This is a genomic window from Sinorhizobium sp. B11 (assembly GCA_039725955.1).
Taxonomy (GTDB): Bacteria; Pseudomonadota; Alphaproteobacteria; order Rhizobiales; family Rhizobiaceae; genus Rhizobium.
This window is the reverse complement of sequence record CP091034.1, coordinates 1,752,193-1,867,535: the sequence shown is the minus strand read 5'-3', so window position 1 is coordinate 1,867,535 and position 115,343 is coordinate 1,752,193. Positions and strand designations below refer to the sequence as shown.

General features: G+C 59.6%; 95 protein-coding genes, 1 tRNA gene and 3 pseudogenes (2 of these 99 only partly in view). 34 read left to right on the top strand and 65 right to left on the bottom strand.

Going from position 1 to position 115,343, the window contains the following annotated elements; translation table 11 throughout:
- Positions 1-750 carry the 3' portion of a multidrug effflux MFS transporter gene (locus LVY75_19065; GenBank protein ID XAZ25260.1) on the top strand. The gene continues 492 nt to the left of window position 1, outside the view, so 750 of the gene's 1,242 nt are visible here — the last part of the coding sequence; the start codon falls outside the window, past its left edge; its stop codon occupies positions 748-750.
- On the opposite strand, the gene LVY75_19060 is transcribed toward LVY75_19065, so the two are convergent.
- From LVY75_19060 to LVY75_19040, 5 genes are read right to left on the bottom strand one after another with little or no spacing between them, the layout of a single operon-like run.
- Positions 719-1,942: a molybdopterin molybdotransferase MoeA gene (locus tag LVY75_19060; GenBank protein XAZ25259.1), complete on the bottom strand. Its 1,224-nt coding sequence runs from the start codon at positions 1,940-1,942 to the stop codon at positions 719-721. The two genes, LVY75_19065 and LVY75_19060, sit on opposite strands and share 32 nt — an antisense overlap.
- Positions 1,939-2,436, bottom strand: a complete 498-nt coding sequence (moaC, locus tag LVY75_19055) for a cyclic pyranopterin monophosphate synthase MoaC (GenBank protein XAZ25258.1) — start codon at positions 2,434-2,436, stop codon at positions 1,939-1,941. The genes LVY75_19060 and moaC overlap by 4 nt, the downstream gene beginning before the upstream one ends.
- Before the next feature lie 2 nt (positions 2,437-2,438).
- Positions 2,439-3,251 carry an indole-3-glycerol phosphate synthase TrpC gene (gene trpC, locus LVY75_19050; GenBank protein ID XAZ25257.1) on the bottom strand — a complete coding sequence of 271 codons (813 nt, stop codon included), beginning with the start codon at positions 3,249-3,251 and terminating at the stop codon, positions 2,439-2,441.
- A 9-nt stretch (positions 3,252-3,260) separates the two neighbouring features.
- A complete protein-coding gene (trpD, locus tag LVY75_19045) occupies positions 3,261-4,277 on the bottom strand; it encodes an anthranilate phosphoribosyltransferase (GenBank protein ID XAZ25256.1) in 1,017 nt (338 codons plus the stop codon).
- A 13-nt stretch (positions 4,278-4,290) separates the two neighbouring features.
- On the bottom strand, positions 4,291-6,183 hold the full coding sequence (locus LVY75_19040; protein ID XAZ25255.1) for a SurA N-terminal domain-containing protein: 1,893 nt from the start codon (positions 6,181-6,183) through the stop codon (positions 4,291-4,293).
- A 218-nt stretch (positions 6,184-6,401) separates the two neighbouring features.
- On the opposite strand from LVY75_19040, the gene LVY75_19035 reads away from it, so the two are divergent.
- Positions 6,402-6,683, top strand: a complete 282-nt coding sequence (locus LVY75_19035; protein ID XAZ25254.1) for a hypothetical protein — start codon at positions 6,402-6,404, stop codon at positions 6,681-6,683.
- Between the two features lie 63 nt (positions 6,684-6,746).
- Here LVY75_19035 and LVY75_19030 read toward each other — a convergent pair whose 3' ends face one another.
- The 3 genes from LVY75_19030 to LVY75_19020 all read right to left on the bottom strand — a co-directional run bounded on the left by LVY75_19030 (position 6,747) and on the right by LVY75_19020 (position 8,861).
- Positions 6,747-7,001 (bottom strand): GlsB/YeaQ/YmgE family stress response membrane protein, encoded by a 255-nt coding sequence (locus LVY75_19030; GenBank protein ID XAZ25253.1) that lies wholly within the window; start codon positions 6,999-7,001, stop codon positions 6,747-6,749.
- A 438-nt stretch (positions 7,002-7,439) separates the two neighbouring features.
- Positions 7,440-8,552 carry an NAD(P)/FAD-dependent oxidoreductase gene (locus LVY75_19025; protein ID XAZ25252.1) on the bottom strand — a complete coding sequence of 371 codons (1,113 nt, stop codon included), beginning with the start codon at positions 8,550-8,552 and terminating at the stop codon, positions 7,440-7,442.
- 219 nt (positions 8,553-8,771) lie between these two features.
- Positions 8,772-8,861 (bottom strand) — tRNA-Ser (locus LVY75_19020).
- Between the two features lie 439 nt (positions 8,862-9,300).
- Here LVY75_19020 and LVY75_19015 point away from each other — a divergent pair.
- The 4 genes from LVY75_19015 to LVY75_19000 all read left to right on the top strand — a co-directional run bounded on the left by LVY75_19015 (position 9,301) and on the right by LVY75_19000 (position 13,538).
- Complete coding sequence (locus tag LVY75_19015; protein ID XAZ25251.1) at positions 9,301-10,431, top strand: septal ring lytic transglycosylase RlpA family protein; 1,131 nt, start codon at positions 9,301-9,303, stop codon at positions 10,429-10,431.
- An 83-nt stretch (positions 10,432-10,514) separates the two neighbouring features.
- A complete protein-coding gene (locus tag LVY75_19010) occupies positions 10,515-11,708 on the top strand; it encodes a D-alanyl-D-alanine carboxypeptidase (GenBank protein ID XAZ25250.1) in 1,194 nt (397 codons plus the stop codon).
- 134 nt (positions 11,709-11,842) lie between these two features.
- Entirely contained in the window at positions 11,843-12,520 is a 678-nt protein-coding gene (gene tmk, locus LVY75_19005) for a dTMP kinase (GenBank protein XAZ25249.1), read from the top strand.
- On the top strand, positions 12,513-13,538 hold the full coding sequence (locus LVY75_19000) for a DNA polymerase III subunit delta' (protein XAZ25248.1): 1,026 nt from the start codon (positions 12,513-12,515) through the stop codon (positions 13,536-13,538). The genes tmk and LVY75_19000 overlap by 8 nt, the downstream gene beginning before the upstream one ends.
- A gap of 65 nt (positions 13,539-13,603) precedes the next feature.
- On the opposite strand, the gene LVY75_18995 is transcribed toward LVY75_19000, so the two are convergent.
- The gene (locus LVY75_18995) at positions 13,604-14,392 is read right to left on the bottom strand and encodes a sulfite exporter TauE/SafE family protein (protein XAZ25247.1); all 789 of its coding nucleotides are present in this window, start codon (positions 14,390-14,392) and stop codon (positions 13,604-13,606) included.
- Positions 14,393-14,624: 232 nt separating this feature from the next.
- Between LVY75_18995 and metG the strand changes: the two genes are divergently transcribed.
- Genes metG through LVY75_18980 form a run of 3 tightly spaced genes read left to right on the top strand, consistent with a single transcriptional unit; the run spans position 14,625 to position 17,779 of the window.
- Positions 14,625-16,175, top strand: a complete 1,551-nt coding sequence (gene metG, locus LVY75_18990; GenBank protein XAZ25246.1) for a methionine--tRNA ligase — start codon at positions 14,625-14,627, stop codon at positions 16,173-16,175.
- Positions 16,176-16,179: 4 nt separating this feature from the next.
- Positions 16,180-16,962 carry a TatD family hydrolase gene (locus LVY75_18985; GenBank protein XAZ25245.1) on the top strand — a complete coding sequence of 261 codons (783 nt, stop codon included), beginning with the start codon at positions 16,180-16,182 and terminating at the stop codon, positions 16,960-16,962.
- 4 nt (positions 16,963-16,966) lie between these two features.
- Positions 16,967-17,779: an MBL fold metallo-hydrolase gene (locus tag LVY75_18980; GenBank protein XAZ25244.1), complete on the top strand. Its 813-nt coding sequence runs from the start codon at positions 16,967-16,969 to the stop codon at positions 17,777-17,779.
- Here the strand turns inward: LVY75_18980 and LVY75_18975 are convergent.
- Together LVY75_18975 and LVY75_18970 are read right to left on the bottom strand one after the other, a co-directional pair.
- The gene (locus LVY75_18975) at positions 17,776-18,387 is read right to left on the bottom strand and encodes a TerC family protein (GenBank protein XAZ25243.1); all 612 of its coding nucleotides are present in this window, start codon (positions 18,385-18,387) and stop codon (positions 17,776-17,778) included. The two genes, LVY75_18980 and LVY75_18975, sit on opposite strands and share 4 nt — an antisense overlap.
- Positions 18,388-18,420: 33 nt before the next feature.
- Entirely contained in the window at positions 18,421-18,579 is a 159-nt protein-coding gene (locus LVY75_18970; GenBank protein XAZ25242.1) for a hypothetical protein, read from the bottom strand.
- On the opposite strand from LVY75_18970, the gene LVY75_18965 reads away from it, so the two are divergent.
- The 4 genes and pseudogenes from LVY75_18965 to LVY75_18950 all read left to right on the top strand — a co-directional run bounded on the left by LVY75_18965 (position 18,578) and on the right by LVY75_18950 (position 23,029).
- Positions 18,578-19,246: a DUF2161 domain-containing phosphodiesterase gene (locus LVY75_18965; protein XAZ25241.1), complete on the top strand. Its 669-nt coding sequence runs from the start codon at positions 18,578-18,580 to the stop codon at positions 19,244-19,246. The genes LVY75_18970 and LVY75_18965 overlap by 2 nt on opposite strands.
- Before the next feature lie 149 nt (positions 19,247-19,395).
- Positions 19,396-19,593 (top strand): annotated as a pseudogene (locus tag LVY75_18960) (helix-turn-helix domain-containing protein).
- 208 nt (positions 19,594-19,801) lie between these two features.
- Entirely contained in the window at positions 19,802-22,654 is a 2,853-nt protein-coding gene (locus LVY75_18955) for an insulinase family protein (protein XAZ25240.1), read from the top strand.
- 210 nt (positions 22,655-22,864) lie between these two features.
- On the top strand, positions 22,865-23,029 hold the full coding sequence (locus tag LVY75_18950) for a hypothetical protein (GenBank protein ID XAZ25239.1): 165 nt from the start codon (positions 22,865-22,867) through the stop codon (positions 23,027-23,029).
- On the opposite strand, the gene LVY75_18945 is transcribed toward LVY75_18950, so the two are convergent.
- Positions 22,993-23,475, bottom strand: coding sequence for a hypothetical protein (locus LVY75_18945; protein ID XAZ25238.1), 483 nt, complete (start codon positions 23,473-23,475; stop codon positions 22,993-22,995). The two genes, LVY75_18950 and LVY75_18945, sit on opposite strands and share 37 nt — an antisense overlap.
- Positions 23,476-23,806: 331 nt before the next feature.
- Between LVY75_18945 and fdhA the strand changes: the two genes are divergently transcribed.
- From fdhA to LVY75_18915, 6 genes are all read left to right on the top strand, one after another.
- On the top strand, positions 23,807-24,997 hold the full coding sequence (gene fdhA, locus LVY75_18940) for a formaldehyde dehydrogenase, glutathione-independent (protein XAZ25237.1): 1,191 nt from the start codon (positions 23,807-23,809) through the stop codon (positions 24,995-24,997).
- Between the two features lie 659 nt (positions 24,998-25,656).
- Positions 25,657-28,005, top strand: a complete 2,349-nt coding sequence (locus LVY75_18935; protein XAZ25236.1) for a calcium-binding protein — start codon at positions 25,657-25,659, stop codon at positions 28,003-28,005.
- 128 nt (positions 28,006-28,133) lie between these two features.
- The gene (locus tag LVY75_18930; protein XAZ25235.1) at positions 28,134-28,442 is read left to right on the top strand and encodes a hypothetical protein; all 309 of its coding nucleotides are present in this window, start codon (positions 28,134-28,136) and stop codon (positions 28,440-28,442) included.
- A 62-nt stretch (positions 28,443-28,504) separates the two neighbouring features.
- A complete protein-coding gene (locus LVY75_18925; GenBank protein XAZ25234.1) occupies positions 28,505-29,011 on the top strand; it encodes a helix-turn-helix transcriptional regulator in 507 nt (168 codons plus the stop codon).
- Between the two features lie 95 nt (positions 29,012-29,106).
- Positions 29,107-30,372 carry a beta-ketoacyl-ACP synthase II gene (fabF, locus tag LVY75_18920; protein ID XAZ25233.1) on the top strand — a complete coding sequence of 422 codons (1,266 nt, stop codon included), beginning with the start codon at positions 29,107-29,109 and terminating at the stop codon, positions 30,370-30,372.
- Positions 30,373-30,446: 74 nt separating this feature from the next.
- Positions 30,447-30,875, top strand: coding sequence for a DUF4864 domain-containing protein (locus LVY75_18915; protein XAZ25232.1), 429 nt, complete (start codon positions 30,447-30,449; stop codon positions 30,873-30,875).
- On the opposite strand, the gene tgt is transcribed toward LVY75_18915, so the two are convergent.
- The 5 genes from tgt to coaD all read right to left on the bottom strand — a co-directional run bounded on the left by tgt (position 30,876) and on the right by coaD (position 34,792).
- Positions 30,876-32,009: a tRNA guanosine(34) transglycosylase Tgt gene (gene tgt, locus LVY75_18910; GenBank protein XAZ25231.1), complete on the bottom strand. Its 1,134-nt coding sequence runs from the start codon at positions 32,007-32,009 to the stop codon at positions 30,876-30,878.
- Entirely contained in the window at positions 32,006-33,091 is a 1,086-nt protein-coding gene (gene queA, locus LVY75_18905) for a tRNA preQ1(34) S-adenosylmethionine ribosyltransferase-isomerase QueA (protein XAZ25230.1), read from the bottom strand. Before queA ends, tgt begins: the two co-directional genes overlap by 4 nt.
- Before the next feature lie 72 nt (positions 33,092-33,163).
- Positions 33,164-33,673, bottom strand: coding sequence for a peptidylprolyl isomerase (locus LVY75_18900; GenBank protein ID XAZ25229.1), 510 nt, complete (start codon positions 33,671-33,673; stop codon positions 33,164-33,166).
- Positions 33,674-33,698: 25 nt separating this feature from the next.
- Positions 33,699-34,271: a peptidylprolyl isomerase gene (locus LVY75_18895; protein XAZ25228.1), complete on the bottom strand. Its 573-nt coding sequence runs from the start codon at positions 34,269-34,271 to the stop codon at positions 33,699-33,701.
- Positions 34,272-34,297: 26 nt separating this feature from the next.
- Positions 34,298-34,792, bottom strand: a complete 495-nt coding sequence (gene coaD, locus LVY75_18890) for a pantetheine-phosphate adenylyltransferase (protein XAZ25227.1) — start codon at positions 34,790-34,792, stop codon at positions 34,298-34,300.
- Between the two features lie 197 nt (positions 34,793-34,989).
- Between coaD and LVY75_18885 the strand changes: the two genes are divergently transcribed.
- Both LVY75_18885 and LVY75_18880 read left to right on the top strand, forming a co-directional pair.
- Positions 34,990-35,160, top strand: a complete 171-nt coding sequence (locus tag LVY75_18885; GenBank protein ID XAZ25226.1) for a hypothetical protein — start codon at positions 34,990-34,992, stop codon at positions 35,158-35,160.
- 97 nt (positions 35,161-35,257) lie between these two features.
- Positions 35,258-35,467, top strand: coding sequence for a hypothetical protein (locus LVY75_18880; GenBank protein ID XAZ25890.1), 210 nt, complete (start codon positions 35,258-35,260; stop codon positions 35,465-35,467).
- Positions 35,468-36,164: 697 nt separating this feature from the next.
- Here LVY75_18880 and gyrA read toward each other — a convergent pair.
- Positions 36,165-38,966, bottom strand: coding sequence for a DNA gyrase subunit A (gyrA, locus tag LVY75_18875; GenBank protein XAZ25225.1), 2,802 nt, complete (start codon positions 38,964-38,966; stop codon positions 36,165-36,167).
- A gap of 225 nt (positions 38,967-39,191) precedes the next feature.
- On the opposite strand from gyrA, the gene LVY75_18870 reads away from it, so the two are divergent.
- Positions 39,192-39,839 carry a MarC family protein gene (locus LVY75_18870; protein XAZ25224.1) on the top strand — a complete coding sequence of 216 codons (648 nt, stop codon included), beginning with the start codon at positions 39,192-39,194 and terminating at the stop codon, positions 39,837-39,839.
- Positions 39,840-40,096: 257 nt separating this feature from the next.
- Here the strand turns inward: LVY75_18870 and LVY75_18865 are convergent, their stop codons facing one another.
- The 19 genes and pseudogenes from LVY75_18865 to LVY75_18775 form a co-directional block, all read right to left on the bottom strand.
- Positions 40,097-42,853 carry a DEAD/DEAH box helicase family protein gene (locus tag LVY75_18865; GenBank protein XAZ25223.1) on the bottom strand — a complete coding sequence of 919 codons (2,757 nt, stop codon included), beginning with the start codon at positions 42,851-42,853 and terminating at the stop codon, positions 40,097-40,099.
- Between the two features lie 223 nt (positions 42,854-43,076).
- A complete protein-coding gene (locus tag LVY75_18860; GenBank protein XAZ25222.1) occupies positions 43,077-43,592 on the bottom strand; it encodes a gamma-glutamylcyclotransferase in 516 nt (171 codons plus the stop codon).
- Positions 43,592-45,493, bottom strand: coding sequence for a site-specific DNA-methyltransferase (locus tag LVY75_18855; protein XAZ25221.1), 1,902 nt, complete (start codon positions 45,491-45,493; stop codon positions 43,592-43,594). Before LVY75_18855 ends, LVY75_18860 begins: the two co-directional genes overlap by 1 nt.
- Positions 45,494-45,543: 50 nt before the next feature.
- Complete coding sequence (locus tag LVY75_18850; protein ID XAZ25220.1) at positions 45,544-46,425, bottom strand: HNH endonuclease; 882 nt, start codon at positions 46,423-46,425, stop codon at positions 45,544-45,546.
- A gap of 94 nt (positions 46,426-46,519) precedes the next feature.
- Positions 46,520-47,285: pseudogene (locus LVY75_18845) on the bottom strand (DUF4391 domain-containing protein).
- 14 nt (positions 47,286-47,299) lie between these two features.
- Positions 47,300-50,431: an SNF2-related protein gene (locus LVY75_18840; protein XAZ25219.1), complete on the bottom strand. Its 3,132-nt coding sequence runs from the start codon at positions 50,429-50,431 to the stop codon at positions 47,300-47,302.
- Positions 50,432-50,695: 264 nt separating this feature from the next.
- Positions 50,696-50,875: a hypothetical protein gene (locus tag LVY75_18835; GenBank protein XAZ25218.1), complete on the bottom strand. Its 180-nt coding sequence runs from the start codon at positions 50,873-50,875 to the stop codon at positions 50,696-50,698.
- 455 nt (positions 50,876-51,330) lie between these two features.
- Positions 51,331-51,528: a hypothetical protein gene (locus LVY75_18830; GenBank protein XAZ25217.1), complete on the bottom strand. Its 198-nt coding sequence runs from the start codon at positions 51,526-51,528 to the stop codon at positions 51,331-51,333.
- Positions 51,529-51,585: 57 nt separating this feature from the next.
- Positions 51,586-53,103: an AAA family ATPase gene (locus tag LVY75_18825; GenBank protein ID XAZ25216.1), complete on the bottom strand. Its 1,518-nt coding sequence runs from the start codon at positions 53,101-53,103 to the stop codon at positions 51,586-51,588.
- 1,428 nt (positions 53,104-54,531) lie between these two features.
- Positions 54,532-55,965 (bottom strand): AAA family ATPase, encoded by a 1,434-nt coding sequence (locus LVY75_18820; GenBank protein ID XAZ25215.1) that lies wholly within the window; start codon positions 55,963-55,965, stop codon positions 54,532-54,534.
- The gene (locus tag LVY75_18815; protein ID XAZ25214.1) at positions 55,958-57,688 is read right to left on the bottom strand and encodes an AAA family ATPase; all 1,731 of its coding nucleotides are present in this window, start codon (positions 57,686-57,688) and stop codon (positions 55,958-55,960) included. Before LVY75_18815 ends, LVY75_18820 begins: the two co-directional genes overlap by 8 nt.
- A gap of 159 nt (positions 57,689-57,847) precedes the next feature.
- Complete coding sequence (locus LVY75_18810) at positions 57,848-58,159, bottom strand: hypothetical protein (GenBank protein ID XAZ25213.1); 312 nt, start codon at positions 58,157-58,159, stop codon at positions 57,848-57,850.
- Between the two features lie 55 nt (positions 58,160-58,214).
- Complete coding sequence (locus LVY75_18805) at positions 58,215-60,083, bottom strand: ATP-dependent RecD-like DNA helicase (GenBank protein XAZ25212.1); 1,869 nt, start codon at positions 60,081-60,083, stop codon at positions 58,215-58,217.
- Positions 60,084-60,109: 26 nt separating this feature from the next.
- Positions 60,110-60,496, bottom strand: coding sequence for a hypothetical protein (locus LVY75_18800; GenBank protein ID XAZ25211.1), 387 nt, complete (start codon positions 60,494-60,496; stop codon positions 60,110-60,112).
- Positions 60,493-60,912 carry a hypothetical protein gene (locus LVY75_18795; protein XAZ25210.1) on the bottom strand — a complete coding sequence of 140 codons (420 nt, stop codon included), beginning with the start codon at positions 60,910-60,912 and terminating at the stop codon, positions 60,493-60,495. Before LVY75_18795 ends, LVY75_18800 begins: the two co-directional genes overlap by 4 nt.
- A gap of 3 nt (positions 60,913-60,915) precedes the next feature.
- On the bottom strand, positions 60,916-63,027 hold the full coding sequence (locus LVY75_18790; protein ID XAZ25209.1) for a hypothetical protein: 2,112 nt from the start codon (positions 63,025-63,027) through the stop codon (positions 60,916-60,918).
- Positions 63,024-64,532 (bottom strand): hypothetical protein, encoded by a 1,509-nt coding sequence (locus tag LVY75_18785; protein ID XAZ25208.1) that lies wholly within the window; start codon positions 64,530-64,532, stop codon positions 63,024-63,026. The genes LVY75_18790 and LVY75_18785 overlap by 4 nt, the downstream gene beginning before the upstream one ends.
- Complete coding sequence (locus LVY75_18780; protein XAZ25207.1) at positions 64,529-65,821, bottom strand: site-specific integrase; 1,293 nt, start codon at positions 65,819-65,821, stop codon at positions 64,529-64,531. The genes LVY75_18785 and LVY75_18780 overlap by 4 nt, the downstream gene beginning before the upstream one ends.
- A gap of 309 nt (positions 65,822-66,130) precedes the next feature.
- On the bottom strand, positions 66,131-66,691 hold the full coding sequence (locus LVY75_18775) for a single-stranded DNA-binding protein (GenBank protein XAZ25206.1): 561 nt from the start codon (positions 66,689-66,691) through the stop codon (positions 66,131-66,133).
- A 254-nt stretch (positions 66,692-66,945) separates the two neighbouring features.
- Between LVY75_18775 and uvrA the strand changes: the two genes are divergently transcribed.
- The 3 genes and pseudogenes from uvrA to LVY75_18760 all read left to right on the top strand — a co-directional run bounded on the left by uvrA (position 66,946) and on the right by LVY75_18760 (position 71,178).
- Complete coding sequence (gene uvrA, locus LVY75_18770; protein XAZ25205.1) at positions 66,946-69,870, top strand: excinuclease ABC subunit UvrA; 2,925 nt, start codon at positions 66,946-66,948, stop codon at positions 69,868-69,870.
- On the top strand, positions 69,867-70,346 hold the full coding sequence (locus LVY75_18765; protein XAZ25204.1) for a GNAT family N-acetyltransferase: 480 nt from the start codon (positions 69,867-69,869) through the stop codon (positions 70,344-70,346). The genes uvrA and LVY75_18765 overlap by 4 nt, the downstream gene beginning before the upstream one ends.
- Before the next feature lie 24 nt (positions 70,347-70,370).
- Positions 70,371-71,178: pseudogene (locus tag LVY75_18760) on the top strand (DUF72 domain-containing protein).
- A gap of 4 nt (positions 71,179-71,182) precedes the next feature.
- Here LVY75_18760 and LVY75_18755 read toward each other — a convergent pair.
- On the bottom strand, positions 71,183-72,655 hold the full coding sequence (locus LVY75_18755) for an NAD(P)H-hydrate dehydratase (protein XAZ25203.1): 1,473 nt from the start codon (positions 72,653-72,655) through the stop codon (positions 71,183-71,185).
- Between the two features lie 344 nt (positions 72,656-72,999).
- Between LVY75_18755 and LVY75_18750 the strand changes: the two genes are divergently transcribed.
- From LVY75_18750 to hspQ, 3 genes are all read left to right on the top strand, one after another.
- On the top strand, positions 73,000-73,338 hold the full coding sequence (locus tag LVY75_18750; protein ID XAZ25202.1) for a P-II family nitrogen regulator: 339 nt from the start codon (positions 73,000-73,002) through the stop codon (positions 73,336-73,338).
- Between the two features lie 77 nt (positions 73,339-73,415).
- Positions 73,416-74,825 carry a type I glutamate--ammonia ligase gene (glnA, locus tag LVY75_18745; protein ID XAZ25201.1) on the top strand — a complete coding sequence of 470 codons (1,410 nt, stop codon included), beginning with the start codon at positions 73,416-73,418 and terminating at the stop codon, positions 74,823-74,825.
- Positions 74,826-74,979: 154 nt separating this feature from the next.
- Positions 74,980-75,309: a heat shock protein HspQ gene (hspQ, locus tag LVY75_18740; GenBank protein ID XAZ25200.1), complete on the top strand. Its 330-nt coding sequence runs from the start codon at positions 74,980-74,982 to the stop codon at positions 75,307-75,309.
- Positions 75,310-75,466: 157 nt separating this feature from the next.
- On the opposite strand, the gene LVY75_18735 is transcribed toward hspQ, so the two are convergent.
- A complete protein-coding gene (locus LVY75_18735) occupies positions 75,467-76,138 on the bottom strand; it encodes an invasion associated locus B family protein (GenBank protein ID XAZ25199.1) in 672 nt (223 codons plus the stop codon).
- A 284-nt stretch (positions 76,139-76,422) separates the two neighbouring features.
- Between LVY75_18735 and LVY75_18730 the strand changes: the two genes are divergently transcribed.
- A complete protein-coding gene (locus tag LVY75_18730; protein ID XAZ25198.1) occupies positions 76,423-78,225 on the top strand; it encodes an extracellular solute-binding protein in 1,803 nt (600 codons plus the stop codon).
- 125 nt (positions 78,226-78,350) lie between these two features.
- Positions 78,351-79,022, top strand: a complete 672-nt coding sequence (locus LVY75_18725; protein XAZ25197.1) for a DsbA family oxidoreductase — start codon at positions 78,351-78,353, stop codon at positions 79,020-79,022.
- A 59-nt stretch (positions 79,023-79,081) separates the two neighbouring features.
- Here LVY75_18725 and mfd read toward each other — a convergent pair whose 3' ends face one another.
- Together mfd and LVY75_18715 are read right to left on the bottom strand one after the other, a co-directional pair.
- Positions 79,082-82,588, bottom strand: coding sequence for a transcription-repair coupling factor (gene mfd, locus LVY75_18720; GenBank protein ID XAZ25196.1), 3,507 nt, complete (start codon positions 82,586-82,588; stop codon positions 79,082-79,084).
- Positions 82,585-82,887 (bottom strand): succinate dehydrogenase assembly factor 2, encoded by a 303-nt coding sequence (locus LVY75_18715; protein ID XAZ25195.1) that lies wholly within the window; start codon positions 82,885-82,887, stop codon positions 82,585-82,587. The genes mfd and LVY75_18715 overlap by 4 nt, the downstream gene beginning before the upstream one ends.
- Before the next feature lie 94 nt (positions 82,888-82,981).
- Here LVY75_18715 and recG point away from each other — a divergent pair, with 94 nt between their 5' ends.
- Positions 82,982-85,087 (top strand): ATP-dependent DNA helicase RecG, encoded by a 2,106-nt coding sequence (gene recG / locus LVY75_18710; GenBank protein ID XAZ25194.1) that lies wholly within the window; start codon positions 82,982-82,984, stop codon positions 85,085-85,087.
- Positions 85,088-85,111: 24 nt separating this feature from the next.
- On the opposite strand, the gene LVY75_18705 is transcribed toward recG, so the two are convergent.
- The 14 genes from LVY75_18705 to pcs form a co-directional block, all read right to left on the bottom strand.
- Positions 85,112-85,798, bottom strand: coding sequence for a DUF502 domain-containing protein (locus LVY75_18705; GenBank protein ID XAZ25193.1), 687 nt, complete (start codon positions 85,796-85,798; stop codon positions 85,112-85,114).
- A 124-nt stretch (positions 85,799-85,922) separates the two neighbouring features.
- Positions 85,923-87,749 carry a glutamine--fructose-6-phosphate transaminase (isomerizing) gene (glmS, locus tag LVY75_18700; GenBank protein XAZ25192.1) on the bottom strand — a complete coding sequence of 609 codons (1,827 nt, stop codon included), beginning with the start codon at positions 87,747-87,749 and terminating at the stop codon, positions 85,923-85,925.
- Between the two features lie 108 nt (positions 87,750-87,857).
- On the bottom strand, positions 87,858-89,219 hold the full coding sequence (gene glmU, locus LVY75_18695) for a bifunctional UDP-N-acetylglucosamine diphosphorylase/glucosamine-1-phosphate N-acetyltransferase GlmU (GenBank protein ID XAZ25191.1): 1,362 nt from the start codon (positions 89,217-89,219) through the stop codon (positions 87,858-87,860).
- Between the two features lie 63 nt (positions 89,220-89,282).
- Positions 89,283-90,056: a FadR family transcriptional regulator gene (locus LVY75_18690; GenBank protein XAZ25190.1), complete on the bottom strand. Its 774-nt coding sequence runs from the start codon at positions 90,054-90,056 to the stop codon at positions 89,283-89,285.
- A 13-nt stretch (positions 90,057-90,069) separates the two neighbouring features.
- Complete coding sequence (yjfF, locus tag LVY75_18685) at positions 90,070-91,038, bottom strand: sugar ABC transporter permease YjfF (GenBank protein ID XAZ25189.1); 969 nt, start codon at positions 91,036-91,038, stop codon at positions 90,070-90,072.
- Positions 91,035-92,045, bottom strand: a complete 1,011-nt coding sequence (locus LVY75_18680; GenBank protein XAZ25188.1) for an ABC transporter permease — start codon at positions 92,043-92,045, stop codon at positions 91,035-91,037. Before LVY75_18680 ends, yjfF begins: the two co-directional genes overlap by 4 nt.
- The gene (locus LVY75_18675) at positions 92,042-93,565 is read right to left on the bottom strand and encodes a sugar ABC transporter ATP-binding protein (GenBank protein ID XAZ25187.1); all 1,524 of its coding nucleotides are present in this window, start codon (positions 93,563-93,565) and stop codon (positions 92,042-92,044) included. The genes LVY75_18680 and LVY75_18675 overlap by 4 nt, the downstream gene beginning before the upstream one ends.
- 120 nt (positions 93,566-93,685) lie before the next feature.
- Complete coding sequence (locus tag LVY75_18670) at positions 93,686-94,648, bottom strand: ABC transporter substrate-binding protein (GenBank protein ID XAZ25186.1); 963 nt, start codon at positions 94,646-94,648, stop codon at positions 93,686-93,688.
- A gap of 148 nt (positions 94,649-94,796) precedes the next feature.
- Positions 94,797-95,873 (bottom strand): BMP family ABC transporter substrate-binding protein, encoded by a 1,077-nt coding sequence (locus tag LVY75_18665; GenBank protein XAZ25185.1) that lies wholly within the window; start codon positions 95,871-95,873, stop codon positions 94,797-94,799.
- 52 nt (positions 95,874-95,925) lie between these two features.
- Positions 95,926-96,846, bottom strand: coding sequence for an ABC transporter permease (locus tag LVY75_18660; GenBank protein XAZ25184.1), 921 nt, complete (start codon positions 96,844-96,846; stop codon positions 95,926-95,928).
- Complete coding sequence (locus LVY75_18655) at positions 96,843-97,928, bottom strand: ABC transporter permease (GenBank protein ID XAZ25183.1); 1,086 nt, start codon at positions 97,926-97,928, stop codon at positions 96,843-96,845. Before LVY75_18655 ends, LVY75_18660 begins: the two co-directional genes overlap by 4 nt.
- The gene (locus LVY75_18650; GenBank protein XAZ25182.1) at positions 97,918-99,486 is read right to left on the bottom strand and encodes an ABC transporter ATP-binding protein; all 1,569 of its coding nucleotides are present in this window, start codon (positions 99,484-99,486) and stop codon (positions 97,918-97,920) included. Before LVY75_18650 ends, LVY75_18655 begins: the two co-directional genes overlap by 11 nt.
- 39 nt (positions 99,487-99,525) lie before the next feature.
- Positions 99,526-100,506, bottom strand: a complete 981-nt coding sequence (locus LVY75_18645) for a quinone oxidoreductase (GenBank protein ID XAZ25181.1) — start codon at positions 100,504-100,506, stop codon at positions 99,526-99,528.
- An 11-nt stretch (positions 100,507-100,517) separates the two neighbouring features.
- A complete protein-coding gene (gene pcs / locus LVY75_18640) occupies positions 100,518-101,243 on the bottom strand; it encodes a phosphatidylcholine synthase (GenBank protein XAZ25180.1) in 726 nt (241 codons plus the stop codon).
- Positions 101,244-101,588: 345 nt separating this feature from the next.
- Here pcs and LVY75_18635 point away from each other — a divergent pair, with 345 nt between their 5' ends.
- Complete coding sequence (locus LVY75_18635; protein ID XAZ25179.1) at positions 101,589-102,401, top strand: ferredoxin--NADP reductase; 813 nt, start codon at positions 101,589-101,591, stop codon at positions 102,399-102,401.
- Positions 102,402-102,449: 48 nt separating this feature from the next.
- Here the strand turns inward: LVY75_18635 and LVY75_18630 are convergent, their stop codons facing one another.
- The 10 genes from LVY75_18630 to LVY75_18585 form a co-directional block, all read right to left on the bottom strand.
- Entirely contained in the window at positions 102,450-103,064 is a 615-nt protein-coding gene (locus LVY75_18630) for a GntR family transcriptional regulator (protein XAZ25178.1), read from the bottom strand.
- A 102-nt stretch (positions 103,065-103,166) separates the two neighbouring features.
- Complete coding sequence (locus LVY75_18625) at positions 103,167-104,369, bottom strand: ABC transporter permease (GenBank protein ID XAZ25177.1); 1,203 nt, start codon at positions 104,367-104,369, stop codon at positions 103,167-103,169.
- Positions 104,359-105,075: an ABC transporter ATP-binding protein gene (locus tag LVY75_18620; protein ID XAZ25754.1), complete on the bottom strand. Its 717-nt coding sequence runs from the start codon at positions 105,073-105,075 to the stop codon at positions 104,359-104,361. Before LVY75_18620 ends, LVY75_18625 begins: the two co-directional genes overlap by 11 nt.
- 12 nt (positions 105,076-105,087) lie before the next feature.
- Positions 105,088-106,386: an efflux RND transporter periplasmic adaptor subunit gene (locus LVY75_18615; protein XAZ25176.1), complete on the bottom strand. Its 1,299-nt coding sequence runs from the start codon at positions 106,384-106,386 to the stop codon at positions 105,088-105,090.
- A gap of 292 nt (positions 106,387-106,678) precedes the next feature.
- Positions 106,679-107,575: a sugar kinase gene (locus LVY75_18610; protein ID XAZ25175.1), complete on the bottom strand. Its 897-nt coding sequence runs from the start codon at positions 107,573-107,575 to the stop codon at positions 106,679-106,681.
- The gene (ugpC, locus tag LVY75_18605) at positions 107,572-108,603 is read right to left on the bottom strand and encodes a sn-glycerol-3-phosphate ABC transporter ATP-binding protein UgpC (GenBank protein XAZ25174.1); all 1,032 of its coding nucleotides are present in this window, start codon (positions 108,601-108,603) and stop codon (positions 107,572-107,574) included. Before ugpC ends, LVY75_18610 begins: the two co-directional genes overlap by 4 nt.
- Positions 108,603-110,117 carry an argininosuccinate lyase gene (gene argH, locus LVY75_18600; GenBank protein ID XAZ25173.1) on the bottom strand — a complete coding sequence of 505 codons (1,515 nt, stop codon included), beginning with the start codon at positions 110,115-110,117 and terminating at the stop codon, positions 108,603-108,605. Before argH ends, ugpC begins: the two co-directional genes overlap by 1 nt.
- Before the next feature lie 3 nt (positions 110,118-110,120).
- Complete coding sequence (locus LVY75_18595; protein ID XAZ25172.1) at positions 110,121-110,978, bottom strand: carbohydrate ABC transporter permease; 858 nt, start codon at positions 110,976-110,978, stop codon at positions 110,121-110,123.
- Complete coding sequence (locus LVY75_18590) at positions 110,975-111,922, bottom strand: sugar ABC transporter permease (GenBank protein XAZ25171.1); 948 nt, start codon at positions 111,920-111,922, stop codon at positions 110,975-110,977. The genes LVY75_18595 and LVY75_18590 overlap by 4 nt, the downstream gene beginning before the upstream one ends.
- Before the next feature lie 9 nt (positions 111,923-111,931).
- Entirely contained in the window at positions 111,932-113,188 is a 1,257-nt protein-coding gene (locus LVY75_18585) for an extracellular solute-binding protein (GenBank protein ID XAZ25170.1), read from the bottom strand.
- A gap of 262 nt (positions 113,189-113,450) precedes the next feature.
- On the opposite strand from LVY75_18585, the gene LVY75_18580 reads away from it, so the two are divergent.
- Both LVY75_18580 and LVY75_18575 read left to right on the top strand, forming a co-directional pair.
- Positions 113,451-114,668 carry an ROK family protein gene (locus LVY75_18580; protein XAZ25169.1) on the top strand — a complete coding sequence of 406 codons (1,218 nt, stop codon included), beginning with the start codon at positions 113,451-113,453 and terminating at the stop codon, positions 114,666-114,668.
- Between the two features lie 33 nt (positions 114,669-114,701).
- Positions 114,702-115,343: the 5' end (the start) of a PIG-L family deacetylase gene (locus LVY75_18575; protein XAZ25168.1), read on the top strand. It continues 1,755 nt past the right edge of the window; 642 of the gene's 2,397 nt are visible here — the first part of the coding sequence; its start codon is at positions 114,702-114,704; its stop codon lies beyond the right edge, outside the window.

The window sequence follows — 115,343 nt, the reverse complement described above, 5'->3', positions numbered from 1 at the left end:
GGCGCGCTTGCTTCTACGCTCGGCTGGCGTTCGATCTTCGTGGCCCTCTGCGCGCTCGGCATCGTCAATCTGCTGCTGACATGGCGCAAGGTGCCGGAAACTGGCATCCGCAACTCCGAGGCTTCCATGAAGTCACTGAGCCGTGACTATCTGGGGCTGCTCGCGTCGCGCTCATTCGTCGGCTATGCCGTTGGCGGCGGCTGTGCGACGACCTCCATGTATGCCTTCACGGCATCCGCCCCGTTCATCGTCATCAACGAGCTTGGCCGCCCGGCAACGGAGGTCGGCATTTGTCTTGCACTGTTGATCTTCGGCTACTGGATCGGCAGCATGATCGCCACGCGGCTGATCGGCCGGTTTGCGATGAAGCGACTGATGGTGATTTCCAATCTCGTCAGCATTGCTGCCGCACTGGTCTTCTTCGGCCTCGCCGTGAGCCATCATCTGACGCTTCTGCCGATGATGGCTGCGATCATGGTCTATACGATCGGCGCGGGCGTGGCCTCGCCCAATGCGCTGACGCTCGCCGTCAGCGTCAATCCGAAAGTCACCGGCTCGGCCTCCGGCCTCTACGGCTCGACGCAGATGGCCGTCGGCGCCATCTGCAGCGCGCTTTCGGGCATAGGCGGTGACCCCGGACTTGCCGCCGCGACCGTCATCCTCGGCGCAAGTGTGCTGGCACAGCTCTGCTTCTGGCTTGCGGTCGCCTCAGGAAATGTCAGGCGAGGAGATCTGGCCGCAGAAGCATGACCGGGCAGGTGGCTCCCGCCGGCAGTTCCGGCGCATGCGGCGGGCGAATGATGAGGCAGTCCGAAAGGGCGAAGGTCTTCATCATCGATGAATCCTGCTTGTCGAAGGGTTCGACAAGCCAGCCGCCAGCGGCGGATTTCGAGAGCTTGGCGCGCACATAGTCCTGACGGTGATCATTGGCGCGCAGCGTGACGGCGGCCTCCACCATCGTCTCGCGCGGGACCGATGGCAGCGAGCCAAGCTTACGGATCAGCGGCTCCAGAAAGAGCAGCGAGCAGACGAGGCTCGAGACGGGATTGCCGGGCAGGCCGAGAACATGGGTGTTTCCGAAACTGCCGACCATCAGCGGCTTGCCGGGACGCATGGCGATGCGCCAGAAATCGAGCTTCATGCCGGCTTCGATCAATGTCGCCTGCACCAGATCATGATCGCCGACCGAGGCGCCACCGAGGGTGACGATCACATCGACTTTCGCATTGCGCGCCTTGTCGATCGCTGCCGTGATCTTCGCCTTGTCATCAGGCACGATGCCGAGATCGAGCACGTCGGCACCGGCGCGGCGGGCAAGGGCAGCGACGCCAAAGGTGTTGGAGGCGATGATCTGTGAGGGACCAGGCGTGCTTCCGGGCGGCAGAAGTTCGTCGCCGGTCGCAAGAATGGCGATGAGGGGACGGCGCAACACCTCGACATCGGGCCGGTTCATGCCGGCCGCGACCGTCAGCCGCGAGAAATCGAGGATCGTACCGGCGGGCAACACCACTTCGCCTTCAGTGAAATCCTGACCGCGCGGGCGAACATGCTGGTTCTGCCGCACCGGGAAATTGCTTCTGATACCGCCTTCGATCTTTTCCGCGTCCTCCTGCAACAACACGCTATCGGCACCCGACGGTACAGGTGCGCCGGTGAAAATGCGGACGGCCTCGCCCGGACCAACGCTACCTTCGAAACCGTGGCCGGCAGACGATGTGCCGATGACCTTCAGAACGGCGCCTGGCTCCGGCGCATCCTTACGGCGCAGCGCATAGCCATCCATGGCGGAGGAGTTGAACGGCGGTTGGGTCAGACCTGCCGTGAGGTCGGCGGCCAGAACGCGACCCTCAGCCTCTGCGAGCGGCAGCGTTTCGGACGCCATGACGGGCGCGGCACTGGACAGCAGGCGGCTTAAGGCCTCGGCGACCGGCAGAAGGTTCATCTTGCCTCCGGATGGCGGAAATCTCCGGATTTGCCGCCGGATTTTTCAAGCAACCTGACACCGCCGATCTCCATCGCCTTGTCGGCGGCCTTGGCCATGTCGTAGATCGTCAGGCATGCGACGGAGACAGCAGTCAGCGCTTCCATCTCCACACCGGTCTTGCCGGTGAGCTTGGCAGTGGCCGTGACCCGCAGGCCGGGCAGGTCGGCATCTTCTTCGATCTCGACCGTGACCTTTGTCAGCATAAGCGGATGGCAGAGAGGAATGAGGTCGGCCGTCCGCTTGGCGGCCATGATGCCGGCAAGGCGAGCGGTACCGATGACGTCGCCCTTCTTGGCATTGCCTTGACGAATGAGCGAAAGCGTCTCCGGCGCCATTTTCACGTGGCCTTCGGCAGTGGCGATGCGCACGGTCTCGGCCTTGTTGGAAACATCGACCATATGCGCCTCGCCGGAGGCACCGATATGGGTGAGGCCTGGCTTTTCGCCGCTCATGCTCATTCGGCCGCGATTGCGGCTTCGCCTGTCAGGAGAGTGCGTGTGGCGGCCGCGACGTCATCTTTGCGCATCAGGCTTTCGCCGACGAGGAAGGTGTTGATCCTGACGGCCTGCAGACGCTTGCAATCCTCATGGGTGAAGATGCCGCTTTCGCCGACAAGAAGACGATCGTCAGGAACCATTGCAGCCAGCGTCTCGCTGACGGCGAGGCTGACTTCGAAGGTGCGCAGGTTGCGGTTGTTGATACCGACGAGCGGCGAAGACAGCTTGAGCGCACGTTCCATTTCCGGCGCATCGTGGACTTCGACCAGCACATCCATGCCAAGCGAGAAGGCTTCGTCCTGCAGGCGCTCGGCATCGTCGTCGCTGAGCGAGGCCATGATGAGCAGGATGCAGTCGGCACCCCAGGCGCGGGCTTCATGGACCTGATAGGTCTCGAACATGAAATCCTTGCGCAGTGCGGGCAGGGCGCAGGCGGCGCGCGCTGCCGTCAGAAACTCCGGTGCGCCCTGGAAGCTCGGCGTATCGGTCAGCACGGAAAGGCAGGCAGCACCACCGGCTTCGTAAGCCCTGGCGAGAGCAGGCGGATCGAAATCGGGACGGATGAGCCCCTTGGAGGGGCTTGCCTTCTTGATCTCGGCGATCAGGCCGAATTCTCCGGCGTCGCGCTTGGCGATGAGCGCCTTGTGGAAACCGCGCGGGGCGGACTGCCCTGCCTGCATGGCCTTGAGATCGGCAAGCGAGGTCCTTGCCTTGGCGGCAGCGATTTCCTCGCGCTTGTAGGCTTCGATCTTCTTCAGGATATCGGTCATGAGACGATCCTAGTCGATATCGTTGGATACGGCGATCAGTTTATCGAGCGCAGATGCCGTTGCGCCGCTATCGAGCGATTCCGTTGCAAGCGTCATGCCGTCACGGATCGTCTCTGCCTTGCCTGCGATGACGAGGGACGCGGCGGCATTGGCGAGCGCAATATCGCGGTAAGCGTTCTTGGCGCCACCGAGCACCTCGCGCAGCGCTGCAGCATTGACGGTGCCGTCGCCGCCCTTGATCTCGGCGAGCACGCGAGGCGCCACACCGAAATCAGCAGGCGAAAGCTCGAAGGTACGGATTTTGCCGTTTTCGAGCGCTGCAACGCTGGTCGTGCCGGTCGTCGTGATTTCATCAAGGCCGTCGCCATGGACGACCCACACACTCTCGGCGCCGAGGTCGCGCATGACTTCGGCAAGCGGTACCACCCATTGCGGCGCGAAGACGCCGAGAAGCTGGCGCTTGACGCCGGCCGGATTGGAGAGGGGACCGAGCAGGTTGAAGATGGTACGCGTTCCGAGTTCGACGCGCGTCGGCCCGACATGGCGCATGGCCGAATGATGCTGCTGCGCGAACATGAAGCCGACACCAGCTTCTGCAATGCAGCGGGAGATCATCTCCGGGGTAACCTCGAGATTGACGCCAAGCGCCGCAAGGCTGTCGGCGGCGCCGGATTTTGAGCTCAGCGCGCGGTTTCCGTGCTTGGCGACCGGAACGCCCGCGCCGGCGACGATCAGCGCCGCCAGCGTCGATATGTTGTAGGTGCCGCTGGCATCACCGCCTGTGCCGACAATATCGATCGCGTCGGCAGGCGCTTCCACCCGCAGCATCTTGGAGCGCATCGTGGTGACGGCGCCAACGATCTCGTCGACCGTCTCTCCGCGAACGCGAAGCGCCATCAGGAAGCCGCCGATCTGCGAAGGCGTTGCCTGGCCGGACATCAGGATATCGAAGGCCTGGCGGGCCTCGTCACGGGTCAGGGGCTCGCGGCTTGCTGCCTTGGCCAGAAGCGGCTTCAGATCGGTCATGCGTCGCTTCCCCCTAGCGGACGGTCGCCTGTTCGGCGAGTTTCTGGTTGACCTGTGTACCGTACTGGCTCTGCAACAGGTTGACCATCTGATCCAGAATATCGTCGCCGGCGGCATTTGCCATGGCGGTGATCTGCTGGTCGCGGTTATCAAGGGCATCGGTCGTCGGTTGGTCGTTGACCTCGGTCACCTTCAGCAGGATCTGGGTGCTCGGGTCGGCGCCAACGGCTGCTGCCACGGTATCGACAGGGCCAGAGAAGGCTGCGTTGATGCCGGCGCGACCGAGAACCGGATCGTCGGTCGAGCGGGTAAAGCCGCTCTTGCTTTCGACGGCGATTCCGAGCGGCGTGGCGATATCGGCAAGCGACGTGCCCTTCTGCGCCTCGGCCTTCAACTCGGCTGCCTTCTTGGCAAGCTCGGCCTTCTGCTGCTCGGCGGTCCAGTCCTGAACGGCCTTGTCGCGCACTTCGGCAAGCGGGCGGTCACGCTCGGGCATGATGTCGCGGACATCAAACCAGACATAGCCGTCATTGCCGACGGAAATGGCAACCGCATCGGCGCCGACATCGGTCTTGAAGGCTTCGGCCAGAAGCTGCTGCTGCGCCGGGATATCCTTTACCGGATTGCCGTCCTTGTCGGCACCCGTCATGTCGATGGCGTCGATGACGACGGCCTTCAGCTTGAGCTGGTTGGCGATCTCTTCAAGAGATGTGCCGCCGGCGCGCATATCCTCGATACGGTCGTGAACGTTGATCACTTCCTGCGAAGCATTGGCGACCGAAAGCTGCTTGCGGAGCTCTTCCTTGACCTCGTCGAAGCTTTTGGTGGTCTCCGGCTTGATGTTGGTCACGCGCAGGATCACAGGACCAAAGCTGCCGTCGACGACAGGCGTCGTGCCGCCATCGGTCTTGACGGCGAAGGCGGCGTCGGCAACGGCCTGATCCGGAACCTTGTCCTTGGTGAATTCTCCGAGCAGCACGTCGCCCGCAGTCTTGCCCTGATCGGTAACGAGCTGATCGAAACTCGTACCGGTCTTCAGCGCGGTCTCGGCCGCATTGGCGAGATCCTTGCTGGCAAAGGTCAACTGTTCCAGCGTGCGGCTTTCCGGCGTCGTGTAAGCCGCCTTGGCCTTGTCGAAGGCTTCCTTAATCTGGTCGTCGGTGACGGTCGCGGGATCGGCGATATCATCCGGCTGAAGCTTCAGATAGGCGATCTTGCGATATTCCGGTGCGCGGTAGCGCTGCTTGGCATCTTCGAACCATTTGGAGAGCACGTCATCGGCCGGCGCCTTGATCGGCTCGATATTGGCGTTCGTAAGCAGCAGGTAATCGACGCTGCGGCTCTCACTGCCATAGAGTTTCAGCGCGTTGACGAGCGTCGCGGGCGCCTGGAAGCCGTTGGCAACGGCTTCGATGATCTGGCTGCGGACAGCCTGCTTGCTGCGATCCTTGATATAGTCGTCTTCCCGAATGCCGGCATTGCGCAGACGCGAGGTGAAGAGCGAGCGGTCGAACTGGCCGTTGACTGCCTTGAAAGCCGGATCGTCACCGATCAGCTGAGCAAGACGGTCCTCGGAAAGACCGAGCCCCATGTCATCGGCAAGCTGATCAAGCGAGGCGCCGGCAACGAGCTGGGCGAGGACCTGCTGTTCAACGCCGAAAGCGCGCGCCTGCTCGGGTGTGAGCCGCATGCCGAACTGCTGGCTCAGAGACGCAATCTGACGCTGATAGGCGAGGCGGAATTCGTTGACGTCCACATGCTGGTCGCCGACGGTGACCACCGTCGTGCTGTTGCCGCCGCTTATCAGCTCACGCGACACGCCCCAGATGCCGAAGGAGGCGACGAGGAGGAGCAGGAGCAGCTTGGCAACCCAGGTCTGAGCAGCTCTTCTCAGAAAATGGAACATGGAAACGCAAACCTCGCATTATCATTGGCCCCGGAAGGGCAGACATTCGTCGTTCCATAAAACAAAGCTGCGAGGAAATGAAGGCTTGTCGCACGAAAAGCTTGCGAGGCTTGCACACGCTCTCGCTGACCCGCCGCGAGCGACAAAAGATGCTACATTGCGGAACCTTTCCAGTCTTCATTTCGTTGAAGCGGCATTCCATCAAACAGGAGCAGACCATGGCCGAATTGAAAACCGCTTCCGCCGAATCCACCGCTGCGCGCGTCAAGGCTGAAGTTGCCGCCGAAGATCTGTCCGCGCAGGTTGCTGCGTTGCGCGAGGATCTGGCCCGCCTTTCGGAGAGCGTGATCGCGCTGGGGCAGGGCGCAAAGACCGCAGTGGCCGACGAAGCCTCTGTCATGACCGAGCGCGTCCGCGACAAGGTGCGTGAAGAGCCCCTGACCGCAATTGCCATCACGGCAGGCGTCGCCTATCTCTTCGGTCTCCTCAGCCGCCGATAATGAAAAAAGCCGGACGCAGGACGTCCGGCTTTTCAATCTTTCCAGCGATCTTTCCGTGTCAGGTCAGCGGCGGACGAGGCGCCCGAGCGCGATCAGGATGCATGCCCCGACAAAACCCGTGACCAGGTATCCGAGCCAGCCGGTCAACGGCTGGATATGAAGGATACCGAGAATCCAGTTGGCGACAATCGCGCCGATGATGCCGAGCAATATGTTCATGAACACGCCCATGTTGCTGTTCATGAATTTCTCCGCCAGCCATCCGGCGAAGCCGCCGATGATGATGGCTGCAATCCAACCCACACCTTCGTTTTCCATAGTGATCTCCCTCCTAGGCAAAACGTGAAATAAAACGCGCACAATCGAAATAAGTTCCGTCGCGGCAGCGGTTTGCCGGCGTCAGGGATGAAGCACCGTCACTGGCGTCGAGAGTGCGTGTGTCGCGATCTGAAACATCAGGCCGGAAAAGGCCAATGCGGCAAAGCCAGCCGGCATCAGCAAGCTCTTATTGAACATCATATCCTCCCTTTATTGGGAGCAAGCATAGTTTATCGCCTCAACTGCGCAAGCCGCTCATTAATAAGTAGTTAAGCATGAAATTTAAGTAAAATTGCCACGTCATTACATGCGCTAGACCTAATATTAAATCACCTGGAACCGGAGCATTCTCAATTTGCATTATCAGAGAAGAAACTTTGGTCGATAGGATCTCTACGGCTCTCGCTCGATCAAAGCCGGCGGACGACAGAAGATTGTCTATCCGGCAAGTCTTGCCACCCTCTGCCCGATGGCGAGCGAGGCGGTCAGGCCGGGGCTTTCAATTCCGTAGAGTGCCACGTAGGCGGGGTGACCGGTTTGCTCCGGCCCCTGGATCACAAAGTCGCCGCTGCCGCCTATGGCTGGTCCGGCGATTTTCGGACGGATACCCGAATAGGCGGGCTGCAGCGCGCCATCCGCCAGATTGGGCCAATAGCGGCGGATTGCGGAATAGAATTTGTCTGCGCGGCGCGGATCGACGTCATAGTCAATCGTCTCGATCCACTCGACATCAGGACCGAAACGTGCCTGGCCAGCAAGGTCGAGTGTCAGATGCACTCCGAGACCGCCGGGCTCAGGGACGGGGTAGATCAGTTGCGTTGCGGGCGCACCGCCGGACAGAGCGAAATAACATCCCTTGGCGTAGTGACGCGGCGGGATCGTGCCGGCGTCCAGGCCGGACAGGCTTTCTGACAGCGCCCAGGCATTCAGGCCGGCGGCATTGACCACAAGGCGTGTCTCGATCTCTACCGGATCGCGGCCGCCGACTGCGAGGCGAACCTTGTCGGCAGTGAACTCACCGTCGATGACTGGAGAATTGCAGATAACGGCTCCGCCATTCGCCTCTATATCCGTGATGTAGGCCTGCATGAGGCTATGGCTGTCGATAATGCCGGTTGACGGCGAGACAAGTGCGGCGAAGCCCCTGATCTGTGCTTGCCTGCGGGCAAGCTCCGCAGCATCGATCAGATAGCAGTCTTCGACGCCGTTGGCGGCAGCCTGCCTCGACAGCTTTTCAAGATATCCAACCTCCTCCTCATTCGCCGCGACAACGAGTTTGCCGCAGGCCCTGTGGGGGATATTTCTCTCCCGGCAATAGTCGTAAAGCCGATGTTTTCCGGCAACGCAGAGTTCAGCCTTCAAGCTGCCGGTGGCATAGTAGAGCCCGGCATGGATGACCTCGCTGTTGCGGGCCGATGTAATGCTGCCGGTTATCGGCTCCGCCTCGAGAAGAACCACGTCGCGGCCGGACATTGCAAGTTCGCGCGCGACCGCAAGCCCCACGACCCCTCCGCCGACGACGACGCAGTCGAGGTCCAGTACCTCCGCCATGCAATTCCCCTCCATCCTCCACCTGCGTTACTGAACTCGCCGTTTTGGGAGCCCGGACAACGCAATCCAGCTTTCAGATATCGTTCGGGCGAACCTATCCCAAAATCAAGAGGATGATGAAATACGATTTGAGGCGCCTAGCCCGGGTCGTCTTCGCCGGAACAAGCGATGAGGAACTCGGCGACAGGAGGAGAAACAGCTAATAAATTCATTGACGGATGGCGGAAGAGGTGGGATTCGAACCCACGGTACGGTTTCCCGCACGCCGGTTTTCAAGACCGGTTCCTTAAACCACTCGGACACTCTTCCATCCAGTTGATCCGGTCCGTCCTTGCTGACAGGCCCTCGTTTTGACAAGGACTCGTCCCGCCGACGGCCAAATCGCGGTTTGGCTGGCTTTATAGCGGTTCGGATTTCAGCGTCAATGTGCTCTGACAGCTCCGACGGATAAACTGCCATAATGTGTCCTGCTGCGGGGCAGGACAATCGTGGTTGCCAAAAGGTACTGTCACGATCCGAAACGGTCCAACATGCGGAAATACATGCGCGATTTCATTCCCGCACAGATTAAAATCAACCAAATATTAACCATAATCATTAGAATTCTCGCTATCGTGCCGAAATCGTTCGCAAATTCGCCATGATATCCACAAGATTAAAGTCTCGTTAGGAAGGCACGGAATAAGGCACTCCAACTCATTCACGAGTGAGTTCCTTAACCATAACGGTCTTTGGTGGCGTGGGGCATATGAAACTGAATTACGGGGCGGCGTCTTTCGCAACGGCGGCACGGTGGCTGGCATTGTCGGCGGTGTGCGCAACGGTGGCGGCTTGCGGCACAACGCAGGCGGTTCCCAAGAAGAAATCCCACGGCAAGGAATATTTCTCCGAAAGCGAGTATGGCGTCAAAGCCAGCCCGCGTGTTGCCAACGGCAACAATATCCCCAAGGGCGGTGGCCGCTACATGGTGGGCGATCCCTATGTGGTGAAGGGCAAGATGTATTACCCGAGGGAGGACTACTCCTATAACAAGGTGGGCATCGCTTCCTGGTACGGCTCTGCCTTCCACGGCCGCCTGACTGCGAACGGCGAAGTCTATGACCAGATGCATCTTTCCGCTGCGCATCCGACCTTTCCGCTGCCGAGCTATGCGCGTGTGACGAACGTTGAAACCGGTTCGTCCGTGATCGTCCGTGTCAACGACCGTGGTCCCTATCACGAAGGTCGCATCATCGACCTTTCGAACAAGACCGCATCCATGCTCGACCTGCAGCACAGCGGTACGGGCAACGTTCGGGTTCAGTATGTCGGCAAGGCGCCGCTCGACGGTCATGATATGCCCTATCTGATGGCTTCCTATGTTCCGAAGGGTAGCCGTCTTCCGGGCATCTATCCGGGCGGTGGGCAGATCGCGAGCGGCGTGATGGTTGCCTCAAACAGCAAGAAGATCACCGGCGACCAGTTGCAGAGCCTCGGCGGCTATTCCGACCCTTCGCCTGACAGCGTACCGGTGCCATTCTCGTCCGCTGCCTATGCGGGCAACTCGCCGAGCGCCAAATACAATGCGGCGCCGGCTCAGGCCCCCGTGCCGATGCGGGCGCCGGCAGGCGGCCATTTCCTGCAGCCGCCCCCGGCTTTCGCCAATGGCGCGCAGGCGATGGAACAGGCCGTGGTCCTGCCGGAAATCGGACCCATTCCCCTTGAACGCCCGAACGGCTGGTCGAAGGGCGCGTCGCTTGCGATGAACTATCAGGATGCGATCACCGTGAAGGTTCCGCTCGCATTCGATGCCGTGATGGTGCGAAATGACGGTCTGACGCAGGAATCCATTCTCGCCTCCTTCAAGCGCCAGAATGGCGGCAGCGCAAAGGCGCGATAAAGCCCAACGATAAAGTGTAATTGCATCGGCTTCCGGCTCGCTTTACCCTCCTGAGTCAACCCGCACCATCAATGGGAATTGCGATGTTGAAGCCGTTGCTTCGCCTTCTTGCATGCCTGCTTTTGCCTGCTTCTGCTGCCGTTGCGGCAGAAGGAACCGAGGCCGGTTTCGTCACCAAGGCCGCGCAGGCCTATATGATCGAGGCGTCGACCGGCACCGTGCTTCTCGCCAAGAACGAGAACCAGGTTTTCGCACCCGCCGCGCTTGCGAAGCTGATGACAATGGATCTCGTTTTCGATGCCGTCAGCAAGGGGCAGATTTCACTCGATACCGAATATCCCGTCTCCGAATACGCCTGGCGCACGGGCGGTGCGCCTTCGCGTGCCGCCACGATGTTTGCGGCGCTGAAATCGAGGGTTCGCGTCGAGGATCTGATCAAGGGTGTGGCGATCCAGGGCGCCAATGATGGCTGCATCATCCTTGCCGAGGGCATGGGCGGCAGCGAAGACCAGTTTGCGGCATCGATGACGCGTCGCGCACGCGATCTCGGCATGGACAAGGCCGTCTTCGGCAATTCAACCGGAATCCCGGATGGCAAGAGCAAGGTGACGGCAAGGGAACTGGTGACGCTCGCCACGAATCTGCAGACATCCTATCCCAATCTCTATTCCTATTTCGCCCAGCCTGACTTCGAGTGGAACAAGATCTTCCAGCGCAACCGTAATCCGCTGCTGGGCATGGATCTCGGAGCGGACGGTCTCGCGACCGGCTTCACGGAAGGCGAGGGCTATTCAATCGTCGCCTCCGTGCAGCGCAACGGACGGCGGCTCTTCCTAGCGCTTGCCGGCATCGCCTCCGACAAGGAGCGCACGGAAGAAGCCAAGCGCGTGCTGGAATGGGGGCTGACAGCCTTCGAGAGCCGTCAGGTCTTTGCAGACACGGAAGTCATCGGAGCGGCAAGTGTCTATGGCGGCACGGCGCGGACAGTTGATCTCGTCGCCAAGGCGCCGGTCAGCGTTTACATTCCGATCAACAATCCGGACCGGCTTGCTGCCCGCATCGTCTATCACTGGCCACTGATGGCGCCAGTCAAGGCGGATACGGAAGTCGGCACGCTGCGGATCGTTTCCGGCAACAGGATGCTGCGAGAAGTGCCGCTCTATACGGTGCAATCCGTGGAGGTGGGCTCGCTCAGCAGCCGTGCGATCGATGCGCTGCTCGAGCTTGGCGAATCGCTGTTCTTCTCCTGGCTATGGGACAAGTCCGAGCAGAGCTGACGCTTCTTTTCGGGCGCAGATAGCCGTAATTTGCCGGGGAAGGCGAATATGTCGCCGCGGCAAAAGGTTTCGCTGCGCACTATCTTCGGATAGATAGAGAAAGAGCGCGGCGCTCAGAATGCGGGAAAGTATCATTGTCATCCGGTAAGGGTTTGTTCGTTACGTTTGAAGGCGGAGAGGGCGCGGGCAAGTCCACGCAGATCCGCCGACTTGCCGAGGCATTGAAGGCCGATGGCCATGACGTGCTGCTGACCAGGGAACCGGGCGGTTCGCCAGGCGCCGAAGCGGTGCGCCATGTGCTGCTTTCAGGCGCGGCGGAAGCCTTCGGCACCCGCATGGAGGCGATCCTTTTTGCCGCTGCCCGCAATGATCATGTGGAAGAGATCATCCGCCCGGCGCTTTACACGGGCAAGATCGTGCTCTGCGACCGCTTCATGGATTCCTCGCGCGTCTATCAAGGCGTCACCGGCAATCTGGAACCTGATTTCATCGAGACGCTGCAGCGCATCGCCATCAACGGCGTCATGCCCGACTGTACGCTGATCCTCGATATTCCGGCCAAGCAGGGATTGGAGCGCGTCAGCAAGCGAAATGCCGACGGTCCCGACCGGTTCGAGAAGGAAACGCTCGAAACGCACGAGAAGCGCCGCGAGGCCTATCTGGACATCGCCGCGCGCGAGCCTGAACGCTGCCATGTCGTCAATGCCACGCAGACGGAAGAGGCGATCGCCGCGGAGATCGTTACCATCGTCAGGCAATTGCTGAAACCATCAGCCGAAGTTCGGATGCCGGAAGCGGCCCATCATGAGTGAGGAGAGACCCGGACTGCTCGACGGCGCCATATGGCCGGCCGAGAATACGAAGCTCTTCGGTCATGAAGAGGCAGAGGATTTCCTGGCGCAATTCTACCGCTCGGGCAAAGGACATCATGCAATCCTGATCGAGGGGCCGGAGGGCATCGGCAAGGCGACGCTGGCCTTCCGCTTCGCCAATCACGTTCTGTCGCATCCCCATCCCGCGGGCGCACCGCAGCGCATTGTCGATCCGGATCCAGCCTCGGCCGTCAGCCGACAGATCGCCTCGGGAGCCTCGCACAATCTCCTGCATCTTTCCCGCCCGGTCGACGAGAAGACCGGCAAGGTCAAATCGGCGATCACCATCGACGAAGTGCGCCGGGCCGGCAAATTCTTCTCGCAAACCTCAGGCACGGGCAACTGGCGTATCGTCATCATCGATCCCGCCGACGACATGAACCGGAATGCGGCAAACGCCATTCTGAAGATCCTCGAGGAGCCGCCGAAGCGCGCAATGTTCCTCGTTCTTTCACATGCGCCGGGCAAGTTGCTGCCGACGATCCGCTCGCGCTGCCTGCCGCTGAAGCTTGCGCCGCTCGACGATCGCGCCCTTGTTTCAGCCCTTGCCCATCTCGGCATCGAGGGGGAGGGGCAGGCCCTGCTTTCTGCCGCAAAGGGCAGTGTCGGCGAGGCTCTGAAACTGCTGAATTATGGCGGCGGCGAGATCATCCAGGCCTATAACGAGGTTCTGTCCTCCGAGGGACCTGCGGCACGCAAGGCCATGCATCGGCTTGCGGATGCACTTTCCGGCAGGGAGGCCGAGACGATCTTCGATTTCTTCGTCAGCCATGTCGGCGATGACGTGATGAACCGCGCGCGCCTTGCTGCCGTCGAGGGACAAATCGCGGCGGCCGACCGCCTTGCGCGGCTCTATTCCGAAATCACGGAGAAACTGACCATCTCCGGCGCTTACAATCTCGATCGCAAGCAGACGATCATGGAAGTGCTTTCCGAAATCAAGCAACCGCGCGCCTGAAGCGTCTTTGTTTTTAAGCATTTGCGGACGCGAAACCGCCGCACAGTTTGCAGGAATTCCTCCGGTCAGCCCGTCAGCAGCTTCCAGGCGACAATCGCCAACGTAATGGCGAGCACAATGCGGATGGTGCGTTCGTGCAGTTTGGGCGCAAGCAGGCTGCCGAGGATGATGCCGGGAATGGAACCGACGAGCAGGGCAAGGAGCATAGCCCAGTCGATCTCTCCAATGAACCAGTATCCCATACCGCCGATCAGGGTGAGCGGCACGGCGTGGACGATATCCGAACCGACGATCTCACGCACGTCGAGCCTGGGGTAGAGGATCAGCAGGATCGTCACGCCCAGAGCGCCGGCGCCGACCGATGTCAGCGTGACGAGCACACCGAGCACGAAGCCCAGAACGACGGTGAAGGCGACGATGCTTGCCGGCTTCGGCGGCATGCGCTCACCGATGGCACGACGAGCGAATTCAAGGATCTGACTGCGGAAAATCAGCATGATTGCGGTCATGACCAGCAGCCAGCCGAGCGCGGTGGTGATGGTATTCGTGACGCCAATGCTCTTACGGTCGACGCCGGCCATGAGCCAGAGCATCGACAGCGCGGCGGGCACGCTGCCGGCCGCGAGACTGCCGACGATCTTCCAGTTGACGCGTCCATGCATGCCGTGAACAGCCGTGCCGGCCGTCTTGGTGATTGCTGCATAGAGAAGGTCGGTCCCGACGGCGGTTGCCGGGTGGACACCGAAAAGGAGCACGAGCAGGGGCGTCATCAGCGAACCGCCGCCGACGCCGGTGATCCCGACCAACGCTCCCACCATGAGACCGGACAGGGAATAGAGAGGCTCGAACGTCAAATAAGCGCCTCCGAAGGCGCGCGGCCGTGACTATTCCGATCGATGAAAAATGGCACTTCGCGTCTGTCCCACCCCGTTGCCGGACAAGGGGTAGATGGCGCCCGAACGTGAGTCAAGTTCACGACCGAACGTCCGTGAAATCGTAGGCGGCCGCCAAACTTGATGTTTCGCTTGTGCGAGACATGCGCTAAGAGCGGCGGACGATTTATAGAGTAAGCCGGAATTGGCCGCCATGACAGACAAGACCCCCTTCTACATCACGACCGCGATCTCCTATCCCAACGGCAAGCCGCATATCGGCCATGCCTACGAGCTGATTGCGACCGATGCCATGGCGCGCTACCAGCGCCTCGACGGCAAGGATGTGTTCTTCCTGACGGGGACTGACGAACACGGCCAGAAGATGCAGCAGACGGCGCGCGCCGAAGGCATCACGGCGCAGGCGCTTGCCGACCGCAATTCCGGTGAATTCCAGGCGATGGCGAAGCTGCTCAATGCTTCGAACGACGACTTCATCCGCACCACGCAGGAGCGTCACCACGAGACTTCGCGCCACATCTGGAACCTGATGGCCGACAACGGCGATGTCTACAAGGACTCCTACGCCGGCTGGTACTCGGTGCGCGACGAAGCCTATTACCAGGAAAACGAAACCGAGTTGCGCGCCGACGGCGTGCGCTACGGGCCGCAGGGTACGCCAGTCGAATGGGTGGAAGAGGCGAGCTATTTCTTCAAGCTCTCCGAATACCAGGACCGGCTGCTGAAGCACTATGAGGAGAACCCCGATTTCATCGGTCCGGCCGAGCGCCGCAACGAGGTGATCTCCTTCGTCAAGTCGGGCCTCAAGGATCTGTCGATTTCGCGCACGACCTTCGATTGGGGTATCAAGGTACCGAACGACCCCGCCCATGTCATGTATGTCTGGGTCGACGCACTGACCAACTACATCACTGCCACGGGCTACATCGAAGACCGCAACGGACCGCGGGCGAAATACTGGCCGGCCGACGTGCATATCATCGGCAAGGACATCATCCGCTTCCACGCCGTCTATTGGCCGGCCTTCCTGATGTCGGCAAAGCTGCCGCTGCCGAAGCGCGTCTTCGCCCACGGCTTCCTGCTCAACAAGGGCGAGAAGATGTCGAAGTCGCTCGGCAATGTCGTTGATCCAGTGAATCTGGTGAACCATTTCGGTCTCGACCAGGTGCGCTATTTCTTCCTGCGCGAAGTCTCCTTCGGCCAGGACGGCAGCTACAGCGAAGAGGCGATCGGCACGCGTATCAATTCCGATCTTGCCAACGGCATCGGCAATCTTGCCAGCCGTTCGCTGTCGATGATCTTCAAGAATTGCGACGGCAAGATCCCGGAATGCGGACCTCTGACCGATGAGGACAAGGCAATGCTGGCCCAGGCCGATGCGCTGCATGCCTCGACAAGCGAAGACATGGGCAAGCAGCTCATTCACCGCGCGTTGGCCTCTATCATTACCGTCGTCTCCGAAACCGACCGCTACTTCGCCGGTCAGCAGCCTTGGGCGCTCAAGAAGACCGATCCGGCGCGCATGGGTACGGTGCTCTATGTAACCGCAGAAGTGGTGCGCCAGATCGCGATCCTGCTGCAGCCCTTCGTGCCGGAATCGGCCGGTAAGCTGCTCGACCTCGTGGCCGCTCCGACTGACAAGCGCGATTTCACGAGCCTTGGCGAAGCGGGCCGCCTGGTGCCGGGAACGCCGATCGAGGCGCCGACGCCGGTCTTCCCGCGCTACGTGGCTCCGGAGGCTTAAAGCCGTGCTGGTCGATACGCATTGCCATCTGGACTTTGCCGATTTCGATGCGGAGCGCGACGAGATCGTTTCACGTGCCCATGGGGCCGGTGTGGCGCAGATGGTGACGATCTGCACCCGCGTGCGCAAGCTCGACGGACTGCTCGCCATCACCGAGAAATATCCTTCCGTCTTCTGTTCGGTCGGCACGCATCCCAACAATGCGGGCGACGAACTGGATATCCAGACGGAAGATCTCGTTCGGCTCGCCAATGAACATCCGAAGGTCGTCGCGATCGGCGAGGCTGGCCTCGACTATTTCTATGACACGCAGAAGCCGGAGGACCAGCAGACCGGTTTTCGCCGCCATATTGCCGCTGCCCGGGAAACACAGCTTCCGCTCGTCATCCATAGCCGCAGCGCCGATGCCGACATGGCGGCGATCCTGACCGAGGAGACAGGGAAGGGGGCCTTCCCCTTCATCCTGCATTGCTTCTCGGCCGGCCCGGAGCTTGCGAAGACTGGCGTCGAGCTCGGCGGCTATATCTCCTTTTCGGGCATCCTGACCTTTCCGAAATCCGAAGAGCTGCGCGAGATCGCAAAGACCATTCCGCACGACCGGCTGCTTGTCGAAACCGATGCGCCGTATCTGGCACCCAAGCGCTGGCGCGGCAAGCGCAACGAGCCGTCATACGTCGTGAATACGGCCGAGGTATTGGCCGATACGATCGGCCTTCCCTACGAGGAAGTCGCACGGATCACGACTGACAACGCTTTCCGCCTGTTTTCAAAGATGCCGAGGATCTAGCGGCGTGACACGGCGGCTGCGGTTCACCATTCTCGGCTGCTCGTCATCACCCGGCGTGCCGCGCATTACAGGTGACTGGGGTGCCTGCAACCCCAACAATCCGAAGAATAAGAGAACACGCGCAGCCTTTATGGTTCAGCAGTTTTCGGCCAGCGGCGCGGCAACGACTGTCGTTATCGACACAGGTCCGGATTTTCGCGAGCAGATGATCAGGGCAGGGGTCGATCATGTGGACGCTGTCCTCTACACGCATCCGCATGCCGACCATATTCACGGCATCGACGATCTGCGCGGCTATTTCCACAATACCCGCCGCCGCGTGCCGATCTTTGCCGACCAGTTCACCATGGGCAGGTTACGGGAAGCATTCGGCTACTGCCTGGAAACGCCGCCGGGCAGCAATTACCCGCCGATAGTGCTGCCAATCGTGATCGAGGACCTGGAAAAGCCCGTTGAAATCCATGGGCCGGGCGGAACGATCGCCTTCATGCCGCATCTGCAACAGCATGGTGATATCCATTCGCTCGGCTTCCGCATCGGGAATGTGGCTTATTGCAGCGATGTCAGCGATTTTCCGCCGCAGACGGTCGAGAAGCTGCAAAAGCTCGACATGCTGATCATCGATGCCCTGCAATATGCCTATCACCCCAGCCATCTCTCACTGGAACAGTCGCTGGACTGGATCGAGCGGCTAAAGCCGAAACGGGCAATCCTGACGCATATGCATACGCCGCTCGATTATGACGTGGTTATGGCTGAAACGCCGGACCATGTGGTGCCGGCGTTCGATCAAATGAGCTTCGAAGTCGAGCTCTAGGCGCCGATAAAAGGCGCGACTTCGAGATATCCGCGATGGATCATGTCGAGTGCAACATAGAGAATGATCAGCAGGCCGACATAGGCGATCCAGCGATGTTTGTTGAGCAGGCGGGCGATAAAGTTCGCGGCGATGCCCATTAGCGCAATGGAAAGACCGAGGCCCAGCACCAGCACGCTCGGATGTTCGCGAGCGGCGCCGGCAACGGCAAGAACATTGTCCAGCGACATGGAAACATCGGCGATGACGATCTGTGTCGCAGCCTGAAAGAAGGTCTTCCTCGGCGCAGCTGCGCCAGCCTCGGCCGCATGTTCTTCACCATGGCCGGCACGCAGCTCACGCCACATCTTCCAGCAGACCCAGAGCAGCAACAGGCCGCCGGCGAGCAGCAATCCGACGATTGCCAGCAGATAGACGGCCACGGATGCGAACAGGATGCGGAGCACCGTTGCCGCCAGAATGCCGACAATGATTGCCTTGCGACGCTGCGTGGCTTCCAGGCCGGCAGCAGCAAGGCCGATGACGACGGCATTGTCGCCGGCGAGAACAAGGTCGATAGCAATGACCTGCAGCAGAGCCGTCAAACCGGCCGCTGTGAAAATATCCATATTGAATTACCCCCGGAATACGCTTCGAGCGTGCTAGCGTCTTGAGGGTTTTCCGTCAACCTTGGAAGGGATGCGATAATGCCCATCCACGCTATCCCAGGCAATCCGGCTGATGGCAATCGATGCGGTGTCCCGTATCAGCGGATCGATGTAGATTATGGAACGATTCTCTTCTTCGATCTGCAGGCCCATGGAAACTTCGCTTTATCTGCCCGTGAAAGGCTTTCTCGAAAAGGCAGGTTATGTCGTCAAGGGCGAAGTCGCCGGCTGCGATCTCGTCGGCCTGAGCGATGACGATCCGCCTGTTGTCGTCGTCTGCGAGCTGAAGATGAGCTTCAATCTGGAGCTCATTCTGCAGGCCGTCGATCGCGCGGCCGTATCGGACGAAGTCTGGATCGCGGCGCGAATTTCAGCCAAGGGCAAAGGCCGGGAAGCAGACAAACGCTACCGCGACCTTTGCCGGCGGCTTGGCATCGGCATGCTCGGGATTTCGGACACCGGCGACGTCAGCGTCATTGTCGGCTCCGTGTCACCGATGCCGCGGACCAATCCGAAGCGACGTTCGAGGCTGATGCGCGAGCACCAGAAACGGCGCGGCGATCCGGCGCTTGGCGGCAGTACGCGCGCTCCGGTCATGACGGCATATCGCCAGCAGGCGCTTGGCTGCGCAGCAGCACTGGCATCAGGTCCGTTGCGCGTACGTGACATCCGATCCGGCGTGCCGGAGGCTGGCAAGATCCTGCTGTCCAATGTCTATGGCTGGTTCGAACGGCTCGACAGAGGCGTCTACGGTCTGACGGAGGCCGGACGCGACGCATTGCAGCGGTGGCCGCAGCCGGAGATGCAGGCGGCGCAGTAGTGGGCTAGCATTAGGTGTGATGTGGTTTGGGTATCCGTTTTAGTTCCATAATCTATCTTATGCGATCTTTGTGTACGAAGAGGTGAGTTCAAGGATAAAGTGCGACTTGCGAATGATACCAATGGGTTGTCACTCGCAAGGAAGACGCGATGAAACCTACCTACTCGCATATCGATGTGGATGAACGACGCAAGATCGCCCGCTGGCGCCGCGGCTGTCGAGATCATTGCCGAGAAGCCCGGACGGCATCAATCTACGATCTTTCGTGAGCTCAAGCGCAACACATTCGTCGACAAGCTGATTCCGGATCTCAATGGCTGCTACTGTGTGACAGCGCATGAATGGCTTGAGAACGGCGGGCTGAACTCCGGAAGCTGGTACGTTTCTCGCAGGTAAAGTCGAAGTCCGACCGACCTTCCTCAAATTTTCCTGATTTTATAGATAGGTGCATTTTCTCAACTCTTATCCATGACGGAAAATAGACGTTGATGCGAGTCGCGACCTGTCTGATAGTCCGGCCGAAGTCAAACACCCCGTGCTCGGCACCAGGACAAAATGCCCCTTAAACATATGAAGTTTCCTATTCTTTCTAGGCTCCTGGCAGCGGCCTCGCTTGCCGCACTCTTCATCTCAGGCTCACCGGCCCTTGCGGAAAATCCATCCGCGCCGTGGCCGCAGACGATCAGCGACCTGCCGGCTGAACCCGGCATACGCTTCGGCACGCTCGAAAATGGTATGCGGTTTGCGATCATGCGCAATGCCACGCCAACTGGACAAGCGGCCATCCGTTTCCGGATTGGCGCCGGCTCGCTGGACGAGAGAGATGACCAGCAGGGGCTTGCGCATTTCCTCGAGCATATGGCTTTCAAGGGCTCGACGCAGGTCGGACAGGACGAGATGATCCGTATCCTGCAGCGCAAAGGCCTGGCCTTCGGGCCTGATACCAACGCCAACACCTCCTATGACGAGACCGTCTATTCGCTCGATCTGCCCGAGGTTGACGCGGATACGATTTCCACCGGCCTGATGCTGATGCGCGAGACGGCAAGCGAGCTGACGCTCGATGCCGGCGCCTTCGACCGCGAGCGCGGCGTCATCCTTTCGGAAGAGCGGCTGCGCGACACGCCGCAATACCGCGCGGCGATCGGCGTCACGAATTCCATGCTCGCCGGCCAGCGCGTGACGATGCGCGCGCCGATCGGCAAGGTCGACATCATCAGCAATGCCCCTGTCGATCTGCTGCGTGATTTTTACTATGCGAATTATCGGCCCGATCGCGCCACGCTGATCGTGGTGGGCGATGTCGATCCCGCTGCCATGGAACTGGAGATCAGGCAGCGCTTTGGCGACTGGAAGGTCGCCATCCCTGCCCCGCCAAAGCCCGATCTCGGCACGCTGAAGCCGAAAAGCGAAAGCGCCGAGGTCATCGCGGTTCCGGGCGGCACAACAAATGTTCAGATCGCCTGGACGCGGCCCTATGATGCTTCGCCTGACACTTTTGCCAAGCGTCGCCAGCAGCTGGTCGAAGATCTCGGTCTTCTGGTACTCAAACGTCGGCTAGGCGCCATGGCCAACAGGGCCAATGCTCCCTTCATCAGCGCCGCCGTCGGCTCTCAGGATCTTTTCGACTCGGCCCATATCGTTGTCGTCACCGCAAATTCCGAGACGGACAAATGGCAGCAGGCGCTCGCGGCCATCGATCAGGAACAGCGCCGTTTCCAGCAATTCGGCGCCGAGCAGGCCGAGCTCGACCGGGAAATCGTCGAATATCGCTCTCTCCTTGAAGCGGCGGCCGCCGGTGCTGCGACGCGCACAAGCACCGACATCGCCTCCATGCTGGCGAGCAGCGTGGACGACAATGAGGTCTTCACCTCCCCCGCGGAAGATCTTTCGATGTTCGAGACGATCACCAAGGGGCTGACAGCGGCCGAGGTCAACGAGGTTGTCGCGCGTGTCTTTTCCGGGAACGGCCCGCAGCTCGTCCTGCAGACTGCTCAAGCGCCAAAAGGCGGCGCCAGCGACATCAGGCAGGCATATGACGCTTCCCGTGCCGTTCCGGTCACCGCGCCGTCCGCCGCAGCGGCGGTCGTCTGGCCCTATACCCATTTCGGCGAACCCGGCGCTGTTGTCGAACGCCGCGTTGTCGAGGATCTCGGCCTGACCATGGTGCGTTTTGCCAACGGCGTGCGGCTGACCATCAAGCCGACCAAGCTGCGCGCCAACGAAGTGCTGGTACGCGAGGATATTGGTCACGGCCGGCTGGGACTGCCGAATGACCGTCCCCTGCCGATCTGGACATCGCCGGCCGTGGTCCTGTCGGGCACCAAGGCAATGGATTACCCGGATTTACAGAAAGCGCTGGCCGCCAAAATCGCCGGCATCGATTTCTCGGTGGATGACAGCTCCTTCCAGTTCACCGGCCAGACACAGACGGGGGATCTGGCGACGCAATTGCAGATCATGGCCGCCTACACTTCCGATCCCACCTACCGGCCGGAAGTTTTCAAGCGCGTGCGGCAAGCCTATTTGAACAACCTCGATCAGTATGAGGCGACGCCAGGGGCCGTCATCGGCCGCGATTTCGCGGGCCTCGTGCATTCCGGCGACCCGCGCTGGACTTTCCCGGACAAGGCGCAATTGTCCGCCACGAAACTGGAAGATTTCGAAGCGCTGTTCCGGCCGCAAATTTCCGCAGGCCCGATCGATATCACCATTGTCGGCGACATAACGGCGGACGAAGCAATCCGCCTGACGGCTGAAACCTTCGGGGCTTTGCCGGCTCGCCCGGATGCAACATCGGACAACGTTGCAAACGATGTGCGTTTCCCCGCCCCCACCGAAAAACCCGTCATGCGGACTCATAACGGCCGGAGCGACAACGCCGCGGCGATCGTCGCTGCCCCCGTTGGCGACATGCTCTCGGACATGCAGCGGGGCTTTGTCGCCAACGTCGCCGGCCAGATCTTCGAAAACAGGCTGATCGACCAGTTCCGGATTGCCGAAGGCGCGACCTACAGTCCGCAGGGCGCGATGGATTTGTCGTGGGACATTCCAGGCTACGGCTACGCCTATCTCTATGTCGAGACAACGCCGGACAAGGTCGAGAATTTCTATGCGCTCGTGGACAAGATCGCTAATGACCTCAGATCGAAAGATGTCTCGCCGGACGAACTGGTCAGGGCTCGCGCACCGATTATCGAGACGTTGAAACACCAGCAGCAGAGCAACGAATATTGGGTACAATATCTGAACGGCGCTCAAACGGACCCTCGCCGTCTGGAGCGGATACGCGACAATCTTGCCGGCTATGACAAAGTCACCGCTGAGGACATTCGCCAGTTTGCCACGACCTACTTCCAGCCGGAAAAGTTCTGGAAATTCGAGGTGCTTCCGGCAGCGGTTCGCTAGGTTTCAAGACTGGATCCCGAAGCGAGCTGTCGCTTCGGGATATGTTCCGATCCTGTTCGTCGGCCTGCGTAAAAACGACAGGATCGTTTTGATGGCGAAGCTCGGTCAGGCCGGCTAGATGCGTAAGCAAAAATCACCGGCTTTCGCATGTCTTCCGACCATTCTCATCCCCTCCAGGAATATGCACGCATTGTGCGCCAGAAAAACCTCTTGAAACTTCGGCTTCTTTCCGTGGAACGGCAGCTGGCGACCGCCGGCGGCGCCTGGAAGTCCTTCCTTGAGGAGACGCGCCTGACGATCATCGAAGCGATGCTCTCGCTCGATGAAGAGGGTGAAGGCTATCTCTTGCTGATGCGCAAGGACGGCCCGGCATAGGCGCCGTTGAGAGAGAGGCGAAGGGATGCAAGCGCCCTCTCCGCATCCTCGATTTCCTTGAGCACCAGTCGCTGCTTGCGGTGATCCATCCCGCCTCCGGCAAGTGCGGCATCCACAATTTCGAGCACGTCCGTCGCCTCGATGACCACGCGGGTGGCGCCCCGCTGCAGCGACCCGGCAGGCTGCTGCTGTTGCCAGTCGGAAGAACGCTCCGCCGCAACAAAGATACTTTTCTCGAACAGATAGGATGCCAAGCGGGGATCCGGCACGACTTCCAGCAGATTTTGGATTTCCTCTGCGGAAAAACATGTTCGGCTGATCAAACGTGAGTGAAAGGCCGCATAATTCATGCCCAACGCGGTCGCGACGACCTCTACCGGATAGGCCTTCTCCACGATCAGGATAGTGTAGACGATGTCTGCGAAGGCACGGCCGCGCTGCGTCATGATGGCCCCCAGGCTCTATCCCTGCAACTATAGCGGAACCCACGTCAAAAGGGAGCTACCGTTTTGATATTGTATCCGTCACGACGGTGCTAATGCGGCGCCCTGGCAGGATGCACCCCGCCTGCCGGGGAAAGGCCACCTGTCTTCGAGTCCGCCGAAGCGGGTGGCCGGACCGCATCGAGCGCCCTGCCCTTTGACCCGGTTTTGCGGTTTCCGCCCGCAAGGCGTCGCTTTCGGGACGGCGCTCAGATCTTTCTGGTCTACTCTGTGACAGGCAACCGCTGCGGGAGGAGCTGCTGCGCGTTGCTGCATTTCAACGGAGGAGACGGAAATGAGCAAGAACCGTGGCGTCGTCTACTTGCGGCCCGGAAAAGTGGAAGTCCGCGACATTGACGATCCGAAACTCGAGGCACCAGATGGGCGTCGTATCGAACATGGCGTCATCCTGAAGGTCATCTCCACCAATATCTGCGGTTCCGACCAGCACATGGTCCGTGGCCGCACCACAGCCATGCCGGGTCTGGTGCTCGGACATGAAATTACCGGCGAGATCATCGAAAAAGGCATCGACGTCGAAATGCTCGATGTCGGGGACATCGTCTCCGTGCCCTTCAATGTTGCCTGCGGGCGCTGCCGCTGCTGCAAATCACAGGACACCGGCGTCTGCCTGACGGTCAATCCGTCGCGGGCCGGCGGCGCCTATGGCTATGTCGACATGGGCGGCTGGATCGGCGGCCAGGCCCGCTATGTCACGATCCCCTATGCCGATTTTAACCTCTTGAAAATCCCCGACCGCGACAAGGCGATGGCCAAGATCCGTGATCTCACCATGCTTTCCGACATCCTGCCGACCGGATTCCACGGTGCCGTCAGGGCCGGCGTCGGCGTCGGCTCCACCGTCTATGTCGCAGGTGCCGGCCCGGTCGGCCTCGCAGCGGCAGCATCCGCCCGTATCCTCGGCGCGGCCGTCGTCATGATCGGCGATTTCAACAAGGATCGCCTCGCCCATGCCAGCCGCGTCGGCTTCGAGGCCATCGATCTCTCGAAGAGTGACCGTCTCGGAGACATGATCGCAGAGGTGGTCGGCACGAATGAAGTGGATAGCGCCATCGATGCCGTCGGCTTCGAAGCACGTGGACATTCCGGCGGCGAGCAGCCGGCGATCGTTCTGAACCAGATGATGGAAATCACCCGGGCCGCAGGCTCCATCGGCATTCCCGGCCTCTATGTCACGGAGGATCCGGGCGCGGTGGACAATGCGGCCAAGCAGGGCAGCCTGTCGTTGCGTTTCGGTCTCGGCTGGGCCAAGGCGCAGTCCTTCCACACCGGTCAGACACCTGTGCTTAAATACAACCGCCAGCTCATGCAGGCGATCCTGCACGACCGGCTGCCCATTGCCGATATCGTCAATGCCAAGGTGATCTCGCTTGAGGATGCCGCCCAGGGTTATGAGAGCTTCGACCAGGGTGCTGCGACGAAATTCGTTCTCGACCCGCATGGCGCAATTGCCAAAGCGGCGTGATCGATATGATGTGCCGGGGCGGAAACGCCCCGGCATTCCCTCTTGGTAATACGATCGACCGTGCCTCCCCTACATCCTCGCCAGCCAACGACTGTTGACAGAATGTATGGCTGATCTCAGTCATCAGCGGCGTCGTCACGCATGAAATGACGGCGCAATCCGCGACTTTGATGAAGACCTCCGCCGACACCTGAATAGAGCGCGATGTGAGCGAGCTCTTGCGAGCTTGCCGGTTCCGGCTTGATGAGCACTGGAGCGTAGTCTGCGTCGCCGTGCTGCGCGGCCACTACATCGGGTCGAACCGACACGACCTCGCCTTCAATTCCAGCATCACCCCTGACCGTAAGCATTGATGCGGACACCGGCCCTCCGGCCGAGCACGATATCATCGATATCGCCTGCGGCGTTCTTCCGCTCTGCGACCAAGCCTTATCGCTTTGGGCAACAAGGCTCTTCCCGCCGCTCCGACAGCCGAGATGCCGTGTCCGCAAATATCGGATCGCCTCCAACGCAGCGCTCAGCAATCATATTGCGAACAATACAATATGGTTAACGCAATCATAACTTTGGCGGATTCTACTGTAAATCAGGCCCTACTTTTGAAGGGAATCACTATACCATCGAAGTAATGTTTTCCACGTCCAGGCGAGGAGGATGAAATGGCCCAAGCTACTAGAATTACTGACGTTATCGATTCATTCGGGATCGACACACATATCGACTACACCGACGGGAAATATTCCAATATCGCGGAAGTTGTTAAAGCCCTGGGCTACCTTGGTCTCGACACAGTTCGAGATCATGCCCCTACCCCTGTCTCCGACCCCTACGGTCAAGGCCATCTTGGGGATGCGGCCGATGCGGGTGTCAAATTCGTTTTTGTTTCCGGGCGAGATGACACTCCCGCCACCGTCGTCCAGCGGCTGCATGCTTTCGTCGAAGCGCATCCGGGTTCGATCGTCGGCATCGAAGGCCCGAACGAGGTCAACAACTGGCCGGTGGCTTATAAAGGTCTGTCGGGAGAGGCTGCGGCAGTTGCCTACCAGAAGGACCTGTTCAATGCGGTCAATGCCGATCCGCTGTTGAAGGATATTCCGGTTCTCGGCTTTACCGGTTACACGGTTGCCTCTTCCAACGATTACACGACGATCCACACCTATGCGAAGGAGGGCGACCAGCCCTTCTCCTGGCTCTCGCGTGAATCCGGCAACCAGATGCAGGCCGATCCCGGCAAGCCGCTTACCATCACCGAGATCGGCTATCACACATCGCTGACCGCCGATACCAACGGCGGATGGGAAGGCGTCGACGAGACGACGCAGGCAAAACTGCTTCTCAACACTCTGATGGACGGCGCCTTTCTGGGATCCAAGGGAACCTTCATCTACCAGCTTCTCGATGCCTATTCGGATCCGCAGGGTTCCGATCAGGAAAAGCATTTCGGGCTGTTTCGCCTGGATTACACGCCGAAACCGGCAGCAATGGCGATCCACAATCTGACCGAAATTCTCGAAGACGACGGCGCGACCCAGGCGAGCTTCAATCCGGGCACGCTCAATTATTCCATCAACGGACTGCCTTCCACGGCGCGCAGCTACCTGACGGAGAAATCCGACGGAAGCTACCAGATCATCATCTGGAACGAGCCGGATATATGGAACCAGACGACCGACAAGGCGATCCAGGCGGCTGCGACCAACGTCAGCGTCAACCTGGGCGGAGCTTTCGGGACCGTGCAGGTCTACGACCCGCTGGCGGGCGATACGCCGGTCAAAAGCTTCAGCAACATATCCTCGCTCAACCTGGACGTTGTCGACCATCCCATCATTATCAACATAGCCGCAGGTAGCGGCGCCCGTCCGGAACCCGGCCACATCTACGGCGGCACCGGAGACGACACGTTTACGGTCACCTCCCCGACCGACATTGTCGATGAAAGCCGCGGCGGCGGAACCGATACCGTCATGTCGTCGATCAGCTTCAGTCTGGCTGATGCCGCACATGCGATCGGCGCCATCGAAAACCTGACACTGACCGGCAACGCCAATATCAACGCGACTGGCAACAACCTTGCCAATATTCTCGTCGGCAACTACGGAGCCAACGTGCTGGATGGCGGCGCGGGCGCAGACACCATGAAGGGCGGTGGTGGTGACGATACCTATATCGTCGACAACATCAATGATGTGGTCATCGAGGCTGGCGGCTCCGGCAAGGACGCCATCAAGTCCTATGTCTCCCTCAGCCTGATGGACAAGGACCACGTGACCGGAACTGTCGAAAACCTGACCCTGTTGGGTGCCGACGACATCAATGCGACCGGCAATGTCATGAACAACGTTCTGACAGGCAATTCCGGCGACAATTATTTCGATGGCGGCAGAGGCGAAGACCGAATGATCGGCGGCCTTGGCAACGACACGTATAAGGTGGATTCGGCGGGCGACATCGTCGACGAGACGGGCGGCGGTGGCATCGACACTGTCAATGCCTCCATATCCTTCTATCTTGAGAATGCCCTTGGAACAGTTGAAAACCTGACGCTTACAGGCTCATCGGCGATCAATGCCACAGGGAGCGGCGAAAATAACGTGCTGACCGGCAACAATGCAGCCAATACCCTGTCGGGTGGCGCAGGAAACGACAAGCTCATCGGCGGCAACGGCAACGATGTCCTGAACGGCGGAGCTGGAGCCGATACTTTCGTCTTCGACTTCAAGCCCAGCACTTACAACAACATCGACAAGATCGAGGACTTCTCGGAAAGCACCGGTGACAAGATCGTGCTCGATCACGAGATTTTCACCGCCATCGATCCAGCGAGTTTTTCGGCCGAAAACTTCGTGCTCGGCACCAAGGCTTTGGATTCGAACGACCGTCTGATCTACGACCAGACATCGGGAAAACTTTTCTACGATGCAGACGGAAGCGGGCGCGGCGCGGCCGTACAGATCGCGACACTCTCCAATCTGGCGGCGCTTCATCACGATGATTTCCTGTTCATCTGACATCCGACCCTGACGTCTTCAAGCGGCGGTCCTGGAAGGGGCTCCATTTTCGGAGCCCCTTTTTCTTGTCCTGCGCCGGTCCTGCCCAACATTGTCAGCAGGATCCCATCAGCCGAGCGGAGAGACCGTTGCCCTGGACTGCCTACATCATTCATTTCATCGCCGCCGCATTCCTGACCAATGGCATGCCGCATTTCGTCAATGGCGTCAGCGGCCGACCTTTTCGCACACCTTTTGCTCGCCTGCAGGGGGCGAAGCTCAGTTCTCCGGCCACCAATGTCATCTGGGGCTGGTTCAATTTCCTCGTCGCCTTCCTGCTCTTTGCCAATATCGGGCCGCTTTATATCGGGACGCCGGGCGACACTGTTTTTGTAGCAGCCGGCGTTCTCGTAACCGGCGTTCTCCTAGCGCGGATCTTCGAGCGGTATGATGCCTGACAAGTCGCTTACGCGCGTAAGTCACTTGCATGATGCAAGTTACTTCTGTAGTGACTTGCATCATGCAACGAACGAGCTTTGCCAATTTCAAATGCCCCGCCGCACGCGCGCTCGACAGCGTCGGCGACTGGTGGAGCATGATGATCCTTCGCGACGCCTTTCACGGGCTGACGCGTTTCGACGAATTCCAGAAGAGCCTCGGCATCGCGCCGAACATCCTGACGCGGCGGCTTGCGCATCTGATCGATGAAGGACTGTTCGAAAAGCGCCTCTACAACGAGCGCCCTGCCCGCTACGAATATGTGCTGACTGCCAAGGGACGTGATTTCTTCCCCGTTTTGATGGCTCTGTTTTCCTGGGGACGCCGGCACGTTCCGCAGGAGGATCTTGCCTTCCTGCTCGGCAACGCCGCTTCCGGCGAGGAACGCGAGCCCATGCTGGTGGATGCAGCCAGCGGCGAAGAATTGAAACCCGAAAACACCTGCCTGCTGCCGGGACCGGCTGCCGATGACGGCGACCGCGAACGGATCGCCCGCATGCGTGCCTACTACCTCGGCATCGACGCCTAGAGCATTTCCAATGCTCTAACTCTTAGTTTTTACGCAATTCCGGACGCAACCCCGCTTCGCGCTCTTACTGGAATTGCTTTAGAAAGGTCAAATCCATGGAACGCATTGTTGTCACCGGTATGGGACTTGTTTCGCCGCTTGGCGTTGGCGTCGAGACCGCATGGAACAGGCTCGTCGCCGGTGGTTCCGGCCTGCGCGTACTGCCGGAGAATGTGGTCGGCGATCTCGCCGCCAAGGTCGGCGGCGTCGTTCCCTCCATCGAGGAGGACAGTGAAGCCGGTTTCGATCCCGATCGCGCCGTGCCGCCCAAGGACCAGAAGAAGATGGATCGCTTCATCCAGTTTGCGATGATGGCGACGGACGAAGCGGTGCGCCAGGCCGGCTGGATGCCAGAGAGCGTCGATGCGCGCGAGCGGACAGCCACGATCATCGCGTCGGGTGTCGGCGGCTTTCCGGCAATAACGGATGCAGTGCGCACGGCTGAGACCCGCGGCGTGCGACGGCTGTCGCCCTTTACTGTGCCTTCCTTCCTCGTCAACCTGGCGGCCGGTCAGGTCAGCATACGCTACGGCTTCAAGGGGCCATTGGGCGCGCCGGTAACGGCCTGCGCGGCAAGTGTTCAGGCGATCGGCGATGCGGCGCGGATGATCCGCTCCGGCGAGGCTGACGTCGCTATCTGCGGCGGCTCGGAAGCCTGCATCGACAAGGTGAGCCTCGGCGGTTTTGCAGCAGCGCGCGCACTCTCGAGCGGTTTCAACGACAGACCCGAACTTGCGTCACGTCCCTTCGATACAGCGCGCGATGGTTTCGTGATGGGCGAAGGAGCCGGAATTCTCGTCATCGAAACCCTTGAGCATGCGCTGGCGCGCGGCGCAACGCCGCTTGCCGAACTCGTCGGCTACGGCACGGCCGCTGACGCCTATCACATGACGGCAGGCCCGGAAGATGGCGACGGTGCCCGCCGGGCGATGGAAGCAGCATTGCGGCAAGCCAGGATCCCGGCCGCCGAGGTAAAGCATCTCAACGCCCATGCGACCTCGACACCGGTCGGTGACAGGGGCGAGATCGCTGCAATCGGTACGGTCTTCGGTCGCGACGGCGGCATCGCCGTCAGCGCAACCAAGTCGGCGACGGGCCATCTCCTGGGTGCAGCCGGCGGGCTTGAAGCCATCTTCACAATCCTCGCGCTGCGCGATCAGCTCGCCCCGCCGACCCGCAATCTCGAGACGGCCGATCCCGCAGCAGAAGGCATTGATCTCGTGGGCAGGGTGGCCCGCAAGGTGGCGATGGAATATGCGATTACCAACGGCTTCGGCTTCGGCGGCGTCAATGCCAGCGCTCTCTTCCGTCGCTGGTCCTGAGCCCTGGTTTATCGGGCTCTTTCCTTGCGCGCAAAATAGCCTACACTTCTGCTGACATAGCCGGAGATGATCCTATGCGCGCCTTCTTCGCAGTGCTGGTTCTGTGTGCTGTATCCGTGATGTCAGGCATGGCGGCCCGCGCCGAAGATCCCGTGCAGGCAACACAGACGATGATCGAGGAGCAGATCAGGGCATTCCTCAAGGACGACGCGGATACCGCCTATTCCTTCGCTGCGCCCGGCATCAAGGCCATGTATCCAGACAAAAACCTCTTCTTCGCGATGGTGAAGAAAAGCTACGAGCCGGTCTATCACCCTGGCAACTATGCCTTCGGGCGCAGCAGATCGATCGACGACGGTGCAATGATCTATCAGGAAGTGCTGATTTCCGGCCGCGACGGCAAGGACTGGACTGCGATCTATCAGGTCGCTCGTCAGCCGGACGGCAGCTTCAAGATCAACGGCGTGCAGATCGTGCCGAACGCCGACAGCAAGGGCATCTGATCACACCGGTTCGAGATCGCCTCTCGCCCATTCCTCGATCGTTTCCGCCATGAAATCGGCGAAGCGACCTTCGGCAATCGCCTTGCGGATACCCTGCATCAGTTCCTGATAATAGTTCAGATTGTGCCAGGAGAGCAGCATGCCGCCGAGCGCTTCGTTGGCGCGGACGAGATGGTGGAGATAGGCGCGGGAATAGTCGCGCGTCGCCGGGCAGTTCGATTGTTCGTCGAGCGGGCGCATGTCCTCCGCATGGCGGGCGTTGCGGATATTGACCTTGCCGCGACGGGTAAAGGCCAGACCGTGACGGCCCGAGCGGGTCGGCATGACACAGTCGAACATGTCGATACCACGGGCGACGGATTTCAGGATGTCGTCGGGTGTGCCGACGCCCATCAGATAGCGAGGCTTTTCACCGGGCAGGACCGGAAGCGTCGTCTCCAGCATCTTCAGCATGACGTCCTGCGGCTCGCCGACAGCAAGACCGCCGACGGCGTAGCCTTTGAGGTCGAGCTTTGCCAGTTCTTCGGCCGACCGGACACGCAGGGCCGGCACGTCACCACCCTGGACAATGCCGAACATCGCCTTGCCCGGCTGATTGCCGAACGCGACCTTGCAACGCTCGGCCCAGCGCAGCGAAAGCTCCATGGCGCGCTCGATTTCCTTGGGCTCGGCCGGCAGTGCCACGCATTCGTCGAGCTGCATCTGGATATCGGAGCCGAGCAGCCCCTGGATCTCGATCGAGCGCTCCGGCGACATGTGATGCAGGCTGCCGTCGACATGCGACTTGAAGGTGACGCCCTGCTCATCGAGCTTGCGCAGACCGGAGAGAGACATGACCTGAAAGCCGCCGGAATCCGTCAGGATCGGATGCTCCCAGCGAATGAGCTTATGCAATCCGCCGAGGCGGGCAACGCGCTCTGCCGTCGGGCGCAGCATCAGGTGATAGGTATTGCCAAGAATGATGTCGGCGCCGGTGTCACGCACCTGATCGAGATACATGGCCTTGACCGTGCCGACCGTGCCGACTGGCATGAAAGCCGGCGTGCGGATGGTGCCGCGCGGCATGGAAACTTCCCCGAGACGGGCGCCGCCATCGGTCTTCTTCAGGGTGAACTGGAAATTCTCAGTGGTCATCGGTCTTTCCGGAAAAGAAGGCTCGCGTCGCCGTAGGAATAGAAGCGGTAGCCTGTCGAAATAGCATGCGTATAGGCCGCGTGCATGGTCTCGAAACCGGCGAAGGCAGAGACCAGCATAAAGAGCGTCGAGCGCGGCAGGTGGAAATTGGTCATCAGTATATCGACCGCCTTGAAGCGGTAACCAGGCGTGATGAAGATGCCTGTCGCGCCCGCCCAGGGCCTGATCTCGCCGCTCTCTTCGGCGGCGCTCTCGATCAGCCGGAGCGAGGTCGTGCCGACGCAGACGATGCGTCCGCCCCTTGCCTTGACGGCATTCAGCTTCGCAGCAATCTCGGCGCTGACATAGCCGCTTTCGAGATGCATCTTGTGATCGTCGGTATCGTCGGCCTTGACCGGCAGAAAGGTGCCGGCGCCGACATGCAGCGTCACGAAGTGGCGTTCGATGCCAGCTTTGTCCAGTGCCTCGAAAAGTCCGGGCGTGAAGTGCAGACCGGCGGTCGGGGCGGCGACGGCGCCCTCCTCTCGCGCATAGATGGTCTGGTAATCGGCGCGGTCGCGTTCGTCCTCCGGACGCTTTGCGGCGATATAGGGCGGCAGCGGAATATGGCCGACGCTGGCGATTGCCTCATCCAATGCAGGTCCGGAAAGATCGAAGGCGAGCGTCACTTCGCCGGCGTCACCCTTTTCCTCCACGGTCGCGTCGAGCGAGCCGATCATGCAGCTTTCGCCACCATGGCCGAAAGCGATACGATCGCCTTCCTTGATACGCTTGCCGGGTTTGGCGAAGGCCTTCCACTTGTTGGCGCCGATCCGCATATGCAGCGTCGCCGAAACCTGCTGACCGCCCGCACCCTCGCGGTGGCGGATGCCTTCGAGTTGTGCCGGGATGACCTTGGTATCGTTGAAGACCAGCGCATCGCCCGCGCGCAGGAAGGACGGCAGGTCGAAGACGCGATGATCGGAAAGAACCGGCTGCCCGTCCGGATCGACGACAAGCAGCCGCGCGCTGTCGCGCGGCTCAGCAGGCCGCAGCGCAATGCGTTCATCCGGCAGGTCGAAATCGAAGAGGTCTACGCGCATCGAAGCACTTCCAGGCAAAGCGAAACCCGCCCCGCGCTCTCGCGCAAGGGCGGGTTCCTGCAGAAATCACAATCAGACGTCGGCGGCAACCCGCATGGAGACGATCGAATCCGGATCAGAGACGGGCTCGCCCTTCTTGATCTTGTCGATGTTATCCATGCCTTCGATGACCTGGCCCCAGACCGAGTACTGCTTGTTCAGCCAGGGAGCGTCGGTGAAGCAGATGAAGAACTGCGAGTTCGCCGAGTTCGGGCTCTGCGAGCGGGCCATCGAGCAGGTGCCGCGAACATGCGGCGTTGCCGAGAATTCAGCCTTCAGATCGTCCTTTTCAGAGCCGCCCATGCCGGCGCGGCCCGGATTGAAGTTGTCGCCGCCCTTCTTGCCGAACTGTACGTCACCCGTCTGCGCCATGAAATCGGCGATGACGCGGTGGAAAACGACACCGTCATAGGCCTTCTCGCGGGCGAGTTCCTTGATGCGCTTGACATGCTCGGGCGCGACCTGCGGCAGAAGCTGGATGACAACCTTGCCCTTGGTGGTTTCCAGAATGATGGTGTTTTCCGGATCCTTGATCTCGGCCATTGTCGTTCTCCTTCTTGTCGTGAATTTACTTCTTGCCCATCGTGACCTTGATCATGCGGTCAGGATTGCTGACTTCGCCGTTCTGGCCTTCGCCCTTCTTGATCTTGTCGACGTTTTCCATGCCCGAAACAACCTTGCCGACGACGGTGTACTGGCCATTCAGGAAGGAACCGTCATCGAACATGATGAAGAACTGCGAGTTGGCAGAATTCGGGTCCTGGGCGCGTGCCATGCCGACCGTGCCGCGCACGAAAGGCGTCTTCGAAAATTCGGCCGGCAGGTCAGGCAGGTCGGAGCCGCCGGTGCCGGCCTGGGCGGCATCGAAGTTCTTTTCCATGTTGCCATATTTCACGTCGCCGGTCTGGGCCATGAAGCCCGGGATGACGCGGTGGAAGGCGACATTGTCATATTCGCCCTTCTTCACCAGCGCTTCGATCTGCGCCACATGCTTCGGCGCCACATCCGGAAGCAGCTGGATGACAACAGGGCCGCTCTTCAGCTGGATGGTGATGTAGTGATCGGCCGCCTGCGCAAAAGCGTCGCCCGCGAAGGAGGCGAGATAGAGCACGCCGGCAAATGCAAGATAGAAGAGTTTCATGTGAGCTCCATTGCGGCGGTATCCGCCTAGGCTTTGCGCTTGGATTTCAGGGCTTGCAAGACGGCCGCCGGCACGAAGGCGCTGACATCGCCGCCCATGGCTGCGATCTGGCGCACCAATGTGGCGGTAATGGGCCGCGAGGCCGTGCCTGCCGGCAGAAAGATAGTCTGGATATCAGGCGCCATCTGCCTGTTCATGCCGGCCATCTGCATTTCATAATCGAGATCGGTGCCATCACGCAGGCCACGGATCAGCAGGCTTGCACCATGCGCGCGCGCGGCGTCGACGACGAGATTGTCGAAGGAGACGACATCGATATGCGCGCTCTTTTCCGGCAGCACCTCAGCGAGCGACGCGCGGATCAACGCTGCCTTTTCGTCGAATGAAAAGAGTGGTGCCTTCCCCGGGTGGATGCCGATCGCGACGATCACCTTTTCGGCGACGTTGAGCGCCTGGACCAGCACATCAACATGTCCATTGGTGATCGGGTCGAAGGACCCCGGATAGAAAGCTGTGGTCATTTGGTCCGGCCGTTCGTTTGACGCCTTTTGTCATGGAAGCCCGTTTCCCGCAAGTCATTTAGCCAGACCGCCCGATGCGGCTGAACGATGAATGAACGGCGCGTTCAAGGTCCGCTCAGATGGGATCTGCTTAATTCGCATCATCAACCCAGACGCTGCCGGTCCCGGTAGCGTCACTCCCCGGAAAGACCCCGATCATGCTGATCATCCTCATCGCAGTAGCCGTTATTTCCTCGCTGTTTGCCGAGTTTTTCTACGGTTACGTCGCCGACAGGCATCAGATTGGCTGGGTACGCCCGGAGGTCAGCGAACATGCGGCGATCATGAGACAGCTTGGCCGCACGCGTTCTAATCGATTTGATTTCTGAACGGCAGATGAACGAGACATTCAAGGTCGCTTCAGATCACGATTGGTAAACACCCCGCCAACATCCGGCGGAACCTTTTAAAGACGGATGCGTTCAAATGATCGACACATATGAGATGCGTAAGCGCGGCAGGAAGGGAACAAAGATGCCTGGCAAGATCACGATGATTAACATGCTCTGGATGGTAATGGTCACGGGCATGCTGACTGCCACAATCGCTCTCTATGACAATCAGAAGGTCGATGCTTCCAAGGTATATGGTCCGTTCGCTTCGGCTCGCTCCGTAAGCGTTCTCGGTCAGTACTGAGGAGCTTGAACGCAACTCCCTAAAGAAAGGAACGCCACCATGTTCACGATCCTGACAGTTTTCACAGCACTCATCAGCATCATGTTCATTGTGTCCGTGACCTCCACGATTTCCGCTCTGCGCCGTGAAAGCGAGGAAGTGAAATCGCTCCAAGAAAAGCACAAGGCTTTCTGAAGCCGCTCCCGCAGCGCAAAAGCATGAATGCAAGCCGGATGTTTTGCATCCGGCTTTTCTCATGTCGAGAATGGCGGCCGAAGCGCCAGACAGCCGCTGTCTCGCAACGGCAGAACCAATAGAGCCCGTTGCCATAGAGCGCGCGCAGATAGTCGCTGCGTTGGCTTGTAACGACGGCAAAGCCCTGCCCCATCGCAAGGATCGAGACACCCTCGGGCAAAGTGCCGGGCTGGATGTTGCCGGCCGGAAAGACCACGGCAGCCGGGACCTCACCTATTGCAGCAAATACGGCAGCGCCATCTTCAAGGGAAGTTCCGCTGGAAAGGCTGGTCCGGGATCACTTTGCGGCAGAAGCAGGAAGCGCCGCGCCGCCGCGCCGGTTGCAGCCGAAACACCGGCCAACACACCCCGCCTGTCCAGCTGCCCACAACATTCCCCTCAGGATGAATCGGCAAGCTCTTCATAGCGCAATAAAAAAACCGGGCGGCAGGTGCCGCCCGGTTTGCTATGTGATTGTGGTGAATTACTCAGCCGATGGGGTTTCGTCGGCTTCGCCCGCTGCCGGAGCTTCACCTTCGGAAACCACGGCTTCGTCACCATTGTCGGGCGTCTCTTCTTCTTCCGGCTCGCTGATACGCTCGACCGAGACGACCTTCTCATCCTTGGCGGTGGAGAATATCGTTACGCCCTTGGTAGCGCGGCTGGCGATACGGATGCCGCCGACCGGGACGCGGATCAGCTGACCGCCATCCGAGACGAGCATGATCTGATCGCCATCATCGATCGGGAAGGCGGCGACGAGTTCGCCGATTTCGCCTGTCTTCGATGTATCGGTGGCACGAATACCCTTGCCGCCGCGGCCGGAGATGCGGAAATCGTAAGAGGAAGAGCGCTTGCCGAAACCCTTTTCAGAGACCGTCAGCACGAATTGTTCGCGTGCCCTCAGCTCTTCATAGCGTTCGTCCGAGAGCTGTCCCTCTTCGGTGACTTCTTCACCAACCAGAGCGATATCCTCCTCGTCCACGCCCGTCGCACGACGTTCGGCGGCGGAGCGCTTGAGGTAGGCAGCGCGCTCCCAGGGCTCGGCATCGACATGGCCGACAATCGTCATCGAGATGATCCGGTCGCCATCGCCGAGGTTGATGCCGCGCACACCGATCGAGTTGCGGCCGGCAAAGACGCGGACGTCATCGACCGAGAAGCGGATGCACTGGCCGAGCGCCGTCGTCAGCAACACGTCGTCCTGATCGGTGCAGGTCTCGACGGAGAGGATTTCGTCACCCTCGTCTTCCAGCTTCATGGCGATCTTGCCGTTGCGATTCACCTGGACGAAGTCACTGAGCTTGTTACGGCGGACCGTACCACGCGTCGTCGAGAACATGACGTCGAGGTTATCCCAGCTGTCCTCATCCTCGGGCAGCGGCAGGATCGTGGTGATGCGCTCGCCAGGTTCGAGCGGTAGCATGTTGATCAGCGCCTTGCCGCGCGAGGTCGGCGTGCCGATCGGCAGGCGCCAGACCTTCTCCTTGTAGACGATACCGCGCGAGGAGAAGAACAGAACCGGCGTGTGGGTATTGACCACAAATAGCCGGCTAACGAAATCTTCGTCGCGGGTGGTCATGCCGGAACGGCCTTTGCCGCCGCGGCGCTGCGCACGGTAAGTCGTTAGCGGCACGCGCTTGATATAGCCGAGATGCGAAACGGTAACGACCATGTCTTCACGGGCGATGAGATCCTCATCGTCCATTTCGAGACCGCCGTCGATGATCTCAGTGCGGCGCGGCGTGCCGAACTCGTCGCGGACGGCAGTGAGCTCGTCCTTGACGATGGTCTGGATGCGGATACGCGACGAGAGAATATCGAGGTAATCCTTGATCTCCTCGCCTATCTTATTGAGTTCATCGCCAATTTCGTCACGGCCGAGAGCCGTCAAACGGGCAAGGCGCAGTTCGAGGATGGCGCGGGCCTGCTCTTCCGAGAGGTTATAGGTCAGGTCGTCATTGATGCGATGCCGCGGATCGTCGATCAGGCGAATCAGACTTTCGACATCTTCTGCCGGCCAACGGCGGGTCATCAGTTCTTCGCGGGCCGACTGCGGGTCCGGCGCCTGACGGATGACACGGATGACTTCGTCGATATTGGCAACAGCAATCGCGAGACCGACCAAGACGTGCGCACGTTCGCGCGCCTTGCGAAGCAGGAATTTAGTTCTCCGGCTAACAACTTCTTCGCGGAAGGCGACAAATGCGCGGAGCATGTCGAGCAGCGTCAGCTGTTCCGGCTTGCCACCGTTCAGCGCCACCATGTTGCAGCCGAAGGAGGTCTGCAGCGGCGTGTAGCGATAAAGCTGGTTCAGGATGACGTCGGCATTGGCGTCGCGCTTCAATTCGACGACGACGCGATAGCCCTGGCGGTCGGATTCATCGCGCAGGTCGGAGATGCCTTCGATGCGCTTCTCGCGCACCAGTTCGGCCATCTTCTCGATCATCGTCGCCTTGTTCACCTGATAGGGGATCTCGGTGATGATGATCTGCTCGCGGTCGCCGCGCATCGGCTCGATGGTGGCAACGCCGCGCATGACGACGGAACCGCGGCCGGTTTCGTAGGCCGAGCGGATGCCGGAGCGGCCGAGAATCTTGGCTCCGGTCGGGAAGTCGGGACCCGGAATGATCTGCATCAGGTCCGGCAGTTCGATCGCCGGATCATTGATCAGCGCAATGCAGCCATCGATGACTTCGGAGAGGTTATGCGGCGGAATGTTGGTCGCCATACCGACGGCGATACCGCCAGCACCGTTGACCAGAAGGTTCGGGAATTTTGCGGGAACGACGACAGGCTCGGAGAGCGTGCCGTCATAGTTGTCGCGAAAATCGACCGTTTCCTTGTCGAGGTCGTCGAGCAGCGAATGCGCGGCCTTCTGCAGGCGGCATTCGGTGTAACGTTCGGCCGCCGGCGGGTCACCGTCGACAGAGCCGAAATTGCCCTGGCCGTCGATCAGCGGCAGACGAAGCGACCAGTCCTGCGCCATACGGGCGAGCGCGTCATAGATCGCGGCATTGCCGTGCGGATGGTATTTACCCATCACGTCCCCGGTGACGCGGGCGCATTTGACGTATTTCTTGTTCCAGTCGATGCCGAGCTCGGACATGCCGTAGAGGATGCGCCGGTGCACGGGCTTCAGGCCGTCGCGCACGTCGGGAAGTGCGCGGGACACGATCACGCTCATCGCGTAATCGAGATATGACCGCTGCATTTCCTCCATAATGGAGATCGGCTCGATGCCTGGCGGGAGCTTCCCGCCGCCGGGGGGTGTTTGCTCAGTCAAAACGGTTCACGTTCTCTTCTAGAATCACTCGAAGATTTATAGCGGAAAGCCTGTTCCCGCGCCAATTTGGCCAGGGGTTTTGAACAGGCTTTTACGGTCGAAAGAGGGCAAATAATGGTATTTGCCCGCGATAGGTAGACAATCAGCGATCACGCATTTGCCAAATCGGAATCGGCACAGCACAATCATGAAAAACAAGCATCTATATGGGGTTTTGAAGAAGCGATGGCAAGCGCCGACCAACTGATCAACGCGTTCACGACGCTGCTCGTCACCATCGATCCGCCGGGGCTTGCGCCCCTCTTTCTCGGCCTCACTGTCGGCATGAGCCGGCCGGAGCGAAAGCAGGTGGCGCTGCGCGGCACCACCATCGCCTTCATCATCCTTGCGGTCTTTGCGCTATTCGGCTCCAGCGTGCTCGGCGTGCTCGGCATTTCCATCGGCGCGTTCCGGCTGGCGGGCGGCCTGCTGCTTTTCTGGATCGCCTTCGAAATGGTTTTCGAGAAGCGCCAGGATCGCAAGGAAAAGACGACGGAAGTGGCAATTACCAAGGATCATATCGAGAATATCGCTGTCTTCCCGCTTGCCCTGCCCCTGATTGCCGGACCGGGCGCCATTTCGGCGACGATCCTGCTCGGAGGAACCCTGCCCTCCACGGTCGAACGTGCGCAGCTGATCGGCGTCATCGCTGCATGTCTGCTGATCACCCTGATGGTGCTGTTCCTCGCCGACCGGCTCGACCGTTTCCTCGGGGTGACCGGCCGCGCGATCCTGACCCGCCTCCTCGGTGTAATCCTCGCAGCACTTGCCGCGCAGTTCGTCGTGGACGGTGCAAAATCCGCTCTTAATCTGATCAGCGCCACGCCGACATGAAAACGGCGCCCTGGGGCGCCGTCGTCAAAGCTCGGGAATAGCGTCGCTCAAAATGGTAATGTGGAGTAAAAATGTAAACTGAGAGAGAGAACGCATTTCGCATCAATGGCTTAGTTTTGCACGACTGTCCCTCGATGCTCGAAAGTGTCAACAAGCGGCTGTTCTGGACGCGATTCTACGTGCTAAGTTTACGAAACACATCACTGGACTGGATCCATCGCAAGATAATGACCTTCCTCCCGTTCGCGCCACGCTGACTACGCATGGTCCAGAACGTCGCCTAGCTTTGTCGCCTTCACATACAGGACCGGGTCGCGATCCATCGCCAACGCATGAAAATGTGCCGCGCCGCAAGCGATCTTTGCAACCTCCTGATCGCGGAGCTCGTCGGCAAACAGGCTGCCCTTTGTTTCTACAACAAAGTACAAACGCTCCTGCCCGTCGATCTGCACTAGCACCGCCCAATCGGGATTATAGCCCCCAAGGGGGGTCGGAACTTTGAACCACCCAGGAAGCTTGGCATATACCTTCACCGCGTCATTCTTTTCGAGTTGCTCAGCGAAGGTGCGCTCGACGCCGGCGGAATCATAGATGACGTGCTCGAACACTGACTTCTTCGTGTTCTCAAGCATGTTCTTTAGGTAGCCGATCAGTTCCTCCTGCTCGAACAACTCCTGGGCGTAGAAATCGTTGTCGCCGACACGTTGGTACCTAATCCCGTCCACAACTGCGAGACGCTTGGCACGGTTGATAAGTTCTGCCGCTTGCTCGATGAACGCTTGCGGGTTGCGCTTGAAGTCGTTCAGCCGGCCACTTTCCGTCAGGATGGTGACAAGGCTGCGGCGCGTCAACTGTGTGCGGTCTTGCAGATCAGTCAGCACATCGGGCAGGACTATGTCTCCCTCCTCTATGGTGACTGGACCGAAGGTCGATGTTTCGGTGGCAAGTACGCCACCCTGGCCGATAGCGAGATCGGCCTTGCGTATCGTCACACGCGCCTTCGAGATCGGCGCCCCCTCGGCAATCGCCTTAACGCAATCCGCGACGAGCTTGGCGTTGTCGAAATGAACGCGATAAGTTGTTTTGTGCTTGATCCGATCCCAAAGCGCTTGAAATTCGGCGCTGTGGTAGATTTCCTTACGCACCCTGACCGGCTTGCGGTCGTCGGCGTTCTTGATTTCCAGCCGACCAGCGATCTTGCGCAGGACTTCCCTGACGTGCGGCAGATGGGCAGCGTGCGCGGCGGGCAAGGTCAAGGTGCCGTCCTTGATAGCCATTCGCAGCTTATCCTCCACCTTACCCCTGGAGTCGATGAATCCCTCGCCTTTGAGCCACTCATAGATCGCGGCGGACTCATCGAATCCCAACATCACCGTGGTGCCATCCTCTTTCTGGATCGGGATAATCGCAAACTGGTGCTTCTCGACGACGCCAAATCGGATACCGGTGTCGGCCTCGATTTCCTTTTGCAGGTTCTCGGCAAAAGCCTCGTAGCTTTCGGTGGCGATCACCGTAAGCGTATTGACATCGAATCCGCGACGCCGCTCGCCCTTCTGGTTGACGCAGAGTCGCAAACCACGGCCGATTGTCTGCCGACGTTCGCGCTCTGTGCCGATCTCGCGCAGCGCGCAAATCTGGAATACGTTGGGGTTGTCCCACCCCTCTTTCAGGGCGGAGTGGGAGAAGATGAACTTGAGCTTCGTGTCGAAACTCAGCAGCTTCTCCTTATCCTTCATGATGAGGTTGTAGGCGCGCTCGGCATTGTCACGGTGGGCCTGATTGTTCTCGGCCGTGTCGGTCCACCGCTTGTTCTTGTCGATGGAAAAATAGCCGTTATGCACCTCCTCGGCGTCAGAGATCACGTCAACTTCCTCGAACAGGCTGGCAAAGTCAGGGTGTTTCGCGGCACGCTGATATTCCTCCTCGAATATTGTGGCGTATTTGCCTTTCACCGCGTTCCCGTCGCCGTCGTAGGAGCGGTAATGCTCGACGGCGTCGATGAAGAATAGGCTCAGCACCTTGATGCCGAGGGGGGCTAGGCGCTTTTCCTTTTCGAGGTGCTCGTGGATCGTGCGGCGGATCATCAGCCGCTTGATCGCGTTGGCGTCCACGTCGCCAATGGCCTCGCCGACACGGAGGAAAGATTCCGAGCCGTCGGTCTTCACCTCCAACAAGGACTCCTCGCCGGCCACGCGGATTTCGCCGATACGGCAGCCCTTATAAATCGCCCGTCCCGTTTCGTCTTCGAGATCAAAACCATCTTGGACTGTAATCATGTCGCGACGTACCGCGTTGCCGATGGCGCGGTCCACCTCGACCTTCGCCGTCACTGTGCCGCGCGCGTTGCTGGCCGACACAAAGCGCAGATACGCCTTGTTGTGTCCGCCTTCCACTTCTAGCGAAGCGACCTCGATCTGCTTGACTAGCTTGCGGTCGTAGGCGTCCACAGCATCGAGGCGGTAGACCATGTGGTGCTTGTCCACATGGGTTGCGGAATAGCGCAGCGTGCAGAGCGGGTGCATCTCGCCGAGGGCCTGCTTGCCGCGCCCCTCGAGACCGCCGTCCACGCTTTGCGGCTCGTCCACGATGATGACAGGCCGGGTCGCGCGGATAAGGTCGATCGGCGCGTCGCCGCCGGTCTTCTCGCTGTCCTTATAGAGGTTGTTTACGTCTTTCTTGTTAATGGCCCCTACGGTCACCACCATGATCTGGATGGTCGGGCTGGTGGCGAAGTTGCGCACCTGGCCGAGCTTGGCGGAATCATAGAGGAAATAGTCGAAGGGCTGGCCGGAATAGAGGCCCCTGAAATGCTCCTCCGTGATCTGAAGCGTCTTGTAGACGCCTTCCTTGATCGCCACGGATGGCACGACAATAACGAATTTTGTGAAGCCGAAGCGCTTGTTCAGCTCAAGGATCGTGCGGAGATAGACATAGGTCTTTCCGGTTCCCGTCTCCATTTCGACGGTAAAGTCGCCGGAGGTTAGGCCTGCGGATGGCGGCAGGCCGTTGCGCAACTGGATCTCCTTGAGATTACCTATGATCTCGTCATCGAGCAACGTAAGCCGATTGCCGATACCGCGCTCGTTTTCGGCGAAACCGAGTTCTCCCTGGGCACCGCCGTCTGGGCGGCGTGTGTGACAGTAAATTCGGTGCGGTTGATCTCCTGGCCCCGAAACAGGTCACATACAGCCTCAATTGCGGTGTGCTGATAGTCTAGGTCGGGTTCGAAATGCAGTTTCATGCCTGCACCTCGCCTATAATACGCATGTTTTGGTCGTGACGCGTCCGGTCGCGGTCTTCGTTGGCATGGGCCGACGCCATGCTCTCGATGTAATCGGCGGGAAGGCCGTGCTCCTTCGCACCTGCAACAGCGAGCGCGCGATACCAGCTATAAGGTTTCAGCGCCGGGTCGGTATCTGTCGCCACGTATGCTTTCACAGCGAGCAAGTCAGGGCCGTAATGTACCTCGATCTCAGTTTCGTCATAGCCGGAACCCAAGCCCTCGGCTTTGTCAAGGTCGGCCTTCTCATCGCCGGCAATCTCATACAAGACGCCGAATACCGATGTGCCCGAGAGGTCGGTACGCACGATGTCGCATTTGCCCGAGCCATCCTTGCTCTTCTTGTGCCAGCGAAGCTGGTAGCCGGGCAGTTCGGCAACGCCCAAGAACCGCGCAGACGGGCATCGTGCCCGGATGCGGGCGGTTGACATGTTGGAGCCGTAGGCGAAGGTGATAAACGGAACCGAGCTCATCACAGGCTCCTCACGTCGTGGATACCGTTCTGGTTCAGGATGGCCGCCATATTGGTCTTGGCCACGTCATCAGAGAAGCCGGAATCCTTGAAGACGACACGGGTATCGACGGCCGGCGCGAGGGCCGCACGCCACGCGACAACGCCGTTGCCAAGTTCTTCGACGACATCTTTGGTCAGGCCGTCGGCAAGGCAAACGATCAGTGCGCCGCCCCCAATCGCGTGAACGGTCTTGCCCGCGATCTGCCTTTCCTCCATGGAGACACAGAGATCGAGGCCAAGCTTCAGCAGCAGTTCGTAGAGCACGTCCTGCTCTTTGCGTCCCTGGACTAGGTGCTCAGCATTAGCTAGAAGCGTGCCCTCCAGATCGGACGGCTCCGGTGCCCAAGCTCGGATATTTGAGTGCGCAAGCTTGAATACACGGAAGCCATAGTCTCCTTTGAATAGCGAGTTTGCATCGCTTATTTGCTTAGAGCAGCGACGCAATCTTTCCTTAGTCAGCTCAGATAATCTTCGTGGCACACCGAGGCTATCGCAAAACTCCGCTGCAACTTTCTGCTCTCTGTTGTTGGGGTCGAGGAGCTCCGGAAGCTGCACGAGAATATATCTCCGTGCAGCGTTCTCTGCTGCATTTTGCTTGAGTGAGGCGTGTCCGGTCGTTCCTGATCCGGCGAAGAAGTCGAGGATAATGTCTCCGTCTGTCGTGACCTGCTCAATGAGGCTGGAAATCAAACCTGTGGGTTTGGGGAACTGAAAGACGTCACTACCGAACAAGGACCGAATTTCCTGGGTACCGTCAGCGGTGTGAACACCGTCTATGATCGACCGGAATGCAATGAATTCGGCTCGCATCTCTTGACGAAATTTCTTCTCGCGCGGTCTTCCCTGGTCGCTTTTGGGAAACAGAATTTTGCCCTGCGAGATCAGCTCCTCCATTTTCTGTTTTGAGTAGCGCCATCCTGTCGAAGGGCTGGGCGGAAACACACGACCGGTCGACGGCTCTAAAATGTCGTAGTGCAAATTTGGTCGCTGATCCCGCGTGGCAAGCCCAAGAATGCTTCGACTCATCCAATCCCCACGGGGATCATTGTCTGGATTGGAGAACTTGGATTCGTCGCGCCCTACCCCCCTCAGTGAAAAGTTCTCATCGCGGGAATAGGCCAGAATGTATTCATGATCAGTGGACACGTTCGTGTTTGCTCGCGCGTCGGTGAACTGACGCGCTTTCCAGACGAACTGTGCGACGAAGTTCTCCTCACCGAATATTTCGTTTAGGATGAGCCGAAGGTCTGCTACCTCTCCATCGTCGCAAGATACGAGGATCACGCCGTCAGGGTGAAGAAGTGTCCTCGCGACTTTTAGTCGAGGATACATCATATTCAGCCAGTCAGTGTGGAATCTGCCAGACGTTTCCGTATTCGAACTCGTTCGCATCCCACTCTCGACTTGCCCTGTAACCTCAAGATAATTCTTGATGCTATCAGTATAGTTATCTGAGTAAACGAAGTCGTTTCCCGTGTTATATGGAGGATCGATGTATATGAGCTTCACCTTGCCAGAGAAGCTTCTTTGCAGCAGTTTCAAGACCTCGAGATTGTCGCCCTCGATCAGCAAGTTGCGAGTTGTCGCCCAATCTACGCTTTCATTAGGGAACGGAAGTAGAGTGCCCGTCGAGGGGGTGAGAGCAATCTGGCGCGACCGCCTTTTTCCGTGCCAGTTTAAGCCAAATTTCTCATCACGTCGATCGCCAGGCTTTCCAAGCAGATCCTGTAAGATGTTCCAGTCGAGGTCACCATCAGCAAACGCCTCTGGAAACAACGTTTTCAACACCGCAACGTTTTCAGCGACCGGGTCGGCGCTATGCTTTTCCAGTGCATCCCATTTCTGGTTATCTGTAGTCATTCGTATCTCGCATGCTGAAGGGGTCGGCTATTATGTCGTTTACTGCTTGGCTACCCGTGAAACTGACTGAAATGATACTCAAGTGCTGCGGTATTGGGATGGACTGACGCTTTCGCCGGCAAACTCAGACCTCTGCCGTCAAGCGACTCATATTGGGATCCCTTGAGCAATCGAGAGGTCTTGACGACCAGCGACTTGGGTTCCACGGAGATCAACGCGAGATCAAACAGTGTGTGAACATCTGCTCGCAGGAGCAGCCCATTTGTCACGAGATTCGTCTTAATACCTCTATATGGCGAGATATGCGCGGCTTCCAGTACCCAAAGAGTTTTGCACCGTGTGATAGCGCATTGTCCGGCATATGCCGAAACCAATTTGCGACGGAACGCTTGCTGGCCAAGCCTACGTATGACCGAGGCGATGATGCGTCTCCTGCCGTCAGGAATGTTCTTGGGATCAAAATCGTCCACACTGACGGTATCAGCTTGCGAGAGAAAATCGTCAAACCGGCTTGGATCGGGTACCTTCAAGGCAGTTAGCAGGACAGAGGGCGCGACGGCAATACCAGTGTTGGCGACGAACATTCGCACTGAGCCGCTGATGGCCTTCAGCGCTATCAGTTGTTTTTCGAGAGCGAAACGCGCGTGAAAAGACTTCCCGAGTCTGAAGATTAATATGAAGGGCGGGTTGTTCGGGTCGTAGGTGTTCGGGAAGCCTGCCGACAAATTCCAGGCGGGATGTCGATGACTGTATTGATCGCGAATACGCCACTCGCCGCCTCGTCGGTTCGGGTTTCCGTCGAAGGCCAACTGCATGGCTATTGTCTGTGCTGGGTCCGCCGCAGCGGAAATGACCGCTTCGGTCTTCCCAGACGCGTCAAGAAAGTCGTCTATAGGAAAGCCGCTGGAGCAGACACCCAGCGCAATATGCATTGCGCCTCCCCCTCTTCCATGGGGAGAGGCGTTTCCATTCATCGCTCTAAAATCTGTTGAGCTTATGCGCCTCCATAGCACTAGCGCCTTCACTTCACGCCCCCCCGACTAAAATGTTTCTTTGCCGTAAAAGCTTGTCATTGACGAGCTGAAGCTGGTTATTGAGATCGACTTTTTGGCGAAGCTGCTTCGCGCGGCCGGCCAGCCCCTTTAGCCGAGCCGCTTCCTGGGACAGACGCTTATGTTCTTCGAGTGCCTTCCGGCGCTCTTCAATCGCTTCACCATCCTCAATCGCGCTGAAGACGCCTGTCAAACGTCCGGCAAGCAGAGCCTCTATACGGCTTAGCCAGCCGGCATAGAGGTCGTAGAGATTGCCTCGAGGCTGCTGTGCCAGTAGCAGGCTATTGAGGAATGCCGCTTGCACCGGATGGCTTGCGCCGAACTTCAAGCCGGTAGCGGCGACGACCCCTTCTATGACCACGCGTGCTGCCTCGTTCTGTGCCCGCCGCTTGTGCGCTGCTGATACGGCTATGCCGTTCTCATCAGCGGTCACAAGAAGGACCGGATATGGGATGGCGCGGTGGATCAATTCAATCAACCGGACTGCTTTGGCGCCTGGTCGGAAAAACACATCCTACAACGGCAATCTCAAGATATTCCCTTGTATCGTCTGTGAAGGATGGCACGCCAATGGTCGTTGGCTTACAAGCGGCAAACCATTGCAGCTCTGCGATTCCGTCCTGAACGGCACGTCTGTCGGCTGGCGTCGGGGCGCCTTGGTCGACCAACAGCTTTTTGGGTACGCGGGCGTCCACACGTGCGCCGACCGGCAAGCCTAGCGCATCGACAACGACACGCATGTTCGCGTCGGCCGTCATGCCGTTTCCGCTTCTGACGCAATGATAAGAAAGGCAACAACCTCGAAATCATTGATACCGGCAAACTCGCCCTTGAGGGCATGCGTACCTCCAGGTGAGAACAGGCTAGCAACCGCACGTTCTTCGCTCTTGCCGACTACGGATGCGACTGCCCGCGACAGGAGCTTCTGGTAGGTCTCCATGTCTCGGCCGAAGCGGGTGGCCTTGTCAAAGCGGGCGCACGCCCCGGCGTCGGGAAGGTCGCGGCCGATGCAGACCTTCTTGAGCCGGTCGAGTACCTGCTTGACTTGAGTGTAGGAAAAGAGCACCTCCCCGGCCTCGCTGACATGCACGACATAATGCGGGCTCAAAGGATAGCCCGGCTCCGCAGCGCGTTCCGCCACTTCGCCCACAGCCCGGAGGCAGAAGATCGCGCCAGGTAGTATGGCATATTCCGTATTTCCAGGTAGATCATCCGGGCAAGCCACGACGGCGTAAGAACCAAGCGGCAAGGATTCGAGGCGTTCACGGTTCTCCCGAATGTACCCGGCCAGATCGACGCGAAAATCGTTGAGCGTGAGGTCGGCGATGGACACGCCGCTGGAAAGATCTTCAAGGTCGATCACCGCGTCCTGGAGCTTCTGCAACTGGGCACGGCGGTATTCCAAGTCGTTCATTTGATTTCCGGCCTGGAACTCGATGACGTTCTCCTCGCCGGTGGCAGATACGTCGAGCAGTACCATGCGCCCGCTGACGCGGGATTCGAGATCCAAATACTCGTCGAGTTCTATATTGGGCCAGAAATTCACAAGCTGGATGCAGGTGTTCGTCGAGCCAATACGGTCGATGCGGCCGAAACGCTGGATTATGCGAACTGGGTTCCAATGAATATCGTAGTTGATAAGGAAGTCACAATCCTGAAGGTTCTGGCCTTCAGAAATGCAGTCGGTGGCGATTAGAAGGTCAATCTCCCCTTCTCCAGCGAGGTCCGCCGGTCTCTCCTTCGAGCGAGGTGAAAAGGCACTTAGGATCGAACTCATGTCGGAGCGCAGACGAGACAGGGTCGTCTTGTTGGCTCCGGTGCCGGTCACGACGGCAGCATGGATATCGAGGGCTTCATACGCCCAGGAAGCAAGCTCCCGGTAAAGATAGTCGGCGGTGTCCGCGAAAGCGGTGAATAGCAGAATTTTGCGATTCTCGCCGTTTATCGGCGCACCGACCTTAAGCGCGATAAGTTTTTTCAGCTCGGCAAGCTTGGAGTCGCGGTCCTCGGTCACAGCTTGGGCCGCCGATAGAAGGGTCGCCAGCCGATTACGATCCTCGACGAGATCTTGGCTCCAACGAACTCGATCCACATCCTGCAGCAGAACCTTCACCTTCCGGCCAACGAGAAGCGCCTCGAAGGCAGGATCGTCGATGTCCACGTCGTCGATCATCAATTCATCGATAGACTCCGCGTGGGAGCCAATCTTGGCGAGAAGAGCGTTGATGTCGCCCAACTGCCGTTCAATAGTGAGCGCGAATGAAGCGACAGAGCTTTCCATGCGCTTCAGAAGATTGACGCGCATCAGGTGGATTAGGCTCTCTTCCCGGTCCACCTGGCGAAAATAGCTTTCGCCACCGCGAATCTTGGTGCTGTATTTCTCGTCGTAGGCGACCTGCTTGTTGGGAAGGACATACCGCAACGGAGCGTAGGCGCCTAGCGTAAGACGCCTAATCTCGTTGTTGATCTCGCGGATCGGTCGGAACTCGCCCGCCAGATCAACGTCTGCCTTGATGTTAATGGGTCGGAGCCGATCCGGAAACTCACCGGTCTCGGCAGTGCCATAATACCGCTGCACATGCTTGCGAGACCTGGCGATGGTCAGCATATCGAGGAGCTTGAAGTAGTCGAAGCCTAGCATGTCCATGAGACGCGAAGGCCGGCGCTCGACCTCAGGCAGGTCGAGCCAACGATTGAACTGCCCCTGCGCCTTCCGGATCGTCGCTTCAATGCTGGAAATGCCGTGACCGAACAGAGCGAGATCGTTGCCCTCGGTCATGAAGGCAATCTGGTTCTTCAGGTCAGCTAGCCTGTTGTTAACCGGAGTTGCGGAAAGCATCAGGACTTTGGTCTTCACGCCAGACTTGATGATGCGGTTCATCAGGTGGTCGTAGCGCGTATCGCGATCCTTGTGTGTCGACTTGTTACGGAAATTATGAGATTCATCGATGACTACAAGATCGTAGTTGCCCCAGTTCACATGCGAGAGATCGATGTCCCCCGAGGTCCCGCCATCGCGGGACAGATCGGTGTGATTCAGGACGTCGAAATTGAAGCGGTCACCGGCAAGTACGTTGCGATTGTCATTGGCTTTGTACAGCGTCCAGTTGTCGCGCAGCCGCTTTGGACAGAGGACAAGGACTCGGTCGTTGCGTAACTCATAGTACTTGATGACTGCGAGCGCCTCGAAAGTTTTACCCAAACCTACGCTATCGGCAATGATGCAACCGCCGATGCGTTCAAGCTTATCGATCGCGCCGACGACGCCGTCGCGCTGAAACTTGAAGAGCCTTTTCCATACGGTCGTGTTGCGGATACCCGTTGCGGATTTCACAATCCGTTCTTCGTCGAGCTCGTCGCCTAGATCCTTGAATAGATCGAACAAAAACTTGAAGTAAATGAGGGAAGGAGCGCGTTGCGACGCCGCTTCGCCGAGATAGGCTGTGAAAACGTCTTCGTGGAGTGACTGAGGCTTTATTGCGCTCCAGTTGGCTTGAAACCACTCTTCGAAGACGGTTGCTTCGTTGCTGCTGTCGGCGACCTGTACCAGACCGAGTTGTGCGCTCGGCGTGACGCCGAATCCCTCAGTCGTAAAGGCGCAAGTGCCAAGAAGAGCACGTGGTGCGGCGTCGCCATGCACTACCAACATGGACTGTGGAGGGGCGGCAACCGCATACCGGATCTCAGCCTGCCTCCTAATCCAATCCTGGGCAGCGCGAGCGAGCCATCTTCCCTGAAGCCTGTTGCGATAGGGAATGTCGGTAGGTCCACCGAAAAGGTGCTCAACGAGCAATCTCGGTTCGCCGAGAAGCAGCCTGACATTACCTGGCTTTTCCCATATGTCTCGGAGTTCCGCGAAGGCATGCAGCGAAAACTGTGGCGACATAAGGTCGATCGCTGTACCCGTCCGGAGCCAGTCACGAAGCTGGTCGATTACACGGTCCGTGCCGCTATTCCGTAGCAGTCTCATCGATTGCCTCTATCCCGCAGGACTAAGATATCTCAGGTGCCTCCGGTCCATGAAGCATTCCTTGAGGTTGTAACCTAGCCATTCCGGAATTGCATCAACGGGGAAAGAGATCAGTGAAAGATTTCACAGATATCACGAAGTATCTGCGGACGGCAGAGGATGCCACTACAGGCGATAGCCTTAATCATTTTTTTCTCGAATACTGAGCCCTAACATCCCGAAAACTTTACGGTTCTGATCGATGTCGCTTTCCACGACGCTCTCCAGTTTTTCGCACAAACTGTTTGCCTCCGGATCCCCCTCTGCGAGTTCTCGCAGGTTTTCGAAATCTTGGAGCATGTCGGCCACGGCAACACGCATGGCATGTCCGCACGAAATGACCGTTTGTATTGATAGCGTCAAGTTCCGTAGGAGCTTCCGCCGTTCTTCCCCTGTCATTGAATCGGTCAAAGCTGGATCAATCCCTTAAAGCCCAAGTGCTGGTTGTGAGGCCCTAGCTGATGCCTCTTCTGCAGCGGCACTCGTGAGGGCCACGAGCGGTACGCCGCTGTTACTGTGCTGGGCTACTTGCATGCGAACAAGATGTTTCTGGCCGCCTTGGCGACTAGCCATTCGCCGTCGGACATCATCTCGGGATTCCCGTTTGTCATGTGGACGGTGCCGAAGTGCAGCCGGCCAACCTTGAGCTCGCGGTCGACAAGAGGAGTTAACCGCAGTTCCCTGGCGATCGATGGTGATAGCGTTAATGCGCGGTCGAATTTCGCCGACTCGAGCCCGGCCGACCGAAGATAATGGGTGGAAGGTGTCCAAGACGTTTAGGGACGCGTCGGCTGCCCTTCCAGCGTGGCAACACCCTTCTCTGTAATCTGCGCGGCCCCTGAAAGATTCGACGCCTTAAGTCCCGGCGTCGACCCAGGTGCCACGGTGCTGTCCTCCACGATGAGCGTGCCGACAGTCATTGGCTGCCTGATGAACAGCGTGCCGGTTCCAAAGAAGCGACCGAAGAGCCTCATCGAATTCTGCAGTCTTTCCGCTCTTCGCCTGCGGGCGGCGGAGAACAGGTCGCTGGACTATCGGGACGCGGTTTCCGCTCGCTTAAACTCCATCCTCCTATCCACAACAAGCTCGGCTGCTAGCCGCATCAGCCTGGGCTTCTCCTTGATCAGAAGCTCCTTTGCGGCGCGGTACTCGCGAGCCAGGATGGCGTTGATCTCTTGAGTCAGTTCTGGAGGTACGGGCCAGAGGCCGCCAATTCTGCTCCTATCGGCATAGAACCGCATATTCTTGCCCATTCCGTAGGATAGAACCATCTGCGCTGCAATTGTCGTCGCAGTTTCGATGTCGGAGCCGGTAACGCCAGCACCGCCGATGGATCGGCTTCCTTGAACTACCTCTTCGGCCGCCATGCCTGCTAGCGAAATCCGGATGCGAGCCAGCAAAGTCGCTTCCGTCGGAAGGATCTCGTCAATCATTCGATAATGCACCCGACCTCCTTCTTGTACGTCGAATCCTTGATCAGAAACGCTCTCCTCCAGTTCCACAACGATATCCCCCACCAGCTTAGAGGCCAGCGCGACCAATACGTGCCCGCATTCGTGAACAGCCGTTCGCAGAACCACCGCTTCCGGAAGCTTTGTTTTCTGGGGGAGGCTTGCCTTAATGTCTTCGGCAGTGACCATCCGCCCATGGATTCGGGCCGCGCGCTTAGCCTTCCGGGCAAGCCTCTGTAAATCAGCCGGTGTCGCGGATCGAAGAGCGTCCGTAGCCTTGCGAATCTCCGCTGCATCGACGGCTCCCGCCAAGTGATGGGCTAGTATGGCCGCCCGCTCATTTTCATCCGGAAGATCGATGTGGAAATGCTCTTCGAACCGGCCGGAACGAATGACCGCCGAGTCAATGTCTTCGAATCTATTAGTGGCACCGAGCAGGATGACACCCTCAACATCAACAAGCCCGTCCGTCAGCTCCAGAAAACAGTTGACGACGTTGGACTCGTAATAAGCGTTCTTCCCACCGGATCTACGCCGGCCGATCCCGTCGAGCTCGTCAACGAAGAGAACGGCGCACTTGCTCCTGCGTGCCTCCGCGAAGGACGCCCGCATTGCTCTCAGCATATCTCCTAGGTAGCCATCTCCGCTGGCTTGCCAGGCTGCGACCGACGTCGCGACAAGGGGTACACGAAGTTCGGCGGCCAGTGCCGAGGCGAAGAATGTCTTACCTGTTCCTGGAGGGCCTATGAGAAGCGCCCCATGGTCAATGTCCTTCCAGGTAAGCGTGCCGGCCTTCCAATCCTCTAGGTCTCGAGCCAGCGCCTGTACCCACGGACGCACGTTGGAAAAACCAGGTACCTCGCTGAGGGGCTTCGCAGAAGAACTACCGTGTCTAGCCGCAGTGTTCTGCAGATCTTCCTTTGACAGTGCGCGTCTGCCGATGAGAGCGCCGATAACGCCGAGATCAGCCCTCGTAAGCTCCTGAAGTAGATCAGATGGAAGTGCTGGCAGCCCGGCGAGACGGCGCCCTGCTGCCATCTGACGTGCGGTTGGTGGAAACGTATTGACAATGACGTCCGCGGCCTTCAGTAGCGTCATTGGCACCAAGTCCACCGAAGTCGTCACGATCATCAACTGGCGATGAGGGCCTAACGGATCGATCCAATCAATCGACTTCGGTTTCGTGGACGGCCTCAGTACCTGGACAATCCTTCGCGACGCCTCTCGCGACGACAAAAGGGTCCGGCGCTGCCCTGTCATTAGGAGTTCCGCAGCACGACCGTACCGGTCGATCCAAACCTCATCGACAACGACAATCAGAATTCCACGAACATTGCCTCTGAACTGTTCAAAAGGTCGAAGGGTGGCTCGCAGCGAGCTGTATGCAAGAAAGTAGCCGAGGTTCTTCCGCAGCTCCGCGAAGGCACTAGGTGAGATCCGGTGCTTCATGCCGCGTACCTCGAGCCGACAAATGTTCGCAGCCGGGACGAAGTGTTTAACGTTCGCGCATACAACTTTCCATCTTGCTTCAGAAACGTGTGGAGCTCGCGGCTCCCGCCCGGCAGCGTATGATGGCCGTCCACCATTCTCTCCAAACAGGGCGCCCTGCGAGGGCAGTTCTTGTGATCTCGATGCGCCGGTACATCGACGGTCCCGTCGACTCTGAAGTCGCTCTCCTGGAGACTCAGGCCGCGCAGTAGACACTCGAGGCGTTGCGCCTCCCTTAGCAGAGCATCAGTCATGATTCGGTCTCCGATCCGGACAAAGGATTCGACGATAGCATTCAGCGACGCCTATGGCGTCTTAACTGACGCCTAAGGCGTCAGTCGTCAAGATCCTTTTCGGCTGATTTGCCGAGCAATAGGATCCATGCAATTGAATCCTTATGTTGCTACCGCCACCGATCATGATGAAGCTTGCAAGGGAATTCCTTGGCCTAAGCCAAGAGATGGTTGAGGTGCATTCTGGACTTTCGCGATCAAGCATCCAAAGGGTGGAACGCGGTATGGCCGTGATGCTGAATTCCGCAGCGGAACTAACGAAGTTCTACACCAACAACGGCATCGTCTTCCTGCCGCCGGAGAACGGTAGAGGATGGGGCCTCATTAACAACAATCTAGTCGAAGATGATGCCCAACTAAGTCGCCTTCCGCCTGTAAAATTGAAGCCTCGCTCTGGGACGAAGATGGGTTAGCTGCGCTACTTCGATATCGAGGCGCGTGCGGGGCCACAGGGCGACCAACCGTTACAGGGAAGCGGAAATCGAGGGGCTCATTGCCGCCCCTCTGCCGGCCCCTGGGGCCGGCATTCACCCGCTAGGATATTTCGCGTGAACGATTTCCATGCTATAGGCCAATCACGGTACAGCCGGGGACGGCGATGACCGTGTGAACGACGACGGACTGGCGAAGGTCAGTCCGTTGTCATTTCGCCCTTAACCGTACTGCAGCACCGATCAAGATCCTCCGGCGTCGATCATGCCGCAGGAGCCCGCGGGAGATCGTCTAAGAAAAAGCCCTGGTGTTACTAGCCCACAAGCGGACTTGTCGAACATACCACCAGTTTCTTAGAGCCCCTCGTAATCGCGACGTAGAGGTTCTTCATGTTCCTCTCTGGAACGTTGTCGAAGTCAGAAGCATCCAGGATGACGGCAACGTCGGCCTCCAGCCCCTTGAACAGAAGCGGACTGCCGACCGCGCGTGGCGGCACGCACCGTCCCAGCATCCTGCTCTGCTCGCGGATGCGGATGGCCGCTGCAAGAAATCCGTCGGGTTCATTCGGAGCGGACGAGCGTAAAGCGTTGATGCAGACGCGGAGGATCTCCGGTCGGTAGGTTCTTGCCCCTGGGTTGTTTTCCAGCGCTTTGAAGAGATCGATGAGATGCTGCGCAGAGCCCGTCGCTTTGTAGTCGATGGCCGCGAGCTCCGAAGCGGTCACATCCTTGCGCCCGGCGCCTCGCTCGAGGACGGAGACCCGCCTCATCAGCTCGTCCTTAGATACCTGCGTGGTGAGTTGCGAGGCGAAGGACAGTACGTATTCAAGATCACCGGGCCGGTCGAGGACGACACCTGCGGCAAAGTCAGTCAGGTCGGTGAGGTCCACCGCCTCTACTGTTACCGCTCCGGGCGTCTGCATGGCGATCCGCTGCTGAAGCCTCTTCTGATTTCCCGCGGCCATAATCAGGACCTCGCCTCCGCGCTGCGGTGATCTCGCGTTGCAGGCCCGGCGCCGTTTCTTTTCGTCGTCATCACCGTCGAGATGAACCCACTCGACCTCCGCGGGGGCGTTCCGAAGGTCAATCTGGTTTCCTGCCAGAAGGGTCTTGCGAGCCTCGAGCAGCCACTCTCCAAGATTTTTTGCGCCCGCGTTGATCCACCGCCATGGCGTCTTCAGTTCACCGACCTCAAAGAAGTTCGAGCAGACGTCGTCGTTCCAGTCCGGGTGGTCGCCGTTCCAACTAAAAATCTCCTGCATCGGATCCCCAAGCACGACCGTGGGGAGGATGCCGGAGAGATGGCAGGCGATGACGTGCTGCTCCCGGCCGCAGTCTTGATACTCGTCGACGATCAGCCGGCAATAGCTGGCGGCCAGAATGTCGTCGATGTGCTGGCCGTGTAGAAGTTCGACCACCGCGTTTTTGATTGCCGGGTAGTCCTTTCCAGGAGTCTTCAGATCCAGATGCCTGGCATCGATTCCGGACCGGCCTGGAAACGTTTTTAGCATTCTGAGCGCCCAACCGTCCAACGTGGCAAGCCGGTACGACGACGCACGGACTTCGGCACGTTCCAGCCTCGCTCGAAGTGCGGCGACGCCTGCATTCGTGTGCGTGAGGATCAGTATCGGTTTATTCCCGGAATGCCTTGCAAGGGAATCCGCAATAAGCTGGGTTTTGCCGCATCCCGCCGGCGCCGTCACCGAGCCACAACGGATATCGAGAAGGTCGATCTCGTGATCAGCCATTGATGGTCCAGTCCCGAAGCGCCTTCACGATCTTTCGGAAATCCTGGTCGGATTCCGCCCAGTAGGGCACGATGACGTCCCGGCCGATCTCCTCCATATCGGACACGGTCTTAAACCAGCTCTTCTTGCCTTCCTTGTTTCCCCCGGCGGCATTTCCAAGCGCAAACCTACTTGCAGCGCTCAGTTCCCCTTCTCCGATTTCCTTTCGCACAACCTCGAGCGTCACCTTGTTGTCGGAGTAGCTTCTGAGCTGGCTGTCGACTTCCTGCTCGGACCTGTCCTCCAAGGATCTATACAGAAGGATTTCTACCGCCTTCACGGGCAGGCTCTCGAACAGCTCCACCTCCAGCTTCTTGCCCTCGCGCCATTTGAAGATCCTGCCGTCCAAAGCCTCGAAGGCCGTCTCCTCGACTTCTTCGGGACGATAGTCGTCGTCGCGGAACGTTGCGGTACGGTATCCCATCCTCTGGAAGGCCTGGGCACGGGACATTATCTTCTTGTAGCCACCTGCGTCGACAAGGCAGGTGCCCTCGGCGTGCATGGACTTCTTCCCGGCGTCCGACAGGTATTGGTCAACGCCTCGCACAAGGCCTATTTCACTCGCCCCCTCGCATACCAGCACGGAGCGAGCCAGGAAGGCCTCTGGATGGACCCTGAGGGTTCCTTGCAGATCAGGATGATCGCCCGCCCATAGCACGTGATGGCCGCCGGCGATTTTGCGAACGATGAATAGCTGCCCGACGGCGAGCTCCCGGACGGCGATCGGCGAGTGGCTCGTGACGAAGACCTGGAGTTTCGAATCCTTGTTCTTGGCGCCGAGGTTCCCTAGGAAGCGGATGATCCGATGTGGTTCCAACCCGTGCTCGAGTTCGTCCACGAGCAGGAGCGAAGATTTGCTCGCGTTCCTCTGCTGCAGCCCAGAAATCATCAGGCGAGACGAACCGATTCCCAGCTTCTTGAGCGGAACGCCCACCTCGTCGTGCAGCGAGATCGTGCCGGCAGTCACGGAGACCGCATGCGCTTCCAGCTCCGCGCGGGCCTTTGCACCGACGTCAATGCCAAGCTCTCCCGCCACGGTAGTGACGATGTCCAGCGCCTTGGTCAGGTTCTTGTCGGCGTCCTTGCCAAAGACCTTCCTCGCCTCCCGCGCCGCGGCCAGGAGCGCCGTCGAGGCGTCGGCGGTCTCGTCGGAAAGCTTGTTGAGGATGGAACCTCGACGCCATGAGAGATTATGGTCGGATAGGGCTCCGATGCGAACGGGCGCGAGGTCGACACGGTCCGACCACAAAAGATTCCTGCTCTGGCCGGCGGCTGCAGCCCGATCGGATTGGAGCGACCAGACAGGCTCGAGATCGCTCTCCACGCGCAAGTTCAGCGTGATGACGGTTTCCAGACCGACCGTAGGCTCGTCGTGGATTTCCATCTTGTCCTTGTCGAAGCCGCGAAGATAGATCCCATAAGTCTCGACTGACATAAGGGGTGGCGCGAGGTCGCCCAGAGTGATGGAGATGTCGATCGGGGCGCCCACTTTCAGCGCATGGAAATCTGCATCCGTGAACTGGGCCGTCCGTCTCGCACCTACGCAGAGGTCGATCGCGTCGAGGATGGTGGACTTGCCGCCATCGCCAGGGCCGATCAAGCAGTTCAATCCCGGTTGCGGATGCCACACCAACGATTGAATGCCACGGAAATTCAGTATTTCGATCTTTCGAATCGTCGCCATGTCGGCCCGCGAGAATCATTATGTTCCACTGCAGTAGTTCATGTCCCGCTAGAAACGGCAACCGAGAGAGTATCCGGCTGAGATATCCCGCACGGCATGGGCGTGCCGGTCGAGGACGTCTGCCCCTGGTACATGACCAATTTGGATCGACTCGATCGATCATGACTCAAAAAAGACGAACCGATTAGGGTATACTTCAGTCTTCCCATCGCAGGTAATCGTAATGTGATAAATATCGGCGTCTCTGATCGTTACGGTCATTTCGTAGTCGGCCGGGAATAACTGATCAACGCGGCGGAAGAAATGTTTCGCGTCTCCGGCGTCACTTCCGAGATGCTTGTCCATCAGTCTTTCGATCCCTAGGACGTCCCAGGCCTCGTCGTGGCTGCCATCGGGAAGCGTAAGAAAGTGCAGCGTTGCGTCGAAGAAGACGGACGTGAATACCTCCATGTGGGCGGTGTTTTCTTTCATGATAAGTTTCCGATCGACGTGCGCCGGTGCAACTCGAACCGGCCTGGACTCGCTTTCAGGCTTCGCTCGAGAGGGAATGAGCCGCCGGTTCATTCGATCTGAGCCTCAGGGACACGTCTCTGTCGAGCGACCTCGGATCTGGTCTGACCCCCCTGCCAAACCCGGCTTCTGACCCCACGAGGATGACCCTGTCGATAGCCCTTGTTATGGCCGTGTAGATCATTGCTCGATCCATATTCGCCGTCGGCAGGACGGGCATGACCACGTTCCGGAACTGGCTGCCCTGAGCCTTATGGACGCTGATGCAGTAGGCAAGGCTGAGCTTCTGGATCTCGCCAGCGCCGATTGAGTGCCTCTTCCCGTCGAATACGGCGACGACGCTATCACCATAGAAGCCGTCCACCACTCCCATCGATCCGTTCCACAGGTGGCGGTCGTAGTCGTTGACAGTCCAGATGCATGGGTCGCCTTCGGCAAATCCATTCATGGCGCTGAATCCGGCATTCGTTCTCAGAGCGTGGAAATGAGCATTGATAAAATCGATTCCCGCGACGCCGCCATATACTGCCGCCACGACCTGCACCTCCTCGCTCTGGAGATCGTGAAGAATGTCTTCGATGGTTTCGACGATGCGGGCCTCGGGCGCATCCGCAAAAGTGCAGCCTGCTCGCTCGCGGTTATACGACGGAACTTGCGGGGCCCGGCCCTCGCGTATAGCGACGGAAACCCGAGGAATGCCGCTTTCCTCCGACGCCCTTAGAATCCTGGTGAGTTCTGTCTTCGGTATCCGACTCTCCAGGACGAGACGATGCAAGGTGAGACCGAAACCGATCGGCGGGAGCTGAGCCGTGTCACCCACCAGAAGGCAGCGGGCGTCTTCCGGAAGATGAAAGAGTATACGGTAGAGCGTAGGAAGATCGAGCATCGAAGCCTCGTCGACTACCACGAGGGTGTGTCGACCGAGCTCGATACGCCCATCGGCGACGCCCTTCAGCCAGGACGCAACGGTCTGTGCAGGCCTTCCCGTCGCCTCGGCGATCCGTCCCGCGGCCCGTCCGGCGATGGCGAGCTGAAAGACGTTCATGCCGAAGTGGCGGGCACCTGCGTTGATTGCGCGGAGCGTAGTGGTCTTGCCTACGCCGGCGCCGCCGATAAGGAGGGAGAAGGCGTTCTTCAAAGCCATTCCGACTGCGTCGCATTGCTCGTTCGTCAGAGATCTTGATGGATCGAACCTCGCGAGGAAGCTGGCGACGTCTTCGGAGCGAATGCCGTCGAGGAACAGGTCATTGCCGACGGTGCGCCGGACATGGGCGTCGATCCGGGCTTCGATGAATCTCTCCATGTAGGCCGCGCCGGCAGGCTGAAAACCACCGTCAATAGAGATCGCGGCCCCGTCGGAGACAGCAAGTTCCACCGCCGTCAAAGCATCTTCTTCGGACACGCACAGTCGTTTCGCCACCAGACCCACCAGAACTGGTCCCCCGCACCAGGTATGTTTTCGGTCGAGGCGGTCGTAAAGGATGCTCTCTACAGCAGCAACGAGCCTACGGGGGTCGCTCCCGCTGACGCCCAAAGCCGTAGCCACCCTGTCGACCTGCGGCCATGTGCAGACGGTCAGCAGCCGGTAAGGGTTGTCCTTCATCTTCGAGACGGCCTCGTCGCCCCAGAAGGCGACGGCTTTACGGGCGACGTTCAGCTCGATCCCCTGCTCGTCGAAGAACACTACACAGTCGGCGAGCGCCTGCTGATTGCGCCAGGCCTCGACGACGATTGCGGCCTGATTGCGGTCGAGCAGTTCCGACAGGCGGTGGAAATCGCCGTCCCCAAGAATCGCATAGAGGTCTGGTCCGAACGTCTCCCACAGACGCTGGGCAGTGGCCTTACCGACGCCGACGAACTCCGGTCGAGAGGCGAGGAATTCCACGATGTGATGCCCGCGTGGCATTTTCGTCATGGGATCACACGCTTGCCTGTCAAGGTGGCATGCTCATACCTTGCCAACCTCCGCCGCAGCTCGTAGTTCTCACCGCGTAGTGAGGCGAGCTGCTGCTCAAGAATGGTGATACGCGCCTTGTCGGCTCCGTCCCGTCGCGGCGGCTCTGGAGCGGCTGGCCCATCAAGCCCCAGCGCGACGACTGCATCGCTGAGCCTCCTCTCGAAGCGCTTGTTCTGAGTGAACGTCTCCCGATTGAACCCGCACGCTGTGGCGACGGCCGTCTTGTTGACCTTACCGCCCCGGCTTGGCAGCTTCAGGCCAGCGGCCTCTATCTTTTCGAGGTAGGCCTCGAGGCGGATGAAGTGCTCCTCACTGATCTGTTGGAAGGAGTTCTGGCTCATCGTTCCTTCACACTCCCGTCGCGGTCCACGTCAGGCAGTCGTCTGTTCAGGTCCAACTCTGAGATGCCACGGCTCCGCGCGTTGTAAAGCCATGTCGCGAACTTCTCCTCGAAGCGGCCCTTCTCGGCCTCGATCACGGCAATCTTTGCTCTTAGGCTTTCAATGGTGTTCTGCAAGAGTTCGATTTCAGGCCGCGGCGCCGTATCACGCGGCTTATCTGTCCGCAAACGATCCTTGGCCTGCTGATACGCCGTCTGGATATTCTCCTGCTTGGCAAGGCCTTGTCGTGTAAAGCTGCGGCGGAGAAGCTTTTCCACGCGCTGCAGTAATCGATCCCAGGTTAGATCGCCGCGCCACGAAGTCAGCATATCGACGATCCGTTCGATTTCATCGGTCTTGAGACGGGCCTTTGCCACCAGTCAATCCTCCCACATGTCCACCAAGGCATCGACCAGATCGTCATCCACACTGCCGGCTCGGGAGGAACGCTCATTGACGTCCCTGTCGCGGAGGGCCATCGCCACTTCGCCATCACGCGATGCACCTGGGAGACTCATCACGGTACCATCGGGAATCGAGGGATCGTCATGCATTGAGAGCATTAATCGCATCTTGGCGATGCTAGCCTCGTGAGAGCGAACCCATCTGTCGGCTCCAACGTGACCCTCACCCATAGCCCGGATGGCGTCATCGAGCTGTTTCGCGCTCAGTACGAGGCGTTTCGATACTCTCTCCTGATGCTTCACGTCGCCTTTGATAAAGACGTTCTCGGAGCAGTCAATGCAGTGGCCATGCGTCTCGCACGGAAGGAGTGAATAGTCATGTACACAGATGCCGAGTTCCGTTGTTAGTGCTGCGCCGATCCGGGCCTCGGCGAACTCCCGGCGGTCGACGGGCCGGTTGATGCCGACCATCTTGCCTTCCTCGAACATGGGGCCATTACCGGTTCCGTCATCCAGCGCCGCCCTAATCTGACTCAAGGTCTCTTCGGGCGTCACATGATTATAAGCCTTGTTCTGCGGGACTTCTCGCCCGCTCCACTTGGCGATGTCGAGATCGCTCATGCCCTTCAACTGAGCGACCGTGTTCAGCCAATGGCGAAACGCGTGGCTACTGATCTTTATCGGGCTGCCATCGCTTTCCGTGTAACCAAATCGCTCGAATACGCTCGGCTTCCTCCCCCCGTCGTGTCCGGACAGCCAATGGTCGTAAGATTGGACGGTCCCTTTCTCGATCAGCGTCCGATAGGTTCTCTTGTCGGAATGAGCCTGGTTGCCGAACAGGACGAGAAGCGTTTCCGAGTATCTTTGATCGTCGTAGCGGTTGAGGTGAGGAAAATCTCCCGGCAGATCTTTGAGGTGCACCGCGGCCAACGACGAGATGCGCGCTTCTTTCATGAAGGGCGTCTTTCCATCGGACCGCCATTCAACCCCTTGCACGTTCAGCCACCGGGCCGCGTCTTTGGCCGGACGAATATCCATCAGCCGCACAAGGCCGTCTTTCGGCAGCCAGTCAGACGATCTGAACTTCTCGAGATCGCCGGGTAACCACAACTGTCCTGGATTCTTCTCGTACCACGCCGCTACCAAGCGAGCCTCGGCACACATTTCCCGGATCCGAGCGACTGCCTCCTGTACGAGCGATGCCATCAGCGTCGGCACCCACTTCACCTGCGGCGGGTGTCCCTTTCCGGGGAAGACCCGAATGCCGTAAGTGTCAGATGTATCACCCGTGGCGGGATCCTTTACCTTATCGTAGACCTCGCAGTCTTCTCGGAGCTGAAGGACTTCGTGGATGCGTATGGGGATCGATACGAAGATGGCAGTGATGGCGGAGTAGAGACGATCGACGAAGCCCTCCGAGTTCCGATAAATATGCGCCAACGCGAGGAAGGCTTCTGGACTCGGAAGCTTCTGTTCTCTCCATTCCCTCGCCTCCTTGCCTATCTCCTCAGTCTTTTCCTTTGGCTTCCTCACTCCGTGCTTCCACTGGAAGGGCGCGTGGAGGAACTTGCGGTCTATGCAGAAGCGATAGACCTTCTGGATGGTCACGGCGAATTGGTAATGCCGCCCAGGTCCTACCCCTTCTTGAGCCAAGGCGACGGCCGCGTTGAGGACGCTGACATTCAAGGATTCGATGCGCGGTTCGAGATTCAAGCATCTGAAGCTCGCCTCTATCAACTGTAAGGCTCGCAGGCGCTTGACCGTGGGCTCGAAGAGGACCGGCGACGTCGAATGATGATATCTGACGTAGGCTTTGGCGAATTCCCTGAATTGTCCGAGGAGAGGAGCTCCACCGACCACCTCCTGCCTGTTAGTAAGCGTCGTATCACGATTGTAGTACGCTAGGACACGGCTGTCCCGGTTCTGCCCTTTCGTAACGAAGGAGGATCCGACCTGCCAGATGTCTAAGTTCCACTCGTCGTTCGACACGAGAGCCTCGATCTCCCGTGCCAGGGCAATGAACTTGGCAACGCGTTCGGACGGGTTCGTCGCCTCGCCGCCGGTGAACTCATGGACCGTGCCGCTCATGCCACCAGCCGCTCCAGGGAGCAGAGCTGAATAACTTCGGCCGCTGCAATGATTGTCCGATCCCTGATTGTGAAGATCTTGCGCGATATTCCATCCCCCTCCATGCGATTGCGATCGGCGATGAGCGCGGCCATGAATTCCTCGTGCGGCCCGTCGATCCATGGTTGGAAGTGCCGGCACGTATAGCATGCGTATGGTGCGGCCAGACCACAGAAGCTCATCTGCCCGCATGTCCCAAGAGGGTCGGTGACGTTGTCGATAAGGGCTCGGTCGTAGATACGACTGGTTCGATCGCCGCCGCGTCGAGCCTCTCCTTCCGTCTTTACGACGACGCCCGCGAAGGCTTGGGCGAGAGGCGCGAGCTCCATGGCGAGGTGCCGATCGAGACGCAGGACCATCGAAGGGCTAGCCTCGAAGTATACTTCGACGTTCTGCGTGTCCGAATGGTCCAGCAGCTCCGCAACGGTCCACTTGTCCTTTCCGTCGTCGACGGCGCGCTGAGCGAGGGTTATCCTAAACCGCTTCGTGTTCCCCTTAAGACCGCTTAGGCGGTCGATGGTGCTGTTCACCGCAGCGCCAATAGTTTGAGCGGTCCGGTGGTACTCCAACCCCGGCATAAGGCCAACTTGCCTTGACATAAACAAAGGCGCTTCACCGGGGCGCAGTCGCAGGGTTTCCGGCCGAGCTCTGTTTTGATCGATCACACGTTCAAGCAGCGCCCCGACATCCTTGCTGCAATACCGAGTCTTGAACTGACCTCGAATTCCACTGCCTATCTGTTTCGCTCGCGGGATGCGGAGCGCGTATGACTTGCCCTCGCTGTTTTCGATTACGAGGAGGTCCTTCTCCTTCATTGCGGCGATCTGGATCGGACGACAGCCGTACGCCAGGAACAACCAGACGACTGCGAAACGGAACAGACTAATCTCGCCGCGCGCATATGAATCGTTGAGGGCAGAGTGGATACTCAAAAGCTCTATGTCGTTGAACGCTCCTTGCTTCGAGTCGCGAGTGCGGATCGAAGTGCCCTTGATATTGCCGCGGATGGTCGAGCTGTCGAGGTACTCGAGCAACTCTTCCGAGGCGATACCGAAACCGAGCCTGTTCATTTCCGTGAGGAAGATACGAACAACTCCAAGCTTCCACTCTGTCGTCTCGTTGAGCGTCGCCTGGAAAGTAAGAACATGGCTGAGTTCGATGCGTTCGCAACAAGTGTTCAACCGCGAAAACACCGATCGATAAAACAAGAGGAAGTTTCTGAAAAGGTTGACTGAATGGGGGAACGATGCCTCCTGAAGCTTCGCTATCAATAGCCACTTGAGCCGCAGGACTATCCCTTCCGAGAGACGGTCAAATTCGTCGAATTTGAAGATCTGCCTATTGGAAAGGCCACCCAGGGACCACTGATTTAAGTGAGGATCAAAGGTTACTCCATCGCGTGTGATTGCCTCCGTCGGAAGCCGCGGGAGGTCATCGGAACCGGCAGATCTACGAACCGACGTCATACGTCACTCTCCTCACTGCAAATTCGAATGTCCAAGTCTTCTTGAATTTCGGCAAGGAACTCGTCCGACCTCCGCCGTATGGTACGACGCAGATAGTGCTGAGCTGTCGAATCGCTCCGCCACCCCATGAGCCTCTTCCTCCACTTGATCTCGTCTTCCGGAGAGATGGTGCCCTTGAGGTCGATCAGTTCAGAAAAAGCATCATTCCACGAGTGGCGCAGCGGATGCGGCCCTATCTCATCCGGCAGTCCAGGAACACGTTTACGTATCGCCAGGAAGATCTTATTGACGTTTGACAGCGACATTGGTTTGCCGTCGGGCATGCTGACAATCAGGAAGGGATTCAGCTTTGCGAACGGTAGTTTCGATCGATACTTGACGACCCATTCATGAACCATTTCCGTGGCGCGGGCGCTCAACGGCAGTATCCGCGCTGCAGTCTTGGCGGCTGGTTTTTCCCGGCGGTTGTCCTGCTTGTCATCCGGCCGTCGATGCACTGTGACAGAGCCCTTTGCCCCGCTGAGTGCCAAATCGGCTACGTAGAGACCCAGAAGCTCTCCGCGCCGAATGCCGAGCTCTATGAGCAGCCTCACGATGAGATAGTTTCGGAAGCGTACTTCCGTTCGGAAGGGGTTCTCGGGGTGGTCCGGCTCAAGGATGGTCAACAGCCGCTGCACCACCTCCGGGTCGACGCCCTCTCGCTGCCCGACATCGTCGCGCTTCGGCGCTCTGATGCCCCGAATGTACGCTCTAATTCGATCGAGACATTCCCGCCGCATCTTGTCGTAGGCCAACCATCGATCAGGCCATTTTTGAAGTTCGGCAAGGTGGTCAGCGCTCGTGAATTCGAGGAACCCATAGATCACGTTCAGTCGGTTTCGCTTCTCGGCCGATACAACTGAACGCTCTCGCTGCGGCTTTGCCCGCTTCACCAGTTCCACGACATTTGAAGAACGCTGTTCAAGTTCGGGAAGTATGTCCGCCAGGTATCGGCCACAGAAACCGGTCAGATCAATGATTTCACTCAGGGACAGGAAAACGCCTTCCCGGAGGCGCCCGTGGACATCGATACCCCGCAGGTCCGCCCAGAGGTAGAGGTGCATCAGCGACCGGAGTTGGTTGAACATGGTGTTCGGCTGATGGCCGAGAGGCCGACTGCTCGCCATGATCCAGAAGGTGGCAGCCTCGAGAGGCAACCCGGTGTCCGCTCGCACCAAAAAGGGCATGCGCTCGCCGGACGAAAAAATCGACCATCGAACGCTGTAAGGATTTTGCGAAGACAACAGCACAAAAAGCTCCCACCGAAATAACGGTGAAAGCTACAAATTATAATTAATCTGTCAATGCGTGAACTAACTGGAGTCCTGCCGACACGTCAACATATTTTTTTCTTGCCGGCCTAGATTTTCTTTCAACCTGCTCCCAGGCCTGACTTTCGCACTGGATAGCAGTAAACGGCTGCGGTGTAAGTTTACGGTGTTAGGAATTCCTCTACTAGGTTTTGTAGCGCGACGGATCTCCGGTCAAAGAAAAAGCCGTAAGTCGTTGTCTCTAAACGACTTACGGCTCTTAGTTGACAAAAGCGTTGACGCTCCCTCCTAAAACGGGATATCGTCGTCGAGATCGCGCGAGAAGTTGCCGCCGCTGCTGCCACCGCCACTGCTGCCACCGCCACGGTTACCACCGCCGCTCCGGCCACCGCCGCCAGAAGACGGGCTGGAACCATAATCGTCGCCGTAACCGCCGCCACCGAAGTCGTCACCACCGCGACCGCCGCCGAAGCCGGACCCTGCGCCGCCGCCTTCACCACGACCGTCGAGCATTGTCAGGGTCGAGTTGAAGCCCTGCAGCACGATTTCCGTCGAGTAGCGGTCGTTGCCGGTCTGGTCCTGCCACTTCCGGGTCTGCAGCGCGCCTTCGATATAGAGTTTGGCGCCCTTCTTCACATATTGCTCGACAACCTTGCAGAGGCCTTCATTGAAGACAACGACCGTGTGCCATTCGGTCTTCTCGCGGCGCTCGCCGGAATTGCGATCACGCCAGGTTTCCGAGGTCGCGATACGAAGGTTGGCGATCGGCCGGCCATCCTGCGTACGGCGGATTTCGGGGTCGGCGCCCACGTTTCCGATCAGAATTACCTTGTTCACACTGCCAGCCATATCATTCACCTTACTGCCGCCCTGCCCGGCGGCGTTTAAAAATCATCGGCGCACCTTAAACCATAGAGGACAGGCGGTGCGTATCCAGTTCCTGTCATCCACAAGGAATTTTGTTCTTTATTTGTTCTAATTATTCGCTATGATCCTGTCAACAGAATCGAAAACCTTTGTTGTTCCGGACATTCAGCCTCGACTCGCCCGTCGGCATCACTAAATAAGGGCTGTTATTCCCCAAACGACTTGAAGCAGAGACGATGAGCGAACTGAAGACGATCTCCATCCGTGGCGCGCGCGAGCATAATTTGAAGGGCATCGACCTCGATCTGCCGCGTAACAAGCTGATCGTTATGACCGGCCTTTCCGGCTCCGGCAAATCCTCGCTCGCCTTCGACACGATCTATGCCGAGGGACAGCGCCGCTATGTCGAAAGCCTTTCGGCCTATGCCCGCCAGTTCCTGGAAATGATGCAGAAGCCTGACGTCGACCAGATCGACGGGCTTTCGCCGGCAATCTCGATCGAACAGAAGACGACATCGCGCAACCCGCGCTCGACGGTCGGTACGGTCACCGAAATCTACGACTACATGCGCCTGCTCTTCGCACGCGTCGGCGTGCCCTATTCGCCGGCCACCGGCCTGCCGATCGAAAGCCAGACGGTGAGCCAGATGGTCGATCGGGTGCTCGCTTTCGAGGAAGGCACGCGGCTCTACATTCTCGCGCCGATGATCCGCGGCCGCAAGGGCGAGTATAAGAAGGAACTGGCGGAGCTCATGAAAAAGGGCTTCCAGCGCGTCAAGATCGATGGCCAGTTCTACGAGATCGCTGATGCGCCTGCTCTCGACAAGAAATACAAGCACGATATCGATATCGTCATCGACCGTATCGTCGTGCGCCCCGACATGGCCTCGCGTCTGGCCGACAGTTTCGAGACCGCTCTGAAGCTCGCCGATGGGCTCGCCGTTGCGGAATTTGCCGACAAGCCGCTGCCGCCGGAGGAAACCTCGGCTGGTGGCTCTGCCAACAAGTCGCTCAACGAGACGCATGAGCGTGTGCTGTTTTCGGAAAAATTCGCCTGCCCGGTCTCCGGCTTCACCATTCCGGAAATCGAGCCGCGGCTCTTCTCGTTCAACAATCCCTTCGGTGCTTGCCCGACCTGCGACGGTCTCGGCTCGCAGCAGAAGATCGATACCGACCTGATCGTGCCTGAGCCGGAGCGCACGTTGCGGGATGGCGCGATTGCGCCGTGGGCCAAGTCCACCTCGCCCTATTACAACCAGACGCTTGAGGCGCTCGGCAAGCATTTCGGCTTCAAGCTCGGCAGCCGCTGGAACGATCTCTCTGAGAAAGCCAAGGATGTCATTCTCAATGGCACCGAGGAGAAGATCGAATTCCACTATGCCGATGGCGCGCGCTCCTACACGACCTCGAAGAATTTCGAGGGCATCGTGCCCAATCTCGAGCGGCGCTGGAAGGAAACGGATTCGGCCTGGGCGCGCGAGGATATCGAGCGCTTCATGTCGGCCGCCCCCTGCCCGGCCTGTAATGGTTTTCGCCTGAAGCCGGAAGCGCTCGCGGTCAAGATCAACAAGCTGCATATCGGCGAAGTGACGCAAATGTCGATCCGCATCGCGCGCGACTGGTTCGAGACGCTACCGGCGACCTTCAATGCCAAGCAGAACGAGATTGCCGTGCGCATTCTCAAGGAAATCCGCGACCGCCTGCGCTTCCTCAACGATGTCGGTCTCGAATATCTGAGCCTGTCGCGCAATTCAGGCACGCTGTCGGGCGGCGAGAGCCAGCGTATCCGGCTTGCCTCGCAGATCGGCTCGGGCCTGACGGGTGTTCTCTACGTGCTCGACGAGCCGTCGATCGGCCTGCACCAGCGCGACAATGCCCGGCTTCTCGAAACGCTGAAGCACCTGCGCGATATCGGCAATACGGTTATCGTCGTCGAGCATGACGAAGATGCGATCCTGACGGCTGATGATGTGGTCGATATCGGCCCCGCTGCCGGCGTCCATGGCGGCCAGGTGGTGGCACATGGCACGCCGCAGGAGATCATGGCCAATCCGAAGTCGCTCACCGGCAAATATCTGTCGGGCGAACTCGGGGTGGCCCTGCCCGACGAGCGACGCAAGCCGAAGAAAGGCAAGGAGATCAAGGTCGTCGGCGCGCGCGGCAACAATCTGAAGAACGTCACCGCAGCCATTCCGCTCGGCGTCTTCACGGCTGTTACGGGTGTTTCGGGAGGCGGCAAGTCCACTTTCCTGATCGAAACGCTCTACAAGTCTGCAGCGCGTCGTGTCATGGGCGCGCGCGAAATCCCTGCCGATCACGATCGCATCGACGGTTTCGAACATATCGACAAGGTGATCGATATCGACCAGTCGCCGATCGGCCGTACGCCGCGGTCCAATCCGGCGACCTATACCGGCGCCTTCACGCCGATCCGCGACTGGTTCGCCGGCCTGCCGGAGGCCAAGGCGCGCGGGTATCAGCCGGGCCGTTTCTCTTTCAACGTCAAGGGCGGCCGCTGCGAAGCCTGCCAGGGCGATGGCGTCATCAAGATCGAGATGCATTTCCTGCCCGACGTCTATGTCACCTGCGACGTCTGCCACGGCAAGCGTTATAACCGCGAAACGCTCGACGTGACTTTCAAGGGCAAGTCGATCTCCGACGTGCTGGACATGACGGTGGAAGAAGGTGTCGAGTTCTTCGCAGCGGTTCCGGGCGTGCGCGATAAGCTGCAGTCACTTTTCGATGTCGGCCTTGGCTATATCAAGGTCGGCCAGCAGGCCAATACGCTCTCGGGTGGTGAGGCGCAGCGCGTCAAACTCGCCAAGGAACTGTCGAAGCGTTCGACGGGCCGCACGCTCTATATCCTCGACGAGCCGACAACTGGCCTGCATTTCCATGACGTCTCCAAGCTTCTGGAAATGCTGCACGAGCTGGTCAATCAGGGCAATTCGGTTGTGGTCATCGAGCACAATCTCGAAGTCATCAAGACTGCCGACTGGATCCTCGACTTCGGCCCTGAAGGCGGTGACGGCGGCGGCGAGATCGTGGCCGTCGGGACGCCGGAGACCATCGTCAAGGAGAAGCGCTCCTATACCGGTCATTTCCTGAAGGAATTGTTGGAGCGGCGACCGGTCAAGAAGACGTTCGCGGCGGCGGAATGACCATGCGGCGTGCCACGGAAGCGGATCTACCGGTTGTCGTGGCGCTGACGGCAGCTGCCTTTGCCCCATATACACAAAGCTTCGGCGCGCCGCCGGTGCCCGTAACCGAAGATTACGGGCCTCGGCTCGATCGCGGAGAGATCTGGTTGCGGGAGGCTGACGACAGGATTGCGGGACTGGTCGTTGTTGAACGCCACCCGGACCATCTTATGCTCTTCAGCATCGCCGTCGCGCCTGAGTTTCAGGGATCGGGACATGGCGTTGCAATGCTTACCTGGCTGGAGGACAGAGCGCGGGAATGGGCTGTGCCGGAGATCCGACTTTATACCAATGCGCTGATGGAGCGGAACATAGCGCTCTATTCCGCCTTCGGTTTTCAGGAAACGGGTCGCCGCCCCCATCCCAATCGGCCAGGGTGGACTATCGTCGACATGTCGAAAACGATCGACAGGACGAAGAAGGTTGGCGCGATCTGAGGGATCGCAAGCGAGGAGGAAGAGATGAGCAAATCGGGCACGATCCGCGTGGGTATCGGCGGCTGGACATTCGAGCCGTGGCGCGGCCATTTCTTTCCCGACGATCTCAAGCAGAAGGACGAGCTGCACTATGCCAGCCGCCAGTTGAAGGTCATCGAGGTCAACGGCACCTATTACAGCACGCAGAAACCGGCAGTCTTCGCCAAATGGGCCGCCGACGTGCCCGATGGTTTCGTTTTTTTCGCTGAAGGCGACGCGCTACACCACCAACAGGCGCGTGCTCGCCGAAGCCTGGGAGTCGATGGAGAGGTTCCTCTCGTCCGGCATCAGCGAGCTTGGCGATCATCTCGGCCCGTTGCTCTGGCAGTTTGCGCCCACCAAGAAATTCGAGCCCGATGATTTCGAAGCCTTCCTGAAGCTACTGCCCGAAAAGCAGGACGGGCTGAAGCTGCGCCATGTCGTCGAAGTCCGGCACGATTCCTTCAAAGTGCCTGAATTCATTGCGCTGCTCGAAAAATACGGGGTGGCGCCCGTCTGCGCCGAACATTTCGACTATCCGATGATTGCCGACGTAACGGCGGATTTCGTCTACACGCGTCTGCAGAAGGGATCGGACGATATTCCGACCTGCTACCCGGAGCCGGAACTGAAGGACTGGACCAAACGGCTGCAGGTCTGGGCCGAAGGCAAGGTGCCTGACGACCTGCCGCTGATCGACAAGGACCGCAAGGTCAAAATTGAACCGCGCGATGTCTTCGCCTTCATGATTCATGAGGGCAAGGTCAATGCGCCGCATGGGGCAATCGCCCTGCAGAAGCGTGTAGACGGTTAAGAGCTCAAAACGGCAGCACGTGGCTGGCGAGATCTTCGGCGGTGAGGCCCTTGCCGGCGCGATCGCCGGCTTCGCCATGCAGCCAGACGCCGGCAGCCGCCGCCTCGAAAGCCGGCACTCCTTGGGCAAGCAGGCCGCCGATGATGCCGGCCAATACGTCGCCTGAGCCTGCGGTGGCGAGCCAGACCGGCGCGTTGGAATTGATCAGTGCCCGCCCATCCGGCGAGGCGATGACGGTATCGGCACCCTTGTATATGACGGCGGCGTTGGCGCGGCTTGCGGCTGCGAGCGCCTTGTCGACCTTCCCCGCCTTCTCGTCGGCGGCAATATCGGGAAAGAGGCGAGCGAATTCGCCATCGTGTGGCGTCAGCACGAGGCGCGGTTCCCCCTTGAACAGATCGAACAGCGCCTGCGGGTCATCCTTGAACGAACTGATACCGTCAGCATCGAGAACGACGTGCCGGTCCCGGAGCAGAGACACAAATTTACGGGCTTTCTTTCCAATCCCGAAACCGGGTCCGAGAACGAAGGTCTGAAGCCGTGCATCTCCAAGCCAACCCTTCAACGCCGCCGCGTCATCAATGGCGTGCAGCATGATGGCGGTCAGATGGGCGCTGTTGGCCGAGAGGGCTTCGGTCGGCGCTGCGATCGTCACCAGTCCGGCCCCGGCTTTCAGGCCCGCCATGGCCGACATGCGGGCTGCGCCCGTCTTGCTCGCCTCTCCCGAAAACACGACAAGGTGGCCGCGCTTGTATTTGTGTGTTTCCAACTGCTCGGCCGGCATGGCAGCGCGCCAGGCGCAGGGCGTATTCTCGGCCACGAGGCCAGTCGTCTGCGCCTGGATGATGCGGCTCGGAATACCGATATCGAAGACCTCGAGGCTGCCGCAAAGCTCCCTGCCCGGCATCAGAAGATGGCCGGGCTTACGGGTCATGAAGGTCACGGTATGCGCCGCGCGGAAGGCGGCTCCGAGCACGGCACCGGTGCGCCCGTCGAGGCCTGATGGGAGGTCGACAGCAATGACCGGCGTGCCCGCCCTGCCGACCTTGCGGATCAAATCGGCGACATCGGGCGGCACATCGCGCGCCAGGCCCGCTCCGAAGAGACCGTCGACGACGATATCGCCCTGCACTGGATCATAGTTGCCTATATCCAAGCCCTTCAGCGCACAGGCTGCCCTCGCCCGTGCCGCGTCTCCCTTCAGCTTCTCCGGATCGCCGAGATAGAAGATCTCCACACGTGCGCCACTCTCCTGCAGAAGCCGGGCAACCACATAGCCGTCGCCGCCATTATTGCCGGGACCGCAGAGGACGGCAAAACGTGCAGTGCCCGGATAAAGCCGCAGCGCAGCGGCGGCGACAGCGGCACCCGCCTTCTCCATCAGGCCGTAGGAGTCGATTCCGGTTTCAGCGGCAGCCCTATCAGCGGCGGCCATTTCGGCAGGTGTGAGGAGGAGATCGGAAAGGCGTTGGCTCATGGCCCTATTCAATTCAAAAAACGCCTAAAAAACAACCGCATGATCGAGAAAACAAAAGATCATATTTTGTGCATCTGATTAATTTTTCATCGAATCGTAAGAGCCATCGAGAAGTCGAAAATGGAATGGTTTTTTCAGGTTTTGTATCATTTTCGATAAAAATGCGCCCCTACTCACCTCATTTTTCATGAAAACGACATTGAAACGCTGGCAAACAAGGTCGCGCACATAAAATTCCGCGATTTTTTGCGCGAGACGGATTTCAAACTGGCACGATATCTGCATCATATTCCGCGAGCGGGAACGTTCCTGCTGTAACAGGAGAAGCGGAGAGACATTTTCTCATGAAAAAGATCGAAGCGATCATTAAGCCTTTCAAGCTGGACGAGGTGAAGGAAGCCCTTCAGGAAGTCGGTCTGCAGGGTATTACCGTCACGGAAGCGAAGGGCTTCGGTCGCCAGAAGGGCCACACCGAACTCTACCGCGGCGCTGAATACGTCGTCGATTTCCTGCCGAAGGTGAAGGTTGAGGTCGTGCTCGCAGATGAAAATGCGGAGGCCGTCATCGACGCGATCCGCAAGGCCGCGCAGACGGGGCGCATCGGCGACGGAAAGATTTTTGTTTCCAACGTCGAAGAGGTCATCCGCATCCGCACCGGTGAAACCGGTATCGATGCCATCTGAAAGCTTTGCCTTCGGGCAAGCTCACCCATCCTCATCGCACATAACGTAACATCATCACAAAACAGAGGAAGCATCTTATGGCGAGTGCAAGCGAAATCCTGAAGCAGATCAAGGAAAACGACGTCAAGTTCGTCGACCTGCGCTTTACCGACCCCAAGGGCAAGCTGCAGCACGTAACGATGGACGTTGTTTGCGTCGATGAAGACATGTTCGCCGATGGCGTCATGTTCGACGGCTCCTCGATCGGCGGCTGGAAGGCCATCAACGAGTCCGACATGGTGCTCATGCCCGACACGGACACCGTGCACATGGACCCGTTCTTCGCGCAGTCGACCATGGTCATCGTCTGTGACATCCTCGACCCGGTTTCCGGCGAAGCCTATAACCGCGACCCGCGCGGCACTGCCAAGAAGGCCGAAGCCTATCTGAAGGCATCCGGCATCGGCGACACGATCTTCGTCGGCCCGGAAGCCGAATTCTTCGTCTTCGACGACGTCAAGTACAAGGCTGATCCCTACAACACCGGCTTCAAGCTCGACTCGACCGAACTGCCGTCGAACGACGATACCGACTACGAGACCGGCAACCTCGGCCACCGCCCGCGCGTCAAGGGCGGCTATTTCCCGGTTCCGCCAATCGACAGCGCCCAGGACATGCGTTCGGAAATGCTGACGGTTCTCTCGGAAATGGGCGTCGTCGTTGAAAAGCATCACCATGAAGTGGCTGCCGCCCAGCACGAACTCGGCATCAAGTTCGACACGCTCGTTCGCAACGCCGACAAGATGCAGATCTACAAGTATGTCGTCCATCAGGTCGCCAATGCCTATGGCAAGACGGCAACCTTCATGCCGAAGCCGATCTTCGGTGACAACGGTTCGGGCATGCACGTTCACCAGTCGATCTGGAAGGGCGGCAAGCCGACCTTCGCCGGCGACGAATATGCAGGCCTGTCCGAATCCTGCCTCTACTATATCGGCGGCATCATCAAGCATGCCAAGGCGATCAACGCCTTCACCAATCCGTCGACGAATTCCTACAAGCGTCTCGTCCCGGGGTACGAAGCACCGGTTCTGCTCGCCTATTCCGCGCGCAACCGTTCGGCCTCCTGCCGCATTCCGTTCGGCACCAATCCGAAGGCAAAGCGTGTCGAAGTCCGCTTCCCGGATCCGATGGCGAACCCTTACCTCTCCTTTGCCGCCATGCTGATGGCAGGCCTCGACGGCATCAAGAACAAGATCCATCCCGGCAAGGCCATGGACAAGGACCTCTACGACCTGCCGCCGAAGGAACTGAAGAAGATCCCGACCGTCTGCGGCTCACTGCGTGAAGCGCTGGAAAGCCTCGACAAGGACCGCAAGTTCCTGACGGCTGGCGGCGTCTTCGACGACGATCAGATCGATGCCTTCATCGAGCTGAAGATGGCTGAAGTGATGCGCTTCGAAATGACGCCGCATCCGGTCGAGTACGACATGTATTACTCGGCATAAAACAAGAGAGAAGCCCCGGTTCGCCGGGGCTTTTTTCGACCCCGAGGTCATGAAAACCGATGGGCAGACATGACAATCATGTGACGAAGTCCCGCAAAAAATCTTGATTTGCGGGGGGCCGATCACCAAATCAGGTGAGAAAGGAAGTCGTACCATGAAAGAAAGAGTTGCAAAGTTCAGCATAGGCGAAGTGGTTCGGCACAAGGTTTTTCCGTTTCGCGGCGTCATCTTTGACGTTGATCCGGAGTTCGCGAATACGGAAGAATGGTGGAATTCCATTCCCGCGGAAGTCCGCCCCAGCAAGGACCAGCCGTTCTACCATCTGCTTGCCGAAAACGATGACAGCGAATATGTCGCCTATGTTTCCGAGCAGAACCTGGTGAGCGACGAGAGCGATACGCCGCTTCGCAATCCGCAGGTCGAGCAGATCTTCGACCGCGGCCCGACGGGCCAGTTCAAACCCAAGATGAGCTTCGCCCATTAAGTCGGATCACATGACCTCTATGACAAGGCCCCGCATGTCGGGGCCTTTTTCTATTCTCGCATGTCGCGCAAAAACGGCTTCACACTTTTGCGCGACAAGCCGGCAACAAAAAACCCGGCCTGAAACCGGGTTTTTCGTCAATTCGTGAAAGTCCCGATTACTGGGCCTTTGCTGCCTTCTGGGCGTCTTCCAACTTCTTGCGGGCTTCTTCAGCCTTCTTCTGCATGCTGTCCTGCAGGCTGCGCTGGCTTTCGGCAAGCTTCGATTCGGAAACCGGTTCGCCGTCATAAGCGCCCGTGAAGCCTTCGAGCGAAACCTTGATCGGGTTTGCAGCACGGCGGAAGTTGATCGAGGTGAAGACCACGTCGCTGCCCTTCTTGAGGCTTGCGATCATGGCGTCCGTCAGCGGAATTTCAGCCGTGCACTTGTCGGGCAGGCAGACGGCGTAATCGAGCTTCTGGCCCTTGCCGCCGTCGATCTGCATTGCAATGCCCGGGGGGATCAGGCGCGCAGCAGGAACAGAAACCTGAAGGATCTTGCGGTTGATCTTGCCGGAGACCGAAATCAAGCCAACGGCCGTAACCAGCTGGCCGCCATTGGCGAGAACCAGGTTCTGAACAACGCAGATGTCGTTGTCTTCCTGCTTGCTGCAGGTCTTGTACCAGCCGAGGCGCGGTGCACCTGCGGCCTGTGCGGGCGCGTCAGCCGACGCTGCCGGAGCCTGGGCGGCTGCATCCTGTGCGAAGGACGAGACCGGAGCCGAGGCACCGAAGATCACTGCCATAACGGACAGTGCTGCCCGCATTTTCTTTTCAGACTTGAACATCATAACGAATTCCGTCTCCTGATATCCGTTGCGGGGCTACGTTCGGCCGCCCCAACCACCGGGTCGTTCGGCACTCCACCTCTTAAAAAATTAAGGCAAATGCATGACCCCAAAACTTCGGGTCACGTGTTACATCGCGCTGTGGAAGATATCCAGCATTTCTTTGGCAATTTCGCGGGCATTTTGGCACATAGGTAAAGAAAACGGCGGGTCCGGTTGGAATTGGACGCTCGCATGTTACCCTGCCGGCGAATCGTGCCCGTCGCCACGCATCGAGGAATTTCAGAATGCTTCGGATCGCCCTTCTCGCCGCTTTCACGCTGATCAGTGGCGCCGCCGCTGCTGAGCCCGTACATGGTATTGCCATGCACGGTGCGCCGGCGCTGCCTGCCGATTACAAGCACTTCCCTTACGTCAATCCCGACGTGAAGAAGGGCGGGAAAATCACCTATGGCGTGGTCGGCACTTTCGACAGCCTGAACCCTTTTATCCTGAAAAGCATGCGTACAACGGCGCGCGGCATGTGGGATCCGCAATTCGGCAACCTCGTCTATGAATCCATGCTGCAGCGTTCGAGCGACGAGCCCTTCACGCTCTACGGCCTGTTGGCGGAAACGGTGGAATGGGATGAAGACCGTACCTTCATTCAGTTCAACCTCAACCCGAAAGCCAAGTGGTCGGACGGGCAGCCGGTTACACCCGAAGACGTGATCTTTTCCTTCGAACTGTTGCGTGACAAGGGACGCGTGCCCTTCTCCAGCCGCCTCAATCTCGTTTCGAAAATGGAGAAGGTCGGCGACCACAGCGTACGCTTCACCTTCAACGACAAGGCAGATCGCGAGACGCCGATGATCTTCGGCCTGTTTCCGATCCTGCCGAAACATGCGATCGCACTTGATGGTTTCGACCGCAGTTCGCTCACGCCTCCCATCGGCTCCGGTCCCTACAAGATCAAGAGCCTGAAACCCGGCGAGAGCATCACCTACGAGCGCGACCCGAACTATTGGGGCAAGGACATTCCGGCCAAGGTCGGCATGGACAATTACGACCAGCTCACCGTGCAGTATTTTCTGCAGGACACGACGCTTTTCGAGGCATTCAAGAAAGGTGATGTCGATATCTATCTGGAGGGCAATCCCGGGCACTGGGCCAATGCCTATGATTTCCCGGCCGCAACATCGGGCACGGTTGTCAAGGATGTCTTCAAGCCGAAACTGCCGAGCGGCATGCTGGGCTTCGTCTTCAATACGCGGCGGCCGATCTTTGGCGATATCAAGGTGCGCGAAGGCCTGTCGCTGGTCTTCGATTTCGAATGGGCCAACAAGAACCTCTACTCCGGCGCTTACAAGCGCACGCAAAGCTTCTGGCAGAACTCTGATCTGTCGAGTTTCGGGGTACCGGCGGATGAGCGTGAACTGGCGTTGCTCGGACCGATCAAGGACCGGATCGACCCCACCATCCTTGACGGCAGCTACAAGCTGCCGGTGACGGACGGTTCGGGACGCGACCGCAAGGTGCTGAAGCAGGCTGTCGACCTCCTGAAACAGGGGGGCTACACGATCCAGGGCGGCAAGATGGCGGATGCGAGCGGCAAGCAGCTTGCCTTCGAGATCATGACGCAAAATCCCGATCAGGAAAAACTCGCCGTCGCCTACCAGCGTTCGCTGCAGACGATCGGCATCGCGGCGTCGATCCGCACCGTCGACGATTCGCAATATCAGAGCCGGACGAACAGTTTCGACTACGACATGATCATGAAGGCCTATACCTCTTCACTGTCACCCGGCAATGAGCAGCTCGGCCGCTGGTCGTCGGCGGCACGCACGCGCCAGGGTACAGACAGCTTCGCGGGGGCCAATGATCCCAATCTCGATACATTGATCGATCACCTGCTGCGCTCCCGCTCGACGGAGGATTTCACCGCTTCTGTGCGCTCCTATGACCGGCTGCTGCTCTCCAACCACTATGTGCTGCCGCTCTACCACATCGATCAGCAATGGGTTGCCCGCAACAAACGCATCGGTCATCCGGATGCGGTGCCGCTCTATGGCTATCAATTGCAGACGTGGTGGGATACGAGCGCGCAATAATCACATCATTGAGCGTAGCGCTCTATTTCCTTTCTCTTGCCTCGGCCTTCCTCTAAAGATCGCCGGCAACATCTTCTATGCATCGAGCCAACTCTTGTTGAGGGATGGCAGAATAGGGAATTACAATGGAACGCATCACCATCGACGTCGTCTCTGATGTCGTCTGCCCCTGGTGCTATCTCGGCAAGGCGCGGCTGGAGCTCGCGATCGCCGAGGTTCAGGACGAAATCGGTGTCGATATCAACTGGCGCCCCTATCGTCTCAATCCGGATTATCCGCGCGAAGGCGTCGATCAGAAGAAGATGCTGGAGCAGAAACTCGGTGGCGCCGAACGTGTGGCCGAGGCGCACAAGATGCTGACCAACTACGGTCGTGAAGTCGGCATCAACTTCAATTTCGAAGCCATCAAGATCGGGCCGAACACACTCGATGCGCACCGCTTGATCCACTGGGCAGTTGTCGAGGACAGGCAGAAGCAGGAGACCGTGGTCTCGGCACTGTTCAAGGCCAATTTCGAAGAGGGCCGCAATATCGGCGATCATGAAGTGCTGCTCGATATCGCCGAGAAGGCAGGCCTGCAGTGCTCCGTCATTGCTGCCCTGCTCGCGTCCGATGCCGACAGCAGCGTCATTCTCTCGGAAATCGACGCGGCGCAGCGCATGGGCGTCAATGGCGTGCCGTTCTTCATCTTCGACCAGCAATATGCCGTCAGTGGCGCACAGACACCGGATGTGCTGGCAGAAGCGCTGCGCGAAATCGCCAAGGCAAAGGCCGAAGCACGCGCCGGGATGAATTGACACCGACGATCCCAGCTAACGGATGAGAGTAAGGGCAGTCCGGTTTCGCCGGGCTGCCCTTAACTTTTGGCCAGTTCCGCAAGCTGCGTCATGATGACGGCCGCGCCCTGCAGGCGCTTTTCCGGGGTGGGCAAGTCGCGGGTCAGGAACAGGCTGTGGTCGGGACGGATCTTCGCCATCGCACCCTGCTTGCCAATATAGCCGACCAGATTGGCCGGGTTCGGGAATTCCTTGTTGCGGAACTGGACGACGACGCCCTTCGGGCCTGCATCGAGCTTTTCAACATTGGCCGTGCGGCAGAGCGACTTGATGTAGACGATCTTGAGCAGGTGCTGGACTTCGACAGGCATCGGACCGAAACGGTCGATCATCTCGGCGCCGAAGCCATCGATCTCCTTGAGCTCGCTCACCTCGCCGAGGCGACGATAAAGCGCCATGCGCAGGTGCAGATCCGGCACGTAATTGTCGGGGATCATGACCGGAGTGCCAACGGAAATCTGCGGCGACCAACCGGTATCGGCAATCTCGTCGACACCCTTCACTTCGGCAACGGCCTCTTCCAGCATCTGCTGGTAAAGCTCGAAGCCGACTTCCTTGATATGGCCGGACTGTTCCTCGCCGAGCAGATTGCCGGCGCCGCGGATATCGAGGTCGTGGCTTGCGAGCTGAAAGCCGGCACCGAGCGTATCCAGCGACTGCAGCACCTTGAGGCGACGCTCTGCGGTTGCCGTCAGCACCTTGTTGACCGGTAGCGTGAAGAGCGCGAAGGCGCGCACCTTCGAACGGCCGACACGGCCGCGCAGCTGGTAAAGCTGGGCAAGACCGAACATATCGGCGCGGTGGACGATCAGCGTATTGGCCGTCGGCACGTCAAGGCCGGATTCGACGATGGTGGTCGAGAGCAGCACGTCATAACGGCCTTCGTAGAAGGCATTCATGATGTCTTCGAGTTCACCGGCCGGCATCTGGCCATGAGCGACGGCGACCTTCAGCTCCGGCACGTCGGACTGCAGGAAGGCGTGGATATCTTCGAGGTCGGCAAGACGCGGGCAGACATAGAAGCTCTGGCCGCCGCGATAATGCTCGCGCATCAGCGTTTCGCGGATGACGAGGCTGTCGAAGGGCGAAATGAAAGTGCGCACCGCCATACGATCGACCGGCGGCGTGGTGATGAGCGAGAGCTCACGCACCCCGGTCATGGCAAGCTGCAGCGTGCGCGGGATCGGCGTTGCCGAGAGCGTCAGCACATGCACGTCGCTCTTCAGCTCCTTCAGCCGCTCCTTGTGCTTGACGCCGAAGTGCTGCTCTTCGTCGATGATGAGCAGGCCAAGATTGGCGAAGTTGATGCCCGAGCCAAGCAGCGCGTGGGTGCCGACGACGATATCCGTCTTCCCATCGGCGACTTCCTTCTTGGTCAGCGCTAATTCCTTGGAGCCGACAAGGCGCGAAGCCTGTTGCACGCGCACCGGCAATCCGCGGAAGCGCTCGGAGAATGTCTTGAAATGCTGGCGAGAGAGCAGCGTGGTCGGTACGACGACAGCGACCTGTACGCCATTCATTGCGGCGACGAATGCGGCGCGAAGTGCCACTTCCGTCTTGCCGAAGCCGACGTCACCGCACACGAGCCGGTCCATCGGCCGGCCCGCGCCGAGATCGCCGCGCACGGCCTCGATGGCGTTTTCCTGATCTTCCGTTTCGTCATAGGGGAAACGGGCGGCGAATTCGTCGTAGAGCCCTTCCGGCGTCGTCAGGACGGGCGCGTGACGCGTCAGGCGCTCGGCCGCGATGCGGATCAGTGCATCGGCCATATCCAGCAGGCGCTTCTTGAGCTTGGCCTTGCGCATCTGCCATGCGCCGCCGCCGAGCTTGTCGAGTTGCACTTCCGTGCCCTCGCCGCCGAAGCGCGACAGGAGATCGATGTTTTCGACCGGCAGGAAAAGCTTTGCCTCATCGGCATATTGCAGTTCGAGACAGGCATGCGGCGCACCGGCCGCCTCGATGGTGCGCAGGCCGACGAAACGGCCGATACCGTGTTCGGCATGGACGACGATCGAGCCTTCATCCAGACCCGCGACTTCCGAGATGAAATCGGCGGCGCGCTTGCGGCGACGCGAGCGGCGCACCATGCGGTCGCCGAGAATATCCTGCTCGCCGATGATGATGAGATCGCCGGTCTCGAAGCCGGATTCGAGGCTGAGCACAGCCGCGGCCGCCTCACCCTTCGAAAGACTGGAGACATCCTCCAGCGCCGTAATCGGCTTGACGCGTTCGAGGCCGTGTTCGTTCAGCACCTGCAGCAGACGCTCGAGCGACCCTTCGGTCCAGGCGGTGATGATGATCTTCGCACCGCCGGCGCGCTTGTCTGCGATGTGCTTGACGACGACGTCGAAGACATTGACGCGCTCGGCATCACCGCCGCCTTCGGCATTTGAGCGCGCCCAGCGCTGCCCCTGGCGCGCGTCGAGATTGACGACGCGGCGCGCCTCGCCTTCGTGCTCGTTGAAAGGCGACATGCGTATCGAGTTGATCGCATCGAGCGTGCGCGCGAAGGTCTTGCTGTCGAGATAGAGCTGACCGGGCGAGACCGGCTTGTAGGGCGTGCCCTGCGCCATCTGGCCCTTGCCCTGCTGGCCGGAATTCAGACGCGCGTCGTAATAGTCGTAGACGAGCTTGGACCGTTCTTCGGCCGCCTCACGCACCGTGTGATCGGTGACGATGCGGAAGCCCGAGAGGTAATCGAACACCGTATCCAGCTTCTCGTAGAATAACGGAAGCCAGTGTTCCATGCCGGGATAGCGGCGACCTTCCGATACGGCGAGGTAAAGCGCATCGTCACGCGTGGCGGCGCCGAAGGTAGAGAGGTAGTTCTTGCGGAAACGGCTGATCGTATCCGGCGTCAGAGTCACTTCGCTCATCGGATTGAGATCGAGGGAGCGCACCTGGCCGATCGTGCGCTGGCTGGCCGGATCGAAGCTGCGGATGCTCTCCAGTGTGTCGCCGAAGAAATCCAGGCGAACCGGTTCTTCCGAACCGGGCACGAAGACATCGAGGATGCCGCCGCGCACCGCATATTCTCCGACCTCACGCACGGTCGCCACACGCTCGAAGCCGTTGCGCTCCAGCCGTCCGGCGATATCGTCCATCCGGACCTGATTGCCGGGACGCGCGGAAAAGGTCAGGCTTTCGATGATATCCTGCGGCGCCACCTTCTGCAGCATGGCATTGGCTGTCACCAGCACGATTGCCGCATGCGGCTTCTTGCGATGGGCGATCAGGCCTGAGAGGGCGGCGAGCCGCCGCGCCGAAGTATCGGCGCTCGGCGAAACGCGGTCATAGGGAAGACAGTCCCAGGCGGGCAGCGTCAGGACCGGAATATCAGGGGCAACGAAGCCCAGCATCTGCTCCAGATCAGCCATGCGTTGACCATCTGACAGCACATAGGCGACCGGCTCGCCATTGCGTGCGAGCTCGGCCAGCAGCAGCGGCTCCATGCCTGCAGGCACATTGCCGATCGTCAGCGGCTCGGCGGCGGCTGCGAGCTTCTTGGCATCAAAACCAGGGATCATTCCGGCGTCCTGGGGGTCTCGAAGTCGGGTTTGTAGGCGGCAATGCGGGCAAACATGGGCGTCTGTAAATGCTCGGGCGTCGGCCAGGTTCCCATGATCCAGCGCACCAGGTCATTGTCCTCTTCCGCCATGATCGTCTCGAATTCATCGAGCTCGACGTCGCTCATCGTGGGAAGTTCATTTTCAGCAAACTGGCCGAAGACAAGGTCCATCTCTCTGATGCCGCGATGCCAACAGCGGAAAAGAATCCGGCGGCGTCGGGGGTCGAGACCGGCGCTCGTGAGCGTTACTCCTGTCATGGCATCACCTTCCTTGTTGATGCGCCTCTATAGACCCTGGAAAGCGGCTTGTCAGCCTTGCCAAGGCCCTATTGTTCATCGCATTTTGGCGCCCATGCGCCCCGCCATTCTCGATCCGCTGTTTTCTCCCGTTTCGGGCCTTCCAGGCGTCGGCCCGAAGATCTCCGAGCTTTTCGTCAAGCTGCTCGGACGTGAAACACCAGATGATTGCCGGGTCATCGATCTGCTGTTCCACGCGCCCACCTCACTGATCGACCGCCGCAACCAGCCGGGCATTGCCCGCGCGCCGCAAGGCGCGATCGTAACCATCACTGCGCGTGTCGACCGGCATCAGGCGCCGCCCCGCGGCAATCGCAACGTTCCCTACCGGGTGTTCCTGCATGACGAGACCAGCGAGCTGACGCTCGTCTTCTTCCGCGGCCAGGCGGCATGGCTGGAAAAACAATTGCCGATCGACGAGGAAGTGACCGTCAGCGGCAAGGTCGACTGGTTCAACGGTCGCGCTTCGATGGTTCACCCCGACTATATCGTCAGGGCAAGCGAAGGTGAGAACCTGCCGCTGGTCGAGCCGATCTATCCGCTGACGGCAGGGCTTTCTCCTAAGACCTTGCGCAAGATCATCGAGGCGGCATTGCCGCGCATGCCGGAATTGCCGGAATGGATCGATCTGGCGCTCGCGCAAAAACAGGGCCTGCCGACGATCCGCGACAGTTTCCATATTCTGCACGAGCCGCGGGATACGTCCGATATCGATCCGCAGACGCCTGCCCGCCGCCGCCTTGCCTATGACGAATTCCTGGCCGGCCAGCTGTCACTGGCGCTGGTGCGCCAGCGGCTGCGCAAGGTCGCCGGACAACCCGTACATGCCACTGGAGAAATCAGCGGCAAGATATTGCAAAATCTTCCTTTTTCTCCAACCAAGAGCCAGACCGGAGCCGTAGCCGACGTGCTGAAGGATATGGCCGGCGAAGAACGCATGCTGCGGCTTTTGCAGGGCGATGTCGGCTCCGGCAAGACGCTGGTGGCGCTGTTGTCGATGGCCGCCGTCATCGAAAGCGGCGGACAGGCCGTGCTGATGGCGCCGACGGAAATCCTCGCACGCCAGCATCATGCGACGATCTCGAAATTCGCAGCCGCCGCCGGTCTTAGCGTCGAAGTATTGACGGGGCGCACCAAGGGGCGCGAGCGGGAGGACATTCTCGAACGCATCGCCTCCGGCGAGGCGCAGATCGTCATCGGCACGCATGCGCTCTTCCAGGACAGCGTCAACTACAAGAACCTGATGCTGGCCGTCGTCGACGAGCAGCATCGTTTCGGCGTGCACCAGCGCCTGCGGCTGACGGCAAAGGGCATCTCGCCGCATATGCTGGTCATGACGGCAACGCCGATCCCGCGCACGCTGGTTCTGGCCGCTTTCGGCGATATGGACGTTTCGAAGCTGACCGAAAAGCCCGCCGGCCGAAAGCCGATCACCACCATCACCATCCCGACAGAACGGACCGGCGAAATCGTCGGGCGGTTGAAGAGTGCGCTTGCCGAAGGCAAGAAGGCCTATTGGATCTGCCCGCTGGTCGAAGAGTCCGAAGAAGTCGATCTAATGTCGGTGGAAGAGCGACACGCAACGCTCGTTTCCGCACTCGGCCCTGGCATCGGCCTCATTCATGGGCGCATGAGCGGTCCGGAAAAGGACGCGGTCATGCTCGCCTTCAAGAGCGGCGAGTTGCGGCTTCTGGTGGCGACGACCGTCGTCGAAGTCGGCGTCGACGTGCCCGATGCGACCATCATGGTGATCGAACATGCCGAGCGCTTCGGATTGGCGCAGTTGCACCAGCTTCGCGGTCGCGTCGGCCGCGGGGACGAGGCCTCGACCTGCATCCTGCTCTACAAGGGGCCGCTCGGAGAGACGGGCCATGCACGTCTGTCCATCATGCGCGATACGGAAGACGGTTTCCGGATTGCCGAAGAGGATTTGAAACTGCGCGGCGAAGGCGAAATCCTCGGGACGCGCCAGTCAGGCACGCCCGGGTTCCGTATCGCCAGTATCGAGGCGCATGCCGATTTGCTGGAAATCGCCCGCAAGGATGCCGCCTATCTGATCGAACGCGATCCGGACCTGACGAGCGAGCGTGGCGAGGCCGTGCGCACCCTGCTCTATCTCTTCCGCCGCGACGAGGCGATCCGTTTCCTCCGAGCCGGATAGAGTCGTTCCCGATCGGGAAAGGCTCTAGTCGACCTTGGATATTGCCTTCGGCTTGGGGCGCACGACCGGCAGGTGTTCCGGGGCAACGAGGCCACCCGATATCAGGAATTTGGCGGCATCTTCCGGGCTCATGTCGAGCATGACGATCTTTTCGCGCGGCACGAAGATCAGGAAGCCGGCCGTCGGCACCGGCGTCGGCGGCAGGAAGACGGCGACCATGTCCTGCCCCATGGCGTTGAACTTCGAGCCGATCTCGCCCTTGGCATCGGTCGCGATGAAGACCAGCGCCCAGAGGCCCGGACCGGGATATTCGATCAGGCCGACCTTCTTGAAGGAATTGGACTGCTCTTTCAGTACCGTTTCGAAGATCTGCTTCACGCTTCTGTAGATCGTGCGCACCAGCGGCATGCGCTGGACGATGGACTCACCGAAGCGGACGATGCTCTGACCGATCAGATTCTTGCCGAGAAAGCCGACGATCGTGATGATGATCACCGCGGTCAACAGGCCAAAGCCGGGAATGGCGAAGTTTATGTAACTCTCGGGATTCCAGCGCGCCGGGATATAGGGGCGCACCCAGCTGTCCGACCAGTGGATGAAGGTCCAGGTCAGCCAGATGGTGATGGCGATCGGTGCGCAGATAATCAGTCCAGCGAGGAAATTATTGCGTAGCCGCATGGCGACCGGCACTCGGGGGGCCTTCTCGGACATCTTTTCTGATGAACTCCGTTTCAGTCTTTAGACAGGCCGGTTGACCGACCTTCCCCCTGTGTCCGCAAGGCACAAAATTGCCAGAATTCGCCTTGTCGCACAACATGTTTCAGCCTCGAAGGGCTTACTCCACAGTCACCGATTTTGCGAGGTTGCGCGGCTGGTCAACGTCCGTGCCCATGAAGACTGCCGTATGGTAAGCAAGCAGCTGGATTGGCAGCGAGAAGATCATCGGCGAGATGATTTCGTCGACATTGGGCAGCGTGATCGTCGCCATGGTCGGCAGTTTGGAAGCAACAGCGCCATTCTCGTCGGTGATGAAGATGATGCGGCCGCCACGGGCTGCGACCTCCTGCATGTTGGACACCGTCTTTTCAAAGAACCGGTCATGGGGCGCAATGACGATGACAGGCATGTTCTCGTCGATCAGTGCGATCGGCCCATGCTTCAGCTCGCCCGCCGCATAACCTTCGGCGTGAATATAGGAGATCTCCTTGAGCTTCAGCGCGCCTTCCATGGCAAGCGGGAAGCTGGTGCCGCGGCCGAGATAGAGCACGTCCTTGCACTTGGAGAGTTCGCGGGACAAGCCTTCCATCTGCGGCTGGATGAGATTGAGGACACGGCTCATGATGCGCGGCATTTCCGCAAGGTGGCGGACCATCGCCTTCTCGTCATCGGGGCTGATCGTGCCGCGAGCCCGGCCTGCGCCGATCGCCAGTGATGCAAGGACGGCAAGCTGGCAGGTGAAAGCCTTGGTGGAGGCAACGCCGATTTCCGGCCCGGCCATGATCGGGAAGACGGCATCGGATTCGCGAGCGATGGTCGATTCCCGCACATTGACGACGGCGCCGATCTTCAGGCCATTGTCCTTGCAGTAGCGCAGCGAGGCCAGCGTATCGGCGGTTTCGCCGGACTGCGAGATGAAGAGGGCCGCCTGCGACGGCTGCAGCGGCATTTCGCGGTAGCGGAACTCAGAGGCGACATCGATTTCGACCGGCAGGCGGGCATAGCGCTCGAACCAGTATTTTCCGATCAGGCCGGCGAGATAGGCAGTGCCGCAGGCCGAGATCGCAAGGCCGGTGGCGGCCTTGAAATCGATGGCTGATGCGTTCGGGCTGATGGTGTTGGCAGCAAAATCCACGTAATGGCTGAGCGCATGGGAGATCACCTCAGGTTGCTCGTAGATTTCCTTTTCCATGAAATGGCGGTGATTGCCCTTGTCGACCACATAGGCGGTCGCCTGGGAAATCTGGCGCGGACGCTTGACCACCTTGCCGGAGAAATCGAGCACGGTCGCGCCTTCGCGGGTGATGATCGCCCAATCACCGTCGACGAGATAGGTAATTTCATTGGTGAAGGGGGACAGCGCGATAGCATCCGATCCCAGGAACATCTCGCCCTTGCCATAGCCAATGGCAAGCGGCGGGCCGGAGCGGGCTGCCATGATCGTGCTGGGATCGCTCTTCAGCATCACGGCCAGCGCATAGGCGCCGGTGACGCGGTTCAGCATCTTCAGCATGGCTTCTCGCGGGGTCAGGCCTTCACGCAGATACTTCGCCATCAGATGGGCGACGACTTCCGTGTCGGTCTGGCTCTGAAAGGCCGCGCCCTCGTGGCTCAGTTCGTCGCGCAGTTCGGAGAAATTTTCGATGATGCCATTGTGGACGACGGCGACGCCTTCGACGAAATGCGGATGGGCGTTAGTCTCGTTCGGCACACCGTGGGTTGCCCAGCGTGTATGGGCGATGCCGGTCGTTCCGGGCAATGGCTCGCTGTCGAGACGCTTTTCGAGGTTGAAAAGCTTGCCCTCGGCGCGGCGGCGATCCATCACGCCATCATGGATGGTGGCGACACCGGCGGAATCGTAGCCGCGATATTCCAGCCGCTTCAGCGCATCGACAAGACGGCTCGCAACCGGCGCATTTCCGACGATCCCAACAATTCCGCACATGCAAACGTCCCCTCAGACCTGTTCAGTGAGGCCACTCCTAGCGATTCCCGCTTATTTCTCAATTGGTACGGCGGTCACTTTCGGTTTCGGCACGTTACCGAAGAAGGCTCAGCCTTTGGCCTTCTTTGCAGCCTTGATGGCGAGCGCCCGTTCTCGCAGGAGCTTGGCGCGTTCGGGCTTGATCTCCTGTCGGGCACGGCCGAAGGCGAGTGCATCATCAGGCACGTCTGCGGTGATGACGCTGCCCGATGCGATATAGGCGCTATCGCCGATCGTGACCGGAGCAACCAGCGAGGAATTCGAGCCGATGAAAGCGTCCTTGCCGATGACGGTCTCGAACTTGTTCACCCCGTCATAATTGCAGGTGACCGTGCCGGCGCCGATGTTAGTGCCGGAGCCGATAGCGGCATCGCCGATATAGGTCAGGTGGTTCACCTTGGCGCCCTCGCCGATCTTGCCGTTCTTGACTTCGCAGAAATTGCCGACCTTGGATCCAACCGAGAGATCGGCACCCGGACGCAGACGGGCAAAAGGACCGACCGTCGCGCCTTCGCTCACATGCGCGCCCTCGATATGCGAGAAGGCATGGATGACCGCACCGCCATCGATGACGGCGCCGGGGCCGAAGACGACATTCGGCTCGATCAGTGCATCCTGGCCGATGACGGTGTCGTAGCAAAGGAATACCGTTTCCGGCGCGATCATAGTCACACCCGAGAGCATCAGTTCGTGGCGGCGGCGCTCCTGCCAGAAGCGTTCGATCGCCGCGAGCTCGGCGCGGTTGTTGCAGCCGGCCATCTCGACCTCAGGCGCATCGACGGCAGTGACGCGGCCACCGAGCGAGCGGGCGATCTCGACGAGATCGGTCAGATAATATTCGCCCTTGGCATTACTGTTGCCGATGCGCGACAGCAGGTCGAGCGCCTTGCGGCCGTTGATCACCATGAGGCCGCTGTTGCACCACTTGACGGCACGCTCGGCGTTCGTGGCGTCCTTCTCCTCCCGGATGGCAATCAATTCGCCATCCTTGACAAGCAGGCGTCCGTAGCCGGCCGGACGGTCCGTATGGAAACCGATGACGACGATGTCGCTGCCTTCGGCCAATGCCTTGCGGGCTTCGAGCAGCGGACCGGCGGTCTGCAGCGGCACGTCGCCGTAAGTCACGAGAACATCGTCATAGCCTTCGGCAATCGCCTCACGGGCGGCGAGAACGGCGTGGCCGGTACCGAGGCGCTGTTCCTGAACATACGATTTGACCGTCACGCCACCGATATCGGCAGCCTTTGTTACTTTCTCGGCATCCCGACCGACGACGAGGGCAACGGAAGACACTCCGGTTGCGGCCACGGCATCGACGACATGAGCGATCATCGGTCGGCCGGCGACCTCATGAAGCACCTTCGACTTTGCGGATTTCATTCGGGTGCTGTCACCGGCGGCGAGAATGACGGCAAGGCAGGTGCGTTCCATGGCAGACTCCGAGAATCCATTGCGAGGCGGCTCTTCCGCCGCTCATAGCAGCAAGGCGACGCTTCAAAAAGACGAAATCGGCAGGGAAACGATGGGCTCGGAAAGCGCGGAGAAGGCTTCGTGGACGTGGTCCCTGCCCTCAACGATGACAATTTCCATCGCCTTGCGAGCCGCGGCGGCGTCGCCTGCCGCAATCGCGTCGACGATGCGCATATGGGTTTCAGCAATGTTGGCGAAACCGTTCTCGGATGGCGGCGTACTCATGCGGAACATGCCAACGAGTGCCGCCTCGATGAGCCCGCCAAGCGTGCGCATGAAGGGATTATGGGACGCCTCTGAAACGGCAAGATGGAAGCGCAGATCGGCAAGTGCCAGGCTGTCGGCCGTATGGTCACTTGCGGCCATGTCGAGCGCCAGGCCGCGCAGCCATTCGATCTCGTCCGGTTTTGCACGCTCGGCCACGAGGCCGGCCGCGAAAGGTTCGAAAGCGAGACGGATATCGTAAAGCTGCAGGAGGAATTCTTCACTCACACCGTTGGCGAAATGCCAGGATATGATTTCGGTGTCGAACATGTTCCAGAAGTTCTTTTCCGTAACACGCGTACCGACGCGCGCCTTTGCAACGACCATGCCCTTGGCGGCGAGCGTCTTCATCGTTTCACGCAGCACCGTACGCGAAACCTTGAAGCGCTGCGCCAGTTCTCCGTCTCCGGGCAGGATAGCGCCGACGGGATAGGTTCCGGCAACGATTCCCCGGCCGAGTTCATCGACGACATGCGCGTGGCTTGTTCGGGTTCTTCGCCCTACCTTACGGGTTTCAAGCGATCTGTTGCGCAATACGACTCTCCTCCTAGCCATATCTCCTGTTCAGACTGGAAAGGAAAAGGATGGCCTTCTGCATCACCATGAATGCAAAAAGCAGCAGGCCAATCAGGATTTTCGTCCACCAGCTCGACAGCGTGCCGTCGAAAGTGATGTAAGTCTGAATGAGCCCCTGGATCAGCAGACCGATGAAGGTCCCTGCCACGAATCCCGCTCCTCCTGTCAGCAGCGTCCCTCCGATGACGACTGCTGCGATGGCATCCAGTTCGACGCCCACCGCCGCAAGAGAATATCCTGCAGAGGTGTATAGGGAAAAAACGATTCCGGATAGGCCCGCCAGAAAACCCGACAAGGCGTAGATCTGGATCGTCGTGCGCGCCACTGGAACGCCCATCAACTGTGCCGTCTGCACGCCGCCGCCCAGCGCATAGACATTGGTCCCGAAGCGGGTGCGGTGCGCGATGAATATGCCGGCTGCGAACACGATCAGCATGATGGCGCCGATCAGCGTCAGACGTCCGCCACCCGGCAAACGATAATAGAGGCTGGTCAGCGTCGAATAATATTCGTGATTGATCGGAATGCTGTCGATCGACAGGACATAGGCCATGCCGCGAGCGAGGAACATGCCGGCAAGTGTCACGATGAACGGCGGCATCTGCAGGAAATGGATGATCATACCCATCACGGCACCGAAGGCGGTGGTGATGATGAGAACGATCGCAAAGGCGGCCAGCGGATGAATGCTGGTATTCTGCAGGATCACTGCGAGAAAAACACCGGTGAAGGCGATAACGGATCCAATCGACAGATCGATGCCACCGGAGATGATGACGAAGGTCATGCCGACGGCGGCGATGCCGAGAAATGCGTTATCCGTCAGCAGATTGCCGATGACGCGTGTCGACAGGATGTTCGGATATTGCAGCGTGCAAACTGCGTAGGCGAGCACGAAGATGACGATCGTCGCAAAGAGCGGCAAGTATTTGGAATTCATTTGCGCCCCTTTGCGTCCGTCCGGCGGCTCAGGAAGCTGGTCAGCGATTGCATGGCCGGCGACTGGATGACCAGAATGACGATGATGATGATCGCCTTGATGATGAGATTGAACTCCGGCGGAAAGCCGGAAAGCAGAATACCGGTGTTGACTGCCTGGATGATCATAGCGCCAACCAGCGAGCCGATGATGCTGAAGCGGCCACCGAGCAGCGAGTTGCCGCCTACGACCACGGCGAGGATGGCATCGAGCTCGAGCCAGAGGCCGGCATTGTTGGCGTCCGCACCCTTGATGTCGGCGGCGACGATGACGCCCGCGATGGAAGCACAGAGGCCGCTCAGCATATAGACCGCCATCAACAGCACCGGCGTCTGTACGCCTGACAGCGTGCTCGCGCGCCTATTGATGCCGACAGCCTCGATCAGCATGCCGAGGGCGGTGCGGCGGACCAGCAGGATGACCATCAGGGCGACGATCAGCCAGATGACAACGGGCATAGGCAGGAAGGCGAAGGAGCCGCTGCCGAGAAAGATCAGCCCGTCATCGTTGAACGTCATGATGGCGCCTTCGGTGATGAGCTGGGCGATCCCGCGGCCGGCGACCATCAGAACGAGCGTGGCGATGATCGGCTGTATGTTGAGGACGGCGACGAGGAAGCCATTCCAGAAGCCGCAGAGCAGGCCGACGACAACAGTGAGTGCCAGCGTATAGGCAAGCGAATTGCCTTCGACGATCGACGAGGCTGCAACGGCGCCACAAATCGCGATGACCGCGCCGACTGAAAGGTCGATGCCCTTGGTGGCGATCACAAGTGTCATGCCGATCGCCAGCAGCGCAACCGGCGCGCCGCGATTGAGCACATCGATAACGCTTCCGTAGAGCCGGCCATTTTGAACAATTACATCAAGAAATTGCGGGAAGAAGCTGAAATTCAAAAGAAGAACAACCAAAAGCGCAATCAATTGCGGCGCAAGACGAAAGCCCAGCGCCTTCAGCGAGGCAGTCATGCATCCTCCGTTCGTTTGTCGCCCGCAGCAATGGCGTCGACGATGCCGGCGGCGGTTATGCGCTCACCGGTCAGTTCAGCGATATGTTCGCGATCGCGCAGCACGATGACGCGGGAACTGTAGGCAACCAGCTCCTCCAGTTCCGAAGAAATGACGATCAGCGACATGCCCCTGGCGCACAGTTGCTCGATCAGCTTGATGATCTCGGCATGGGCACCGACATCGATGCCGCGGGTCGGTTCGTCCAGGATCAGGAAATCGGGATTGGTGGCGAGCCAGCGAGCAAGGATCGCCTTCTGCTGATTACCGCCCGACAGAAGCCGAATAGGCTTTTCACGGTCGGTCGTGCGGATATCGAGCGCCTTGATATATTCGTCGGCGATCGCATTCTGTTCGGCGCGCGAAAGCGGCCGCGCCCAGCCGCGGCGCGCCTGCAGGGCAAGCGCTATGTTCTCGCGGATCGACAGGTCGCCGATGATGCCATCCGTCTTGCGATCTTCCGGGCAGAAGCCGAAGCCCCTGGCGATTGCGGCACGTGGGCTCGACAGCGTCACCGGCGTGCCATCGATCCTGGCGACGCCGCTGTCGGCGCTTTCGATGCCGAACATGAGTTCTGCCGTTTCCGTGCGACCGGAGCCGAGAAGTCCGGCAATGCCGACAACTTCGCCGACGCGGACCTCGAGATCGAAGGGTTTCACCTTGCCGCGTTTTCCAAAGCCCTCGAAAGCATATTTGACCTCGCCGGCGGCAATCATGCGTTCCTTGGCGGCATGTTCCGTCTGCGCGAGTTCGCGCCCGAGCATCATGGCGATCAGGTTCTGCCGCGACAGTTCGGCTGCCGCGTGCGTCCCCACAAGCCGGCCGTTGCGCAGCACGGTGATGCGGTCACTGACGGCATAGACCTGTTCGAGGAAATGAGTAATGAAGACAATACCCAATCCGCGCTTCTTCAAGTCATTTATGATGCGGAAAAGCATCTCGACTTCATGGGTATCGAGGCTGGCGGTGGGCTCGTCGAGAATGAGCACCTTGCCCGACAGATCGACGGCGCGAGCGATCGCGACGATCTGCTGGACGGCGACCGAGAAACGGTCGAGCTGCGCGGTGACGTCGATATCGAGACCGTAGCCTGCCAGAAGCTCACGGGCATTCCGGTTCATGGTGCGGGCATCGATCATGCCGAAACGCTTCGGCTGGCGGCCGAGGAACAGATTCTCCGCGACGCTGAGATTGGAGAGGAGGTTGACCTCTTGGTAGACGGTGCCGATGCCGAGCTTCTGGGCGGCCAGCGTATCGGCCGGATCAATCTCGTGACCTTCCAGTGTCAGGCTTCCACCATCGCGGCGATAGGCGCCGGTAATGCATTTGATGAGCGTCGACTTGCCGGCGCCGTTTTCGCCGAGCAAGGCGTGAACCTCGCCACGGCGCAGCGTGAAATCCACCTTGTCCAGGGCGACAGCGCCGGGGAAGAATTTCGAAATGGCCGAGGCTGCGAGAATATTCTCGAAATTGTGAACCATGAGGGCTGCTGTTTCCTGATATTGCGCCTTGCGCCTGCGCCAAAACCGGGCATGACGCCCGGCCCGGCACCGGCAGTTCCGCACCGGTCCATGATGGACCGGTGCGGTTGCAGGTTCAAATCAGTAGCCCTGGCCCTTCTTTTCTTCGTAGACCTTCATCGGGTCGTCAGCAGGCGTATAGAGCTTGGATTCAGTCTGGATCCACTTCGCCGGAGCCTTCTTGTCCTTCAGGTATGCATCGAGCGCATCGAAGGCCGGGCCTGCCATGTTCGGCGTCAGCTCGACCGTGGCATTGGCCTCACCTTCGGACATGGCCTTGAAAATGTCGGGCACGGCGTCGATGGAGACGACGAGGATATCCTTGCCCGGCTTCAGGCCAGCTTCCTTGATCGCCTGGATGGCGCCAACCGCCATATCGTCGTTATGGGCATAGAGAGCGCAGATGTCCTTGCCGCCGTTCTCGGCCTTCAGGAAGCTTTCCATGACTTCCTTGCCCTTGGTGCGGGTAAAGTCGCCGGTCTGGCTGCGAACGATCTTCAGGTTGTCGTGGCCGGCAAGAGCCTCTTCGAAGCCCTTCTTGCGAGCGATGGCCGGCGACGAACCGGTGGTGCCCTGCAGCTCGACGACGTTGCACTTCTTGTCGCCGACGGTCTTTACCAGGAAGTCGCCTGCGACCTTGCCTTCGTGGACCAGGTCGGAGGTAACCGCCGTCAGGTAGAGATCGTCAGGAGCCTTGATCGTACGGTCGAGAAGGATGACCGGAATCTTGGCTTCCTTGGCTTCCTTCAGAACGTCGTCCCAGCCGGTTTCGACAACGGGAGCAATGAGAATGGCATCGACGCCCTGAGCAATGAAGGAGCGCAGAGCCTTGATCTGGTTTTCCTGCTTCTGCTGCGCATCGGCAAACTTCAGATCGATGCCGCGCTTCTTGGCCTGTTCCTTGGTCACTGTCGTTTCAGCCGCGCGCCAGCCCGATTCCGAACCGATCTGCGAGAAGCCAACAGTCAAGCCGGCGGCCGAAGCCGAACCGAACATGCAGGCAGCCAGAATCGTGGCACTCAAAAGTGCAGTCTTCAATTTCATGATTTCCTCTCCCAATGCCGCGTCTCGCGGCGCAGGGTCAAAAAATCATATAGTAATACTTTTGTAAATGCGCATTTTGGTATGCACTGCAGCAAAAAAGGCGCTCTTTTCAGAGCGCCTTTTCGCAACTGCGAGTTACAAAATCTGCTTATTGTGCCGGCAGCTTGTCATCCACGCCTTCGACGTAGAAGTTCATGCCGAGCAGCGTGCCGTCGTCAGCCTTCTCGCCGGCTTTCAGCCAGGGTGTGCCGTCCTGCTTGTTGATCGGACCGGTGAAAGGATGCAGTTCGCCGGACTTGATCTTGGCTTCGGTTTCCTCAGCCATCTTCTTCACGTCGTCAGGCATGTTGGTGTAAGGCGCCATCTTGAGGATGCCATCCTTCAGACCGTCCCAGCTCTGCTCGGACTTCCAGGTGCCGTCGAGAAGGGCATGAACGCGCTTGGAGTAATAGTTGCCCCAGGTATCGACGATCGCCGTCAGCTGAGCCTTCGGGCCGGCTGCGATCATGTCCGATGCCTGGCCGAAAGCGTGGATGCCGCGCTCTTCGGCAACCTGCATCGGCGCCGTCGTGTCGGTGTGCTGGGTCAGCACGTCGACGCCCTGGTCGATCATGGCCTTGGCAGCGTCTGCTTCCTTGCCCGGGTCGAACCAGGTGTTGACCCAGATGACCTTGAGCTTGAAGCTCGGGTCGATCGACTTTGCGCCCTGCTCGAAGGAGTTGATGCCCATGACCACTTCCGGGATCGGGAAGGAGGCGATGTAGGCAGCGCCATGATTCTTCGAGGTCTTGGCGGCGATCTGGCCGAGGATGTAGCGGCCTTCATAGAAGCGCGAATTGTAGGTCGCGAGGTTCGGGCCGGCCTTGTAGCCGGTGCCGTGCTCGAACTTGACCTTCGGGAACTTGGCGGCAACCTTGACCGTCGCGTCCATGAAACCGAAAGACGTCGTGAAGATCAGCTGGCAGCCGGAACGTGCGAGGCGCTCGATGGCGCGTTCGGCATCCGGGCCTTCCGGAACGTTTTCGAGGTAGGGCGTTTCGATCTTGTCACCGAATTCGGCCTGGATCTGCTGGCGGCCGACATCGTGCGCCTGCGAATAACCGCCGTCATTGTGTGCGCCGACATAGACGAAGCAGACCTTCGTCTTGTCCGCCGCCGCGGCGGCCGAGGATATGCCGATCACGGCTGCGGCCGATGCGGCAAGTGTGAGTGCGAACTTCTTCATGATGACCCCTGTTGGTTTGAAGTTATTCCGGAAACCCGTCCGTGTTCTTGTTTTATCGCTCCGGTACGAAGGCTTTTCCAAGCGACGCGGGCGTGTTGATCAACGTCGTGCGTCGATTATGAGAAATGATGATGAGAACCACAATAGTCGCGGCATAGGGCAGCATCGAGAGGAACTGCGATGGGATGCCGAGACCGAAGGCCTGCGCATGAAGCTGCAGGATCGTGACCGCTCCGAAGAGATAACCGCCGGCAAAGACCCGCCACGGGCGCCAGGAAGCAAAGACCACCAGCGCCAGCGTGATCCAGCCGCGGCCGGCGGACATGTTCTCCACCCATTGCGGCGTATAGACGAGCGAAAGCTGCGCGCCGGCAAGACCCGCGCAGGCACCGCCGAACATGACAGCCAGATAGCGCGTGCGGATGACATGAATGCCGAGCGCATGGGCAGAACCGTGGCTGTCGCCGATCGCCCTGAGTTTCAGGCCGGGGCGGCTTCTGAACAGGAACCAGCTCACGCCGAAGAGCAAGGCAATCGACAGGTAGAAGATCAGATCCTGCTTGAAGAGAACCGGGCCGATAACGGGAATATCGGACAGAAGCGGGACGACGATCTCTTTCAGCTGAATGCCGGGGACGCTGACATAGGGCTCGCCGAGTTGGCCGGAGACGCCAAGGCCGAGAAGGGTCAGCGCCAGGCCGGTCGCCACCTGGTTTGCCACCAGTGTCAGCGTCAGGAAGGCGAAGAGCAGCGAGAAAAGCGCGCCGGCGGCAATGCCGCAGATGATGCCGACATAGGGCGAACCGGAGATCTGCGCGCCGGCAAAGGCGGCGACAGCACCCATGATCATCATGCCCTCGACGCCGAGATTGAGGACGCCGGAGCGCTCCGTCACGAGCTCACCGAGGGCTGCGATGACGAGCGGCGTGGAGGCGGTGATAACCGTCAGGAGAATGGCTTCGAAGATGCTCATGCCGCGTTGCCTCTCACCCGCGACCAGACGATGCGGATTTTATAATAGATCAGCGTGTCGCAGGAGAGCACGAAGAAAAGGATAAGCCCCTGGAAGACGCGGGTGACCTTGTCCGAAACACCGATCGAAAGCTGCGCCGCCTCACCGCCCAGATAGGTCAGCGCCAGCACAAGACCGGAAGCAATGACGCCGAGCGGATTGAGGCGACCGAGGAAGGCGACGATGATGGCGGTGAAGCCGTAACCGGGCGAAATCGCCGGCTGCAGGTGGCCGATCGAGCCCGAGACCTCGCAGATCCCGGCTAGGCCTGCGAGCGCGCCGGAAAAGAGGAAGCTGAACCAGATCATCTTCTTCGAGGAAAAGCCTGCGAAGCGCCCTGCCCGTTCCGACTGGCCGAGCACGACGACTTCGAAGCCCTTCAGAGTGAAGCGCATCATGAACCAGACGAGAACAGCCGCGACGATCGCGAAAATGAAGGCCCAGTGGGCGCGGCCGGACTCCTCCCATATTGCCGGCACGATCGCCTCCGGCGCAAAGTCGCGCGAGACCGGGAAGTTGAAACCCTTCGGATCGCGCCATGCGCCGCGGATCAGCCAATCGAGAAAGAGCTGGGCGATATAGACCAGCATCAGCGACGTCAGGATCTCGTTGGTGTTGAAATGCGCTTTCAATAATGCCGGAACGGCTGCGAACAGCGCGCCGCCGAGCGCTCCCAGAACCAGCATCAGCGGCAGTACAAGCGGTGAATGCCAGTCGTAGAAGATGATCGGGACATAGGAGCCGGTGATCGCGCCGATGGTGAACTGGCCTTCGGCGCCGATATTCCAGTTGTTGGAGCGATAACAGACGGCAAGACCGACGGCGATCAGGATCAGCGGTGCTGCCTTGACCGCCAATTCGTGCAACGACCAGACTTCCAAAAGTGGCTCGAGGAAGAAGGCATCGAGTGCCTCGACCGGATCCTTGCCGAGCATAGCGAACATGATCGCGCCAAATATAAGCGTCAGGACGAGAGCGAGAAGCGGAGAAACGAAGGCGTAGAGCTTCGAGACCTGCGGGCGCTTTTCAAGCTCAATGCGCATCAGCGGCCTCCGCGGCATGCTTGCCTTCATGCAGGCCGCCCATCAGCAAGCCAATCTTCTCGCGCGTGAGTTCACCTGCCGCATAGGGTTTTGAAAGCCGTCCCTCGGAGATGACGGCGATATCTGTCGCCACCTCGAAGATTTCGTCGAGATCCTGGCTGATGACGACGACGGCGGAGCCCGCTTTTGCCAGGTCCACAAGCGCCTGACGGATGCGGCTTGCAGCACCGGCATCCACACCCCAGGTCGGCTGGTTGACGACCAGCACAGCCGGCTGGCGGTCGAGTTCGCGGCCGACGATGAATTTCTGCAGATTGCCGCCGGAGAGTGAGCCCGCGGCGGGATCATCGCCGCTCTTGCGCACGTCCATGGCCTCTGAAATGCGCCGTGCGGCGGATTTCACCGCGCCCTGCCTGATAATGCCGAGGACACCGAGAAAGGCCTTTCGGTCCGACTGGCTGCGGGCCAGCACCAGATTGTCAGAGAGCTTCATGGCCGACACCGCCGCATGACCATGCCGCTCTTCCGGCACGAAACCGGCGCCAAGCAGGCGGCGGGCCGTGATTCCCTGCGTTCCGACCGGCTTCTTGCGGATCACGATCGCTTCGGCCGACGACACAGGATATTCGCCGGACAGCGCATCGAACAGCTCACTCTGCCCGTTACCAGCGACACCGGCGATCGCCAGGATTTCGCCCGATCGCACGCTCATGGAGACATCGCGCAGCGGCATGGCAAAGGGCGTGCGCGCTGCAACGGAAAGGCTCGAAACGGCGAGTTGCACCTCGCCCTTATCGCTACGCTCGGGATGGGTCACAGCCGCCACCTCACTGCCGACCATCATCCGGGCGAGAGAGGCGGGCGTTTCCTGCTTCGGATCGCAGGCGCCGGTCACACGACCGTGGCGGAGCACGGTGGCGCGATCGCAAATACGCTGCACCTCTTCCAGGCGGTGGCTGATATAGAGAACGGAGCGCCCCTCGGCACGCAGCTTGAAAAGTGTTTCGAAGAGCTTGTCGGCCTCCTGCGGTGTCAGCACCGATGTCGGTTCATCGAGGATGATGAGCTTCGGGTTCTGCAAGAGCGCGCGGACGATTTCGATGCGCTGACGCTCGCCGACCGAGAGATCGGCGACATGCGCATGCGGATCGAGCGGGAGGCCATAGGCCGCAGACAGCGCCCTCGCCTCTTCGGCGATCCTGCCGATCGGAATGCTGTCATCAAGCGAAAGCGCGATATTTTCGGCAACGGTCAGCGCCTCGAACAGCGAAAAATGCTGGAAGACCATGCCGATGCCGAGCTTGCGGGCCTCGCCCGGCGAGGTGATCGCAACCGGCGCTCCCTCCCAGAGGATATGCCCATCCGTCGGTTCCAGAACGCCGAAGAGCATCTTGACCAGCGTGGATTTGCCTGCGCCATTTTCGCCGAGGAGCGCATGAATTTCGCCCGGCGCTATATCGAGATCGATTTCATTGCAGGCGGCAAAGCTACCGAAGAATTTCGTCAGCTTTTGCACCGATAACAACGCGCCGGAAGCCGGCACATTCAATGGCGACACGTTCCCCTCATTTCTTCTGCCGACCGGTCCTTTTGGATCTCATGGAATCAGCAGCGTCGTTCCGGTTGTTTTTCTTGTTTCCAGATCCGCGTGCGCCCGCCCAACCTCACGCAGCGGATAGGTTTGGTTGATATTGATACGCACTTTGTTGCTCTGCACAACATCAAATAGATTGTTTGCACAATCGGTCAGTTCCTGACGCGAGGCAATATAAGTGAAGAGCGTCGGGCGCGTGGCATAGAGAGAGCCTCTTTGGGCGAGGTGCGCCATGGTAAAATTCTCGATCGCGCCCGAAGATTGACCAAACGATGCGAAGAGGCCGCGTGGCTTCAGGCAATCCAGTGATTGTGGGAATGTGTCTCGGCCGATCGAGTCATAAACCACGTCGACGCCCTTGCCCCCGGTGATCTCCCGCACGCGTTCTGCGAAGTTCTCGGTCTTGTAATTGATGACATGATCATAGCCATGTTCGAGCGCCAGCTGGACCTTGTCGGCGGAGCCTGCCGTGCCGATGACGGTTGCGCCGAGCGCCTTTGCCCACTGGCCGGCGATGAGGCCGACGCCGCCGGCTGCGGCATGGAAGAGCAGCACGGTTTCAGGGCCGACCTTGAACGTACGGTTGAGCAGATACTCTGCCGTCATACCCTTCAGCATCATGGCGGCTGCTGTTTCCAGGCTGACGCCGTCGGGCACCTTCACCAGATGTTTCGTCTCGATGTTGCGCTCTGCGCTATAGGCGCCATCAGAGCCCGCATAAGCAACGCGGTCGCCCACGGCAAAATCAGTCACGCCGGGACCGACTGATGTCACGATGCCGGCAGCTTCCTTGCCGGTCACAAAGGGCAGATGCGGAGCCTTGTAGGTGCCGTCGCGGAAATAGACGTCGATGAAATTCAGGCCGATCGCTTCCTGGCGGATCTGCACCTGACCTTGGGAAGGCGGCGGCAGATCGATATCGACATATTCGAAAACTTCAGGTCCGCCATTTTTGGAAAAAGAAACCGCCTTCGTCATTGCCATCGCCGTTTACCTCACTTGCGTCCGAGCGCAGGGAAGAATTGGAGCACACCGCCGATGACGTAAAGGTAGATGCCGCTCACGATGAAGAGAACGACTGCCCATTGCGGCATATCGAAATGCTTCAGCAGCGAATAGGCGCCGAGTGCCGACCAGAGCAGGAAGATGCCGAGGTTCAACGGGCGCAGCCGCTGGACGCGCACTGGATGCAGGAAGTTGATCGGCAGGAAGGTAAGGACCACCGAAACGGTGACGACGATAAAGGCCGTCATCTCGCTCGCGTGCATGACAAAGAGTGTGAAGATGACCATGTTCCAGACGACAGGGAAGCCCGAGAAGAAATATTCCTCGGTCTTCATGCCCATATCGGCATAATAGATGGCGCTCGAAACGACGATCATGCCGGCGGCGACGAAGGACCAGGGCTCGCCGATCATGCCGCTCTGATAGAGAGCAAAGGCCGGCAACAGCACATAGGTCACGTAATCGATAATATTGTCGAGCGTATCACCCGACCAGTTGGGCAGCACTTCCTTGACGCGCACCTTGCGGGCGATCGGGCCGTCAATGCCATCGACAAGAAGGGCCAGACCCAGCCACCAGAACATATCGACGAAGCGGTGCTCGGCAGCCGCCACCACGCCAAGAAATGCGAGAAAGGAACCGGAGGCCGTCAGAATATGGACGGAAAATGCGCGCATTTCCGCGTATGGAACGCGCTTATAGTTGAAGATTTTCATGTTCCCCCGTAACCACCTGTCGCGCCCGCGTCGCGGTGGGCGTCGTTTTTATTGAAGCATGTGACGATTTTTCGGATCGCTCGCCACGCTCTATGTTTTTACTTGCCGCGTGTCCTTAGCGCAAAACCGCCGAACTGTTTTGCGAGACATGCTTTAATATGCATCCTTTGAATAGCTTAGCCAGTGCAAAAGCGACAGTTCACCACAGCACTGATTCCTGACAATGACATGCATATTTCGCTCCCCAGCCATGCGATGGAATGGATTGCCTTTAATTCAACGGGGTTTTGTAATATCTGCCTCGCATGTGATGATCTTCTTGCGAACGACGAGTCCGATATCGAAATGAACGCACCCGCAAAGACCGAAGAATTCGCTTCCGCCATCCCCGCCGGCGTTTATGCCGAGACGGTGCTGAGCGTTACGCATTATACCGACCGGCTCTTCCGCTTCACGATGACCCGGCCAGACGGCTTCCGTTTCCGTTCGGGCGAGTTTGCGATGATCGGCCTTATGGTCGAAGGCAAGCCGGTTTTCCGCGCCTATTCGATCGCAAGCCCGGCCTGGGCAGAAGAACTGGAATTCTTCTCCATCAAGGTGCCGGATGGCCCGCTGACCTCGCATCTGCAGCTCATCAAGCCGGGCGACCAGGTGCTGATGCGCAAGAAGCCGACAGGCACGCTTGTTCTCGATGCGCTGACCCCCGGCAAGCGCCTCTACATGTTCTCGACCGGCACGGGCATCGCACCTTTCGCGAGCCTCATCCGCGATCCGGAGACCTACGAGAAGTTCGACGAGGTCATCCTCACCCATACGGCGCGCGAGATTTCCGAGCTGAAATATGGCTTCGACCTCGTCCATGAGATCCAGAATGACGAACTCCTCCAGGAAGTCGTCGGCGACAAGCTGCGCCATTATGCGACCGTCACCCGCGAGGATTTCGAATATCGCGGCCGCATCACCGACCTGATTTCCTCCGGCAAGCTCTTCACCGATCTCGGCGTTCCGCCGATCGATCCGGCTATTGACCGCGGCATGATCTGCGGTTCTTCCGCCATGCTGAAGGACACCAAGGAGCTTCTGGAAAAGGCCGGCCTCGACGAGGGCGCCAACAGCAAGCCCGCCGAATTCGTGATTGAACGCGCGTTCGTCGGCTGAGGCTGTAATCCCGCTCCACATGCAACGGCTCCGGAAACGGGGCCGTTTCTATTTCTGGCTCAGATAATCGATGAGGTCGGCCATGGCCTCGCGCGCCTGCTCGGCCTCACCCTGATGAATGGCCTTGATGACCGTAACATGCAGGGAGATCGAGCGATCCATCCGTTCCGGATTGGCGGTCGAATACCAAAGACGGCGGGAATGGGTCTGGACCGGCCCCAATGCGGCGATCATGAAACTGTTCGGACAAGCGTCCTCAAGGATCTCGTCAAAGGCCTTGTCGGCGGCGAAGAAGCCCGCGAGATCGCCGCGGACGGCGCATTCCTCCATCGCCAGCGCGCAGGCGACAAGCCGTCCCCTCTGCTCCTCGTTGGCCGTATCTGCCACTAGAGCCGCAGCAACCGGCTCCAGCTTGCGGCGCACCTGCATGACATTGGCGTGGTCTTCAGCATGAATTTCAGCAATCTGCAGACCGACACGCGGCTTGACCAGTATCAGCCCCTGCCAGGCAAGCTTCTGGATTGCCTCCCGCACCGGCGTGCGGCCATGGCCAGCAAGATCGATAAGCTGCTTTTCGGTCACCAGCGCACCCGGTGCCAAAGCCAGCGTCACGATAGCGTGCTCCAGCGCCAGATAGGCGAGATGGCTTAGCGATTCCTGCATGCGGGCGAATCCGAGGCTGATATATCAATACTGGCACGGTTGAATGCCGAAGACAAGTTATCCTGATATATCAAAGCCATGCCGTGCGCGAGAGCATTCTCTCTACTCGTGGCGCAATGCCTCGATGGGATTGAGCTGGGCTGCGCGTCTCGCCGGAAAAAAGCCGAAAATCATGCCGATAGCCGCCGAGAAGACGAAGGCAATGAAGATGATGAGCGGACTGACTACGAAGGGTACATTGAGGAAGCTGACCGTACCGTAGGCAAGCGTCAGGCCGAGCATGATGCCCGCTATGCCGCCGAAGAGTGACAAGGCGACAGCCTCGACAAGGAATTGTGTCAGCACCTGGTTTTCAAGCGCGCCGATCGCAAGGCGGATACCGATCTCGCGGGTGCGCTCCGTCACCGATACCAGCATGATGTTCATGATGCCGATGCCGCCAACAAGCAAGCTGACGGCGGCGACCGCTCCAAGCAGACCCGTCAGCAGCGTAGTGGTTCCGGTCATGGCTTCGGCGATCTGCGTCATGTCATTGACGTTGAAATCGTCCTGACGGCCAGGAATGATCTTGCGGCGTTCACGCAGCAGGTTCTCGACATCGGCCTGCACCTTTGAGGTAGAGACGCCGTCTCGCGCCGAGATGAGGATCGTCGGCACATTGGAGGTGCCGCTGATGCGGCGCTGGAAGACCTTGACCGGCATGATGACGGCATCATCCTGGTCGTTGCCCATGCCGGACTGGCCGCGCTTTGCCAGGACGCCGATAACCGGGCAGGAAACCTTGCCGACACGGATCAGCTGGCCGGTCGGATCCGCAGCCCCGAAAAGCTGCTCGCGCACGGTCTCGCCGATGATGCAGCGCGACTGGCCGCGCTCTTCTGCCGGCGTGAAATTGCGGCCAAGCGCCAGATCCCAGTCCTGTGCGATGAAATAGTCGTTGGTCGTGCCATAGACCGTGGTTGAATGGTTCTGGCCGCCGAAAATGACGGTTGCCGTCGACTGGTTGGAGGGCGCAACCGCTCGGAGACCCGGAACCTGATCGCGGATCGCCTCGACATCCTTCAGCGTGAAGCGCCGCGCCTCGGAACTGGCACGGCCGGGTCCGAACTGACCGGGACGCACGAAGAGCATGTTGGTGCCGAGACGTGACAGCTCGGTCGAAACCTGCGCCGTCGTGCCGTTGCCGATCGTGACGAGCGCGATGACGGCGGCAACGCCGATGACCACGCCGAGTACGGTGAGGAAGGAGCGCAGCAAATTGCGGCTGATTGCGCGAAGCGCGAGCTTCAGCGTTTCAAAGAACATGTTCCGCCCTCCGCTGATGCTCTACTTCGGTTTCCAGCTTGCCGTCGACGAAACGCAACAAGCGCCCTGCATAGGCAGCAATATCAGGCTCGTGCGTGACCATGACGATGGTGATGCCCTGTTCGCGGTTCAGCCGCGTCATCAGGTCCATGATCTCGATGCTGGTCTTGGTATCGAGGTTGCCGGTCGGCTCATCGGCGAGCAGCAAGGCTGGCTCGGTGACGATAGCGCGGGCGATTGCCACACGCTGCTGCTGGCCGCCGGAGAGTTCCTGCGTCTTGTGATGTTCCCTGCCCGACAAGCCGACGAGGCCGAGCGCTTGCCTCGCCCGCTTGCGCCGCTCGCCGACCGCCATGCCGCGATAGATCAGCGGCAATTCGACATTCTCGACCGCCGAGGTGCGCGACAGCAGATTGAAACCCTGGAAGACGAAACCCAGCATATGCCGGCGCAGCAGCGTCAGCTGGCTGCGGTCAAAGCCGCCGGTCGAAATGCCCTGGAAAACATAGTCGCCTGAGGTCGGCACATCGAGGCAGCCGAGTATGTTCATCGCCGTCGACTTGCCGGAACCGGACGGTCCCATGATGGCGACAAATTCATGGGTGCGGATTGAAAGATCCACGTGGTCGAGCGCGCGGATTGCCGCAGCACCCTCGCCGTAAATCTTCGAGACCTGCCTGAATTCCAGAAGCGGCGGGCGTTCCATCATCGGCTCCCGTCAGTTCGTCCGCGTCGCGGTATCGGTGATGATCGCATCCTTTTCGGTAAGCTCGCCCGAGGTGACCTGCGTGAACTGGCCATCCGAGGAGCCAACCTGGATCACGACGGCTGCGGGATGGCCGTTGCGCAGCACCCAGACCCGGCGCTGCGTGCCGGTCAGTTTGGCATCACCGCCACCACCGCTGCGGAGCGGACGCGGCGGGCGGAACAGGCTGAAGATACCACGGCCGCCACGGCCTTCTGCCTGCGGCGGAGCGTAACGCAGGGCCGCGTTCGGGACCATCAGCGTGTCCTTTACGGCTTCCACGGTGATATCGGAGGTCGCCGTCATGCCGGGGCGCAGAAGCAAGTCGGCGTTATCGACCGAAAGCACCGCCTTGTAGGTGACGACATTGTTGACCACCTGAGAGGCAAAGCGGATCTGCTCGATGACGGCCGGGAAGGTGCGGTCGGGATAGGCGTCGACTGTGAACTTTGCCTTCTGGCCGACGGCGATCTGGCCGACATCGGCTTCGTCGACATCCACCTGCAGCTCCATCTTCTTGAGATCGCCGGCAATGGTGAAAAGCACGGGCGCCGACAGCGAGGCAGCAACGGTCGCACCCGGATCCACCGAGCGGGTCAGGATCACGCCATCGATCGGTGCGACGATCTTCGCCTTGCCAAGATTGACCTCGGCAAGCTGCAGGTCCGCCTCCGAGGCCAGGACCTCGGCCTCGTTGATATCCTTGGCGGCGACAGCCGAGTCATATTTATAGGTCGCGTCGTCAAGGCTCTGCTGCGTGGAGACGTTGCTCTTGACGAGGCTCTTCAGGCGGTCGAGCGAGGTCGCGGCCGATTGCATATCGGCATTCGCCTTGACCACATTTGCCTTTGCCGAGTTGAGCTTGGCGCGCGAGCTCTTGACGTCTGCCTCCAGCTTGTTCGTATCGAGTTCAGCCAGAATATCGCCTGCCTTCACTGCGCTGTTGTAGTCGACATTGACCTCACGCATCGTGCCCGACAATTCGCTCGATATATCGACTTGCTGGGTCGGCTGGACCGAACCTGTAGCAGTGACAAGCACTGTAAGATCGCCTCGCTTGACAGGCTGGGTCGTGTAGCTGATCTCGGAACGGCTGCGGCCCGTGTAGAAATAGGCTGCAGCGGCTGCGGCGAGGATTAGGAGCACCAGCGCGATCAGGCGTCCGCGCCAGCGCCGGCCCCTGCTCTGCCGGCCAGCGGCCAGCACGGCAGCAAGATCGGCGTTTGCGCCATTTTTGGAACCGGTCTCTTTACCAGCCTCCAGATTGTCCATGTCATCCTCGAAATATGCTTCGCCATGCCTGGCCTGTTCGCGCCAGAATAATCACAACGAACATGAACCCAACATTACCGATGCCCTGATGATGGTACGGAAATGCGGCTGAATTTCATGAAATATTCGTAAGGAAACAGCTGGATAGCGCGGCAAGTGCAAGCTGTTCCGCAGCAAGCCCGCGGGCTCGACGCCAATATTCCGGGTTCCGTCCGGTGCAGCGATTTCCGCGCCGCTTCAGCTTAATTAGAGCGATCCGCGGCACTGAAAAGACCGCGGCATCGCCCAGAGCCTAGCGTGAGGGAAGGATCGCAGCGCCGCCCGCAGCCTGAACCGCCAGGCTGCCCATGGCAATGCCTTCGCGCAGGCAGATATCGGCACTCGCGCCGCCAAGCCAGGCATGGATGAGCCCGGCATTGAAGGCATCCCCTGCTCCCGTCGTATCCACGACCTTGACGGTGGGAGCATTCTGATGGAGCCGGACGCTGGCGGCCGCGAAATAAGCACCGCCGGCGCCTGCTTTCAGCGCGACGGCCGGGAAGCGCTCGGCGAGCCTGTCGAGTGCTTCTGTCGGATCGGAACGTCCGGTAATCGCTATGGCTTCCTCGACATTGGGAAGGAAGAGATCAATGCCTTCGCAGCGATCGAGGAAATCCTGCTGGTAGATCAGGGCCTCATCCCAGCTCGGGTCGAGCGATACCGTAAGCCCGTTTTCCCTGGCTTTCGCAATCAAGTGGGGGATTTCCGCAAGGGTTGCGAATTCGGCGATGTGCAGGTGACGCGCCTCGCTCCAGGCAAGCGCCTCTTTGAGCGTTGCAGGTTCAGCGCTGCCAGCGCGGCGCGACAGAAAGGCGCGTTCCTCGCCATTGTTGATGGCGACGGTAACCTGCGGACCAGCGTCGACCGCCCGGTCGAGAAAGCGCAGATCGACCCCACTTGCCTGCAGTTCGCCCGCCAGACCGTTGGAAAGTCCGTCCGTTCCGAGGCGGGAGAGCAAGGCGGTCTTGCGGCCGATATGGGCGGAATAAGCGGCCATGATGAAAGCGCCGCCGCCTGCGGCAATGCGCAGGTCATCAGCAAAGAGCTCGCGCCCGAGAACGGGCATAGTCTCCAGACCTGTGAAAATCAGGTCGCAGTAGGTCCGGCCAATGCTGAGCACCGCCGATCGGATGTCACTGTCAGATGTCATTGGCGCCCGAGGGCCTTTTCCGTTTTTGCATCGAAAACATAGAGAGCACCTGACGTTGCATGGGCAGTCACCGCGCTTCCGACGGCCGGTATCACCTTACCGGGGGCCGTAGCAATCACCGATGTTCCGGCGACATCGAAATGCACCAGCGTTTCGGCGCCGAGCGGCTCGACGGCCGTCACCGTGCCCGAGAGCGACAGAACGCCGGCTTCCTCGCCAATGACAAGATCATGCGGGCGTACGCCGATCAGATGGGGACCGCCCTGCCCGATGCGCAGACCATCGGCTGCCGCCGTGCCCGGAAGCAGGTTCATCGACGGGCTGCCGATGAAGCGTGCGGTAAAGACATCGGCGGGGTTCTCGTAGATATCCATCGGCGTTCCCGCCTGCAGGATGTGGCCGTCCTTCATGACAACGATGCGGTCAGCCATGGTCATGGCCTCCACCTGATCGTGCGTGACATAGACGATTGTCGTGCCGAGCCGCTGGTGCAGGCGCTTGATCTCGATGCGCATCTGGGTGCGAAGCTGGGCGTCGAGATTCGACAGCGGCTCATCGAAGAGAAAGGCTGAGGGATTGCGGACCATGGCGCGGCCGATCGCGACGCGCTGGCGCTGGCCGCCTGACAGTGCTGCGGGGCGGCGAGCGAGATAATCGGTCAGGCCGAGGATCTGCGCCGTCTCGTCGATGCGCTTGTCTTTTTCCACCTGCGACAGCTTCGAGGTGTAAAGGCCGAAACCAATATTCTGGCGTACGCTCATATGCGGATAGATGGCGTAGTTCTGAAACACCATGGCGATATTGCGCTGTTTCGGCTCGCGTTCGTTGACCACCTCGCCGCCGATTTTCAGCGTGCCGCCGGATATGTCTTCCAGACCGGCGATCATGCGCAGCGTCGTGGATTTTCCGCAGCCGGACGGGCCGACGAAGACGACGAACTCGCCGTCGGCGATCGCAAGATCGATGCCGTGGACGACATCCAGCTTGCCGTAGCGTTTGACGAGCCCCTGCAGTTCGATATTTGCCATCAGGCGGCCCCCATCAATGCCGTGAATCTGGTTTGAAGTTCCTCGGCAGCGGCGGCTTCGCGCGCTGCGTTTTCCTGCGCATCTGCGGCGAATGCGGCAGCCTTTTCCTGGTAGGCTGCAAGCGCATCCGCCATCGGTGCCGGCGCGGGACCGCCGAAGCGCGCGCGGACGGCAACGAAATGTTCCGGCGAGACGATCTCGGCAAATTGTGCCTTGTCGATGCCGGGTTTGCGGCCGGCCAATTCCTCGAAAGCTACGAGGAAAGGCCCATAGCCATCGTCTGAAAGACCGCCGCCCTTGGCGACGACGGCGCGGGCGACCGTTGCGGCAATCTCATGCGCCTGCCGGAAGGACAATCCTTCGAGGCGGACCAGCGAATCCGCGAGTTCGGTGATGGTGATGCAGGAGCGGCGGATATTGTTCGCCACGCGCTCAGGATCGATGCTGATCTGCGCGACGAAGGCTGCCAGCAGGTCGAGCACGCGTCCGGCGGAATGGAAGGCCTCGTAGCCCATGCCCTGCGTTTCGCCTTCGCTGTCGTTCATGTCGGTGAAGGGCGTATTGTGCATGACGTCGAGCACGGTGCGGGCGCGACCAAAGGTCTGGCTTGCAAGATGGCGCATATGCTCGATCGGCACCGGATTGCGTTTCTGCGGCATGATCGAGGAGATCTGCACCAGCGCATTGGGAACATAGATCTGGCCCACTTCGAAGCTCGTCCAGAACTGGAAATCCTGGATCAGGCGGCCGAGATGCAGAAACATCAACTCGATCGCACTGTAGGTCGAGGTTGTGTAGTCGACCGCGGCGATGCAGCTGTAGGAATTGCGGAGCGGCGCGGCAAAGCCCAGCAGTTCGGCGACGCGGGCGCGATCGATCGGGAAGCCTGACGTGGTGATCGCTGCAGCACCCATGGGGCTCAGGTTGACGATCTCGCGCGCCTCGGCAAAGCGCTCGATATCGCGGATCAGCACTTCGATCGCCGCCGAAAGATAATGGCCGAAGGTTGTCGGCTGGGCCGGCTGCCCGTGCGTATAGGCAACGATCAACGTCTCCTTTTCCCAGTCGGCTGCCGCAATCATGGCATCGAGGAGCGTACGCGCCTTGACCATCAGAGCGTCGATGCGCTCCTTCAGGCCGAGCTTGAACAGCGTGTGGTCAATGTCGTTGCGCGAGCGCGCAGTGTGCAGGCGACCGGCGATATCGACGCCGATGCGGGCCTTCAACTCCTTCTCGATGAGGAAGAAGAAGTCTTCGACCTCGCCGGTATAGACGAGCTTTTGCGGGTTGATGTCGCGATCGATCGCTTCGAGTGCGGCGGCGATCTTGCCGGCCTGTTCGCGGTCGAGAATGCCGGTTTCAACCAGCATGACGAGATGGGCACGGTCGATGCGGCGGAAACCGTCGACATGATGCGTCTTGGCGCCATCGAAGAGCGGCTTCAGCACCGTTTCCTTGTAGACAGGGTCAGGAAAGACGCTCTTGTCGGCAAGGCGTGGATTGGTTTCGGTCATGTCTTATCCCTTCAGACCGGCCAGCATGACGCCGCGCACGATGTAGCGCTGCAGCACCAGGAAGACGAGCAGCGTCGGCAATGTCGCGAGTGCCGCACCGGTCATGATCATTTCCCATTGGATGGATTGCTCGACGGCAAAGCTCGAGAGGCCAACCGGCAGCGTATAGAGTTCGCGGCTGGTGGTGACGATCAGCGGCCAGAAGAAGGCCGTCCAGTTGCCGAGGAAGGTGAAGATGGCGAGCGCTGACAGCGCCGGTGTGACCAGCGGCATCGCCACCTTCCACCAGATCTGGAATTCGTTCAGGCCATCGATGCGGGCAGCCTCGAGGAAATCGTTCGGGACCGTCTCGAAGAACTGCTTCATCAGGAAGGTGCCGAAAGCGGTCATCATGCCCGGGAACATGATGCCCCAATAGCTGTCCAGCCAGCCGAGCTGTGCCGACATCAGATACCAGGGAATGACGAGCATTTCCGTCGGGATCATCAGCGTCGAGAGGATCGCCAGGAAGATCAGGTAACGGCCGCGGAATTCGAACTTGGCGAGCGTATAGCCGACAAGGCTGTCGAAGAAGACGTTCGAGAGCGTCACCGTGCAGGCAACGATCGTCGAGTTCAGGAACCAGCGCATGAAGCGACCGTCGGAGAGAACGGTGATGTAGTTCTGCAGCGTTGGCTCGGCCGGGATGAGACGCAGGTCGTAGACCTGGCCTGCCGTCTTCAGCGAGGTCGAGAACATGAAGAGCAGCGGCGAGACCATGATGAGGCCGCCGATGAAAAGCAGCGTCCACGTGATAATGGCGCCCGGGCGGATATTGGCTTTCGGCAAGGGTGCCGCGGTGTTCGTGGTCACGGCACTCATTTGCGTTCCCTCAGTATCCAGAGCTGCAGCAGGGAGACGCAGAGCAGGATTGCGAAGAGCACGACGGTCTGCGCAGCTGCATAACCCATGTTGTAGGATGAAAAGGCCGTCTGATAGATCATGAGAACCAGTGGCTTGGTCGATCCGAGCGGGCCACCGGGATCGTTGGTCGTCATGTTGTAGACCTGGTCGAAGATGCGCAGGAAGCCGATCGAAGAAAAGACGACGAGGAAGACGGTCGTCGGCTTCAGGAGCGGCAGCGTGATCTTCCAGAGGATCGGCCATTCGCCGAGACCGTCGATCTTCGCGGCCTCATAGAATGTGTTCGGGATGGCGCGAAGGCCGGCCATGAAGATGATGATCTGGAAGCCGAGGCCGGCCCAAATGGAGGTCACCATGATCGACGGCAGCGCCTGATCTACGGAGCGGATGAACTGCTGCTGCGGCAGGCCGATCATGCCGAGCACGTCGTTGATGACTCCGATCGGGGCCGGCTGATAGAACCAGCGCCAGACCCAGGCCATGGCGGCCGCCGTCGTCAGGAACGGCAGGAAATAGAGTGCGCGGATCAGGCCGTGCAGGAAACGCACGCGATCCAGAAAGAAGGCCACGACGAAAGAGATAATCAGGCTCAGCGGCGTGCCGATGATGAGATAGGTGAAAGTATTGCGGAAAACCTTCCAGAACTGCGGGTCGTTATAGAGCTTCACATAATTGGCGACGCCGATGAATTTCGGCGGTTTCATCAGATTCCAATTGGTGAACGACAGGTAGAAGGCCTGCAGCGTCGGATAAAAGCGGATCACGCAGTAAAACAGGATCGGCAGGGCCAGGAATGTCCAGACCCAGACAAGGCGTTTCTGGCGCATCGTCAGCCGATCCCAGAACGATCCGGCGGGACGGCTGATAGCCGCCCCTTCCGTATTCGCGGGTGCGGAGCTCATGGCCGTCCCTTATTTGCTCTTTGCGTTGTCGATGATTTCCTGCTCGGCGGTTGCGGCCTGAGCAAGGGAATCCTCGGGCGACTGGCCCTCAAGCAGAACGCGGTTGACCATATCGATGGCGTTCTGGCGCTGACCGGCTTCATCCACGAAGAGCGAAGTGTGCGAATAAGCGAGTGCCTTCAGGAACGGCGCATAGATCGGGTTCTTGAGGTTTTCGTCGGTGAGAGCAGCCTCGCGACGAGCCGGAAGTTCGCCAACCGTGCCGAGCCAGATCTTCATGGCTTCCGGCGAGGTGACGTAAGCGAGGAACTTCTTGGAGGCTTCAAGCTTTTCGCCGGAGACCTTGGCGCCGATGCCGTTGGCGAAATAGCTCGCATAGTTGGAGCGCACGCCGTCAGCGTTGGCGGGAAGCTCGGTGACGCCCCATTCGAAGTCCTTGATGCTGCCGAAGGAGCCGAGGCGGAAGGTGCCGTCGATCGTCATCGCCGCCTTGCCGCCGCGGAAGGCTGCCTGGCCCTCATCCATGAAGCCGGTCTGACCGACCTTCTTTTCAGTCTGCAGGCTGGTGTAGAATTTCAGCGCCTTGATGCCGGCATCGCTGTTGTAGGTGACCTTGGAATAGTCAGCAGTATAGGGCTCGCCGCCAAACTGGCGGATCAGTACCTCACGCCACCACTGGTGATCCTGGCCGCCCATATCGAGCGTCGTGCCTTCGACGGCAATGTTGCCGGCGGCGTCGCGCTTGACGGTCTTTTCGGCGGCGGCGACGAATTCATCGACCGTCTGCGGCGGCTTGTTCGGGTCTAGGCCTGCTTCCTGGAAGAGCTTCTTGTTGTAGAAGAGCGCCAGCGAGCGTACGGCGGTCGGCAGGCCGTAATAATCGTCGCCACGCTTCATCGCCGTCACGATCGGGAAGAAATCCTTCTCGATCTGGTCATGCGGGAAAGCGTCTGTCGGCAGCGGCTGCAGCAGGCCGCCGGCGATGAACTGGTCGAGCCAGCCATAGAAGAGCTGCATCACGTCAGGGCCGTTACCGGCGAGATTGGCGGCAACGACGCGTGTCTGGTAATCGGCATAGGGGAAGGTCGTCTGCTTGACGGTGATGTCGGGATTGGCCTTTTCGAAATTGGCGATCAGCTGGTCCATCGCCTTGACGCGCGTATCATAGACATACTGCCAATATTCGATTTCGACCGCCTGGGCGCTGTTGACCGCAACCATGCTGATGCCGGCAAACAGGCCAGCCAATAAGATTCCGCGACGCATAATCTATTCCTCCATTGCCCGAGCCGGCATCCTTCCGCTCGCGCTCATCTGGTTCCCCAGGGCATCCCGCACATCGGCAGCGCCCCGATTTGATTGGCTCGGAAAGATGGAACTGAGGCTCCTCTTCCTCGGCATCGCACTGCGACCCTTTCAGGCTGGTTCGTATGGGAGGCTTTGTCAATAAGATAATTTAGTTTAATTATTCTATTGCCCACTTCATGATATCGGCGCTATCCATACCGGCAGAGACGAGGGCGGAGAGATGACACGGCAATCCGGCAAGCAGCAGATCGCGATGGGCAAGAACCCCGAGCGCAGCCGCGACCACAATCGTCGTGTCGTGCTCGATGTCGTGCGCATGCATGGATCGCTCGGCCGCATGCATATCGCCAAGCTGACACACCTGACCGCGCAGGCCGTCGCCAACATCGTTGACGAACTCGTCGACGAACAGCTGCTGATGGAGATTGGCCGGCTGCGCTCCGGCCGCGGCCAGCCACCGATCCAGTTTGCCGTCAACCCTGACGGAGCGGTGACGATCGGCGTCGAAATCGCTGCCGACCATATTGTGACGACGGTGCTCGATCTCTCGGGAAAAGTCCGTTCCGAAACGATCATGCCGGTTGTGAATACCAACCCGGAACATATCGTTCCGCTTTTCGCGGGTGAAGTGAAGAAGGTGCGCAAGCGTTTCCCGTCGAAGCTTCTCGGCATCGGCGTGGTCATGCCCGGCCCTTTCGAAATCGAAGGCATGAGCTCGGTCGGCCCCACTACCCTGCCCGGCTGGAGCAGCATCAATCCGGCCGCGGTTCTGAGCGAAGCCAGCGGCGAGACCGTCATCGTCGAAAACGACGCGAATGCGGCGGCCGTCGGTGAAAGGCTGTTCGGTGCGGGCCGCGCTATCTCCAATTTCTGCATGATCTATTTCGGCGTCGGCGTCGGTCTCGGCCTCATCCACGACGGCGCGCCCTTCCGTGGAGCCTTCGGCAATGCCGGCGAAATCGGCCACGTCGTTGTCGCTCCGCGCGGCAAGCCCTGCCCTTGCGGCCAGCGCGGCTGCCTGGAGCGCTATGCCTCGCTGCATGCACTGAAGGAGAAGCTCGCAGAGGCCGGCTATGAGAATACCGATTTTGCGGCCATCGAAGTGCTGCACCGGGAGGGTAATCCCGTCGTGAAGGAGTGGGTCGCAGAGACTGCGGACTATCTTTCGCCGATGGTGGCAATGCTGGAAAACGTTCTCGACCCGGAGACCGTCATCCTCGGCGGCGCCCTGCCCGACGCCATTATCGATGATATCGTCGCGGCCATGCAGACGCTTCCAGTCTCGGTCGCCAGCCGGCGGACGCGCGCGCTGCCGCGCGTCATTCGCGGCCAGACCGGCCAGTTGACGGCCGCACTCGGTGCCGCTGCCCTGCCGCTCTTCGAAGCCGTCACCCCCAAACTCGACATATCACCGACCGCCGCCGATAACGCAGCTTGAGATGCGCCGCCGGTCTGCCCCAATGGAGGAACCATGCTGACCGACCGAGATCGTATTGAGAAACAGAAGCGCAGCCTTTCGCTCACGCGGCTGCACCGGGCACTCTCCCGCCTGACCTCGACCGTCACCATGATGAATACCGGCGCCCATCCCGATGATGAGCATAACGGCCTGCTCGCCTATCTGCGTCTCGGCCTCGGCATGCGCGTCGTCGTCGCCTGCTCGACCCGCGGCGAAGGCGGACAGAATGCACTTGGTCCGGAGCGGCTCGGCGCGCTCGGCATCCTGCGCAGTCGGGAAATGGAAGAGGCAGCCCGGGAACTCGACGCCGATATCCATTGGCTCGGCCACGGCCCCGAAGATCCAATCCACGATTTCGGCTTCTCGAAAAACGGCGACCGGACCTTCGACCGCTGGGGCGAAAAGCGGATCGTCGAGCGGCTGGTCCGTGCCTATCGCCAGGAACGTCCCGATATCGTGCTGCCGACCTTCCTCGACGTGCCGGGACAGCATGGACACCATCGTGCCATGACGCGGGCGGCGGAGACCGCCATCGGCCTTGCCGCCGATCCCGCCGCCTTTCCGGAACATTTCGAAGATGGCCTGACGCCGTGGCAGGTGGCAAAATTCTACCTGCCTGCGTGGTCGGGCGGCGGCGACACCTATGACGACGAA

Bases quoted from the DNA above. Each gene is read 5' to 3' on its own strand.
- LVY75_18830 (XAZ25217.1), bottom strand. From the start codon at position 51,528: ATGAGGCTCTTCGGTCGCTTCTTTGGAACCGGCACGCTGTTCATCAGG.
- LVY75_18785 (XAZ25208.1), bottom strand. From the start codon at position 64,532: ATGACGTCGGTTCGTAGATCTGCCGGTTCCGATGACCTCCCGCGGCTT.
- LVY75_19000 (XAZ25248.1), top strand. From the start codon at position 12,513: ATGAGTGAGGAGAGACCCGGACTGCTCGACGGCGCCATATGGCCGGCC.
- LVY75_18965 (XAZ25241.1), top strand. From the start codon at position 18,578: ATGGAAACTTCGCTTTATCTGCCCGTGAAAGGCTTTCTCGAAAAGGCA.
- ugpC (XAZ25174.1), bottom strand. From the start codon at position 108,603: ATGGCAAATATCGAACTGCAGGGGCTCGTCAAACGCTACGGCAAGCTG.
- LVY75_18725 (XAZ25197.1), top strand. From the start codon at position 78,351: ATGGAACGCATCACCATCGACGTCGTCTCTGATGTCGTCTGCCCCTGG.
- LVY75_18925 (XAZ25234.1), top strand. From the start codon at position 28,505: ATGCAACGAACGAGCTTTGCCAATTTCAAATGCCCCGCCGCACGCGCG.
- moaC (XAZ25258.1), bottom strand. From the start codon at position 2,436: ATGAGCGGCGAAAAGCCAGGCCTCACCCATATCGGTGCCTCCGGCGAG.
- tgt (XAZ25231.1), bottom strand. From the start codon at position 32,009: ATGACCACTGAGAATTTCCAGTTCACCCTGAAGAAGACCGATGGCGGC.
- glnA (XAZ25201.1), top strand. From the start codon at position 73,416: ATGGCGAGTGCAAGCGAAATCCTGAAGCAGATCAAGGAAAACGACGTC.
- LVY75_18620 (XAZ25754.1), bottom strand. From the start codon at position 105,075: ATGGAACGCCCGCCGCTTCTGGAATTCAGGCAGGTCTCGAAGATTTAC.
- LVY75_18945 (XAZ25238.1), bottom strand. From the start codon at position 23,475: ATGACGCAGCGCGGCCGTGCCTTCGCAGACATCGTCTACACTATCCTG.
- LVY75_18655 (XAZ25183.1), bottom strand. From the start codon at position 97,928: ATGCGCATTGAGCTTGAAAAGCGCCCGCAGGTCTCGAAGCTCTACGCC.
- LVY75_18955 (XAZ25240.1), top strand. From the start codon at position 19,802: ATGCCCCTTAAACATATGAAGTTTCCTATTCTTTCTAGGCTCCTGGCA.
- LVY75_18810 (XAZ25213.1), bottom strand. From the start codon at position 58,159: ATGAAAGAAAACACCGCCCACATGGAGGTATTCACGTCCGTCTTCTTC.
- glmU (XAZ25191.1), bottom strand. From the start codon at position 89,219: ATGGAACGCACCTGCCTTGCCGTCATTCTCGCCGCCGGTGACAGCACC.
- LVY75_18680 (XAZ25188.1), bottom strand. From the start codon at position 92,045: ATGACTGCCTCGCTGAAGGCGCTGGGCTTTCGTCTTGCGCCGCAATTG.
- LVY75_18815 (XAZ25214.1), bottom strand. From the start codon at position 57,688: ATGGCGACGATTCGAAAGATCGAAATACTGAATTTCCGTGGCATTCAA.
- yjfF (XAZ25189.1), bottom strand. From the start codon at position 91,038: ATGAATTCCAAATACTTGCCGCTCTTTGCGACGATCGTCATCTTCGTG.
- coaD (XAZ25227.1), bottom strand. From the start codon at position 34,792: ATGACCACAGCTTTCTATCCGGGGTCCTTCGACCCGATCACCAATGGA.
- LVY75_18755 (XAZ25203.1), bottom strand. From the start codon at position 72,655: ATGAGCCAACGCCTTTCCGATCTCCTCCTCACACCTGCCGAAATGGCC.
- fdhA (XAZ25237.1), top strand. From the start codon at position 23,807: ATGAGCAAGAACCGTGGCGTCGTCTACTTGCGGCCCGGAAAAGTGGAA.
- argH (XAZ25173.1), bottom strand. From the start codon at position 110,117: ATGACCGAAACCAATCCACGCCTTGCCGACAAGAGCGTCTTTCCTGAC.
- LVY75_18885 (XAZ25226.1), top strand. From the start codon at position 34,990: ATGCTGATCATCCTCATCGCAGTAGCCGTTATTTCCTCGCTGTTTGCC.
- LVY75_18705 (XAZ25193.1), bottom strand. From the start codon at position 85,798: ATGTCCGAGAAGGCCCCCCGAGTGCCGGTCGCCATGCGGCTACGCAAT.
- pcs (XAZ25180.1), bottom strand. From the start codon at position 101,243: ATGAAAATCTTCAACTATAAGCGCGTTCCATACGCGGAAATGCGCGCA.
- glmS (XAZ25192.1), bottom strand. From the start codon at position 87,749: ATGTGCGGAATTGTTGGGATCGTCGGAAATGCGCCGGTTGCGAGCCGT.
- LVY75_18835 (XAZ25218.1), bottom strand. From the start codon at position 50,875: ATGCGTGTTGCCGTGGCCGACATGCTCCAAGATTTCGAAAACCTGCGA.
- LVY75_18670 (XAZ25186.1), bottom strand. From the start codon at position 94,648: ATGAAATTGAAGACTGCACTTTTGAGTGCCACGATTCTGGCTGCCTGC.
- LVY75_18625 (XAZ25177.1), bottom strand. From the start codon at position 104,369: ATGTTCTTTGAAACGCTGAAGCTCGCGCTTCGCGCAATCAGCCGCAAT.
- LVY75_18750 (XAZ25202.1), top strand. From the start codon at position 73,000: ATGAAAAAGATCGAAGCGATCATTAAGCCTTTCAAGCTGGACGAGGTG.
- LVY75_18880 (XAZ25890.1), top strand. From the start codon at position 35,258: ATGATCGACACATATGAGATGCGTAAGCGCGGCAGGAAGGGAACAAAG.
- LVY75_18975 (XAZ25243.1), bottom strand. From the start codon at position 18,387: ATGGATATTTTCACAGCGGCCGGTTTGACGGCTCTGCTGCAGGTCATT.
- LVY75_18935 (XAZ25236.1), top strand. From the start codon at position 25,657: ATGGCCCAAGCTACTAGAATTACTGACGTTATCGATTCATTCGGGATC.
- LVY75_18630 (XAZ25178.1), bottom strand. From the start codon at position 103,064: ATGCAGGAATCGCTAAGCCATCTCGCCTATCTGGCGCTGGAGCACGCT.
- LVY75_18595 (XAZ25172.1), bottom strand. From the start codon at position 110,978: ATGAGTGCCGTGACCACGAACACCGCGGCACCCTTGCCGAAAGCCAAT.
- LVY75_18730 (XAZ25198.1), top strand. From the start codon at position 76,423: ATGCTTCGGATCGCCCTTCTCGCCGCTTTCACGCTGATCAGTGGCGCC.
- LVY75_19025 (XAZ25252.1), bottom strand. From the start codon at position 8,552: ATGGCGGAGGTACTGGACCTCGACTGCGTCGTCGTCGGCGGAGGGGTC.
- metG (XAZ25246.1), top strand. From the start codon at position 14,625: ATGACAGACAAGACCCCCTTCTACATCACGACCGCGATCTCCTATCCC.
- LVY75_18735 (XAZ25199.1), bottom strand. From the start codon at position 76,138: ATGATGTTCAAGTCTGAAAAGAAAATGCGGGCAGCACTGTCCGTTATG.
- uvrA (XAZ25205.1), top strand. From the start codon at position 66,946: ATGAGCGAACTGAAGACGATCTCCATCCGTGGCGCGCGCGAGCATAAT.
- LVY75_18580 (XAZ25169.1), top strand. From the start codon at position 113,451: ATGACACGGCAATCCGGCAAGCAGCAGATCGCGATGGGCAAGAACCCC.
- LVY75_18820 (XAZ25215.1), bottom strand. From the start codon at position 55,965: ATGGCTGATCACGAGATCGACCTTCTCGATATCCGTTGTGGCTCGGTG.
- queA (XAZ25230.1), bottom strand. From the start codon at position 33,091: ATGCGCGTAGACCTCTTCGATTTCGACCTGCCGGATGAACGCATTGCG.
- LVY75_18665 (XAZ25185.1), bottom strand. From the start codon at position 95,873: ATGAAGAAGTTCGCACTCACACTTGCCGCATCGGCCGCAGCCGTGATC.
- LVY75_18645 (XAZ25181.1), bottom strand. From the start codon at position 100,506: ATGGCAATGACGAAGGCGGTTTCTTTTTCCAAAAATGGCGGACCTGAA.
- LVY75_19040 (XAZ25255.1), bottom strand. From the start codon at position 6,183: ATGTTCCATTTTCTGAGAAGAGCTGCTCAGACCTGGGTTGCCAAGCTG.
- LVY75_18635 (XAZ25179.1), top strand. From the start codon at position 101,589: ATGAACGCACCCGCAAAGACCGAAGAATTCGCTTCCGCCATCCCCGCC.
- LVY75_18585 (XAZ25170.1), bottom strand. From the start codon at position 113,188: ATGCGTCGCGGAATCTTATTGGCTGGCCTGTTTGCCGGCATCAGCATG.
- LVY75_18860 (XAZ25222.1), bottom strand. From the start codon at position 43,592: ATGAGCTCGGTTCCGTTTATCACCTTCGCCTACGGCTCCAACATGTCA.
- LVY75_19060 (XAZ25259.1), bottom strand. From the start codon at position 1,942: ATGAACCTTCTGCCGGTCGCCGAGGCCTTAAGCCGCCTGCTGTCCAGT.
- LVY75_18675 (XAZ25187.1), bottom strand. From the start codon at position 93,565: ATGGTTCACAATTTCGAGAATATTCTCGCAGCCTCGGCCATTTCGAAA.
- LVY75_18825 (XAZ25216.1), bottom strand. From the start codon at position 53,103: ATGACGCTACTGAAGGCCGCGGACGTCATTGTCAATACGTTTCCACCA.
- LVY75_19015 (XAZ25251.1), top strand. From the start codon at position 9,301: ATGAAACTGAATTACGGGGCGGCGTCTTTCGCAACGGCGGCACGGTGG.
- LVY75_18765 (XAZ25204.1), top strand. From the start codon at position 69,867: ATGACCATGCGGCGTGCCACGGAAGCGGATCTACCGGTTGTCGTGGCG.
- trpD (XAZ25256.1), bottom strand. From the start codon at position 4,277: ATGACCGATCTGAAGCCGCTTCTGGCCAAGGCAGCAAGCCGCGAGCCC.
- LVY75_18900 (XAZ25229.1), bottom strand. From the start codon at position 33,673: ATGGCCGAGATCAAGGATCCGGAAAACACCATCATTCTGGAAACCACC.
- LVY75_18610 (XAZ25175.1), bottom strand. From the start codon at position 107,575: ATGACATCTGACAGTGACATCCGATCGGCGGTGCTCAGCATTGGCCGG.
- LVY75_18715 (XAZ25195.1), bottom strand. From the start codon at position 82,887: ATGACAGGAGTAACGCTCACGAGCGCCGGTCTCGACCCCCGACGCCGC.
- LVY75_18915 (XAZ25232.1), top strand. From the start codon at position 30,447: ATGCGCGCCTTCTTCGCAGTGCTGGTTCTGTGTGCTGTATCCGTGATG.
- LVY75_19035 (XAZ25254.1), top strand. From the start codon at position 6,402: ATGGCCGAATTGAAAACCGCTTCCGCCGAATCCACCGCTGCGCGCGTC.
- LVY75_18895 (XAZ25228.1), bottom strand. From the start codon at position 34,271: ATGAAACTCTTCTATCTTGCATTTGCCGGCGTGCTCTATCTCGCCTCC.
- LVY75_19010 (XAZ25250.1), top strand. From the start codon at position 10,515: ATGTTGAAGCCGTTGCTTCGCCTTCTTGCATGCCTGCTTTTGCCTGCT.
- hspQ (XAZ25200.1), top strand. From the start codon at position 74,980: ATGAAAGAAAGAGTTGCAAAGTTCAGCATAGGCGAAGTGGTTCGGCAC.
- LVY75_19030 (XAZ25253.1), bottom strand. From the start codon at position 7,001: ATGGAAAACGAAGGTGTGGGTTGGATTGCAGCCATCATCATCGGCGGC.
- trpC (XAZ25257.1), bottom strand. From the start codon at position 3,251: ATGACCGATATCCTGAAGAAGATCGAAGCCTACAAGCGCGAGGAAATC.
- LVY75_18800 (XAZ25211.1), bottom strand. From the start codon at position 60,496: ATGAGCCAGAACTCCTTCCAACAGATCAGTGAGGAGCACTTCATCCGC.
- LVY75_18855 (XAZ25221.1), bottom strand. From the start codon at position 45,493: ATGACTACAGATAACCAGAAATGGGATGCACTGGAAAAGCATAGCGCC.
- mfd (XAZ25196.1), bottom strand. From the start codon at position 82,588: ATGATCCCTGGTTTTGATGCCAAGAAGCTCGCAGCCGCCGCCGAGCCG.
- LVY75_18840 (XAZ25219.1), bottom strand. From the start codon at position 50,431: ATGTCGCCACAGTTTTCGCTGCATGCCTTCGCGGAACTCCGAGACATA.
- recG (XAZ25194.1), top strand. From the start codon at position 82,982: ATGCGCCCCGCCATTCTCGATCCGCTGTTTTCTCCCGTTTCGGGCCTT.
- LVY75_18590 (XAZ25171.1), bottom strand. From the start codon at position 111,922: ATGAGCTCCGCACCCGCGAATACGGAAGGGGCGGCTATCAGCCGTCCC.
- LVY75_18850 (XAZ25220.1), bottom strand. From the start codon at position 46,425: ATGCATATTGCGCTGGGTGTCTGCTCCAGCGGCTTTCCTATAGACGAC.
- LVY75_18870 (XAZ25224.1), top strand. From the start codon at position 39,192: ATGGCAAGCGCCGACCAACTGATCAACGCGTTCACGACGCTGCTCGTC.
- LVY75_18615 (XAZ25176.1), bottom strand. From the start codon at position 106,386: ATGGACAATCTGGAGGCTGGTAAAGAGACCGGTTCCAAAAATGGCGCA.
- LVY75_18970 (XAZ25242.1), bottom strand. From the start codon at position 18,579: ATGGGCCTGCAGATCGAAGAAGAGAATCGTTCCATAATCTACATCGAT.
- LVY75_18660 (XAZ25184.1), bottom strand. From the start codon at position 96,846: ATGAGCATCTTCGAAGCCATTCTCCTGACGGTTATCACCGCCTCCACG.
- LVY75_18790 (XAZ25209.1), bottom strand. From the start codon at position 63,027: ATGAGCGGCACGGTCCATGAGTTCACCGGCGGCGAGGCGACGAACCCG.
- LVY75_18775 (XAZ25206.1), bottom strand. From the start codon at position 66,691: ATGGCTGGCAGTGTGAACAAGGTAATTCTGATCGGAAACGTGGGCGCC.
- fabF (XAZ25233.1), top strand. From the start codon at position 29,107: ATGGAACGCATTGTTGTCACCGGTATGGGACTTGTTTCGCCGCTTGGC.